Origin of the sequence: Myxococcus sp. CA056 (genome assembly GCF_013336715.1) — a bacterium.
Taxonomy (GTDB): domain Bacteria; phylum Myxococcota; class Myxococcia; order Myxococcales; family Myxococcaceae; genus Myxococcus; species Myxococcus llanfairpwllgwyngyllgogerychwyrndrobwllllantysiliogogogochensis.
The window spans coordinates 57,672-171,271 of record NZ_JABUMT010000017.1 but is presented as its reverse complement, the minus strand read 5'-3'; the positions used below and the strand labels follow the sequence as shown (position 1 = coordinate 171,271).

Here is a 113,600-nt window from a genome sequence, read left to right as displayed (position 1 = left end):
TGGGCGGACGGTTTCCGATGAGCTGCTGAATCGTCTCGAGGACGTTGGTGCTGGTGGCCAGGGCGTCATGGGCGCCGCGCTGAGCGCAGACCCGGTGCATGGACGAGGCACAGGCCAGCGTGCCCAGGGCCGCGTAGCTGTTGCAGGCCGGCTGCTGCTGGCTCATGCCGAACTGTCCCGCCGTGGGAGTCTCCTGGAGGGCCTCGTCGCGGCAGTCCGCGCCATACGACGTCATGCAGATGGAGCGGGCCGAGCGCGCATGGGTGAAGAAGCGCACCTCATCGATGGCGCCCCGGAAGGAGCCCTCGCCATTGGCGGGACAGGTCTGCGTGTCCAGCGTGTTGCCCGCGCCGATGGACAGCGCGCCAGTGCCCAGGCGGAACGTCCCCGTGGCCACGGGCAGTGAGCGCCCCGTGGGCACGCCATTGAGGTACTCGCCAAAGGCGCCGGTGACGCCGTCCCAGGTGTAGGCCAGGTGGGTCCACGCGCCCACGGGCAGCGCGGGGCTACGGCCCAGGCGCACGCGCGCGCCGTTGATGACGAAGGACATCTGCACCGTGTTGTCGGACTCGTAGATGAGGTCCAGTGCGCCGCCCTTCTGGAAGAGGTAGCGGTAGGGGTTCCCCGTGGTGCAGCCCTGGTGGATGTTCGCGTCCGGGCGCACGGCGAGCTGTACGGTGAAGCCCCGCACGAAGCCGCCCACGCCGGGCACGGTGGACGTCGCGTCCGTCAGGTTCATCGCGAGCGCTCCGCCACCCGGGACGACCAGCGCCTTGCCCTTACCGTGCGGTTCCCACAGGGAGCCGGACGTCGGCTGGGTCACCGCGTTGCCGGCGGAGATGGACGCCGTGCCCACGAGAGTGCCCGTGAAGAAGCGCCCGGACAGGTCCGGCGTGCGCGTCAGGTCATACGCGCCCGCGCGCGTCACCAGCTCGTTCATGGGCAGGTAGAGCACGTGGAAGGGGTCCACCAGCTCACCGATGTCCACCTCGTTGTAGTCCGCCGTGTTGCTGCCGAAGAGGGCGAGCACGTCGTGGGTCTTGGTGACGGGCAGGTAGTGGCTCTCGTTGCTCGAGCCCGGTGGGAAGTTCTGTTCTGGCGCGCGCTCCTGTTCCAGGTTCCACATGGGCCCGGAATAGAAGAGGTGCGCGATGTCGCTGCGGTCCGTGTTGAGGGCACCGTCGATGTGGTACGCCGTCCAGCCCGTGTCCGCGCCAATGAGGCTCACGGCTTCGCGGCGCGCGCCATCCGTGTAGACGACGCCCGTGTACGTGACGTTGCGCCCCTCGTGGTCCACCCAGGCGTAGGCGGCCCGGATGAGCGGGCCAGAGGTCGTCTCACCAAAGAGCTCCCCGGTGGAGGCCTTCAGCTTCTGCCATGCCAGCGGGTAGCGCTTCACGCCCGCGGTGGGGTCGCCGTACATCATCGACAGCGGGCGCGGATTGCTCCAGCCCGTGGCCGCGCAGGGCGTGGGGTTGTACGCATACATCAGGTGGTCGATGCCACCGTCGTTGGCGGGACCGCCCTGATAGATGAGCAGGCGTCCGTCGGAGGTCATCGTCGGTTCGATGCCTCGGATGTTCGCGCCGGTGACGGTGGTCAGATAGTCCAGGTTGCCGGTGGTGAAGGAGGAGATGTCCGCCTGCGGCGTGAAGGGCTGGGACACCCGGAGGTCCACCGGACGGCGACGGAAGCGGTTGGGCCCGTTGAACATCTGCGAGTCGAACAGGAACGGCTGGTACACCGCGAGCCCTCCCGAAAGGACATAGGGCTGGGCCGGGTTGGTGAAGCAGAACGCCAGCGCGTTCTCTCCGTTCCTCACCTGCGTGCTGAGTCCTGGAGAGAAGGCCGTGGAGAAGCTCGGCTTGCCCTGGGCGTCGTACGTCACCGCTTCAGGCCGGAACACTCGCGCCAGCCACGTCGTCGTCGTCGTCGCGTGGTCCTCGCGGATGTTGCCCACGAAGACTCGCCCGTCGATGGTGGATGAATGTCCGTTCGCTCCGAACGGCGTCCCGATGCGTGTGTTCACCAGGGAGGGGCGCTCCGCGGCCAGGGCTCCTGGAGCGGCCATCAGCACCGCGAGCAGTGACGCGAGTCGTGGAACCCACAGCGGACAGCGACGAGTGCGCATGAATGCCTCCAGACTTGGAGTTCGGATTATGCTTGAATTGCGGGCTGAGATACTCATTGCGCCAGGTCGGCCGGGTGCATGGCATTCCGTGGACGGAGGACGTCGCTCACGACGCTGGAAAGGGAAGGAGTCGGTGGGTTCGTCATGAGGGGGGGCGCGTTGACAAGCCCGGAGGTGCCGGGCATCGTGGTGGCACTTCATGACCCGCCTGACGACCCACGCTTGTTGCTGCTGTCACGCACCAGCGGTGGGCGCCTGTCGACCCGTGGCCTGAAAAGCCTGGGTTGAGCTGGTTCGAAGAGCCCACCATCCGCGAGGAGGTGGGCTTTCGGCTTTCTGGCTCCGGAGTCCACCGTCCATCGCGCTCCTCTCGCTTTCGAGGTCCCGCATGGCAGGTCCCACACCTCATCGGTTCTCCTTCCTCGCTGGTGCGTTGACGTGGCTGCTCACCCCGCTAGCGGCGGCACAGACACCCGTGCCGGAAGCACCGCCCGCCGCGCCGTCGCCGCCCCCCGCAACGCCGTCACCGACGCCCGGTGGAGTCGCCGTCAAGGCGACGTCCGAGGGCATCTCCGTCTCGTCCCCCGACAAGGCGGTCATGTTGAAACTGCGCGGCTACATCCAGCTCGATGGCCGCTTCTTCGAGAGCAAGGCGGACCGGCCGGGTTCCACCACGCTGCTCATCCGTCGCGCGCGACCGTTGCTGGAGGGGACGCTCTTCAACCTGTTCGACTTCCGGCTGCTGACGGACTTCGCGGCCAACGCGCCGCCACTCTGGGATGCCTATCTGGAGTACCGACCTCGCAAGGAGGTGCGCGTGCGGGTGGGCAAATTCCGCCCCCCGGTGGGACTGGAGCGCAACCAGTCCGGCATCAACACCCTCTTCGTCGAGCGCGCGCTGCCCACGGACCTGGTGCCCAACCGGGACGTGGGGGTGATGGTGCACGGTGACGTGTATGACGGCACGCTGAACTACGCGGTGGGGGCCTTCAATGGCACGGCGGACGGCGCCAGCGCGGACACCAACCTGGACGACAGCTTCGACCTGGCGGCGCGCCTGTTCGCGCATCCGTTCCGGGCCACGAAGCTCAAGCAGCTCTCCGGCCTGGGACTGGGCATCGCCGCGTCGCGCGGCCTGCAGTTCGGCTCCGCCTCCACCACGGGCGAGGCACCCCTGCGCACCATGGGGCAGCAGACGTTCTTCATCTTCCGGACGGGCACGGGTGCGGGCGAGACGGTGATTGCCCATGGCGAGCACCTGCGACTGTCGCCCCAGGGCTACCTCTACGTGGGGCCCGTGGGCGCGCTGGCCGAATACGTGTCGTCCACGCAGGAGGTCAACCTGGGACAGCAGCACGCGCGCCTGCGCTTCGAGTCGTGGCAGGCCAGCGCGTCGTACGTCGTCTTCGGCGGCAAGGCGGCCTACGACGGCGTCAAGCCCACGGACCCGGTGGGCGCGGAGGCCGGCGGCTGGGGCGCGGTGGAGCTGGGCGCGCGCTACGCGGCGCTCGACGTGGACCCCGACGCCTTCCCCATCTACGCGGACCCCACGCGTTCGGCGCGCAAGGCGCGAGGGTGGGGCGCCGTCGCGAACTGGTACCTCAACGGCAACGTCCGCGTGGCCACCTCGTATGACCACACGAGCTTCGAAGGGGGCGCCGTGGACGGCGACCGCATCCCCGAAGACGTCGTCATGTCCCGCTTCCAGGTGAGCTGGTGAAAGGTCCCTCTATGCGCTTCTCTCTCCGGCTGTCCCTGCTCGTCGTGCTCGCCCTCACCGGATGCTCGAAGTCCGCAGGCGAGTCCTCCGCTCCGAGCTCCGTCACGCTGCTCAACGTCTCGTATGACCCCACGCGGGAGCTGTACGCGGACGTCAACGCCGCCTTCGCGAAGCATTGGGAGGCGACGCACGGGCAGAAGGTCTCCATCAAGCAATCGCATGGCGGCTCCGGCAAGCAGGCGCGGGCCGTCATCGATGGGCTCGACGCGGACGTCGTCACGCTGGCGCTCGCGTACGACGTGGACATGCTCCACGACAAGGCGTCGCTCATCCCCGACGGTTGGCAGGTGCGGCTCGCGCACAACAGCGCGCCATACACGTCCACCATCGTCTTCGTGGTGCGCAAGGGCAACCCCAAGGGCATCCGCGACTGGGACGACCTGATTCGCGAGGGGGTCTCCGTCATCACCCCCAATCCGAAGACCTCCGGGGGCGCGCGGTGGAACTACCTGGCGGCCTGGGGCCATGCCCTGCGAAAGCCCGGAGGCACGGAGGAGTCAGCGCGCGCCTTCGTGGGCGCGCTGTTCCGCAACGTGCCGGTGCTGGACTCGGGAGCTCGGGGCGCCACCACGACGTTCGCGGAGCGAGGCCTGGGGGACGTGCTCATCGCCTGGGAGAACGAGGCCTTCCTCTTGACGGACGAAGTGGGCAAGGAGCGCTTCGAAATCATCGTCCCGTCGGTGAGCATCCTCGCCGAGCCTCCCGTCGCCCTGGTGGACCGCAACGTGGACAAACGCGGCACCCGCGTGGTGGCGGAGGCGTATCTCCAGTTCCTGTATTCGGAGGAGGGACAGCGACTGGCGGCGAAGCACCACTACCGTCCTCGCTCGGAGGCGGTGGCGCTGAAGCACGGCGCCCGGTTCCCCAAGGTGACGCTGTTCACCATCGACGAGGTGTTCGGGGGCTGGCGCAAGGCGCAGGCCGCGCACTTCGACGACGGTGGCGTCTTCGACCGCATCTATGTCCCCCAGGCGCGCTGAGCCATGGCACCGCGCTCTCGCCGCCATGTCCTGCCTGGCTTCAGACTGTCGCTGGGGTTGACCTGGGCCTATGTCGGGTTGCTCGTCCTCATTCCGCTGTCCAGCCTCTTCCTCAAGACGTTCTCCCTGACATGGCCGCAGTTCTGGGAGACGGTGACGGCGCCTCGGGCGCTGGCGGCGTACAAGCTCAGCTTCAGCGCGTCGCTGGCGGCGGCGCTGGCCAACGTCGTCTTCGGGCTCCTGGTGGCCTGGGTGCTCGTGCGCTATCGCTTTCCGGGCCGCTCGCTGGTGGAGTCGCTGGTGGACCTGCCCTTCGCGCTTCCCACCGCGGTGGCGGGGCTGACGCTCACCACGCTGTTCTCCTCGAAGGGCTGGTACGGGCAGTACCTGGAGGCGTGGGGCCTCAAGGTGGCCTACACCTCCGTGGGCGTGGCCGTGGCGCTGACCTTCATTGGCCTGCCCTTCGTGGTGCGCACGGTGCAGCCCGTGCTGGAGGACATCGATGTGGACGTGGAGGAGGCCGCGGCCACGCTGGGGGCCACGCCGTGGCAGACCTTCACGCGCGTGTTGTTCCCGGCCATCGTCCCCGCGCTGCTCAGCGGCTTCACCCTGGCCTTCGCGCGGGCGCTGGGGGAGTACGGCTCCGTCGTCTTCATCTCCGGCAACATGCCGCTGCGCACGGAGATTGTTCCGCTGCTCATCGTCACCAAGCTGGAGCAGTACGACTACGCGGGGGCCACGGCCATCGCCGTCGTCATGTTGCTGGCGTCGTTCCTCCTGCTGCTCGCCGTCAACCTGCTCCAGCGCTGGAGCCATCGCCGGCTGGAAGCCCGGTCCGGAGCGTGACGGACATGTTCGCTCCCTCGATACACCTGCCGCGTCGCAAGACGCGGACCCTGGAAGGGTCCCCATGGGTCCGGTGGACGCTCGTCACCGTGGCGTTGGGGTTCCTGGCCGTCTTCCTGGTCGTCCCTCTGGTCGCCGTCTTCTCGTTCGCGTTCCAGAAGGGCTGGGAGGCCTACCTCGCGGCAATCACGGAGCCGGAGGCGCGCTCCGCCATCCTCCTGACGCTGACGGCGGCGGTCATCGCGGTGCCGCTCAACCTCGTCTTCGGCCTGGCGGCGGCGTGGCTCCTGGCGCGCTTCCGCTTCCGGGGACGCGCGCTGCTGCTGACGCTCATCGACCTGCCCTTCAGCGTGTCGCCCGTCATCGCCGGACTCATCTTCGTACTGCTCTTCGGGCGGCAGGGCTGGCTGGGGCCGTTGCTGTTCGAGCACGACATCCACGTCATCTTCGCCGTGCCGGGAATCGTCCTCGCCACGGTGTTCATCACCTTGCCCTTCGTCGTGCGGGAGGTGCTGCCGGTGATGCAGACGCAGGGCAGTGACGAGGAGGAGGCGGCGCTGACGCTGGGCGCGAGCGGCTGGCGCACCTTCCTGCGCGTCACGCTGCCGAAGGTGAAGTGGGGCGTGCTCTACGGCGTCATCCTCTGCAACGCGCGGGCGATGGGCGAGTTCGGGGCCGTCTCGGTGGTCTCCGGGCACGTGCGCGGTGTCACCACGACGCTGCCGCTGCACGCGGAGATTCTCTACAACGAATACGATTTCGCGGGGGCCTTCGCCGTGGCGTCGTTGCTCACGCTGCTCGCGCTCGTGACGCTGGTGCTGAAGAAGTACGTGGAGTGGAGGAGTGAGGCGTCATGAGCATCATCGTCAAGCAGCTCACCCGGCGGTTCTCTCCGGGCGGAAGTCCCGCCGTCTCGGACGTCTCGTTCCAGGCGCCCGCGGGCGCCATCACCTCCCTGCTGGGGCCGTCCGGCGCGGGAAAGTCCACGCTCCTTCGCCTCATCTGTGGGCTGGAGGTCCCCGACGTCGGTCGCGTCCTCATCGACGGGCTGGACTGTACGGCGCTGCCCGTGCAGAAGCGCAACGTGGGCGTCGTCTTCCAGAGCTACGCCCTGTTCCGGCACATGACGGTGCGCGAGAACATCGCCTTCGGACTCAACGTGCGGCGGCTTCCCCGAGACGAGGTGGAGGCGCGCGTGGACGAGATGCTGCGCCTGGTCCAGCTCGAGGCGCTGGGCTCGCGCCATCCGGGGCAGCTTTCCGGCGGACAGCGCCAGCGGGTCGCCTTCGCGCGAGCGCTGGCCATCCGTCCCCGGGTGTTGCTGCTGGACGAGCCCTTCGGCGCGCTCGATACGCGGGTGCGCGAGGAGCTGCGCGAGTGGCTCCATGAGTTGCACGAGCGCACGGGGCTGACGACGCTGCTGGTGACGCATGACCAGCAGGAGGCGCTGGAAATCTCGCAGCACGTGGTGGTGATGAGCGAGGGGCGCGTGGCGCAGGCGGGCTCACCGGAGGACATCTACGACCGGCCCGCGTCACCCTTCGTCGCGTCGTTCATCGGCGGGGCGAGTGTCCTTCGTGGCCACGTCCTGGAGGGCAGGGCGGCGCTGGGGTCGCTCGCGCTGTCCGTACCCGCCGCCGCGCGGGAGGGCGAGGCGGTGCACGCCTTCGTACGGCCTCACGACATCAAGCTGGCCCGTTCCGTTTCGGTGGCGGGAGCAGGGGAGCGCACGCCCTTCATGGGCCGGGTGGAGCGCTTCAAGCCCGTGGGCGGCTTCGTCAAGGTGCTGTTGCGCATGCCCTCCGGGGACGAGGTCACCGTCCAGGTGCCTCGCTCGGAGTTCGAGGCGCTCGGCGTCGTCGAGGGGGACGCGGTGCGCGCCGATGTGCTCACCGCGTCCGTCTTCGTGGGGGACTACGCCATCTGACGGACGCGCCTTCAGTGCGCTTCGATGACGGACGGCGCATGAGGGCTGTGCGCCGCCAGCGCTTCGGGAATCACCACCGGCTCGTGGGGCGCGACCTTCCAGGGAGGCAGCGCCTCACCCCGGCGCTGGGCGCGGATGCAGCGCCACAGCTCGTTCGCGTACGGCAGCACGATGGTGGCGCCGATGCCGAGCAGGATGTTGCGCAGGTAGCCCGCGGGGAGCCGCTGCTTCTTGAGTGCGAAGCGCCACCGTCCCTTGCGACCACCGATGCCCCAGATGGCCAGGAACTGGTCCCAGTGCAGGCAGACGATGGAGGACACGGCCATGAAGGGCAGCACCTCCAGGAAGCTGTGCGTGTGCTGCTCGCGGGGCTCCACGTCCCGCTGGTGGTTGATGGCATAGGCCACGTCCGCGAAGGCCGTCGCCTCGTGCGCCAGCGAGTGTCCCAGCATGACGGAGAGGGTGAGCGGGTTGATCTCCATCAACAGCCCCATCATCACCGGTACGCCCACCTCGGTCATCATCAGGCAGTGGATGAGTGACTCGCCCGCGCCACTGGTGTGTTCGATATCCGTGCGCTTGTGCCACACCCAGTCCACCACGCCCGGCACCAGCCACGCCGGCAGCATGAAGTAGAGCAGCACCCGCCGCGTCGCCGACTCCACGTCCGTGGCTCCGGAGGGGATGCGCAGCCGGGGCCTGTGGAGGTAGCCGCGCGCGGCCCGGACCAGCTTGAACCGCCAGCTCCGATGCCCCCAGGGCGTGGTGACTTCACGGAACATTGCCGCCGCGCTGCTCATGACTTCCCCCACTCCCGCATCTCTCGGGTGCCACTGGATGGATGTGTCAGAAGCTAGGCATTGCCCCCACTCACACCACCGAGCATCGGCCGGACAGGAGGGCGCCAGCAGGCCACGACGAACCTGCAAGGAAGTTGGAAATGCTGTTATTTCTCGAAATGGAGGTCTCACCCATTCCGGGAGGTACGCATGGCAGGACGGACCGAGACGTGGCTGGTGGCGGCGGGGCTGGTGCTGGGCGGCTGTGGAAGTGAGGTGGCGGTGGAGCCCGAGCCGGTGCCGCTGGCGAGCCAGGCGCAGAAGGAGCAGGCGTACGACCCGGGGGCGGGTTGGAACCTGGTGTGGCAGGACGACTTCGGCGGCACGGGTTTGAACGCGGCGAACTGGAACGTGCTGACGAGCAACCACGACCCCGTCACGAACAACTGCAACTTCGGCACGGGGGAGCTGGAGTTCCCCCGCGCGCAGAACGTCACGGTGAGCGGGGGCAAGCTCATCCTCACCGCCGAGCGGACGACGGATGGGCCGTATGACTCGCGCTGCGCGGGGTATGGGCCGCGCTCGTTCTATTCGGGGCGCATCCACACCAAGGGCAAGGTGGAGCGGCGCTACGGCAAGCTCGTCGCCAGCATCAAGGTGCCGTCCGGGTACGGCATGTGGCCGGCGTTCTGGACGCTGGGGGCGAACATCTCCAACGTCGGCTGGCCGGCGAGCGGCGAAATCGACATCCTGGAGTGGCACTCCAACGAGCCGTCGTGGATGAAGGTCGCCACGCACTCGTCCAACGGTGTGCAGCACTGGGGCTCGGGAGCCAACCGGGGCTACAGCCTGGCGGATGCCTTCCACATCTACGAGGTGGAGTGGGCCGCGGACCGGATGGTGTTCAAGCTGGACAATCAGGTCCGGGCGAACGCGGACTTCTTCCACAATGACCCGGCGTTCCAGCAGAGCCACTACATCCTGCTGAACCTGGCCCTGGGTGGGAACTGGTACAACAACACCTCGCCCGCCGCCGTCGACCTGCCGCTGGGGCAGCGCAAGACGATGGAGGTGGAGTGGGTGCGCTGGTACCAGGCGGGCAGCTCCAGTGGCGTCTCGCTGGCCAATCCGGGCTTCGAGGCGGACATGAGTGGCTGGTCGACCTGGAGCCCCAACGGCACCGAGGCGGCGGACTTCAGCGAGACGTACAATGGCGGCCACTCGGGCAGTTACCACCTGTCGCACTGGACCAACGCGACGCCCTTCGAGGTGTGGACCTTTCAGGCCGTGTCGGGGCTGGCGTCGGGCAACTACAAGGTCCGTGCGTGGGTTCGCAAGGGGGGCTCGTTCGAGCTGGCGCGCATCCAGGCGAAGACGTGCGGCTCCTGCGCACCGGCCTTCACGGAGCTGGGGACGTATGGCGCGTGGACGCTGGTGGAGTCTCCCGCCATCTCCGTCACCGGCGGCTACCTGGAGCTGGGGTTCCACACCCGGGCGACCACGGGCAACGGCGCCAACTTCATCCACATGGATGACGTGGAGCTGGTGCGCCTGTAGCCAATGACTGAGGGGTGGAGCGCGAGTCCGGCTCCACCCCTAAGTGCTACTGTGTGACGAAAGTATCAGACAGGTGAAGAGGTCCCCGTTGGGCTGATGCGGGGCAGGGGTGCGGCGTCCTGGGCCAGCGAGAGGACGCGGTCCCATGCCGTACCGGGTTCCGGGCACCCTCATCCAAGTACCGGGCGATGTTCCGAAAGACCCGCCTCGGTTTCCGGGATGGGTTTCCTTTTCCAGACTTATTCATGCTTAGTTTGAATAATTTGACTTCCGTGCGAGGCGCTCGCCTCACTGGAGTGTTCGCACGGTGCTGGGGAGGGAACCGATGAGACGTGAAGAGAAGATGTCGCGTGGCCCGGCGGCCTGGGCGTGTCTGTTGTTGTTGTGCGGGCCGTGGGCCCTGGGCTGTACGGAGCCTGTTTCACGGGAGCCTTCCTCGCCCGAAGTAGGGACGGTGAAGGCCGCCGAGGGGCTTCCGAGAAATCAAACCGTCTCGGCGGGTCGGCTCCACTCGCTGGTGCTGCGGCCGGATGGAACGGCGTGGAGCTGGGGCGCGAATACGTTCGGACAACTGGGAGATGGCACCACGCGGACCCATGGAACGCCCGTGCGGGTCTGGGGGCTGTCGTCGGTGAGCATCGTCTCCGCGGGAGACCTGCACTCGCTGGCGCTGAAGGCGGACGGCACGGTGTGGGCCTGGGGGAACAACGAGCGGGGACAGCTGGGGCTTGGTGACACCGCGATGCGCCTGTCGCCTGTGCGCGTCCCCGGGCTCACGGACGTGGTGCGGATTGTCGCGGGCTTCTCGCACTCGCTGGCGCTGAAGGCGGACGGCACGGTGTGGGCCTGGGGCAACAATGCGACCGGCCAGCTCGGTGACGGCACCACCACGCAGCGGCTTCTTCCCGTAGCTGTTCCCGGCCTGCTGGGCGTGTCCGAAATTGGCGCGGGCAACTCACACTCGCTGGCGCTCAAGGCGGACGGCACGGCGTGGACGTGGGGTGCGAACGCGGATGGGCAACTCGGTGACGGTGGCGTCACGCAGCGAGTCGTCCCGGGCCAGGTGCCGGGCCTGACGACGGTGGTGGCCATCGTGGGCGGCGGCTCGCACTCGATGGCGTTGAAGGTCGATGGAACGGTGTGGGCTTGGGGGCAGAACGCCTTCGGCCAGCTCGGCGATGGGACGACGACGGGGCGCCCCGCTCCCGTGCAGGCGCTGGGGATGTCGAACGTGACGGCGGTGGCGGGTGGGGGACAGCACTCGCTGGTGCTGAAGTCGGACGGCACGGTGTGGGGCTGGGGCGGCAATGCACGCGGTCAGTTGGGCGATGGCACGACGACGCAGCGTCCCTCTCCCGTGCCCGTGCAAGTCACCACGGGCGTGCTGGGCGTCGCGGCGGGCGGAGGACAGCACTCGGTCGCGATGAGGGCCGGGGGCGAGGTCTGGTCCTGGGGGAACAACGCGGACGGGCAGGTGGGGGATGGCACCCGGCTGCTCAGGACGGAGCCCACGCGAGCGGCCGCCATGTCCGTGCGCGTGGAGACCGCGGCTGGAACGAATCACTCGTTGGCGATGAAGCCAGACGGCTCGGTGTGGGCCTGGGGCTCCAACAACTTCGGACAACTGGGTGACGGTTCGACGACGCATCGGGCCGCTCCGGTGCAGGTGGTGGGACTTGGCGTGGACGTCCTGGCGCTCGCGGCGGGGCGCGGTTTCTCCCTGGCCTTGAAGACCGATGGCACCGTCTGGACGTGGGGCGAAAACGCCAGCGGTCAGCTTGGGAATGGGACGACCACCGCGCGAAGTGTCCCCGAGCAGGTCGCGGGGTTGAACGATGTCGTGAGCGTCTCGGCGGGCGACAACCATGCGCTCGTCGTGAAAGCGGATGGGACGGTGTGGTCCTGGGGCTCCAATCAATCAGGGCAGTTGGGAGACGGCGGCACCACTTCTCGTGGAGTGCCCGCCCAGGTCCCCGGACTCACCGCCATGGTGGAGGTGGTGGGCGGCAACTCCCACTCCCTGGCGCTGAAGCGGGACGGAACGGTGTGGGCATGGGGTAGCAACGGGTTTGGACAGTTGGGGGATGGCACGACGACCCAGCGGCTTCTTCCCGTGGCCGTACCGGGCTTGACGGGCGTGGTGTCCCTCTCCTCGAAGTACCTCCACTCCATGGCCTTGCGAATGGATGGCACCGTCTGGGCATGGGGCTACAACTACACGGGGCAGCTCGGAGACGGCTCCACCACGCAGCGACTGGTGGCCACGCGGGTCCTCGGCCTCACGGATGTCTCCGCCATCCGCGCGGGAAGCTCCTATTCCGCGGCGCTGAAGTCGGATGGCACCGTGTGGACCTGGGGTTTCAATTCTTCGGGGCAGTTGGGGGATGGCACCACGAACCAACGCCTGGCGGCGGGACGTGTCGTGGGTCTGGTGAATGTGATGTCGCTCGCCGCGGGGGATGCTCACCTCCTCGCGGCCCGGGACGACAACACCTTGTGGGCCTGGGGCTCGGGCACCTCGGGGCAGGTGGGTGACGGCGTCTCCGCCATGTCGCTGGCGCCGACGAAGACCTTGTTCTCCGGGGCGCGAGCCACCAGCGCGAGCTTGTCCTACTCGCTGGCGGTACGGGGAGACGGCACGGTGTGGAGCTGGGGGACCAATTCGTCGAACGGTGTGCTGGGGGATGGCAGCACGGTGGTGCGGCGAACCCCCGTCTCCGCCAGCGGCCTTTCGAATGTGCTGAGCCTGGATGCCGGTCCCAATCATGCATTGGCGCTCCGCGCGGGCGGCATCGTCTGGGCCTGGGGCTACAACACGTCGGGACAACTGGGGCAGGGGCAGAACAGCGCGCCGGTGTTCCTGTCGCCCGCATGGGTGCCGACGCTGACCAACGCGGTGGCCGTCGCCGCCGGTGATTGGCACTCGTTCGCGCTTCGGGCGGACGGCACCGTCTGGGCCTGGGGCGAGAACTGGCAGGGCCAGCTCGGTGACGGCACTGCCACGAACACGCGGTACTCACCAGTGATGGTGGCCAACCTCTCCGGCGTCGTGGCCATCTCCGCCCGGCGCAATCACGCCCTCGCGCTCAAGGCAGACGGAACCGTCTGGAGCTGGGGCTTCAACACCCAGGGGCAGCTCGGAGACGGGACCCTCACGAGCCGTCAAGCTCCCGTGCCTGTGGGTGGCCTGTCGAATGTGCTCGCCATCGACACCGGGGATTCCTTCTCCGTGGCGTTGAAGTCAGACGGGACGGTGTGGACGTGGGGGCAGAACAGCGCGGGGCAGTTGGGGGATGGCGGCAATCTCAACCGCCTGGTGCCCACGCAGGTGCTCGGGTTGACCCGAGTCGCCTCCGTGACGGCGGGAGCCCAACATGTACTGGCTTTGATGGCGGATGGCACGGTGCGCTCGTGGGGCGCCAACAGCGCGGGGCAGCTCGGCGATGGGAGCAATGCCGCGCGGAACCTGCCGGTGGTCGTGCCGGGCCTCACGGGCGTGCTGTCTGTCATGGCGGGCGACCAGCACTCGCTGGCCATTCGCGATGACCGGACGCTGTGGGGCTGGGGCCTCAACCTCCATGGCCAGCTGGGCAACGGCGTTCTGCCGCACCGCACCTTGCCTGTGAACGTCTGGTAACGCATACATGAGGCGTGGGTCCCGGGGGCGTCGTCCCCTCCCGGGACTCTGTCGAGAATCGTATGGTTCAATCGCCTTGCGATGCAATCAATGTCATACGAGACAATCCGTAATCGTGTTGACAGGTCGCGATATGCCCCGCATAAGGTTGGCTGCATTTGCAGCCCTACCCAGCGGAGCGGCCCATGGGTGCGACATATGCGAATCCCCTGGAGTATGACGGACGAGAGCTTCGTCCCACCCGGCTTCTCCTCACCGGGGGCACGGGGTTCCTGGGAAGCCACTTCCTCCTCTGGCGACTGAGGGCAGGGGGACGGCTCTTCGTCCTGGTGCGTGGCACGTCGCCGGAGCATGCGCGCGAGAGACTCCTGGAATCTCTCGCGGAGGCCGCGGCCTCGTATGACGTCCCCGTTCCATTGGAGGCCGTCGAAAAGAATGTCGTCTGCCTCGTCGGCGACATCACCCTCCCGCTCTGTGGCCTCTCACCCGAGGACCTGGGGCGACTGGAAGAGGCGCGGCTGGAGGAGGTGTGGCATTCCGCGGCCAGCCTCGCGTATGAGAATCGCCACCGGGACAAAATCCATGCACACAATTGCATCGGGACGAGAAACATCCTGGAGGTCGCGCGGAAGGTAGGGGCCGAGAGGTTTGTCTATGTCTCCACCGCCTACACGGCGGGCACCCGGCGCGGAGTGATTCCCGAAGCGCTGCATCCGGAACCCACGGGCGGTGCCGCGGACTTCAACAACTACTACGAGGAGAGCAAGGCGCAGGCGGAGCGCGAGGTCTCTCGTGCCTGTGAGGAGGCCGGTCGCGCCTACAGCATCGTCCGTCCCTCGGTCATCATCGGCCCCAGCGCGAGCCGACGCAGCGGGGGGACGCGGTTCGGAATCTATGGCTTCGTGCGGGAGCTGTACCGGCTGCGCCGGGAGCTGGCGCAAGTCACGGACCCGCTGCGGCTGCTGGGTCACGAGGGCGCGGGCGTCAACATGGTGCCCGTGGACCACGTGGTGCTGGACATGCTCCGGCTGAGCGCCACCCGGTTCGAGGGCGGGCCGGTGCATCACCTGGTGGGGCCCGTGGAGCTTCCGGCCACGGGGATGGTGGACCGGATGTCCCATGCGCTCCGGCTGCCCATCCTCAGCTTCACCACGCACCGTGAGACGGAAGCGTCCCCGATTGAACAGCTGTTCGATTTGCGCGGCGCCTTCTACGCAAGCTACGGCCTGAACCCGAAGCGGTTCGCCCGCGCGCTCCCTCCGCACCCGCCGCTCTCCCTCGCGGACCTGGATGTCTACCTTTCGAGCTATCTCGCGGAGCTGGCGCGCGAGCGCGAAGGGCTGGTGTTCACCCCCGTGCAGGTTCGCGCCCCGGATGGGGCGGAGGTGTGTGCCTTCACCCGGGGGGACCCCGCGCGCCCGGTGCTGGTCCTCTGCAACGCCTACGCGATGCCCGAGGAGTTCCTGGCTCCGCTCGCGCAGCGGCTGGCCCAGAACTGGCGGGTGGTGACGTGGAACACCCGCTGGCTGCCCACGCCGACGCCGGACTTCAATCCCTCTCAGTGTGACTCCAGCGTCCATGTGGCGGACCTGATCGCCGTGCTCGACCGGCTGGGAATCTCCCGGGTGGAGACGGTGGTGGGCTGGAGCAGTGGCGCGCAGGTGGCGCTGCGCGCGCTGGCCGAACACCCCGAGCGGTTCGCGAGCGGCGTGCTGCTCAACGGGACGGTGTCGCTGGCGGCGACCGCGGACCACCCGATGACGTCCTTCGAGAAGAACCTCCGCCAGCTCTTCCCCCAGATTGCCGCCAACCCCCGGGTGGCGGAGCGCTACTGCAAGCTGATTTTCGGAGGCAGCCCCGGAGCCGAGGCGTCGAACAGCGAGGACCGGAAGGTGGTGGCCAGCGTCCTCACCTCCACGGACCCCCACCTGCTCTACATGACCAGCGTGCCGTTCCGCACGCCGTCCAGTCTCTTCCGATACGCGAACATGGTCTGCGCGCTCTTCCGCGAGCGGGAGGACGCCTGGACGTCCTCCGTGAAGCAGCCCGTGCTCGTCTTCGGAGGTGGAGCGGATGCCATCTCGCACCCGGACCAGGTGGCGCTCCTGGCCTCCCGGCTCGTCGGCGCGAAGACAGTGCTCCAGCCGACCGCGGACCACTTCTCCCATTTCTATGACGAAGGGATGGCCACCATGATTGAGGACTTCGCCCAGCACGCGCCCTCCGGGGCGCTTCCCGTGGAGCCTTCCGGGGATGGTTTCGCGCGCACCCTGGAGCGGCTGATTCACCTCTCCAACGCGGACACCTCCAATCCCTTTCGGGAGCTCGTCTGGGAGAAGTCCCTCCCCGAGGACCAGCCCTGGATGAGCCCGGAGCTGCTCTCCGTCCATGGCACGCCCTGGGCCCAGAAGCTGACGCAGGAGCAGCTCCTGCGGCTCAGCAAGTGGGAGTGCATCAACTTCTTCAGCCTGAACGTGACGGGCATCCGCGAGCTGCTCACGGAGATGATCAGTCGCATCCACACCCCCGGCTACGAGGTGTCCTCCGAATACCTCCACCACCTGGTGCTCGAGGAGAATGAGCACATGTGGTACTTCTCGCGGTTCTGCCTGACGTACGGCGGAAAGATATACAAGGACCGCCGCATCCGTTACGACACCTTCCCCGAGACGGACATCAAGGAGTTCCTGGCCTTCGCCACGGTGCTGGTGTTCGAGGAGATTGTCGACGGCTACAACAGCCACATGGCGAAGGACATGCGTCTGCCGCCCTTCGTGCGTGAAATCAACCGGCTGCACCACTCGGATGAGACACGCCACATCAGCTACGGGCGGTTGAACATCGAGCGGCTCCACCAGGGGCTGCGGGCGAAGCACGGCGTAGAGCGACTGCGGGACGTGGAGCGCGCGCTCAAGCGCTTCATGCTCACGTCGATGCAGAAGCTCTACAACCCGGACATCTACAAGGACGTGGGGTTGCCCGAGCCGCTGAAGCTTCGCAACGAGCTGCTGGCCCATCCCGAGCGCGTGGCCTTCAACGAGCGCATCCTCTCGAAGACAACGAGGTTCATGGTGAAGAAGGAAATCTTCACCGACGACCGGCTGTCCTGACCTGTCTGGGAGAGACACGCATGTCGCCCCATCACCTCTGCGGTTTGCTGGAAGAAGCCGAGCGCCATCATGGAGACCGTCTGTTCTTGTCTGACGACCGGTCCTCGCTCACCTATGCCCAGCTCGCCACGGCCACCCGGCGTCTGGGGGGCTGGCTTTCACGCCAGGGTTTCCGGCGGGGAGACAGGGCCGTCATCCTCACCCGCAACCGCGCGGAGGCGGCCCTGGCCGCGTTCGCGACGGCGCGGCTGGGCGGCATCTTCGCGGTGCTGCATGGCGCGATTCGCGAGCCGGGCCTGCGGAGGATTCTGGAGCAGGTGACGCCCACCGTGGCCTTCCTGGACGAGTCCACCGCGCACCTCGCGCCTGCCTTCGCCGACGTGCCCATCGTCTGGGTGGGGGAGGGCGCGGAGCCGGCCTCGGGAATGCGGCTGTCGCGCATCCTGGACAGCGAGCCCGCGGAGTGTCCGCCCTTCTCGGGTGTGGACGTGGATCCGGTCTGTCTCATCTACACGTCCGGCTCCACGGGAGCGCCGCGCGGCGTGACGCTCAGCCACGACAACATCCTCTTCGTGGTGGCCGCCATCCAGGAGCGGCTCCAGTACCGCGCCGAGGACGTGGTGGGCGTCTTCCTGCCGCTCTCGTTCGACTACGGCCTGTATCAGGTGTTCCTCGCCGCGCAGGTGGGGGCGGGCGTGTTCGTCGGGAGCGCGGAGCTGGCCGGGCCGGCGCTGGTCACCACGCTGGAGCGACAGCGGGTCACCGTGCTTCCCGGCGTGCCCACGTTGTTCGCCGCGTTGCTCAAGCTGCTCGGCCGGAGTGGGGCGGGCGCGCTCCGCTTGAGGGCGCTCACCAACACGGGCGCGCATCTGCCGGCCAGCCACGTGGAGCATCTCCGGCGTCAACTGCCGGGAGTCTCGGTGTTCCCCATGTATGGACTGACCGAGTGCAAGCGCGTCTCCATCCTCCTGCCCGAGGAGTTGGAGGCACACCCGGGCTCGGTGGGGCGCGCGCTGCCCGGCACGGAGGCGATGATTCTGGACGAGCAGGGCCATGTGCTTCCGCCAGGCGAAGTGGGGGAGCTGGTCATCCAGGGGCGCCACGTCGCGCTCGGGTACTGGCGGGCGCCGGAGGAGACCGCGCTGCGCTATCGCGTGCACCCGCGCGGGCTGGGCCGCGTGCTGTTCTCCGGTGACCTGTTCCGGATGGACGCGGAGGGCTTCCTCCAGTTCGTCGGGCGCCGGGACTTCCTCCTCAAGCGCCGGGGCTTCCGGATGCACCCGCTCGAAATCGAAGAGGTGGCCTGCGGGCTGCCCGGTGTCGCGGAGGCGGGCGTGGTGCAAGAGGCGCAGGTCGACCGGTTGCACCTCTTCGTCACCTCCCTCCCAGGCGCGCCGCCGCCGCGCGAGGCCGGGCTGCTCGATGCGCTCGCCAGTCGCCTGGAGCCCTACAAGGTTCCGGACCAGGTGCACTGGGTGCCAGAGCTGCCGAGGACGGCCAACGGCAAGCTGGACCGGGCGGCCCTCGCGAGTCTGCTGACGGCGGGAGGACAGCCATGAGCGCGCCGATGAGTCCGCACCTGGCGGCTCGGGCCGCGGCATGGTTGGAGATGTACGGCTCGCCCCTCTACGTCTACGACCTGGGGGACGTGGAGCGGCGCACGCGCGAGCTCATGTCCGTCCTGCCAGAGGGCAGCCGGGTGTTGTTCTCGCTCAAGGCCAACCCGCTTCCGGCGATGGCGGAGGCGCTCTGCCGGCTCGGCTGCGATGCGGAGGTGTCGTCGCCTGGAGAGCTGGCGGTGGCGGTGGCCGCGGGCTTCGCTCCGGAGCGGGTGCTCTACTCCGGCCCGGGCAAGAGCGCCGACGAGGTGCGTGGGGCGCTCGGCGCTGGCGTGACGCGCTTCTCCGCCGAGTCGTGGACGGACCTGGAGCGCATCGACCGGGCCGCGCGAGCCGCTCGGCTTCGGGCGCGAGTCCTCCTGCGCGTCAACCCGGATGCGCCTCCCGTGGCCCGGCTGGCGATGAGTGGCGTGAGCAGCCAGTTCGGTCTCGACGAGGCGGAGTGGCGCGAGGGCCGCGCACGCGTGGCCGCGCTCGGTGCCGTCGAGCTGATGGGGTTGCACATCTACCAGGGCACCCAGCTCGCGGATATTCCCGCGCTGCTCTCCGCGCTGCGGGTGGCGCTGGAGGTGGGGGAGTCGCTCTCCAGTGCGTTCGAGCTCCCCTTCCAGGTGATGGACCTGGGAGGCGGATTCCCCTGGCCCTTCGCCACGCCCGGTGTCGGACCGGAACTGGCGCCCCTGCGCGAGCCGCTCGCGCAACTGGCCGCGGAGCGACGGAGGACCGCGTCCGCTTCGCTGTGGTTCGAGTCGGGGCGTCGCCTCTGCGGCTCCTCGGGCACGCTCTGGTCGACGGTGATGGACGTGAAGCGCTCGAAGGGTAAGCAGTACGTCGTCCTCGACAGTGGCATCCACCACCTGGGCGGCATGTCGGGTCTGGGGCGGGTGCCGCTGGTCGGCATCGGCGTCGCGCGGGCGGGCGGGGAGGTGGAGCCCGGAGTGCTGGAGGAGGTCAACGTGGTGGGGCCGCTGTGCACGCCGCTGGATTGCTTCGCACGCAATCTCAAGCTGCCGCCGCTCCGGGTGGGAGACAGGGTGTTCATCCCCAACGTTGGAGCCTATGGGGCGACCGCGAGCCTCACGGGGTTCCTGAGCCGGCCGCCGCCGTTGGAGCTGGCCCACCGGGACGGGGAGGTCATCGCGGTGCACCGGCTGCGCTGGGGACACGAGCCCCACACGCGCTTGCCCATCCAAGGGTCGCTTTCGTCGGAGGAGACACGATGAATACGGACGAGGTGAGGACCAGGCTCATCGAGGTGCTTCGCGAGTTCCTTCCCCGCGTGGCGCCCGACGAGCCGGTGGAGATGGCGCGCCCCTGCAACGAGATGGGGCTGGACTCGATGAACGCCATCAATCTGATGCTCGCGCTCGAGGGAGCGTTCGAGATTTCCTTCCCGGACGCGCTCCTCACCGCGGAGACCTTCCACTCCCCGGCGAGCCTGGAGACCATCGTCCATCAACTGCGCGGCGCCGCCCAGTGAGCTCGCTCCGCGCCGTCCCAGAGAAGGTGGAGCCGGCGCGGCCGGTGAAGGAGGCGGCCCCCTCCTCACCGGCGCGCACCCCCGTGGCGCGCGAGCAGCGGGTGTCCTCGGCGGTCGACCGCTGGCGCAAGCGCGAGGCGCAGGACTCGAGAATCGAGGCGGCCAAGGCGTTGGGGCAGCAGCTCCGGGCGCGGTCCTGGGAGGCCCCGCCCACGCCCCACCAGCGCGAGGCGGAGCAGTACCGCGCCAGCATTGGCAAGACACTGCTCCAATTGGGCGTCTGGATTTTCGGGGCCCTGTGGTTGCTGGTGAGAATCGGCGCGGACGTGCTCCGGCGGCGAGACTCCATCCAGTCGCGAGGCCAGCACCTGCGGCGCCTGATTGAGCGAGCGGGGGGGACGTGGATCAAGCTGGGCCAGCAGATGGCCATCCGCGTGGACCTGCTCCCGTATCCGGTGGCGCAGGAGCTGGAGAAGATGCTCGACGCCGCGCCGCCCATTCCCTTCTCCCAGGTACGCGAAATCGTCGAGCGGTCCCTCCAGCGGCCGATAGCAGAGGTGTTCTCCGAGTTGAGCGCGGCGCCCGTGGGCTCCGGCTCCGTCGCCTGTGTCTACCGCGCGGTGTTGCATGGCGGGGAGGAGGTGGCGGTGAAGGTCCGCCGGCCCGGGGTCGGCTCGCTCTTCGCCGCGGACATGCGCGCGCTGGGGTGGATTCTCGGGCTCGCGGAGCTGTGGTTCGTTCCTCCCGGCTACTCGCGCCAGTTGCTCCACGAGCTGAGCACCATGCTCTACGAGGAGCTCGATTTCGTCCGGGAGGCCCGCTACACGGAGCTCTTCCAGGACCGGATGGACAAGCTGGGCCAGCGCTTCGTGCGCTCGCCGCGCGTGTATGGCGAGCTGTCCAACCACGAGGTGCTGGTCACCGAGTTCGTCTCCGGCATCTGGCTCAAGGACCTCATCTCCGCGGCCGAGCGCAAGGATGAGCCGGGGCTGTCGTCGCTCGCCACGCTGGGCATCGTGCCCCGCAAGGTGGCCCGCAGGCTGCTCAAGATTGCCCGCCTCTGCGCCCAGGAAGGGCTCTTCTTCCACGCGGACCTGCACCCGGCGAACGTGATGGTTCAACCGGACAGCCGGCTGGTGCTCATCGACTTTGGGTCCTGCGGTGCCTTCACGGCGAGGGAGCGCCGGGTGTGGCGCGAAATCGCGGACGCGCAGGCGAACGAGGACGTGGGGCGGATGGTGTCCGCGGTGCTCGCGCTGCTTGAACCCCTGCCCGCGGTGGACGTGGAGGAGTTCTCCCGCAAGCTGGAGGGCATCTTCTGGCAGGACCTCTATGCGAACAAGAGTCGCACCTCGCGCTGGTGGGAGCGCACCTCCGCCAACCTCTGGATAGGGTTCTTCAAGCTGGCCCAGGAGTACAGGGTCCCGATGAACCTCAACACCTTGCGGATGATTCGCTCCACCATGCTCTCCGACAGCCTGGCGGCCCGGTTGGAACCCCGCATAGACCATTATCGGGAGTACCGCCGGTACGAGGTGCAGCTCGGCCGACGGATGCGAGAGCGATTGAACCGGAAACTGGACAGTCTGTCCGAGGACCGCTCGTTCATTCGCTACGAACAGTTCTACGAAGCGGCTGTGGCCGGCTTCTATCGAGTCCAGCGCTTCCTCGACTCCTCGACCTATCGGTTCGCGGTGACGGAGCGGACCGTCTCTTTCGCCCTGTCGCAGGCGCTGCGGGCGGGGAGCTGGCTGTTGCTGGGGGCGCTGACGGTTCGCGTGGGGGCGGCGGTGGTGGGAATCACCCGGCGAGGGCAGGGTGCGGGCGAGGCGTTCGCCACGGAGGTGTTGTCTGGCCAGGCCTGGAGCCAGACGCTGCTCAGTCCCCTGTTCCTGGGCGCGGTGCTGCTTGCCTTGGCGGTGACGCTGCGAGGCATCAGCTTCAGGCTCTCGGATAAGGACCGAGAAGCGGGCTCACGCACCGCGCTCTGACTGGCCCGCACGTGGGCGGCAGGGCCCGGACAACATGAAGGGAGAATACTGATATGACAATTGAATCCCCGAACGGCATCAGCTCCATTCCCGTCGTCATCGACATGGGCAAGCAGCGGAACAAGAAGCTCAAGGACCTCAAGCGAGGCCGAGGCGCGCTGATGCTCGAAGTGGGCGAGGCCCTGAACGAAGTCCGGGACAGGCTGGGCGAAGAGGCCTTTGGCAAGCAGTTGGTCCCCGTCGTCCTCATCTACCGGAAGCAGGCCAAGAAGAAGAAGCGGGGTGGGCTGTCGCTGCCGTTCATGCCCCCCTTCATGCCCTGAACCCACGCAGTGGACTCGAGGAGCGAAAGTCATGAGCATTCCAGGCAAGGAAGTGACCACCGAGACGGCCGTCAGGGTGGATGGCAACGGTGGACAGATGGTCGCGACCGAGGTGGTGATTGAACGCACCCGTTCGCAGGGCAAGAAGAAGAAGCGCAAGACGAGCAAGGGGTTGAAGAACCTGGACAAGGCGCACGACAACGCGAGTCGTGCGATGGAGCACCTGTCCGCGTCCGTCTCCGACGGGCTGAAGACCTATCGTCGGGAGCAGAAGGCCTCGGCCGAGAAGAAGAAGGACGGCGCCCTGCGAGACTTGATGAAGAACTCCGGCAAGGCGGCGAGCGATTCCTTGAAGACCTTGAGCAAGGTGCCTCTCGACCTCACCCGGACCATCGACAACAAGCGCAACCGCAAGCAGGTGCGGGCCGTCGCGCGGTTCATCGCCGGCCCGCTGGGTCGCTAGCGCGCTTACGGCCCTAGCCCTGCTGTGCGGGCTGGAGCCGTGTCGCGGGCTCGTGGGCCAGCCGGGGCGACGTCTGCTGGAGGAAGTCCCGGACGACGGCCACCGTCTGGATGGGGTCTTCCTCCATGGGCACATGCCCCAGTCCTTCCATCATCACCAGACGGGACTGGGGGATGCGCGACTGGAACTGCCGCGCGTACTTGGGGAGGATCCACTCGTCGCGGCTGCCCCAGAGGATGAGCGTGGGGACCTTTATCTCCGACAGCCGCGCCTCGAGTGACGGGTCCCCGTCCTTCTGGGCGAAGCGCTGCCGGGTGGCCTCGCGATTGCCCTCGCGCAGGAGCATGTCCACGTAGAGGTCCACGGTCTCCGGTGTCACCCGCCGGGGGTCGCCATACGTGCCCTTCACGGTGCGCTTCACCATGAAGCGCGGGGTCGTCCAGCGGACCACGCGGCTGAGCACGGGCGTCTCGTAGAGCCGCAGGGAGAACGGTATCGGCTCGTCGCGCCGCAGGCCGAAGGCGTCCACCAGGATGAGCCGCTCCACCTTCTCCGGATGGACCACGGTGTAGCGCCAGGCGAGGCCGCCCCCCATGGAGTTTCCGCCCAGCGTGAAGCGCTTGAGCCCCAGGGCCGACACGAAGGCGTCCAGCCAGGCGACCTCCTCCAGCGGACTGTAGCGATTCTGGGGGTCCGGCCCGGTGAGGCCCTGCCCCGGCAGGTCCATGGTGATGACCCGGTACTCGCGCGTCAGCGCGTCCATCCAGCCTTCCCAGGTGTGCAGCGATGCGTTGGAACCGTGGAGCAGCACGAGGACCGGGCCGGTGCCCTGGTCCCGGTAGTGCGTCCGCAGGCCGTCGACGTCGATGAACTTCGACGGCTTGCGTGCGCGTCGTGCCTCGATTTCGCCCGCGGGGCGGTCCCGTCGAACCGCCAACGCGAGGGCCGCGCCCCCCGCAAGACCCAGACCGATCGCCCACTTCGCCGCGCGATTCATGAAGCCTCCGAGCGCGCCCGGTCCTCGTCACGAGTCCCGTTCATGCGCGCGCGGAAGCTAGGTCCGTAGACTCAGCCGCAGAAGTACGTCACCGGCCTGTCTGTCCATCTGCTCAAGTATCTGCGCCGCGGTGGGAATGTCTCGCATCAAGCCCGCGGCCTGTCCGACGGGGGTGTGTGCGATGCTGTAATCGCCCGCGGCCAGCGCGGCCTGGAACTTCGCGCGCTCCTCGTCAACGACGGCCAGCAGCTCCTCCTCGCGACCGGACCAGCGCTCCGTCATCGTGTTCTGGAGGGCGCGGAAAGTGTAATCCGGTGGCCAGTGCAACCCGCGTAGGATATCGAACACGATGGAGCGGTCCGTCTGGTCTCCTGTCAAACGAACGGCCATCTCCTTGGAGGCGCTGTTCCCCAGCGACTCGCGGCTGGCCCACAGCCGGGAGCCCACCAGCGCGCCGTCCGCGCCCAGCGCGAGCGCCGCCGCCAGCCCCCGCCCATCGGCGATGCCTCCGGCCGCGAGCAGGAGCGTGTCCGGTGAGCGCGCGGCGAGGATGTCGGCGACCTCGGGGACCAGGGTGATGGTGGCCCGGTTGGTCATGCCATGGCCGCCCGCCTCGCTGCTCTGCGCGACGATGATGTCCGCACCCGCCTCCAGGGCGAGGTCCAACTGGGCGAGTCGCTGAATCTGGCAAATCAGCGCCGCACCCGAGGCCTTGATTTTCGCGGCGTAGGGGCGGGGATCTCCAAAAGACAGCATGAAGGCGCGCGGCTTGTGGGAGAGCGCCGCATCGAGGACCTGGGGATTCTTGTCGAGCGACCAGGTGATGAGGCCGCCGCCCACGACGGCGTCACCGGCGAGGGCATGTTCCCTGGCAATCCAATCGGCGTCGCCGTAGCCCCCGCCAATCAGGCCCATCGCACCGGCACGACTGACGGCTCCCGCCAGGAGCCCGCCGGCCACCAGGGCCATGGGTGCGCAGACGATGGGATACTTCAGCTCGAAGCGTTCGGTGAAACGAGTCTTCATGATGAGGCACCGGGGGTCGGGGACACTGGCGCTCATAGGCCAATGTTGACGAGGCCGACAAAGGCCCCACGGTGCCGGTTGTTTATTGGCTGATACGTCGATGCCTCGCGCGAAATGTCTCGCCAGCCCCAACAGGGCTACAGCATCCACCGCCAGGACAGCCCCGCCAGGGTGGTGTAGCCCACCACGGAGCGCTCGATGCGTCCTTCGGGCGAGAGGAAGAACACCGTGGGGAACATGTTCACCCGCCATGCCTGCTGAAGCGAGTCGTCGCCGAGCAGCACCGGGTAGTCCACCGCATGCTCTCGCGCGAAGCGTCGCACGGCCTCTTCGTCTTCGTACGCCAGCGCCACGGACACCACGTGCGCCGAGTCTCCCGCGAGCCGCCGCAACTGCGAGAGGTTGGAGGACTCCGCGCCGCACACGCCACACCAGGGCGCCCAGAAGGCGAGCACCACGGGTTTGCCGCGCAGCGACTGAAGCGACACCGTCTCGCCTTCCAGCGTGCGCAGCGTGAAGTCCGGCGCCGGAGCGCCCGAGCCTGGAAGGTGTCGCGTCTGCCAGGCGGCCACCGCCACGAAGACGAGCGCGAGCAACACCAGGTCCACGCCCCACCGCACCCACCAGCGCTGACGCGCTCGCGCCCATGCGGCACGCACGTTGGCCAGTGCTCCGGACCCGCTTTGCATCCAAGACCTCCACACACACCGTGCCGCGCGAGCGCCAGGGCTCACGCGGCACCGAATCATCCCGCCACCGTCAGGGCCCCTCCGGGTGGAAGGACCCTGACGCGGCTCAGCTCACGTCAGGAGGGACTTGGCAGCTCCTCGGGTTCCCAGGGCGCGGTCCTCACGCTCTCCCCATCGCTCCGGTGGGTGCGTCCCAGGGACTTGCCCACCGCGTGGCCCGCGCGCTCCAGGGCCCGGTCCACCGCCCCGGCGAAGCTCGCGTCCACGGCCTCCGCCGCGAGCTGCCCGCCCTGCTCGAGCTGGACCGTCACCTTGGCCACCTTGTCCACGCCGCCGCGTGGGCCGTTGATGTCCTCCAAGCGCACCATGACCTCACGAACCCTGTCGGACAGTCTCCCCATCGCGAAGCGCGCGCGGCGCTCCACGTGGTGACGCAGGGTGTCAGTGAGGGTGAAGTGTCGGGCTCGGATTTCGATTCGCATCCTCGGCTCCTTCTGGCCCACCATGGGCCTATCTCCTATCTGCAGGCCCGGGAGTTTCTGCGCCAATAGGAAAAGCCCCGGAGGACCCTCGAAAAAACGAAGGGTTCCGGGGCGGAATGAGGACGCGCGACGCGCTGTTCGCCCTTTACGGGCCGCCGCTCTTCGCCGCGGCCGGAGGCGCCTTCGCGGGCGGAGCCACGGGCTTGCTCGCGTCCTCGGGGGGCGTCGTCGCGGGCGCGGCTTCCGCCGTCGCCGGCTTGTTCTTCGGCGGCATGGGCACCAGCGGCTTCTCTGGCTCGATTTTCGCGCCGATGCGCACCTGCTGCTCCACCATGCGAGACCACAGCGACGCCTTGGTGCTCACCAGCGCGTTGTCCGCGAGCACCAGCGTCCGGGTGTCCTGGGCCCGGCGGTAGATGCGCGGCCCCACGTCCGGCTGCGCCGGGTCCGAGTCGCTCACCTGCACCTGCTCCTGCACGCCGATGCCCGCCTCGCTGAAGGACAGCGATGACGTCAGCTCGAACTTGCGGGTGAGGTTGTTGGGCAGCTTGAAGGTCAGCTCGCGCGACAGCGGGAACCACGCCGCGCCCAGACATGTGCGCTCCGGGTTGGACACCGACTCCGTGAAGAAGCGGTTGCGCCGCAGCGGCATGATGCGCGCGTGCCGGCGGCACACGTCCGTGCCGTCCGTGGTGCAGGCGTCGCCCTCCGCGACGAGGACATCCGTGCCACCCACGCGCTCCAGCCGCAGCTTCGCGTTCTTCGGCATGGAGCGCAGCGAGCCCAGCGCCTCCACGCGGAAGCCCAGCTCCGTCGTCTCCACCAGCGCCACCGGCCCCAGGGCCTCGCCGTTGGTGAAGCGCCGCGTAATCACCCACGCCAGCCGCTGGCCGGCCTGGAGTGTCTCCAGCACCAGGTCCTCCTCGGTGAGCTTCTGCGACGGCGGAAGGGGCAGGGCGTCGGGGCCGGCCTCCACGCACTCGTCGGCGGTCGGGTCCTGCCACCACACGGGCGCGCCCGCGCAGTCCACCGCGGGGTGCGGAGCCGTGCCGGCGTCCTTGTCATAGCCGTGCAGAAGCAGGGCGAACCAGGTGTCCGGCGTGGGGAACGAGCGTGCGTTGGGGCCCGCCTCGGCGAAGCACATCGCCGGCTTGGGCACGCTGGCGCAGCCGGCCAGAAGGGACAGCGCGACACCGCAGACCTGAAGCGTTCGTTTCATGGGTTCTCAGGCCTCGGCGAACCGGAGGTCCCAGTCGCCTTCCGCGGTGAGGGCCACGTGCAGCTTGGGGGGCACCGCGCCGCCCACCAGGTGCTGCAACAATTCGCGGGAGAGCACGGGCATCAGCGAGCCCTGGAGGATCTGCTCCATGTTGCGCGCTCCCATCTCCGACTCCGTGCACCGGCGCGCCAGCTCGTCCAGCAGCTCCGGCGCCAGCGTCGTCTCCACGTCGTGGGCCTCGCGCAGCCGGCCCACCAGCTTGTTCAGCTTCATCTCGGCGATCTGCCGCATGACGTCGCGCTGCACCGGACCGAAGGGCACCACCGTCATGCGCGCCAGCAGCGCGGGCTTGAAGTGCTGGCTCAGCGTGGGGCGGATGGCCGTGAGCACCTGCTCCGACGAGGGCTCCAGCCCGTCCTCGAACATCTTCATCACCCGGTCCGAGCCCAGGTTGCTGGTGAGGATGATGACGGTGTTCTTGAAGTCCACCGCGCGGCCCTCTCCGTCCGTCAGCATCCCCTTGTCGAACACCTGGTAGAAGAGGTTCATCACCTCCAGGTCGGCCTTCTCGCACTCGTCCAGCAGCACGACGGAGTAGGGCCGCTGCCGCACCGCTTCCGTGAGCAGGCCGCCCTCGCCGTAGCCCACGTAGCCCGGCGGCGAGCCGATGAGCCGGCTCACCGTGTGCTTCTCCTGGAACTCGCTCATGTTGAGCGTCGTCATGAAGCGCTCGCCGCCGTAGAGCGACTCGGCCAGCGCCAGCGCCGTCTCCGTCTTGCCCACGCCGCTGGGCCCCACGAAGAGCATCACGCCAATCGGCGCGTCCGGGTTGCGGATGCCCGCCTGGGAGATGCGGATGATTTCGCCCACCTTCTTGAGCGCCGCTTCTTGTCCACGCACGCGGGTGCGCAGCCGGTCCTCCAGGTTCAGCACGGCCTCCAACATGTCACCGCGCATCTTCCCCACCGGCACGCCCGTCCAACCCGCGACGACGCGCGCGACGATGTCCGCGTCCACGTCCGAGTGCACCAGCGGGAACTCGCCGCGCGCCGCCGCGAGCGACTTCGCCGCCGCGTCCACCGCTTCCTTGAGCGCCGCGGGCTCGGCACCCGGGGCAGGCTCTCGCAGCGCCTTGCGAGCGTTCATCAGCGCGACGACGGCCGCGCGCTCCGTCTCCCAACGCGCGTGCAGCGAGGCCCGCGAGTCCTGGGTGGCGCGCAGCTTCGCCTCCGCTTCGGCCAGTGCCTCCTGCGCGTCCTCCCCACCTTCACCGTCGGCCAAGTCCCGCTTGAGCGCGTCGCGCTCGCGCTCCAGGCCGGAGATCTCCTGCTCCAGCGCCACCAGCTCCTCGGGCCGCGTGGACAGCTCGATCTTCACGCGGGCAGCCGACGTGTCGAGCAGGTCCACCGCCTTGTCCGGGAGCTGCCGGCCGGAGATGTACCGGCTGGACAGTCGCACGGCCGCGGTGACGGCCTCGTCGCGGATGGTGACGCCGTGGGACGCCTCATACGTGGGGCGCAGGCCGCGCAGCATCAGCTCCGCGTCCGCCTCGCTGGGCTCGTCCACCTTCACCGGCTGGAAGCGCCGCTCCAGCGCCGCGTCCTTCTCGAAGTACTTCTTGTACTCGGCCCACGTCGTCGCGGCGATGGTGCGCAACTCGCCCCGCGCCAGCGCGGGCTTGAGCAGGTTGGCCGCGTCGCTGCCGCCCTGCGAGCCACCCGCGCCGATGATGGTGTGCGCCTCGTCGATGAAGAGGATGATGGGCGTGGGGGACGCCTTCACCTCGGCGATGACGGCCTTGAGCCGGTTCTCGAACTCGCCGCGCACACCCGCGCCGGCCTGGAGCAGGCCCAGGTCCAGGCCGAGCAGGTCCACGTTGCGCAGCGCCTCCGGCACCTCGCCCCGCACAATGGCCCAGGCCATGCCCTCCACGAGCGCCGTCTTGCCCACGCCCGGCTCGCCAACCAGGATGGGGTTGTTCTTCCGGCGGCGGGAGAGGATGTCGACCATCTGCCGGATTTCGCGGTGACGGCCGAAGATGGGGTCGATCTTCCCCTCGCGCACCCGCCCGGTGAAGGACGTCGCGAAGCGCTTGAGCGCCTCGTCACCCCGGCCTCCCGGCGCACCCGCCGCGCCGCCACCCGAGCCGCTCGCCGCGCCGTCGGCCGTGGTGACCTCCACGTTCTCCGGCGAGGGCTGCAGCAGCACGTCCAGCGAGCCCAGCAGCTCGTCGCGGGAGATGGCGTCCAGCTCGGGGAAGATTTCCGCGGTGTAGCGCGAGCGGCGGGTGATGAACTGGACGAACAGGTGCCCCGAGCGCAGCCGCGTCGCGCCGTGCTCCACCGAGGCCAGGAGCCACGCCTCCTCGAACCACTGGAAGAGCGTCTCGGAGAAGACGGGCCGCCCCGCGTTGCCGGCGCGCAGGCCCTGCAGGGCGCGCTCCATGCTGGTGGCCAGGTGCCGCTTGTCCACCCCGAAGTGGTGGAGCAGGCGCGCCACGTCCGAGTCCTCGGGCTCCAGCATCTGCGCCAGCATGTGCTCGGGGACGATTTCGTAGAACCGTCCCGCGCTCGCGCGAGCAACCGCCGCTTCCAACAGGCGGGTGGAGGTGGGCGTCAGGCGACGGACAAGCGCTTTCGGATCGACGCGAATGGGAGCCCCCAAGCTGTGACAACGGTGGTCGACGGTATACCGGGCGGCTGTTACGCCGTAAATCCCCGCACCCCGGGGCCGCCCATCCCGGAGCGTCTCATCTCACGACGGGAACACTCAGGTGTGTCTGCTGGCTGGAGCCCAGCCAGGTGTCGCGGCCGAGCTGGCTCGGCTCCTTGCGAGACAGCCGGAACTGCTGACGCACCCCTTCGGTGAGACCCAGCTCCAGATCATACTCCAGCGGGTCCCGGACGAAGAGCGACACCACCTCCCGCACCAGCGGTAGCAGGTCTCCATCCGGCATCAGCCGCTTGTAGGCGCGCGGCGGCAGCGGGCTGATGTGCAGCTGAATCTTCCCCGTCCGGTCGAACGCCTTGCCCCCCAGCAGCATGTTGCGGCCGAGCTGATGGTTGGCCCGCCCCAACTGCACCCGCGCGTCGATGTCCACCCAGCGGCCCACGAACTGCCGCACCGACACCTTCGCGCCCTCCAGGTCCTCGTTCAGCACGTCCTGGAGCGCGACCTCCAACTGCTCCGCCGTGCGGGAGCGGCTGGCGAGCAGCGGGGCGATGCGCAGGAGGCGCCAGGTCGGCAGGCCTCCCTTGCGGGGCTGCTCGTACGTGTCGAAGCCGCCCAGGGCGAGCAGCCGCCGGGACCACTGGTCCGTGAAGGACGTGTCCGTCTCGCTGGTGATGCGGTACTTCGACTCGATTCGATACAGCAGGGACAGGAGCCGGTGGTGGAACAGGTCCAGGAACTCGCGTCGCACGGGTGCGTCCGGGTCCTCCTGCGCGACTTCCTCGGCGATGTAGTGGGGCAGGGGGCTCACCGCGCCCGTCAGTCCCAGAAAGCGCGTCACCACCTCGAACAAGGGGCGGCGTGAGGACGGGTCCTCCGGCCGCACCGGCACGTAGCGCAGCGTCACCTCGCTGACGTCGCCGGAAGGGAACCCGAGCGATGGGTCATGCCGGAAGCGGATCATCTCCTCGTTGACGGGCCCGGGCCCGCCCACGCGCACCGCGTCCTTGGTCAGCCGCTCCAGGTAGGCCACCAGCGGGAAGAAGCCCACCCGGGGCGCCGCCTCGGCCAGCTTCCGGGCCTCTTCTACAAGAGCGTCTGAGAGCCGTTCCTCGGAAGCCACATGTACTCCGTCTGCGAGGGGTGGAGGCGGATGCTCAGCTCGTTGAAGGAGTTGATGGTGACGTGGGACGCGAGCAGTTCCTCCAGCACGCAGCCGAAGAGGAACGAGTCCCCCACGCCCATGAAGTTCTCCTCGTCCAGGTCCACCCGGGTGCGGTGGCCTCGCAGCGGCGCGCCCTCCAGGAAGCGCGTGACGGGTTTGGTCTCCACCGCGCGGATGGCGTTGATGCGCAGGCGGCTGGCGCGCGCGGCCAGGTTGTCGGTGAGCGAGTGGAAGTTGTACAGGTCCATCAGCCGCCGCAGCGCCGCCGCGTCCGCGAGCGAGTGCTGGTTGATGGCCAGATGGGACAACAGCCGCCAGTGCAGCTCCGCGCCCAGCGGCGCGCGCGCGGGCCGGCTCACCGGGGAGATGTTCTTGAACTTCGCCTGGGTGGGGCTGGCGGACGTGGACTCCGTCAAGTCACCCACTTGGAGGCGCGACGGCAACGTGCGGTTGGTGCACGTCAGGTCGATGGAGAGCGCCTCCTCGGCCCCGAGCACCGGCGCCACGTCGCGCGGGGTCTCCAGGGTGATGTACATGTCGATGCCTTCATCCAACGGCGAGTGCATGCGCCGCAGCCGGTAGAAGGACTGCTCCGCGTCGCCGCCCGCCGTATGGCTGAACTCGAAGAAGGGCCGGTAGCCGCGCCGCTCGTTGCGGCCCGACTGGAGGCCCGTCACCGAATCCACGGAGTACACCTCCGCGTGGTTGGGTGGCAGGTCCGCGGCGCGCAGCAGGTGTTCGCGGTCCAGCGCGTGGTGGAGGACGGGGTTGGCCGGGGCGCTGAAGAGATTGACCACCGGAGCGCAGTGCAGCCGGAACATCTCCCGGTGGATGCGCGCGTCCAGGGGCGGTGGCCGCTCCAGGTGGAAGGCGATTTCGAACCGGTCCTCACGGACGCTCATCGCCGCCGCGTCCAGGTTCTTCACGTCGAAGAACAGGAACTTCTCCGGCAGCGTCAGGTACTCCTGCAACAGCCGGTAGCCCTCGCTCGCTCGCGGCCACGGCAGCAGGCGGAAGTCGCGCTGGAAGCCCACCGCTTGGAGGGAGCCCGCGGGCAGCTTGATTCCGTCGCCCTGTGAGGACGCGCCGCGCACCCGCACCTGTCCGCAGTAGCGCAAGAGACACAGCAGCACCACGGCGGAGGCGGACAGCTCTCCGTGGATGAACAGGCGCAGGCCCTGCTGGCGGAAGACCTCGGCGCGGCCCTGCTCCGTCGTCTGGAACGACAGCCGCAGCACGGGGGAGGTAATCGACGAGCGGTCCAGCATCGCGTCGGTGAGCTGCACCGGCAGCAGGTCCACGTCCGTCGTGGTGCGGAAGACGCAGCGGGTACCGTCGATGGGCTGCGAGGCGACCTCCGCCCCGGCGGCCAGCTTCGAGCGGCCGCGCAGCGCGCGCAGGTGCGGGGAGAACTCGACGATGGACGCGGCGGGCAGGGGGCGCAGGTAGTGCGGCAGCAGGAGCTCCGTCAGCCCATGCACCAGCTCCGGCACGTCGTCGTCCACGCGCTCGCGGATGCGCGCCGTCAGGAAGGCGAAGCCCTCCAGCAGCCGCTCCACGTCCGGGTCCGCGCCGCGCTCCACCAGCAGGCCCGCCAGCGACGGGTTGGCCAGCCCGAAGGCCCGCCCCATCTCCCGCAGGTACGTCAGCTCGCTCAGGTAGTACTTGCTGAACATCCTCGCCCTCCGCCCAACACCCCGCGGTTCACCACAGGTCCACGCGCCCGCCCGGGTTCATCTGCGTGTGGAAGCGCACCGTGCCTTTTCGCGTGCGCGTCGCCAGCTGCGCGGTGATGTCGAACCGCAGCGCCGTCGGATCATCCGGGTCCGGCGAGTGATTCACCACCACGCTCTTCAGTCTCGGCTCGAAGTCCTGGATGGCCGTGCGGATGGACTGCGCCATTCGCGGCACCGCCGATGGGTACGTGTGGACGATGTCGTTCAAGTCCAGGATGCCGAAGGCCGGTGAGGCCACGGACTCACCCTTGCGCGTGTTGAGCAACGCGCGAAGGTGCTCCGCGATGGACTCCACCACGTCGCCGGGTGGGGCGAGCGCGCCATTGCCTTCGGCGATACGTGACAACAAACCTCGGGAGCCCATGCGTGTCTTTTATTGAGGCCACCCCCGGCCGCCCGTGTCGATTGCGCCACGGACGACCGGTGGAGGAGCACGCATCAGCGCTGGGTGTCCCAGGTGTCCTCGTGCGTCTGGCCGCCGTTGCTGTACGTCCAGTTGATGGTGTGGAAGACGATGTTCAGCTCCTCGAGCGGAGGGCTGTTGGAGCTGGTCGGCACGAACGCATCCGGCACGAACTGCTTGATGCTGTTGATGCGCGCCTTCTTGATGGACGTCGTGTAGAACTGCTCGGTCGTCCCGTCGCCAGAGGGGTTCGGGCGGAAGAACTTGAACGTCGCCTCGATGACGGTGTTCTCGCACAGCGCCTTCATCAGCAGCGGCGAGGCCTTGTCGATGCGCTTGCGGATGGTGATGCCCTCGTACTGACGGCGACCCACGGCCAGGCCCGAGCCCGCCTCACGAGCGGTGAACACCTTCTGCTCGTAATAGATGGCCTCGATGGCGCCCTCGCGGCCGAGGCTCGTCTGGGTGCTCTCACCCGCGATATCCTGCCCGTTTGCCTTCAGGTACACGAAAACTGATTCAGCCATGGAACCAACCTCTTTGCTGTGCGCGCGAAGGCGCGCGGGTGGCCCAGGCTCATTTCGAGCCTGGGAGTGGAGCCCACAGAATAGCTGATCTCAACGACACACGGTGAAGCGGGTCCATCACTCCTTGTCCAACTTACCCACCAAGGACAGGGTGAACGACGCACCCATGTACTTGAAGTGGGGGCGCACCTGCAGGCTGCAGCGGTACCAGCCGGGCTGACCTTCCACGTCCTCGACGACGACGCGCGCGGCCTTCAGCGGGCGGCGCGAGCGCACGGCGGGCGCCGGGTCGTCCATGTCGGAGATGTACTGGCTGAGCCAGTGATTCAGCTCACGCTCCAGGTCGGCCTTCTCCTTCCAGCTGCCAATCTGTTCGCGCTGCAGCACTTTGATGTAGTGCGCGAGGCGCGTCATGATGAACATGTATGGCAGCTGCGTACCCAGACGGTAGTTCGTCTCAGCGGCCTTGCCCTCCGGGGTGTTGCCGAAGAACTTGGGCTTCTGGGTGGAGTTGGCGCTGAAGAACGCCGCGTTGTCGGAGTCCTTGCGGAACACCAGGCCGATGAAGCCTTCCTCGGACAGCTCGTACTCGCGCCGCTCGGTGAGCATGACCTCGGTGGGAATCTTGGTCTGGATTTCCCCCATGGCCTCGTACTGGTGCAGGGGCAGGTTCTCCACCGCGCCGCCGGACTGGGGACCGATGATGTTCGGGCTCCAGCGGAACTTGGCGAAGGAGTCCGCCACGCGCGACGTCAGCGCGACGGAGGCATGGCCCCACAGGTACTTCTCGTGGCTGCCGACGACGTCCTCGGTGAAGTTGAAAGCCTTCACCGGCACCGTCTTCTCGCCATAAGGCAGACGCAGCAGGAAGCGCGGCAGGGCCAGGCCCACATAGCGCGCGTCCTCGCTCTCGCGGAACGAGTGCCAGCGCGCGTACTGCGGACCCTCGAACAGGGACTTGAGGTCCTTGAGGTCCGGCAGCTTCAGGAAGGTAGGCTCACCGAAGGTCTCCGGCGCGGTGTTGGCGATGAACGGCGCGTGGGCCATGGCGGCCACCGACGCGCACTTGCGTAGAAGCTCCATGTCCTGCGGGCCCACGCCGAAGTCGTAGTTGGCGGAGATGATGCCGTAGGGCTTGCCACCGAAGACGCCGTACTCGTTGGAGTACACGAGCTTGTACAGACCGCTCTTCACGACCTCGGGCGCGTCCTCGAAGTCCTTCTGCAAGTCTTCCTTGGAGACGTTGAGCATCTCCACGCGGGTGTTCTCGCGGAAGTCCACGCGGTCCACCAGGAACTTCAGCGAACGCCAGGACGACTCCAGCTTCTGGAACTCGGAGGCGTGGAGGATTTCATTCACCTGCGACGACAGGCGCTTGTCGATTTCGGCGATCATCGCGTCGACGAGCGCCTTGTCCACACGCTCCTCGGAGCGGTTGGGCGCGAGCATCTCCGTGATGAAGGCTTGCACGCCGCGCTTGGCGACGTCGTAACCCTCGTCCTTGGGCTTGAGCTTCGCCTCGGAGAGGATTTCGTCGAGCAGGGACAGCGAGGCATCGGCGCCGGCAACCGGCGACTTCTGGGTCAGGGTCTCGGTAGGCATGGTGTCTCTGTTCCCCGTAAACGGTTACTTGGACTTTTCCTCGAGCCCCAGTTCCTTGATGAGCGCCTTGCGGCCCTCTTCGTCGGCCAGGAGTGCCTGAAGCTTCTTGCGGAACGCGGGAAGGTTGCCCAGGGGCCCCTTGAGCGCGTTGAGCGCGCTGCGCAGCTCCAGGAGCTTCTTGAGCTCGGGCACCTGATTGACGACGCTCTCGGGCGTGAAGTCCGACAGGTTCTTGAATTGGAGCGAGACATTCATGGTCGCGCCCGCGTCGCTGGACAGCTTGTCCGCGGCGGTGAGGGTGACCTTGAGGTTCTGCTGGGCCATCACCTCGTTGAAGTTGCCCTTGTCCACGTTGATGGGCGCGCGCTGCTCCAGAGGCCTGTCATCCGACTGGCCCGTGAAGTCCCCCATCATCAGGACCTTCAGGGGCAGCTCCACCTGCTCCTGCGCATTGCCGGTGGCGGGCTTGTAGACGATGTTGACGCGCTCGGTAGGGGCGACGGAACTCTCTTTGCTCATCTGCGGCTCTCTCCTTGAGACCTACGTAGAAATGCGCGGGCGTCGCATGGGGGAGGCTTCGCCGCGGAACAACCTGGGAACGTCAGGGGCCGACGACGCGGAGCGCGGCGGAAGAATCCAGCCGTGCGAGACGACGATAGCGGTTTCGAACTTTTGCTGCCAACCGTCCCCCCTCCTTTTCCTCGACGGTGCGGGTGGCGAGCCATCCCTCGAGACAGGCCGCCGCCAGCGTGGGCTCCCACTGGTCCAACGCATGAGAGGAAACCTCCTCGTCGAGCGCGTCGAAAAGCGCGCGCGCCAGAGGAAGTTGTCCTGCCTGGGCACACAGGCGCGCCAGGGTCAGGCGGGCGACGAAGCGCGCGCGGCCCGTGCCCGCGGCGGCGACATCCGCCTGGAGCCCCGCGACGAGCTCCTGCACGCGGCCCTCGGCCAGCAGCGCCTGGGTTTCCTCCTCGCCCAGGGGCTGCGCGCCGGCGGACTCCGCGTCGAGTGACGGCGGCGGCAGGCGAATGGCTGTCGTCGGGGCGCGGACCGGGGACGACGCGGTCGTGCGGGGGGCCGCCTGGAGGACCTCGGCGCGCAGCCAGGCGCGCGTGGCCTCGTCGGTGAGGGGAGAGCCGTCGGCGGCGAGCAGGTCCTCCACGCCTGGCATGCGGCGCAGTTGCACACGCAACTCCCGCACCAGCGCGGCGTGGGCCGTGGTGTGTGTTTCACCCAGCCCCTTGAGCGCGGCGGCGCTGAAGCGGTGCGGGCTCAGGGCGAAGCGGTATTGGGCGACGGCGGACTCGGCCTCGTCGAGCAGCTCGCTCCAGCGCTGGTTGGCTTCCAGGGTCTCCAGCTTGGAGCGCAGCGAGTCCGGTGGCGGCTGAAGCGTCGTGCGGCCGTTGGCACCGGTGGCAGGCGGCCGCGCCAGGTGCAGCCACACGCCGTTGCGCAGCAGACGGTAGGAGACGGGGTCCGCGCTGCTCGCGTGACGCAGCGCGCTCGCGGCGCCCAGGAGCGCGGCGCCGACGTTGCGCAGGAAGTCGGTGACGGCCTCGGTGCTGGAGAGGTCCGGCTGCGCGGGCAGCGTGGGGAGCGGAGGCACGACGACGGTGCTGGGCGCGGCGACTTTCGGGGACGAGGGGCGCGGGGGCGCGGAAGGCTGGGCGCCGACCTGAGGGGACGCGGGGCGCGACGGTGGTGGCGGCTGCGCGGTCTTCGGGGAAGCGGGCGGCTCGGTCCTCGGGGCCGTGTGAGTGTTCGCGGCTGACGCGGCGTCGGCGTGGGCGGGGCTCGAGGACGACTCCGGGCCGGTCACGGGAGCTGCTGTCGGCGCGGTGTCCACGGGCTCGGCCAAAGCGGCGTCCTGCTGCTGGGGCGCCTCGGGCAGGGGCTCGGGCAGGCCGGCGCGCAGCCGGGCGATGGCGTCCTGAATCGGACCGAAGGCGGGGGTCTGGTCGGCGAAGCGCTCACGCGACAGGGTGGACAGTCGCTTGATGGCGAAGGCCAGCGCATCGAGGGACTCGGCGCTCACGCTGGCCTGGTCGATGGTGGGCAGCAGCCTGCCCAGGCGTTCCACGAACCAGCCCACGGCGTTGGCGCGCGCGCGCAGCCGCTTCACCTCCGGAAAGAGGTCGGGCCAGAAGCGCTCCGTCACCTCCGCGAGCAGGGCCGCGCCGGTGGCGGCGCCGTCCATGCCCCGGGTGACGTAGAGGCCGTAGGCCAGATACGAGGCGAGCCAGAGGTCCTTGGTGGTGCCCTTGAGCAGCTCGTCGGCGCCGCGAACGACTTCGTCCCAGCGCACGGCGTTGCTGGCGGGGGACTCCAGCTTCGCCACCTCGGCGGTGATGGCCTCGTAGGCGGGGTCGTGCTTCGCCTGCGTTCCGGCGGGCGCGGTGCCGGGCACGGGCTCGACCCAGGGACGGGCGCGCTCACGGAGCTCTTCGAGGGTGGGAGGCATGGTGTGAGGCATCGTGTGCCCTCAGCGCGACAAGGCGCGCAGGAGCTGGTCGAGGGTGGTGGTGGGGGAGTCGATGACCTGGCGCGCGGAGGCCGTCAGGCCCTTGCGCGCGTTGTCGATGGCGGCGGGACGTTCGGTGCGCAGCGGCCACACCTGGGCGCCGGGGCGGCCGGGCTGGGCGAGCGCGAGGAAGACGGAGGGCGACGCGGAGCCCAGGCTCAAGAGCAGCCGGGGCTTGTCTCCCTCGGACCAGAAGAAGGACGGCGGCTGGTGGGGCCAGCGCAACAGGCGCGAGGACAGCTCCAACCACGCCACCGGGCCCACGCGCGCCGTCAAAGGGCAGTCCAGCACCACGCCCGCGGCGGACTGCTCGCGTCCGCGCTCACCGATGCACGCGGTGAGGAAGGTGTGCAGCGCGTAGTACTGCCCTCCGGCGGGCGAGCCCTCTGTCACGGGTCCCAGCAGGTCGGCGAGGTGGTGCTCCGAAAGGACGCTGTCGCGCAGGCGCTCCGCCACGCTGAAGTCACCCGGGCCCGGCACGGGCAGCGCAGTGGCGCGCTCGGTGAGTCGCGGCACGTCCAGCTCCGCCGCCGCGTGGGCCAGGGCCCCGGCCGCGCGAAGGAAGGGCTGGTAGGCCTCTGGTGTCAGCGCGAAGCGGAGCGCGGTGCTGGCCGAGGGCACCTCGGTGAACACGGCCAGCGGAAAGGCGCGGCCCACGCTGTCCACGCTGGGCGCCATCAGCCCCACCAGCGCCTGCTTCTGGCCTGGGGCGGTGAAGACGAAGTGCGCGGGCTCCGAGGGCAGGTCCATCCGCGCCTTGCGCGCGCGCTCCACGCCCGCCTCCATCCACCCGTAGAGGTGGAGGGCCAGCGGCGTGGAGGCGTTGAACCGGATGAACTCCGCCTGGCGTGGCGTCTTTCCCAGCAGGCCGATGCGAGGAGGTTGCTGCACCGCCATCAGGGGGCTCCGCCCGCGGCCACGGCCTCCGGCTCGCAGCCCTTGCCGTTGAGCGCGATGCCCATCGGGACCTTCATGCCGGAGTCCCGGAAGATGCCCATCAGCTTGGACGTGTTGCCCGCCAGCCCGAAGAAGGGGTTGGTCGTGCGCTCCGGCCGGAAGTCGATGGAGACCTGCGCGCCATTCATCTCCTCGATCTCCCACGTCGCGGTGAAGTAGCGCCCGTCCGGGCTGGGTTCGATCTTCTTCACGCGCTCGAGCAGGCGGAACAGGCCCCAGTCGCCCTCGGCCTCCAGCGTGGACTCCGTGGCGCCATCCACGCTCTGCACGAGGATGCGCGCGCCGAGCTTGCCGGCCTGGCCGGGCCAGATCATCGGCTTCCACAGGGTATCGGGACCGTTGCGGTACACCTCGTCCGTGCCGTCGAGCGTGAAGACGATGGACGAAATCTGCGACGCGGCGCCATCCATGGAGACGCCGGGACGGATGCGCACCTGGAAGCGCACCAGCGGGTCCACCATGCCCACCGACTCGCCGCCCGGGAACAGGGTCGCCGCCAGGGCCTGCGTCTTCTCCAGGAAGGTGAGCAGCTCCGGCCGGTAGTTCCCGCTGGCGGACGAGGTGAAGTCCCACTTGCGGCCCGTGGGGACGAGCTGCTCGCTGAGCTGCTCCTTGATGAACTTGCGCAGCTGTCCGTTGTCGGGCCGCAGGAACTCCGCGACTTCGGGCAGCGGTGCATCCTTCTGCGAGCTGGCCGTGAACGGATACATGTCCTTGAAGGCCCGGTTGAACGGCACGGCCACCTGTTCGCACCACAGCTTGCTCTTCTGCTGGGCCTGGCCCTGGGTGAGGACCTGGAGGGTGTCCTTGAAGGGCGGCATCAGCAGTTGATGGAAGATGGCGATGTTGTCCGTCTGCTTGCGGATGAGCATCTCCACGTAGCTGCGCGCGGCGTTGCTCTTCTTGGCCAGCTCCGCGCCTTCTCCTGGCTTGTCCTTCGCCGCCAGCATCGCCGAGTGGACGGTGACGAGCTGCTCCTCGTACTCGACGAGCGCCGTCAGCGTCTCCTCGCCGTCGTCCGTCTTGTAGCGCTCCGTGGCGAACCGGATGATGGAGGCAAACTCGCGCGCCACGTCCCGGGGAAGAATCTCCTCTTCGCCGGAGGGCGCGAGCGGGTTGAGCTTCTCCCGGTTCTTCTCGGTGACGGCGTCGTCACCGGAGCCGAAAATCTTCTGCACGGACGCCGTCAGCTTGTTCGTGCTCGTGGCTTCGACCTTGGGGGGGCGCCGCTCAAGCTGGACGTTGTTGACGATGGAGTTGAACAGCCGGCTGTACGGCTTGGGGGTGCCGCGCGTCAGGTTGGTGAGCAGGTCATCCAACTGGACGTCGTCCTTGGGCTCGACCACCTTGATGGCGTTCAGGAAGTCCTTCCACTCCTGGATGTAGGCGGAGAGGTAGTTTGAGTGCAGTACGCGCCGCAACCCCTCCACGTCGCTGCCGACGTCCCGGTCCAGCACCCACGCATCCTGGTCCGAGAACGACTGCTCGAGCTGCTGCTTCACCTCGTTCTCGTAGGCGTTGCGGGTGAAGGCGCCGCGCACCACCATGTTGGCGCTGAACTGCGGCACCGAGCCCATCAATTGCTCCAGCGTGACGTCTCCGTACTGCGCGCGCGTGGTCTCCACGATGCGCGCCAGCTCCAACTTCTCCAGGGGCACCCGGATGAGCGCGCGTCGGGCGCCCACGATGAGGGCGTGCTCCCGAGGGAAGGCGATGCGCTCTTCGCGCGCGGGCTTCTGCTCGTCGGGGAGGGCCTGCTCGGCGCCCAGCATCTTGATGAAGGTGGTGGCGTGGGTGGCGACCGTTCCCTCATCCAGCGCGCTGCCGCGCACGCGCCCCCAGTGCTCGACGATTTGTTGCACGAGCCACCGGCGCTGCGTCTCGTCCAGCTCCGGCTCCTTGGGGTCCCGGGGCGTCGTCACCAACAGGTACATCTTCAGGTCGTCGACGTACTGCTTGAACTCGGACGAGCGCCGCGCGTGCTCCTTGGGGTCCCGGAGCGTGAGCATGTCCGGGCTGCGGGCGAAGCCCTCCAGGCGCTGCTGGATGAGCTCGAACTGCTTGCCCAGCAGCACCCGCCGCAAGGCGGTGTTGTAGAACTCGCGCGCCTGCGGCAGCAGCTTGTGGCCCTGATAGAGGCCGAAGCGCATCCACACCGGAGCGCCTTCTTCCTCGTGCCGTGTCAGCTCCTCCAGGCGTTTGCTGAGCGGTAGCAGGTCCTCGACCCGGCGCACGTCGTCGCGCGGGTCCAGGTTCACGTCGGTGATGGCCTTGGTCACCGCCTCCGCCAGGAAGCGGTTCTGGAAATAGGAGAGGGTGGGCATGGACAACAGCAGCGCCGTGGCCGCCATCGCCGCTCCCGCCAGCACCATGCTCTGCCGGCGCACCCTCGCTTCCTCCAGCGAGCTGCGCACCGCCACCTGCTGGTCCTGGAACATCACCTTCGTGAAGACGTCCCAGAGGAAGTAGCTGCGGCCCTCGGCGGACGCGCCCTCCGTCTGCGGCCGTCCGTTGGTGGTGCCGAACATCTCGCCCGCGGACGGGGACACCTTGTCCACCGCGCGCACGTCCTGCGTGCCGCTGTTGAAGTACAGGCCGCGGAAGACGGGCGTGTCCTGGAACACGTTCTCCAGGAAGAGCGGCTGGAGGAACTCGGCCAGATTCTTCCGGAGCGCGTCGAAGCGCTGCGGAAAACCGTAGATGTTCTCGCGCGTCTCCAGCCGGCGCTCCTGGCCCAGCCGGCGCAGCGAACGCTGCTCCAGCACGGAGAGCATCTCGTCGAAGCGCTCGCGGAACAGGTCCGTGCTGGCGTCCTTCTGGTGCTCCAGCGGCACGGTGAAGCCCCAGACCTGTCCGCGCTCCACGCGGGACAAGTCGGAGAACATCTCTACGAAGCCCGGCAGCAAATCGCACTTGGTGACCATCACGTAGACGGGCACCAGCATCTTCAGCCGGCCGGTGATTTCGTCCAGGCGCTCGCGGATGGTCTGCCCCATCTCGCCCACGGCCTGCGGGTCCGCCGTCATCAGCTCGCTGACGCTGATGGCGACGATGAGGCCGTTGATGGGGCGGCTGGGGCGGTGCTTCACCACCGTGTCCAGGAAGGCCATCCACTCCGGACGGTCCTCCTCGGCGCTGGTGTAGCGGCCCGCCGTGTCGAGGATGACGGCCTCGTTGGTGAGCCACCAGTCGCAGTTTCGAGTGCCACCCACGCCGCGCACGCCACCGCGCGCGGACAGGTAGGGGAACTTCAGGCCGGAGTTGCGCAGCGCGGTGCTCTTGCCCGCGCCCGGAGGGCCGACGATGAGGTACCAGGGCAGCACCGCCAGCGCGTCCTTGCCGCCGCGCGCCAGCTTGGACGCCTTGAGCGCGCCCACCGCCTTGGTGAACTCGTCCTGCATCGCCTTGATTTCGGGCTGCAGGTCCGGCCGCACCGTGGCGGCCTGCTCCTCACCTTGGGCCGCGAGCGCGCCCTCCAGCTTCTTGGCGGCGCGGCGCGCGCGGATGCGTTTGACCACCCACACCACGCCCATGGCCAAGAGGCCCGCGAGCGCGGCGACGATGGCGGCCTGGGGCGGGCTGAGCTCCAGGTAGGTCATCAGCGCGAACATGGGCGCGCCGATACCCAGCAGCGGTAGCAGGTAGGCCATCATTGCGTGCCTCCCGGGTTGGCGCCCGCTTGCGGCGGAGCCAGGGTGCCGGCGACGTTCTTGGCGGCGTGCAGCTCGATGCGGCCCTTGAGCTCGTCCACCTTGTCCTTCAGGAAGAACTGCAGCACGCCGTAGAAGAGCACCGCCACCGCCAGCGAGCCCGCGGACAGGGCCAGCATGGGGGTCTTGCGGCGCTTGGAGAGCAGCGAGTCGGTGGGACGGTCACCGTGGGGTGACAGCACGTCGAAGTCGAACGGACGGGCGCGCTCCAGGTCCTTCTTCACCGTGTCGATGAGCGTCATCAGCTCCAGCTCGCCGCCGCGGATGCGGTAGCGCCCCTGGAAGCCGAAGAGCATGCACAGGTAGTAGACCTGGAGGACCTCGGCGCGGTGAGGGTCCTTGCGCACCAGGTCCAGCCTGGCGAAGAAGCCGTCGCCCGCGATGTTCTCGTTGAAGTAGTGCAGCTGCAGCGGGTTGGTCATCCAGAACTGCCGGTACTCCTCCGGCCGGCTGAGGACGACCTCGTCGATGAGCGCCACCATGGCGTAGGCCATGTCCTGGGCGTCCTGGTGGCTGAAGCCGAGCACGGCGGCGCGCCGCAAGAGCTCGTCCACCACTCCGCGCAGGCGGTGATAGAGCGTCTCGGGCGGAGGAATGGCCGCCGCCTCCGAGCCGCGCAGGTGGATGGCGGCGTCGAAACAGTCCTTCGTGGCTTCCGTCACTCGGTCCATGGGAATCCCTGCGCGTCAGCGATTGGCGGTGGGGACCGCGAGCAGCTCCACGGTCGTTCGGGCCGCGTCGAACGGCTGTGGCAGATAGAGCGCGAGGTTGTGATCCCTCATCACGTTCTTCCAGTAGCCGTCATTCATCGAGAGGCTGAAGTACACGGTGCCCGGCTGCACCGGGACTTCCGGCGGCGGGCGGTACGTGACGGCCAGCGGCACCCCGGGCGCGGCGGCGCGGACGAGGCCCGGGATGTCATCCCAGCAGGCCACCTTGGTGAGCTTGGGGAACTGCTCGGCGACGACGCGCTCGGGCAAATCGCTCCTCACCGCCAGCAGGAAGGCGCCGCAGCGCTCCAGCCGTTCGTCCTCCAGCTTCCCCCGGAACATGCCGTCCGAGCCCGCGGAGAGGTCCACCGTCAGGCACTGCTCCAGCGCCACCGAGCGCATCAGCTCCGACAGGCGGCGGAACAGCTCCTCGAACGTCGCCCTCAGGTTCGTGAACTGGAAGGACGGCAGCGTCGTGGGGTCCGCGCTGGAGGAGAAGGTGCACAGCTGGCCGGCGCACTGCACCAGCGTGAGGTACAAATCCCGGGGCCGCAGGTTGCCCGCGTCCAGCGCGTGCTGGAGGAAGGGGATGGTGCCGTTGAGGGCGTTGAGCTCCAGGAAGAGCGTCACGTCGCCCGCGGTGAACTCCAGCGCGGACGCATCCCGGTGCCGGCGGCGCGAGGCGAGCTGGCGCTGCTTGGAGACCATCAGCCGCAAGAGCGTGCGCAGCTCGCCCATGATGTAGGGCGCCGCGTCGATGCGAAGGCAGGGCGGGACATAGGCGTCCACCACGGCCAGGCTGCCGGACTTGTCCCGCGTCAGCTCGAACAGCTTGATGGCCTCGAAGTCGTCGCGCGGCTCGGTGCCGAACAAGAGCCGCACGTTGCGCTGGCCGAAGCCCACCTGGGAGATGGACGTGGACGCCGTCAGGTCGCTGATGGGCCGCGTGACGGGCGTGTAACGCGGGCTGCCACCGATGCGCTCCCCGCTGCCGTAGCTCTCCACGCCGCTGCGCTCGCGCGGCACGCCCAGGTACACGTCCAGGGTGCGCTGCGCGGGAGGGAAGTAGCCCTCGGCGGGGCGCGCGGAGGGGGCCTCGGCGTCTCCGGACTCGAAGGACACCGTCAACCCGTCTGGCAGCACGCCGACGAAGTTCGACAACTGCACCTGGCCGGCGCGCAGCGCCTCCTGGTCCAGCTCCATGGCCACCACGCCCCACGGATAGGGTTCCAAGGCCCCCAGCCGGTTCTCCAAGAGCTGCTCGTGATAGAGGTCTTGTTGCTGGAGGTGGTGGGGGCTCATGAACATGCCCTCGGACCACACGACGCGCTGCGCGGACTTCATGCGCCTCTCCGGGGCGACTCTCGGTCGCCGGATTCGGGGTTGTTGTGTCGCTCCGGCGCCACGCTGAGGGGCCGGAACATCAAGTCGATCTGATAGCCCTGGAGCCGGTAGCGGAAGACCTCGTCGTCCTCCTGCGGCGGACCCTGGTCTCCGGCGGGACGCTCCACGCAGCGCGACTCCTGCACCACGGGCAAGGTCGCCACCGCGCGCCAGGAGTAACCCAGTGGCTGTCGGAACAGGCCCATGGCGAGCACGAAGCGCGCCTTCGGGTCCCGCTGTATCCAGCGCTTCTCCTGCGTACCGGGCGCCACCACCACCTCGGCCACCTGCAGCAGGTCATCCTTCAGCAGGACCTCGGGCTTGCCCCACAAGTCTCGAAAGCCCGCGCGCTCCAGCTTCACGCTGTCCTTGAGCTGGACAATCTGGACCACGGTGGGCAACGAGCGGCCCTTGGAGTCCGGGTTGAGCTGCTCGGCCGCGTCCACCACCACCTGGAACGGTGGCGGTGTCTCACAGGAGAAGGGCACGCGCTTCGCGCAGCCCGCTCCCACGCTCATGCCCAGCGCCTGCGCGGCGACCACACCCCACCGAAGGCACCGGCCGGCCACCCCCGCCGCACCGGCGCCAGTGTGTCCTAGCGCCAAATTCACATTCCTTTTTGAGGGCCCGGCCCCGTCGTCGGTTCCGTGCGAAGCGTAAAGTGCCAGACACAGTGGACCTGTTTCAAGCCACCCCCCCCCGGGGTCTGCCTGGACCGGCCTAGTTTTCGCAGATCTTAGAGCCCTTGATGATGACGTCGCCGCTGCCGGTGACTTCAATCTTCGCGCCCTTGATGACGACGTCCCCGTTCTTCTTCACCTGCAACGTGGCGGAGCCGACCTTGAGGGTGAACTGCTCCTCGGCGACCAGGGCGATTTCCTTGGCCTGCAGAACGTAGGCGTCCTTGGTGACGTGATTGGATTTGCCACCGACGCTGACCATGAGGTCCTTGTCCACCTTCAGCGTCCGGGACTTGCCAATCTCTTCCGACAGGTCCCCGCCCACCTGCGTGGAGCGGGCGCCCTTGACGGACTCGGACTTCTTCGCGCCAACGACTTCCACCTTGGCGCCGCCCACCTGCTCGGATTTGACGCCGCCCACCAGTTCGTTGAAGGCGGCGCCCACGCTGATGGCGAGCGCTCCGCCCACGGTGAGCATCTTCCCCAGGCCCACCGTCTCCGCCGACGCCAGGCTGACCGACAGGCTCTGGCTGCTGCTGACGCCAATGGACTGGTCACCCTTGACGGACTCGGTGTGATTGCCCGCCACCGTCGTGGAGCGGTTTCCGGTGACGGCCAGGGACTGGTTGCCGCTGATGGTGCTGTCGTCGTCCTTCTTCACCTCGAGGGACTGGTTGCCCTCGATGACGCGGGCGCGGTCCTTCTTCACCAGCAACGTCTCGTTGCCGCGGACCTCCTGCGTCTTGTCGTTCTCCACGACGACGTTGAAGTCCTTCTGCGCGTGCAGATACACGAGCTCCGAGCCCGCCGCGTCCTCGAAGCGCAGCTCGTTGGAGCCGTCACCGCCAGGGCTGGAGCTGGAGCGCAGGGTGCTCTGCGTCTTGCTGCCGGGCAGGTCGATGGGCGGCGGATTCTGCCCGTTGTAGACGCTGCCGGTGACGAGCGGGCGGTCCGGGTCTCCTTCCAGGAACTCCACCACCACTTCGTGGCCGATGCGCGGCAGGTACAGCGCGCCCCAGCCCGGACCCGCCCAGGCCTGGCTGACGCGAATCCAGCAGGAGCTCTTGTCGTTGGCCTTGCCCTCGCGGTCCCAGTGGAACTGGACCTTGATGCGGCCATGCTCGTCGGTGTGGATCTCCTCGCCCGCGGGGCCCACGACGCGCGCGGTCTGCGCGCCGGGGATGACGGGGCGGGGCGTCACGCGAGACGGCCGGAAGGGCACGTCCGCGGGCTGGCAGAGGAACTCGTTGCGGTAGCCCTCGCGCGAGCGCAGCGTGGACTGGTCGATGCTCACCGCCTCCGACTGATGGCCGGTGTGTCGCACGGAGATGGGCAGGTACTTGCGGTTGACGGCGGTGTCGGGGTGCTCGGCCAGCTCGAAGACGTGGCCGGGACAGATTCGGCGGCTGTAGCTGGCGCCCGTCACCGTCTGGGTGCGCGCGCGCAATTCCTCCAGGCGCACCTGGGCCAGGTTTCGGCCGGGGCCCGGCTCCTCGTAGCGGCCGGGATAGTCGTAGATCTCCAGCGCCGTCTCTCCGTCGTCCGCCTCCGCCTCCGCGCCCAGCATCTGGGCCGGCCGCAGGAAGTTGTAGTCGCGCAGCGCGACGACGCCGGGCTGGACCTCGGTGCGCGCCACCAGCTCGTGCACGTACTCCTGCGAGGCGATCATGTGCGAGCGCTCGCGGAAGACGAGCTTGGACTCACCCTGCATGGAGGGATTGGCCGACGAGCCGTCCCCCAGCACCATCATGTGTGAGCTCTCGGCGTGCTCGAAGAAGTAGAAGATGCCTTCCTCCTCGAGGAGCCGCGAGACGAAGTCCAGGTCCGACTCGCGGTACTGCACGCAGTAGTCGCGCACCGGGTAGGTTCCGGTGAGGGCCAGGCGGTGTTCGACCTTGGCCTCGTCCAGGACCTTGTGGACGATCTGCGGAACGGTCAGCTCCTGGAAGATGCGGCTCTTGCGGCGGTGGCGCAGCGTCCACAGGCGCGGCACGACGGTGACGCGGTAGCGACGGCGCTCGGGGCCGCTGCCTTCGTCCCAGCGGGTCATCCGCGCGACGACGCCCTGGAAGAAGCGGGCGGTGCCGTCTCCGAGCATCACCGTCAGCCGCGCGTCCTTGCCCAGCAGCAGCTTCTCCTCCACCTCGAGGTCGGGCCGGACGGCGAGGGCGACTTCGACGGTGTAGGGCTGGGAGAGCGTCTCCTCGGCCTCGAAGCCGAGCACCGCCAGCTCCGCGGCCGTGAACGAACCTGCCTCGAATTCGAACTCGGCCTGGTTCGCGAGCAACGCGGCGTTCGCGATCATCAGAGTGCCCCCGGCGCCAGACCCCGCGCGAGCCGCGGGGAGGTGAGTGATGCGCCAGCATGCCACGAATTGACCGGGCGGGAATCCCTGGTCTGAGATTTCAGTGACAGCGTTGTCTCGGCCCTCGCGCGCCGGGCGACCCGATGGGTGCGGGCTGGCCAGTGGAGGGGGGCATCTGGTGTAGAGTGAACGCGGGGGGCCGGCTTGAAACGTGGGACGGCTCCGGGTTACCCACACGCCATTCATCCGGGAGAATCATGAGACGAAGCAGGCTGCTGCGAGGCGTGCTCGCGTTTGCGTTCGCGCTGGCGTCCGCGAGCGCCGGGGCCCAGGACGACGTGCCCCCCGTCCCCAATGCGTCGCCCCTGAGGGGGTTCGACCTGGAGCGGCTGGAGCTGAATCCTGGCGCGGAAGGCGCGCTGCTCGTGGGCCTGGGTGAGCTGCTTCCAGCGGGTGACTTCCGAGCCACGGTCGCGATGCAGTACGCCCACGAGCCGCTGGTGTACATGAACACCGGGAAGAAGCTCGCCGTCGTGGGCAGCCGCGCGACGGCGCACATGGCCGCGGCCTATGCGCCCTTGAGTTGGTTGCAGGTGGGGTTGCAGGTGCCGCTGGTGGCGTTTCAGGGTGGCAACAGCACCGGGTTGGCGGGTGCGGGCATCCCGGAGCCGCGCGCGCAGACGCTCTCCACGCCATCGCTGAGCGGTCGGGTGGGGCTCCTGACGCAGGAGTCGTCGGGCGTGCTGGACCTCGCGGCGGAGCTGGGGGTGGGTGTTCCCCTGGGCAGCGCGGAGGGGTTTTCGCGGGATGATGGCTCGGTGCGGCTGTCGCCCCGGCTGATGCTGGGGCGGCACTTCGGGCGCATCCGCGCGGGCTTGGAGGTCGGCTACGTCCAGCGGGAGAAGATGCTGCTGACCGAGCGCGTGGGCGACCTGGAGGACGAGGTGGGGCACGAGGTGCGCGTGGGCGCGGCGCTCTCCACGACGGGCAAGCGGCTGCGCTGGGAGCTGAACGTGCGCGCGATGCTGCCCCTGACGGACCAGCCCGGCGCGGTGGAGCTCTTGCCGGGGGCGCGCTACCTGGCGAGTCCGTCGCTGGAGCTCTTCGCCCTGGCGGGCATGGGTGTGGGCTCGGCCCCGGGGACGCCGCTGTTCCGGCTGATGGTGGGCGGCGCGTTCGGCAAGGTGGTGCCGACGCGCGGGCCCGGTGAGTCGTCGGTGCGCTGCGAGCCGGGGTTGGTGAAGACGCTGACGGACCCCATCCAGGAGTGCCCCGGCTCCGACGAGGATGGGGACGGCATCATCAACAGCGTGGACCGCTGTCCGCTGGTGGCCGGAGACGCGGCGCGCGGAGGCTGCTCGGCGAAGGACTCGGATGGAGATGGCATCGAGGACACGCTCGACGAGTGCCCGGACCTGAACGGCCCTCCCGCGCGCAATGGCTGCCCCATGGATGACAAGGACAAGGACGAGGTCGAGGACAGCAAGGACCGATGCCCGGAGCACGCGGGGCCGGCGGACAACGAGGGCTGCCCGGTGGTCGACTTCGACAAGGACGGCATCGTGAACGACAACGACGAGTGTCCCAACGAGCCTGGGCCGCCGGAGCGCAAGGGCTGCCCGGAGATGGACTCGGACAAGGACGGCGTGCCCAACAGGTTGGACAGCTGCGTGAAGGACGTGGGCGCGGCGAACAACCTGGGCTGCCCCGCGAACGTGCCGCCGCTGGTGGAGATCAAACCGGGCCACCTGGAGCTGTTCGAGCGGATCTACTTCGAGGCCTCGGGCGTGGTCATCCAGAGCCGCTCGCTCGAGCAGCTCAACTGGGTGGCGCGCATCGTGAGGGAGCACCCGGAGCTGCCCATGGTGGTGGTGGGTGGGCACACGGACCTGCGCTCGCCCCTGGATGCCAGCCGGCGACTGTCGCAGGCCCGCGCGGATGCGGTGCGCCAGTACCTCATCAGCAAAGGGGCTCCGGCGGACCGGTTGATGGCCGTGGGCTTCGGGAAGACCAAGCCGAAGGTGTTCCCCGAAAACACGTATCAGGACCGCGAAGAGAACCGTCGCATCGAGTTCAAGTTCATCGACCCACAGGAGTCGCGAGGAGCGCTCCCCGCCGATGGGGCCGCGAAGCCAGGAGACGTGCGCCAATGAGGACGCTGCTGATGCGAGCGCTGTTGTGGGGCGTGCTGTTGCTGTGCGGCACCGCGAGCGCGGAACGGGACCGGTTCGGGCTGGGCGGTGGAGGCACGGCGAGGGTCTTCTCCACGGCGGGCTCTTCGCACAAGATCAACAGTCATACGAAGCTCAACGCCAATGCCAACGCGGGGACGGACACGCTGGTGCTGCTCGGGGCGCTCCCGGAGCTCGCCAACACCAACCTGGTGATGGTCATCCAGACCACCGGGTTGAGCCCCGCGCCCGCGCCAGGCACGAGCACTCCGGTGGACTTGTCGGCCGGTGCGACGCCCACCGTGGGACATTGGGAGTTCGCGCAGATCAAGACCGGGGGCCCCACGTCGACTTCGCTGACGCTCACCGCGCCCCTGGTGCACAGCTACAAGAGCGCGGGCGCGCAGGTGGTCACTGTGCCTCGCTACGGAGCGGTCACCGTCAACTCGACCGTCACCGTCACTGCGGACAAGTGGAACGGGAGCTCGGGCGGCGTGCTGGCGTTCCTGGCCAATGGCCCGCTCATCAACAACGGAACGATTCAAGCAACAGGGCTCGGCCTTCAGGGCGCCACCTTCGCCGGTGATGCGAACGGCGGTTGCGCGGGCTCGGACCTGGGCAATACGGGACGCCGGGGCGAGGACGTGGTTCCCGCACCGGGGGACTCGCGCGACAACTCCACGAATGGTGGAGGCGGGGGCTCCTGTCGCGGAGGCGGAGGCGGAGGCGGAGGCGGAGGCGGGCCCGGTGGCGTGGGGGGACGGAACGAGGGCGACAATCCGGGGGGAGCTGGTGGCGCGGCGCTCAGTGGTTCGTCCTTGAGCTTCCTCACGTTTGGTGGCGGCGGAGGCAGTGGGCATGCCCAGAGCGCCCTGATGACGGGGGCAGGTGGGCAAGGCGGTGGCATCATCTTCATCCGAGCCACTTCGCTCTCGGGGACTGGAAGCATCCTGGCCTCTGGGGAGAGTGCCGTGGCGACCACGGGACTGGATGTCGGCCATGGCGGCGGAGCCGGTGGCACCCTGCACCTGCGCTTCGCGGGCAGCGCGGCGTGTAACCCGAACACGGTGCGTGCCGCGGGTGGCAATGGCGCTGTCGGCGTGGCCGGGCCCGGAGGTGGAGGTGGCGGAGGGCGTGTGTTCTTCCAGGCTTCAGGAGGGCCTTCCTGTCTCCCCACCACTCCCTCGGGCATGGCGGGAACCCAGGGCACGGCCCCTGGGGCCACCACCGACGGCGCGATGCCCAATGACGCGACCACCGCTCTGAATCATGGAGGCACCGTCACCCTCGTGGACACGGCCTTCACCACGCCCGCCGCTCCGGGGCTCACCCCGCTGCCGCCGCCTGCTCGGACGAACAATCCCTTGCTGAGGGGAACGACGGAGCAGGGCCTGTCGGAGGTCATCCTCTACGAAGTCACCAACACGACCCCGAACCTCACGTACACGTATTGGGGGAGGACGGCATCGGACAGCCTCAAGGACTTCGTCTACTCGTTCGTGCCCCCGAGCAGCACCCCTGGCACGGCCTATCGCGTCGCGGCGCAAGCCGGGTTCCTCGGTGCCTACAGCGCCATCGGCACGGAGTTCAACTTCACCTTCGACAACGTCCCTCCGACGACGACGCTCACGCCCAATGGGGTTCCTCCGATCTCCAGCGCCACGGTCGCGAACTTCACCTTCACCTCGACGGAGACGTCCAGCTATCGCTGTGCGCTGGACAGTACGCCGCCGCTGGGGGATGCGGCCTTCGGTCCATGCCCGGCCTCGTATTCGTCCGGCGCGCTCGGCAACGGGGACCACCGGCTGACGGTCTACGCCATCGATGAAGCGGGCAATCAGGACCCGAACCCGAAGAGCTACACCTGGAAGGTGGACACCTCCGTCCCCAACACCGCCATCACGGGGGGGCCCGTTGCCAGTCCCCCGGGCGCTCCGACGAGCTCGAAGACCGCGGTCTTCACCTTCACGGGTGGGGTCACGTACCAGTGCTTGCTGGACGTTGGCCCGGCCACGGCCTGCGGTCCGACCCAGACCTATACGAACCTGGACGAAGGTGCCCACACGCTGGAGGTGACGGCCTACAGCGCGGCGGGGACGCCGGACCCGAGCCCCGCGTCGCGCGCGTGGCGCGTGGACACCCTCGCTCCCGACACATCCTTCACCGCGGTGCCCGCGGCCGACAGCAACTCGTCGAGCGCGCTCTTCGACTATCAGAGCCCGGATGACTCCACGGCGACGTTCCAGTGCTCCGTCGACGGCCTCAACTTCACCTCGACGCCATGTCCCGGGACGGGAACGGGCAGTCGCACGTTCACGGGGCTGACGTCTGGCCCCCATCAGTTCCATGTGCGCGCGGTCGATGCCGCGGGCAACGTGGACCCGTCGCCCATCGGGCACGCATGGCGGGTGGACCTCGCGGCCCCCTCGTCCATCCAGGTGACGTCCCCGAGCGCGGGCGCGGTGCGCGAGCTCACGCCGACAATCGCCGGGACGACGGAGGCGGGAGCACGCGTGGTGGTCACCGTGCGGTTGACGAGTTCGGGCACCACACTGCAGACCTTGAGCACGGTGGCCAGCAGCCCCTCGGGAAATTGGAGTGTCGTGCCCGCCGCGCTGGACCAGGAGCGCTACATCCTTCGCGCTCGGGCGACCGATGCGGCGGGGAACTTCGTGGAGTCCTCGGACGTGGGCATCACCGTGGACACGGTGGCGCCCGCGCGCCCCGTGCTCAATCCAGATATCCTGGGCGAGCACTACACCGCTGTGCCCATCACTCTGGACGGTGTGCTCGAGTCCACGGTGGGGCTCAACCCCAACACCGAAGTGACGGTGTATGTGGATGACTCGGTGGTGTTGCCGCCGGCCACGGTGAATGCGTCAGGGGCCTGGTCGGTGACGTATTCACCGTCGCCCGCGGATGATGGCTTCCACTGGGTTCGCGCCATGTCGAAGGACCCGGCGGGCAACGTCAGCGCGTTCTCCGGCACGCTCACGTTCCATGTGGACCGGAAGGACCCGGCGAAGCCCATCGTGGCGCCGCTCGGCACGTATGTGAACACCCAGTATCCCGTGTTGACTGGTACCGCGGAGTTGGGAACCTCGGTGCAGGTCTATTTCGGACCGCTGCCGGAGCCCGTCACGGTGAGCGTGGGACCTGGCGGCCAGTGGACCTACCTGCGCACCACGCCGCTGAATGAGGGGCCCAACACGGTGTTCGTCCGCTCGACGGATGGTGCGGGGCGCTTCATGGACTCGGACCCGGTGTCGTTCATCGTGGACGTGACGAAGCCGGAGACGACCATCCTCGAAGCTCCGGACCTTCGTGTCGGTGACACCACGGCCGAGTTCCGACTCGCGTGGCCTGAAGCGCTGACCTACGAGTGTCGGCACATCTACAAAACGGAAGAAGAGGAACCGGGGCATCCGGAGGACGATGAGCAGGTATTCACCCCGTGCGAGCGTCCTCCTCCGGGGCCGGAAGTGGATGAGAGCTTCATCCAGAAGTCCAACCTGCGTGACGGTTCTCAGACGCTGCTGATTCGCGCCGTAGATGCGGCGGGCAACCGGGACGACTCGCCGGCGTCCCACACGTGGAGCATCAGCACCGGCGCGGTGGATACCTTGATCCTCGAGGGCCCCGTTGCTGACGGAGGACTCACCAACAAGGCGGAGGCCATCTTCTCGCTGTGGTCGAACAAGGGCGTGGTGGACTTCGAGTGCAAGCTCGAGAAGTCCATCAACCCGGACAACCCTCCCCCGGACTTCGCTCCGTGTCCCAAGGGGCCTGGTGACGACTACGATGTCGCCCGTTACGAAGGTCTGCCGGACAATATCTACACGCTCTCGGTTCGCGCTGTCTTCGCGGGGGAGCGGGATGGCATTCCAGCCTCTCTCAGCTGGAAAGTGGATCGCACGGCTCCGACGGCTCCCTCGGTGACGGCTCCCAGGGCCAACCACCCCACCAACCAGGAGAAGCCTGGCATCCAGGGCGAGACCCCGGAGGAGGGGACCATCACGCTCTACAAGGATGGTGTGTTCTGGGGGACTGCTAAAGCCACGGGCGCGACATGGAGCTTCACGCCCCCGTTCGACTTGCTCAGCGGTCAGTACATCATCACCGCCACGCTCACCGACCTGGCGACGAATCTGGGACCGGTCTCCGCGCCCTACACCCTGATCGTGGATGTCGATGAACCCGTGGTGTCGATTCTCTCGGGACCTCCCACGTTGACGAACGTGCCGGGCTACACCTTCCAATTCGAGACGTCGGAGGTGCTGGAGACGTATGAATGCGCGCTCGACACGCCGCTTTTCACGCCCTGTTCGAGCCCGCTGACCCGGCCCAATATCGGCGATGGGGCCCACACACTGACGATCAGGGGCAAGGACATCGCGGGGAACCTCACGCTCGAGCGTTTGTATGTGACGCATTCGTGGACCAGCGATACGAAAACGCCGGACACCAGCATCGAGACGAAGCCGAAGGAACTCTCCAACTCCGTGGAAGCGGTCTTCTCGTTTGGGTCGTTCCAGGACAGAGACGAGCTGGAGATGCAGTACTTCTGCAGCCTGGATGGGGCGGACTTCGTGAGCTGCAACCCCTCGGAGTACCGGCTGACGGGACTGGGCCGGGAGGATGCGGAAGAGACTGAGTATGTCCTGCGGGTGAAGACGCGGGATCCGGCGAGCAACGAGGACCCCACTCCCGCCGAGTTCCGCTGGAAGGTGGACCTGAAGGCCCCTGGGGCGCCCTCGCTGTCCGTTCCTCGGGTGAACGACATCCTGTCGGTGCGGACGCCCACGTTCCAGGGCGACGCGGATGCCGGGACGATGGTCTCCGTCCTGGTGGATGGCGTGAAGACCGGTGAGGTCCGGGCGGACGCGAGCGGTGATTGGCGCTTCGTTCCTCGCAACGAGCTGGACTACGGCAGCCATACGGTGACGCTGGTGGCGACGGATGACGCGGGGAACGTTTCGGTGCAGTCCTCCGTGGTCAACTTCGTGCTGGATCCGTCGCTGGAGATTGATGCCCGAGGCGGTGGCTTGAGCTGTGCCTCGGCGGGCGAGGGAGGGGGCTCATCGCTCGTCCTCCTGGGCCTGGGGGCGCTGGTCCTGCTGGTGGGCCGGCGTCGCAGGGCGAGCTGAGGCGCCTGGGCGGGCGGGGGACCCCTGCGGTGGGGTGTCCTCCCGTCAGCCCTGGGCGGAATGCGGGCTTGCGTCGGCCGGGGAGTTCGGCTACTTGTGCCCTCGCTGTAGCGGTTCTGCGCGATTAGCTCAGCTGGATAGAGCGTTGGCCTCCGGAGCCAAAGGCCACAGGTTCGAATCCTGTATCGCGCGCAGAGGGAAGCGCCCGGGATGCTTGGGGATTTTTCCCGAGCATCTCGGGCCCTGACCCCCGCTCCGGTACCCCGCCCACCTGTTGCCCACTTGAGCCGCTCTCTGACCGCCAATCTGGTCAAGGGGAGAGCGGTGACGCATGTTCCATGTGCGGTGGAGGGTGTGCGATGAGCCGCCCTTCTTCCGGGCCTGGCTCGGCTAACGCGCATCCTGAGCGCCAAGACTCCTCTGCTGGCGGCGTTCTCCGGCTGGCTGAGGGGCCTGCTGACGTCGCCGGTGGCGCGGCGCTTCGTGCTCGAGCAGCGTCTCTCCGCCATTTCGTCGGTTGCCGTCGCCCACTTCGATTCCGTGGGCCGCCTGCGGGTCGTTCCTGGGGCTGCGCACCAGGTCTTCGCGCAGCAGGTCGAAGCGCTCGCGATCGACGCCCTCTCCTTGTCCACGCCGACGGACCCGGAGCCCGAGGAATTCTCCGCATCGGGCTTGCCCTGGCCCTTGTCTGCACGGGCCTGGTCCACCCACATCCTCAACGCCGACAGCTTCAAGTCCCTCGCCACTTGGGACGTTGTCTTTCCCTCCACCAACACCAGCCCCACTGCCCCGGCCTTGAACTCCTCCGTGTAGCTAAGCCGGGGCGTCGTGGCTTCCCTACTTCCCTCATGTGGGACACCGCACCTGCCTCTTCTTTGGTGTCGACTGAAGCGGATCACGCCCAGGGGTCCAGAACGGCTCGGTGAAGTCCGAGGTGCTGTCGCCCGGGGAGGGCCGAGTCCGAGAAGTTGGCACGTGGCCTGGGCGCTGTCGTCCTCAAGGTGATGGGCGAGCAGCTCCAGCCAGATGGGCTGCGCTACAACGGCATCAGGCGGCAGCGGTGAGTGGGGGCACGGGGACAGAGTGGATACCGGCATAGGTGCTCTCCTCAGCACCCCATCGTGCCTGGACGAGCCTCACACGGCGCAGCAACCGTGGCCTCGACTGGATCAAATACCGACGATGTTCAGACGGCCAACTCCACAGTCACCCTCGTAGCCATCGATGATGATCAAGAGCTTTCTGCCCTTAGGCAGATCCCGAAGAACGACGTGCGACGTGTATCCTCCGCTCGAGCGATCATCGTTGCAGGCATAGACAACGCCCGTATCCCCGGCGTGGCGAATTTCCAGCACCGTGTCGTACGGCGAACCTCCAGTTGAGAAGGCATAGCTTCCCGTGACGGGGACCGTCCAGGTATACGCCATATCCGGCGACGCCCCGGAGCCACAGGTTGTGCGCCACTCGTTGTTGGCGGTGCAGCTGTTGAAAGTCATTACTGGGGAGCCCAGTGCGCTTCCGAGGTGCCCTCCGAACGTTGCCTGGGACACCGCGTTGTCCTCTTCGGCCACCGTGTCTCCACGAGATGGCGATTCGGCGGTTGGAGGCTCGATGTACTCGCTGGCCTCGTCGTCGAGCGCCGGACCACATGCGCCCAACAGCAATGCCCAGCCCGCCGCGTACAGAACCGCATTTCTCTGGTTTGCCATGACTGCACCTCGGGTAGGGGTGTCCTTGGCGGAGAGTCTCGGCCAAGAGCGGTCAGGCACAGGATGTGGTGCTTGACTGCTCTATGATTGTGTTGAGGTGGGGCGAGCACCACTGTCTGGGATGCCAGGGTCAACCTCGCGTAACGGACACTCTTGTTCTTGGCAGACGAGAATGCCCGGCTCCGCTCTCATGACGGATGCGCAGAGGCTGGAGACGAGGAGAACGATGGTCGCAGATGCGTCCGTGCACTTTCTGTGCTCCAGGCCGCTGCTATCGGCGCTGGGTCTGGTTGTAGTGCTCCTGGAGATAGCTGGACTTCAGCGCCAGGTCGCGTGCGAGGTCACCTGGACATGATCCGCAGATGAGCACCCTGTGCTCCATGACCTTCCCTGTTCGCGGGTCAGTGACAACGCCTTCAGTCTGGGTGGCGGCGTTGCGGATAGGGTTTGCAGGCGACACAACATGCCGCACCGGAATTAGCTCCCCCTTGCACCGCGGGCACAGCGTCGAGTCGACCTCGCTCATTCAGGACTCCCCTTGTCGGTGAAATTCTGCCACAGGCCCTGCTGCGCAGGGCTCAGGCTCCACGCGCGGCGTCGCGGTGCGTCCGCTCCAACTCGCCCGCCTCTGTGAAGATGGCGGAGAGTCGGCACGCGGGACATGTCACTTGGATGGTGGGAGGAGGCGTCGCGGTGCGGCCCATACCCGGGCGCAGGGTCTACGAGGAAGACTTCCTCCGGAACCGAATCTGGCAGGCTGAGGTGCTGGTCCGGAACGCGACGAAGGCCGGGCCCACGAAGTCCCGGGCGGGCCTGGTGACGCCGGCCTACAGGAAGGGACGTGTGCCGTGACGTGCCTGGAGGAGCCCGGGACTCGAGTGCGCGTGGACGAGCACCGCGCCATTGGCCAACGACAACCCGAGGACCTCCTGCGGGCCGAAGCATGCCCCGGGGCGCGAGGGGGCCGTTCTCACGGGGCGCGAAGGACCTCCGCCTTCAGTTGGACGAGCCGCCGCTGGATGCGCACCACAACGCCGACGCACAGCACGGTCGCTAGCAGGAACATGGCGCTCTGCGCGATTTGGGTGCGGCGCAGCGCATCGAAGCTGATACCCACGATTTCGCCGAGGAGGACCATCGACTGGTTCCACACGCCCAGCGTCAAGGTGAGCAGCCCTATGCACCACCATGCGCGTATCAGGGTCGTTCGGCTGGCTGCGCCCCCCAGGTCGAGCCAGAGGTCGCGGAGAATCTGATAGGGTTTGAAGAGGTTCATGCCCGGGACGAACCAGGACAGGATGGCCCAGCGAGGAGAGGCCTGGCTGACATCAATCAGTCCCGCGATTCGGACCGCCCGGTACTGCCACGTCAGGAAGTAGACCGCGCTGAGCAGCCATATCACGGCTTTGGCGATGCTCACGGCCGTGATGCTCATTGCATAGATGGAGATGGCCTCGGTCCGCGTGTAGCCGATTGCTTGGACGAAACTGAAGACCCAGAATCTCACGGCGATGTGGGCGAGCTCGGCGACCGCTTGGAGGCCGATGCCGCAGGTCGCGACGATTGCCCAGGGGGTAGAGGAGGGCAGGGGGCGTTGCCTCAGGCTCGCACGGCAGAAGGAGCACGCTCGCGCGTCGCGCTCCTGGCACTTCTCGCAGACGAAGCTTCCGCAGCGGATGCAGGTTCCCGCGGCAAGCTGGTCGGGATGCTGGGCACATGCGGCATCGACAGGAGGGCTGTCTGATTTTGTCAGCATGGGGCGGGTCGCGGCGAGGTGTGGGAGTAGTGGCTCGCCGACGCGAACATTTATCATGCATATAGGGCGACGGAGGTTGTAAGTGAGTGGTGTGTGGAAGGGGCCGCTCGGTGGTTCCTGTTGGGTTTGGAACACAATAATGCGCCGTGCATTGATGGGCATCCATGAGCACACGCAAGGCGCTGTACCTCCATCCAGGCGTGAAGGGTTGGTCCTGTCAATGGGGCGATGGCGTCTTCACCAACGAGATCATGAAGGCTGGCGGCATCGTTGAGGAGTGCCGCCACCCAAGGTACTTCCGACACACACGCGGCATCCGTCCGTGCGCCGCCGTGCAGTTCGTGGTTCCTGACGGGCAAATGACCGAAACGGTCGCTCAGGGGGCGGTGCATACCGAGGGTTCCCGCGAAGACAGGGTGGAGTTGGGAGGTCCAGCCTCTTGACGCGGATAGCCAGAATGGAAATCGAAGTGCTTCGGCGCAAGTTGCTGACCAGCAAAGGGAAAATGTGTGTCGTCGATGTTTCCGAGTCCCCTTTGTTCCCTGGCTATGTCCGGACGATTGAGATTCGTGCTGAGTCGGTCGTTGGTGTTGCCTCCGAGCAATGGGGATATGCCGAGGGGGGGCGTGGGGCAGGCGTGCCCCCCTGTCTGGAGTGACTGGGAGTATGTCGACGATGGAACCACCCGGACGCGGCTTTCCCTCCCCGGCAGCGGCGGAGTCCACGAGGTGCTGCTCCGACGAGGGCACGACGTCCCCGCCAGACTCAAGCTGCGGTATGACAACCTGGGCGACCTGGTGGAACAGTTGAACTCCACCACCACGCCCGCGATGCGGTCGACGTCATCCGCGCGCACGCGGGGATGTCTCAACCCCCGTGACTACCAGGAAGGAGTGGTGGACAGCCTGTGAGCCGAGACGACGAGAAGACCGCGCCGGCCGAGCCCCGGCGACAAGGGCCTCAGCGGTTGGCGGACCTGATGCGCAAGGCCATGTCCCAGGCCCGTGAGCAGCCTTCGGCGGGGCTGGTCCAGCTCGAGGCTGACTGGAAGCGGCGGGAGGTGGAGTTGCGGCAGGCCGAGGCGGCGGAAAGGGTTCGGCTCGAGGTCGCCCATGCCGATGCGTGGCCGCTGCACCTGAAGCTGTGTGCCGCCCCGTCGGAGGCAGTGGAAGTCTTCACCGGGGATAAGGTGTTGGAGACGGCCGCCCTCCGCGCGGCGAGGCTCGTGCTACAGGAAGGGCTGCGCACGCTGCTGCTGTCTGGCGGCACCGGAGTGGGGAAGACAGCTGGAGCGTGCCACCTCTTCCGCTCCGCGGTGCGCCACGAGCCACGCAGTGGCCAGCATCTGCCAGTGTGGGACGCGTCCGCCGGGTTCTTCGTGCGCTGGTCGCAGCTGAAGCGCGTCAGCGACGATGAGGCGGAGGACGACCAGCTTCTCCAGCGAGCCACCCGGGTGCGCGTCCTGGTGCTGGACGACGTCGATGGGTTGCCGGGCGAGGAGTTGGGCCGGCGCGACCGGGAACTCCTCGAGGAGTTGGTGGACAGGCGGGACAGGGCCGGCATGGTGACGGCGTACACCACCCACCTCTCGGTGCAGCGGAGGGACGGCGGGCCCTCGGACTTCGCCACATACGTCGGCGCCCGCGTCGTCTCCCGCATGAGCCGCCCGGGGACGTTCCACCTGGCCGACTGCGGAAACCGGGACCTGCGCCGGGGAGCAAAGCCGTAACGCAGTCCCTGTGCGCGCTGGGCAGGGACGATAGCGGCCTTGTCCTCCTGGGTCGCGGCGGCTCTGACCTGTCGCTGGCGCACCAGCGGGGGTTGCGCGAGTACTCGCGGCGTCACGCGAGAGCGTCCAGGAAGTGGGCTGTGCGCGCGGTGCTGGAGGTTCCCTCTGAAGAGACCTTGCTCAATCCCTGTCTGGGAGGAGCGAGCCAGTACGCACGTATTCCCCCTTGTCGGTGTGAATGGCGACGAGCCCGCAGGTCGCACACGTCATTTCGACCTGGGGAGGTGGCTGTGGCATGCCCCGCTTGACCCGACTGGATTCGGGCCCCCAGATGGAGTCAGGGTCGCTCTCGCCGCCGCAGGCAATGCAGCGGAGAGAATCGAGCAGGGCCTTCCTCTCCTTTTCGTAGCCGCGATTCTCGATACCGATGAGGGCGAACAGCAGGAGGATGCCGATGCCGGTGAGCGCGAGCCACAGCGTGAAGGCATACAGGATGTCGTACATGGACACTTCCTGGCTGGCCGGTTCTCTGTGCGGCTTCGCGACTCAGGCTGCGGGAGACGCACGGTACGTGCGCTTCGGCTCCCCCGTCTCAGTGAAGACGGCGGTGAGTCCGCACGCGGCGCACGTCGCCTGGACCAGGGCTGGAGGCTCTGGGATGGACGCGCCGTGTGAAGGAGTCATTCGCGGCGGAGCGGACCGGGCAACCGACGGGGGGGCGAACTCCCCACCGCACTCCGGACATCGAAGCGGTTGGACCCAGCGTTGGAGTCGCAGTTGTTCGCGCCGCTCCGAGAAGATGATGCCCACGAGGACGATGACGGTACCGCTCAAGGTGATGCCCAACCACAGCGGGAATGCATCCATGCCGACCCCCTGACGAACTCACCGTATCAGGGCTTCTACCTGGTCTGCCTGCGGAGGTCGGAATGATGCGCTCCCGCGTCGACACGTGCAGGCGAAGCGCGTTGATGGCAAGGGCCAGGCGATGCAGCATCTCGGCCAGGCGGCATCCGGCACCACGGCATTCGGAGTCAGTGGTGACCAGGTGGAGGTGGAATGACCAGCCCGGAGGTGCCATCCGCGACTTCACGGGTCGGCGGTGTCCGGGCGGGTCGTGCGGTGGATGTGGTGTTCTACGGCGTCCAGCGAACTCGCTTCGGGCCGCCCTGGTCTACGCACCTCCGGTGTGCAAATGTGAGGCAATTGCCACATAGTTGTTGAGAGTCCCACAGGGTGTCGTTGCAGCAGCGGACACCGCAGGTGTACCAGCCCGGAACGCAGGCCTCCACGACCTCAAGTGGGCACGCGAGTTCGGCTCCAGGTACGGCGCTCTCGATGGACATCTCCTCGTGGGCGATGGCATCGGATGACTCTGACGCCTCAGGGAAAGGGCCTCCGCACGCCATCACCCACACGAATCCAACCCACAACGCACAACGACGCAGTCCCACGGTAGCCATGGTTGCCTCCGCTTTGGTTTGCGTCCGCCTATCGACCAGGAGGTCGGACGCAATTCAAGAGCATCACGGCAAGTCCGAGAACTCCATGTGGCGGAATGTGAGTAGTTGCTCCAGTCAACTATTTGTCGCCTGCCGTTGTGCTTCGCCACGTTCGTGTCGGGTGGTCGGCCGCTGCTCCCGTCAGCACGGTGGCACCAGGTGCTGCCTCCGTGGATTGACGGTCGGCGTGGAATCCATGGTGGCGCGGCATGCGCCGCCTGCCGCTGAGAGAATCCAGGCCACGTGCTGCGCCTGCTGTTCCCGGAAGGCAGCATCCCGAAGAAGCTGGACGACGCACGGGTGGTGCCGCGGGCTTTCGATTCAAGCGAAATCCTCTCCTGTGCGCAGGAGGCCGCACATGGAGATAGCGAACCGTGGGCCGTCCGAAAGGCAACATTGTCTTGGGAATGAGGATGAAGACTGTCGTCCCGATCCGGGAGAAAGGAGGCGTTGCGGACGTGTGCGGTTGGGCGTGTTGTGGCCCTGGTTCGGCAGTGTCCCTGTTTGGCTGAGCAGTCATTGCGCAAAGGACCCATCCATGAATCCCCAAGTCATCCGCCTCCCGAGCCTTGTTGTGGCGCTCTTCCTTGTGTCCAGCTCCGCTTGGGCGGGAGAGAGTCGCCTTGCGACGTACTTGCGGCCTGTCACCGTCAAACCCTTTCCGGCGATGGCCTGCACCGACCTTGCGGCGGAGCTGGCGAGCGCCGCGGATGAGCGTGGCATCTCCATCAACAAGGAGCAGATTGTCACCACCACCGCGGAGAATGTCACCTTCGCGGGGACCAGCATCGCGGGCTTCGAGGAGGTTCCCGCGACGGAGTTCCCGAATGGGGTCGATGTCGGCTTTGTCTATGTTGATGCGCCGGAGCTCGATCTCCCCGCGGGCTTCTATGCGTTGAACGCCCATGCGAACGAAGAGGACATCCGCGAGGGCTCCTACGAAGGCACGGTGGGGCTTGTCGATCAAGATGGGCAGGAGGTCGCTCGGGTCGCCGCGACGTTCCAGACCTTCTCGGTCACCGTTCCGAAGCCGCTCCCTTTCGAGCGAACCCAGGTCGAGGCCCGGACGGAGATCGAGGATGTCCAGGGCATGCTCATGCGCCGAAGAATCGTCATCGTCTTCAGGTGCCCGAACGGAACCACCATCATCATCGTCATCAGCTTGGGCCGCAGATGATGCGCGGCCTCAGCGCGGGGCGGACGGTGTTCTTGTCATAGGTCAGCCTCGGGCGCATGCGCTCCCGTGCCGTCGCAATCCCTGTCAAAGGCCCCCGCCGTCACTATCGGCGGGGTGCCCCGGGCGCTTCCTCGCGTCGGCTTCGTTCGCCACCGCGCGCTGCACGCCCTGACGTGCGTGTACCTCCGCCCCATGGGCCCACAGGTCCATGTCGTCGCGGAACGGCCAGCCATGCTTCAGTGCACCCTCTGGCGCTCCCTGTGAGGATGGACGTCTGAAAGTCCCCCTCCGCCTGGCGTCCTCCGTGCTCGGAGTGGGAGGGACCGGCGAGTACAATCGCTGACGAAGCGGTGGCAGAGGCTACTGCGTAAGGGCCATGTCGCAGCGCCACTTCCCGATGCAACGGCAGTAGAACTCGTAGCCGTCTGTGCAGCAGGGGACGATACCGCCCTGAGTAGCCGAGCAGGCCTGGCGCTCCATGTGCGAGCATTACGGAGACCTGCGTCACCACTCAACTGCTGTCGCAGGTGGATGACTGACTGGAGCCGGGCCTCTTCTTGCGGACCACAAGAACATGGATGCGGACTCCTTCCGACCTCGTGAGTCTTCCAGGGCGGCAGCCTCGCGTCGGCGCACTGTGCCGGGGCCTGGTTTGAGCGGGACGTGAGTTTGAAGTATCCTGTCGGACGGCGCTGATTGCTCGGGGGGACGTATGAGCGAAACTGGAGAGACGCCTTCAGAGGAGCAGCTTCGCCTGGAGCGTGAGCGCTTGGAATTGGAGCGCAGGCGGGTGCTGCTCGAGGAAAAGCGGTTCGAGCATGAGCGGACCACGTCGACCTCTCGCCAGGGGCTCCTCAATCGAAATCTAGGGGCCGTGATTTCGGTGGCGACGATCCTGATTTCTGGCGTCCAGGTCTGGGTGGCCGTGGCGTCGAAGGAGAAGGAGCTCGCGCTCGCGAAGGAACAGAAGGAACGGGAGCTACAGCTTGCTCAGCTTCAAGCGGAACGTGAGCTGGACAATGGGTGGCGCAAGGACTTCTTCGAGTATCTGAAGCTCAATGACGAGGCCATCTTCGGAGCGGATGCGAAGAAGCGCATCTTGAAGCGCAACGTCCTGGTTGCCGCCTTTCCAGAAAGTCTGGTCGGGCAGATTCGGGTGGCGCTCGCCGAGAGCGCGGGCTCCGCCGGTGAGCTGAGCCTGGTGTCGGCACAGACTGACATGGTCGAAAGGCCCCCACCGCGTGTGTATCTGGCGGAGGCCATCAAGTCAGGGCCACCGGCCTCGGATGTGCCGGCTGGCGCGCGCAGGCTGGTTGCCGCGGCCCAGGCGGAGCGAACACGGGTGTTCGTCCACTACGCGGACCCGAACGACAGGTCGATAGCCTCAGCACTTTCCCTGTCGCTGGACGGTGAAGGGTACGGGGTTCCGAGTCCCGAAATCCTCACGGAAGGGGCGTCATCGACGGGTGACGTTCGCTACTTCCACGCCGATGACAAGCAACTCGCCGACAAGGTGGGAGCGCTTGTTCAGCAGGTGCTCGGTGAGAAGGGCGTGGCGCTCAGGGGAAACGTCCGTGTGATCGGGCTGCAGGGAAAGTACGGGAACATGCCGCGCAGGGTTCTCGAGGTATGGCTCCCCGCGCTGGGCAAGCACTGAGTGTGTTGGGATTCGTCACCGTCGCACGGGCCCGCCCGGAATCCTCCCAGGCGGGCCCTCACGACGACCTGACTACAGCAGGGAGCAGAGCAGCCCGCGTCCCGTCGTTCCCGAGGGGCAACCCACGCCCTGGCAGTACGTCACCCCGGAGTCGACCGCGGGATTGCCCAGCAGCGCGGGGACGCGGACCTGACACGTGCCCGTGGTCTCATTGCCCGTCGCGTCCTTCACGCCGTAGGTGAACGTGTAGACGCGTCCGTTGCCCAGCAGCGCCGACTCCGCGCGGACCAGCGCGGACTTGCCATCAGCCGTCAGCTTGATGTCGTCACACGCAAGCAGCCGCAGCAGGGACAGCGCATCGTTCGGCTCGTCGGAGCTGACGCGCAACAGCGTGCCCGCCTGTGCCAGCGGCAGCTCCCCACCACAGTTGTCCACCGCCGGCAGCGCGCAGTCCGCCAGTGACACCAGCACGTAGTCCGAGCCCACCGACGGCGTCAGGACGCGCCCCCGGCTGGCCCCCAGCACCGGAGCCGTGGTGTCGACCACCGTCACCGTCGCCGAGCAGGTGTTCACACTCGCCCCGTCCGTCACGTCCAGTTGCACAGGCGTCGTCCCCAGCGCGAACGGGCCCGAGGGAAGCTGCGTCACGCTGAAGGGACCCGGAAAGCCGTCCGGGTCATGTGAGCCGTGGTCCACCGAGGCCCCGCCCTGGCAGGCCGCGTCCGCCGCCACCGTCACGTTTCGACAGAGCGCCACCGGACCCTGATTCGTCGCACAGGGAATGGAGAAGTCGACCGCGGCGACGTTGTTGGCCTCGTTGTCCTCGTTGAAGACCCCGTCGTCGTCCGCGACGACCACCACCCGCTGGGTGCCCTCCGGCACCGTGAAGGAGAGCTGGAAGGGGAAGCGCTCTCCACCCACCAGGAAGGGCACACTGAGGGTGCCCAGGCGTGTGCCACCCGCGCCGGTGCCGCCCGCATACACTGCCGCCGTGGAACCGGCGATGCCCGTGGCCCCGTGGTTCTGGATGGCCCCGGAGAGCGTCAACGCCGTGGCCTGGCACGACGCCACCAGGTCCTCGACACTCAAGTCCAGCTCACCCACCGCCCCTTCATGGACGCCCAGTTCACCCATGGGCGCCGAGGCACCCTCGGGGTCTACGCCTTCACAACCTCCCAACAACAACAACGCCGCGAGCGCGGGAACTCCCAATGCACGTGTCATGTCTGGCTCCGGAGATGGGCCTCGAATCGAGGCATCCAAAGAGTACGCGACGAGCCGGTGCCTCGCTCATGGGTCATCCTCGGAATTATGCAATGACTCACGGCGGGTGGGTTCACACCCAACCCTTGACGTCGGAGCCCTAGGGAGAAGGCCTTTCGAGCAGGGGAGTTTCAGGGTTGATATTCATTTGCTGGGGTGGCTGGCATTGTTTTCAATGCCATTCATTCACCGGCGGCCTCCGTCGAACGGGTCGCGTCAGCCTCGCTCGCGGCATGACCTCATCGTGGCAGCCCCTGCTCACGAGGCTTTGACGCCCGCGACGATGAGTCCCACGCCGGCCGTCAGCAGTCCGAGCGTGAGGCTCCCTGCGCCAATCCACAGCAGGGCCAGCAGTCGGTTGGGCCGCTGGGGGTCCTTGCCGAGCACGGAGAGGAAGAAGCCCGCGGGCATGAGCAGCGCGGCCACCGGGACTCCAAAGCGCGCGACGACGTCGTAGCCGGCCGGCAGATGGGCCGCGTCGAGCACCACCAGGATGACCAGGCTGAGCATCAGCAGTACTGCCGCATGCGCATGGCCCGCGCGGAAGAAGTTCTTCTGCAGCGCGTTCGCGGGGATACTGCCCCGCCCGACACGGGTGAGGAACCAGCCGCCTGATTCCACGGTGATGAGCGAGAGAAGCAGGACGCCGAAGAGGATGAGGGTGTGGGGTTGGATAGCCATGGTATCCAATATTAGATACCGAAAGTATCCAATGCAAGGGGCCGTGCATGCGCATCTCTGAACTGGTGGAGCGGACGGGCGTTCCGCTCGCGACGCTCAAGTTCTATCTGCGGGAGGGGCTGTTGCCGGCCGGAGAGGCCACGTCTGCGACGCGGGCCGAGTACGGCGAGGCCCATGTGCGGCGCATCGCCGTGATTCGCGCGCTGACGGAGACGGTGGGCCTGAGTGTGCAGAAGGCGCGGGAGGTGCTCCAACTCATGGACCGCCCGGAGGACGACCTCTTCGAGACGCTGGGCAAGGCGATTGCCGCGCTGCCTCCCAGCGTGACGCCGGAGGCGGCGGAGGATTATCCCCGGGCCCGCGCGGTGCTCGAGAAGCTGGGCCAGGTCTATGACCCCCGGTTCGCCGCGGTCGCCCAATTGGAGCTCGCGCTGGCGGCGGCGGAGTCGGCGGGCATTCCCTTGGATGACAGGCGGCTCGCAGTCTACGGGCCTCACATCCGCGCCATCGCCGAGTTCGACGTCGGCAGCATTCCCCGGGAGGCCACGGCCGCCGTCGAGTACGCCGTGCTCGGAACGGCGGTCCACGAGCCCGTGCTCATCGCGCTGCGGCGGCTGGCGCATCAAGACGTCGCGGCGCGGCGACTGGGGCAGGGGCGCGCGAAAGCAGGTGCTCCGACGCGGCCCCGGCCCAAGGGGCGCTGAGGGCAGGCCGGGCGTTTCACGCCACGGTGCGCCCGTGTGCAATCGACGCGGGTGAACGACGTACCCGTTGCGGCCGTGGGCGTATCATTCGCCCGCATGCTTCTGGCCTCGAGCGAGGAGCGGTGGGGCCTCTTCAAGGAGCGCTTCATGAGTCAGCGTGGAATCGTGACGAGGTGCGGTATCGCGACGGCGTGTCTCTGGGGCGTCGCTTCGAGCGGCAATGCCCTGGCCGCCCCTGAGTCCGCTGCCGTCGTGCCCGAGGTCATGGCCGTGGGCGAAATCACAGCCGCCTTCGCGGACTTTCGCCGGACCTGTGAAGCCGATGGGCGGCGACTGTGGGGGCACTCGCTGTGCGCTCCGTTGCTCGTCGTACATCCTGAAACGCGGGCCTTCGTGGCAAGCGAGTGGCCCGGGAAGTCCGGAGCGGGCCCCTGGGTGGGCGTCCTGCCCACCGACGTCACCATCGCCAACACGGCGCTCACCTGGGCCGGAGTCTCATGGGTGCAGCTGAGGGCGCCGCTGCCCGAGGCCCCCGCGCGTCGGCGCGCCCTGCTGGCCCACGAGGCCTTCCATCGGCTCGCGAGCTCGTTGGGACATCGCGGCCAGGAGGGGGCCAATGCCCACCTCGATGACTTCGAGGGCCGCACACTGTTGCAGCTCGAGTGGCGTGCCCTCGCGTCCGCGCTGCGCTCAAGCACCGCGTCCGCGCGCCGCACCGCCGTCGAGGACGCGCTGGCGTTCCGGAGCGAGCGTCGAGCGCGCTTCGCCTCGGCGACCACCGAGGAGGGCTCGCTCGAGCGCCATGAAGGGCTCGCGGAGTACACCGGCGTGAGCGCGGCGGCCGGCCAGGCTCGAGAGCGCCGGGCGCTGGCGCTGGAGAACCTGGACGACGGCGCTCGGCGAAACTCCTTCGTGCGGGCCTTCGCCTATGCGTCAGGCCCCGCCTACGGCTTGCTGTTGGATGAAGCGGGCGCCTCCGCCACGGGCTGGCGAAAGCGGGCGCTGGAAGGCGCGGACCTGGGGGACCTGCTCGGGGAGGCCCTCCGGCTACCCGCGCCAGGGCCCGAGCGGAACGTGGCGCGGCGCGAGACACGCTACGAGGGCTCCACCCTGCGCGAGGCCGAGACCACGCGTGCGCGGCTCGCCCGTGAGCGCGCGGAGGCCCTGCGCAAGCGCCTGGTGGAGGGGCCCGTGTTGCGCCTGCCCCTGCTGCGCATGCGCATCCAGTTCAACCCAGGGGAACTCGTCCCGCTGCTCGAGCATGGCACCGTGTATCCGGGAGCCCGCATCGTGGATGAATGGGGCTCGCTCAGCGTGACGTCCGAAGTGCTCGTGGCCCAGGACTGGAAGTCCGCCACCGTCGTCGCGCCACCCGAGCGTGCGCAGGGCTCCCGGTGGCAGGGCGATGGCTGGGTTCTGGAGCTTGCTCCAGGCTGGAGCGTGCGCGCCGGAGCACGCCCGGGAGAGCTGGCCCTCCAGGCTCCAGAGTCCCGCTAGCCTGGAGTCCTGCGGTGCTCAGCCCTCCTCGGGCTTGGCCTCCGGAAGGTGGATGCGCACCGAGCGCACGCGCCGGGGCGTCGCCTCCAGGACCTCCAGCTCCAACCCGTCCTTCGTCCGGAGCTTCGTGCCGGGCTCGGGAATCGCGCCGCCCGCCAGCGCGATGGTCAGCCCCGCCACCGTGGAGTAGTCGTCGTCCTCGGTCAGGTCCAGGCCCAGCTCCCGGTTGATGTCCCGGATGGCCGCGCTGCCCTGGACCACCGCCGCCAGGGGGCTTTCGCGCAGCACCAGCTCCTCGGGCGTCTCCGACTCGCTGAGGATGTCGCCCACCAGCTCCTCGACCAGGTCCTCCACCGTCACCAGGCCCACGACGCCGCCGCGCTCGTCCACGATGATGGCCAGCTGCATGCGCCGCCGCTGCAGCTCCTTCAGCGCGTCCATTGCCCGCATCGTCTCCACGAGGAAGAAGGCGGGCCTCACCACGTCCTCCAGGACGATGAGGTGCCCCTCCCAGGCCACCCCGAGCAGGTCCTTGGCGATGACGTAGCCGACGATGTTGTCCATCGTGCCCTCGAACACCGGCATGCGCGAGTGCCCGTGCTCCAGCAGCGTCTGGCGAATCTCCTCCGCGTTCGCGTGGCGGCGCAGCGCGACGATCTGCTCGCGCGTCACCATCAGCTCGCCCACCGTCAGGTCGCCCATCTCGAACGCACGCGCGGCGATCTCCCCGGCGCGCGGGTCCAGGGAGCCCTGCTTCGTGGCCTCCTCCACCAGCGTTTGCAGCTCCTCCGCCGACAGGCGGCTCTCGCTGAAGGTCGTCCGGTCGCCGAACAACCGCAGCACGACGTTGGAGCTGGCGGTGAGGAACCACACCACCGGCCGCATCAGCCACGACAGCCCGTTGAGAGGACGGCCGATGAGCAGCGCGTAGCGCTCCCCGGCCCGCAGCGCGAGCGACTTGGGCACCAGCTCGCCCAGCACCAGCGACAGGTACGACACGACGATGACGACTCCCGCGAGAGCGACTTCGTCCGCGGTCTCCGTCGGAAGCCCGAAGCCCGCGAGCACGGGGGCCAGCCGGTTCGCGATGCTCGCGCCGCCGAAGGCCGCAGCCGTGGCGCCGATCACCGTGATTCCAATCTGCACCGTCGCGAGGAAGCGCTCCGGGTCCTTGCGCAGGGCCTCCACCGCCTTCGCGGAGCCGCTGCCTTGCTCCACCAGTTCCTTCAGCCGCGTGCGGCGCAGGGAGATGACCGCGAGCTCCGCCCCGGCGAACACGCCATTGGCCAGGACGAGCAACAAGATGATGAGCAGCTCCGAAACGATGATGGCCCTCCTCTCAGGAGCCCTCTACCGTAACCCCGGATGCCCGGCCGCTCACTCACCAAGTGACTGCAAGAGGAGAGACAGTTGATCCTGGCTGGCGCCCTTGGGCAGGTAGTAGTGGGGGCCGGACAGCAGGGCGTCGCCCACGTCCTGGGCCGCCGCTGACGTGAGGAACACCACGCGGGGCAGGGGACCGCGCGGAAGCCGCGCCACGACCTCCAGGCCGCTCATCCCCGGCATGTTGAGGTCCAGGAGCATGACCTCGTAGCGCTCACCGCGCCGAAGACTGGCCAGGGCCTCGTGGCCATCGGCCGCTTCGGTGGCTTCATACCCCAGATCCTCCAGGCTGAGCCGAAGGAACTCCCTCCAGTCCGCGTCGTCATCGACGACGAGCACCCGTCTCGCGCTTTCTTCATCCGTGTCCAGTCGCGCCAAGCATCCTCCCCGACACGGGAAGAACCTCCCTGCGCACCCTCGACATTCGCTTCCTCGGGAGAAATGGCCCCTGCCTGGAGAGCAGGGGGGCGGGCTCAGAACAGGGCCATGCCCAGCTGCGTCACCAGGTACTGAAGGGCAGGTCGCACATTATGCCCCGCGGTCCGGGGACGCTCGGGCTGCGTCGAGTGACACCACTGGGGCTCACCGAGCAGGCGGCCGTCCGAGTGTTGGAACAGCCGGAAGCGCCCCAGGTCCGTGGAGCTGCCCGCGTTGAAGACGCGCAGCGGCCGTCCGTGCGCCGTGTCCAGCACCGTCTCGCAGGGCTGGTGACGGTGGCCATGCAGCACCAGGTCGCACCGGCCCTGCACGCGCGTCACCAGCTCCGCGCCCAGCGTCAGCTCGGAGGCGTGGGGCCAGCCCATGCGCGTGGCCAGGCGCTCCGGGAAGCTCTCCTCGGGCAGCGGCAGCACGTGGTGATGCACCAGCACCGCCACCAGCGCGTCGCGCGGCGCGGCGTCGAGCGCGGCCTCCACCCGCTCCACCGTGTCGAGCGACAGCTCTCCATGGCTCGCGAAGTAGTTGCGGTTGTGCTCACCCGTGGAGTCCACGCACACGAAGTACACGCCGGGGCGCTCCACCGTGCGGACCTTGAGTCCGTCCATCCACGCGCCACCCACGTCCTCACCAGGACGGTCATGGTTGCCGGGGATGAAGGTGAGCCGTCCGGTGTCCAACAGCGGCGCGAAGATGTCGACGAACCGACGGTACTCCTCGCGCGAGCCCTGGTGCGTCAGGTCTCCGGTCAGCACCACGTGGTCCGCGCGGCTGGCCTGGACGGCCGAGAGCAGCGCTTGCGCGGAGGCATCACTGTCGGGGCTCAGGTCCAGGTGGAGGTCCGAGAGATGAGCCAACGTCCGAAGGGGCATGCGAAGCAAGGTAGGCATTGCTCGCGGCGCCTTCACGTCCGTGCGGTGAAACCGCCGCAAGCGTGATGAAACAGATGTGCATCACCCGGCGACCCACTCGTCCCCCGGGGGGAGGGTGGTGTTCACCGTGGACACCACCGCGCGCGGCGGCAACAGCCGGGTGCCGGGGCCCACGCGAAGGCGCGTGCCACGCCAGTCCACCGTGCGGAAGAACGCGCCGTGCCACCACGCGACGAAGAGCAGCAGGTCCTTGGTGAGCACCGCTGGCGCGGCGCGCCACGACACCGACTGCGGTCGCAACGCGCGAAACACCGCGAGATCCACCAGCACCTTGCCGAGGACGACCGCCGTCGCCACCTTCACCGCCTCCGGGGTGGGGCTGGCGAGCACGCCCAGCAGGGCCAGCGGAATCGGGTTGAGCAGGGCCTGCGCCAGATAGGTGGGCGGCGCGACGGCCGTCCGGTGGATGACGCTCCAGCGCAGGTAGCGCTGGAAGAAGGCGCGCACGCTCTTGCCCAGCGACACGTTGTAGACCGGGGCGCACGCGACGACGACGCGCCGGCCCAGCTTCCGCGTCACCCACTGGCCGATGACGTAGTCCTCCGCGAGCACGTCGCGCACCGAGTAGAAGCCGCCCAGGGCCTGGACGTCCTCGCGACGCAGCGCCATGGACTTGCCCACGACGATGTCCTGGTCCGCGCAGCGCTTGGCTCCAATCATCCCCGCCGCCGCGCTGGACGTCAGGTAGAGGTTGTCCAGCAGCGAACCGAAGCTCCGCTCGCCGATGCCCGCCACCGGGTGCGTCACGCAGCCCACCGTGGGGTCCGCGAAGCTGGCGGCAATCTCCTCCAGGTAGCCGGGCCCCACGCGCGTGTTGCTGTCGCTGATGACGAACAAATCAAACCGGGCCCGGTCCGCCAGCGTGATGAGCTGATTCACTTTCGGATTCAGCCCCGGCGCGCCTTCCTGAAGCTCCAGCCGCATGACGCCGGGCCAGCGGCGCACCGCCTCGCATGCGACTCCGTAGGCCGAGTCGCGGGTGTCCTTCACCCCCAGCACCACCTCGTACTCGCCGGGGTAGTCCAGGTGGGCGAAGTGCTTCAGGTTGGTCTCCAGGTCGTCATCCGTGCCGCACAGCGGCTTGAGGATGGAGATGCCCGGCCACGCCGCGCCCGGAGGCAGGGCCCGGGGCCGCTCCCGGCGATGGCGGAGCACGAGCACGTACTGGATGACGAGCGCGGTGAGGCCGAAGCCGGCGGCGAAGAGCAGGAGGGCGGAAGCAAGCGACATGCGCGGGCAGTCCCCGAGGAGGCGCGCGGTCATCGCGCGACCTGGGTTCCACGCTAGGGGGCCTGAGCGTCAGGCCCGCGGAGCGCTCGCGGCGCCGGGGCCAATTCGACGTGACAGCGAAGTGAAGCGGGTGGGCTAGTCGCCCAGGTTGCGGCTGCGCGGGTGGCGGATGTCCTTGCCCCGCACCATGTAGACGACCATCTCCGCCACGTTCATCGCGTGGTCGCCGATGCGCTCCAGGTGCTTGGCGATGAACATCAGCGCGGTGGCCCGACGGATGTTCTTCGAGTCCTCCATCATGTACGCCAGCAGCTCGTTGAAGATCTTGAGGAAGAGCGCATCCAGCAGGTCATCCCCCTGGAGCACCACCTCTGCCTTCGCCACGTCGCCGGAGACGAAGGCATCCAGCGAGCGCTTCACCTGCTGCTGCGCCAGCTCCGCCAGCTTCGGCGTGTCCACGTAGGGCGCCAGCGGGGGGACCTGGTTCAAGTCCATGGAGCGCTCGGCGATGTTCACCGCCAGGTCGCCGATGCGCTCCAGGTCGGTGACGATTTTCAGCGCCGTGGTGATGAGGCGCAAGTCACTGGCGGCCGGCTGGCGCAGCGCGAGGATGCGGCGGCACAGCTCGTCGATCTCCACCTCCAGCCGGTTGACGTCCTTGTCCGCGGCGACGACCTTCTCCGCCAGGGCGCTGTCGCGGTCCGTGAGGGCGCGCATGCTCTGGACGATGAGGCCCTCCACCTTGGCGCCCATCGCGAGGAGCTTCTCGCGCAAGTCCCTCAGGTCCTGCTCGAACGCCTTGTCCGTGTGAGTCAACGCCATCGCCGCCAATCCCTTCTCTTCGCTCACCCGAACTTCCCGGTGACGTAGTCCTCGGTGCGCTTCTCGCGCGGGTTGGTGAAAATCTGTTCGGTGGCGCCGCATTCCACCAGTTCACCCATGTAGAAGAAAGCCGTCCTGTCACTCACCCGCGCGGCCTGCTGCATGTTGTGGGTGACGATGGCGATGGTGTACGTCGCCTTCAGCTCGTGGATGAGCTCCTCGATCTTCGCAGTGGCGATGGGGTCCAGGGCGCTGGCGGGCTCGTCCATCAGCAAGACCTGGGGCTCCACGGCCATCGCCCGGGCGATGCACAGCCGCTGCTGCTGGCCGCCGGAAAGGCCCAGGGCGCTCTCGTGCAGCCGGTCCTTCACTTCATCCCAGAGGGCCGCGCCGCGCAGGGACTTCTCCACGCGCTGCTCCAGCGCGGCCTTGTCCTTCATGCCGCCCACGCGCAGGCCGTAGGCCACGTTCTCGAAGATGCTCTTGGGGAACGGGTTGGACTTCTGGAAGACCATGCCCACGCGGCGACGCAGGTCCACCACGTCCACGCTGCGGTCATGGATGTCCATGTCGTCCAGGAGGATGGTGCCCGTGTGGTTGGCGCCCGGAATCAAGTCGTTCATCCGGTTGAGCGCGCGCAGGAAGGTGGACTTGCCGCAGCCGGACGGGCCGATGAGGGCGGTGACGCGCCGGTCCAGGATGGCCAGGGAGACCTTCTGGATGGCCGCCTTCGTGCCGTAGCGCAGGGTCAGTTCGCGCGCCTCCATCTTCGGGCGCGGGGCGTTGGGATTGAGGGACATGGAGGGCGTGTACCGTTGAGTCAGTGGGCGCCCGCGGCCTTGCGGCGCGTGCGGGTCCGGATGATGACCGCGACGAGGTTGAGGGCGAACGTCAACAACAGCAGCACCAGCACCGTCGAGTAGAGCAGCGGGCGCGTGGCCTCCACGTCCGGTGACTGCGTGGCCATCACATACGTGTGGTAACCCAGGTGCATGAACTGGGAGTTGAGGTGGCTGGGCAGGTCCGGGAGGAAGTAGGCCGCGCCCGTGAAGAGGATGGGCGCGACTTCGCCGGCGCCTCGGGAGATGGCCAGCACGGCGCCAGTGAGGATGCCCGGCAGCGCGCCCGGGAGCACCACCCGCCCCAGCGTCTGGGACTGGGTGGCCCCCAAGGCGAGGCTCGCGGTGCGGTGGTCCATGGGGACGGCGCGCAGCGCCTCCTCGGTGGAGACGATGACGACGGGCAGCGTGAGCACCGCCAGCGTCAGCGAGGCCCAGAGGATGCCCGGCTGCGCCCAGTACATCTCCTCGTGGCCGAGCGCGCGGTCCATGCCCTGGCCCACGAAGAGGATGAAGAAGCCCAGGCCGAACAGGCCGAAGACGATGGAGGGCACGCCGGCCAGGTTCACCACCGCCACGCGGACGATGCGGGCGAAGAGCGAGTGGGGTGGGGCGTATTCGTGGAGGTACACGGCCGTCAGCACGCCCACCGGCATCACCGCCACGGTCATCAGCAGGGTGAGCGCGGCGGTGCCGAAGATGGCGGGGAAGATACCGCCGCCCATCATGCCGTCGGAGGGCGGCTGGGAGAGGAAGGTCCAGGTGACGCCGCCGGCGCCGTTCTCCACGACGTTGAAGAGGATGATGGCCAGCATCGCGATGATGATGAAGGCCGCGAGGCCGGTGAGTGACGTGAGCGCGAAGCCCACGGCGCGGCGGGTCCCCGGCGTCACGCGGCACCTCCCGTCAGCTTGCGGATGACCCTCTTGGTCCACGTGGAGGCCATGAGGTTGAGCACGAAGGTGAAGATGAAGAGCTGCACGCCGATGAAGAACAGGAGCGAGTAGTGGGGGCTGCCCACCACCACCTCGCCCATCTCCGCGGCGATGGTCGCCGACAGCGAGCGCGCCGAATCCCCCAGGCTCCAGGAGATGACGTCCGCGTTGCCGGAGGCCATGAGGACAATCATCGTCTCGCCAATGGCGCGCCCGAAGCCGAGCACACACGCGGCGAGGATGCCGGGCGCGGCCGCGGGGAGGACGACCTTCCACGCGGTCTCCCAGGGGGTCGCCCCCAGGGCCAGGGAGGCTTCGCGGTAGCTGCGTGGCACGGCGGTGAGCGCGTCTTCCGACACGGTGAAGATGACGGGGACGATGGCGAGCGCCAGGCCCAGGCCGGCCACCATCGCGTTGAGCGGCCGGTCGAAGCCGAGGGCCTCCTTCACCACGGTGGACATCACCATGAGGGCGAAGAAGCCCAGGACGACGGAGGGGATGCCCGCGAGCAGCTCGATGACGGGCTTGAGCAATTCGCGCAGGCGGCGGGGCGCGAACTCCGCGGCGAACAGCGCGCCGAACACGCCCAGCGGGACGGCCACCAGCATGGAGACCGCCGTCGTCTTCAGCGTGCCGACGAACAGCGGAATCATGCTGACCTTGGGAATCTTCGACACGGGCTGCCAGCGGAAGGGCGGCTTGCCCGGGGCCACGTCCTGGGCCAGGAACATCTTGGAGAGGCTGGCCTCGTGGCGGGCCTCCGGCTCCGTGAAGAGCGCGAGGGCCTCCTTGGCCACGAAGATGATGATGAGGATGAGCGCCGCGATGCCGGTGAAGGCCATCAGGGTGATGAACCCCGCGATGACCTTCTCCCGGAGCTGACGCCGCCGCGCCGCGGGTGACAGCGCGGGCGCGATGAGAGGCTGCGTGAGACCCTGCTCCATGATGGCATGTCTATCCATAGTGGCTCGGGCCCCTGGTGACATTCGTGTGACGGAAGGCTCACTTCACCGGGAAGTAGCCGACCTTGGTGACAACGGCCTGTCCTTCGGGTGACAGCGCGAAGTCGATGAACGTCTTGGCATCCCCGGAGGGCTTGTTGCGCAGGTAGAAATACAGGTCGCGCGACAGCGGGTACTTGCCCGTCTTGATGTTCTCCGCCGTGGGGGCGATGTCCTCGTTGCCCTTCTTGATCTTCAGCTCCTTGATGCCCTTGGCGTACGCGGCGCCGCCGTAGCCGATGCTGTTCTTCTCCTTGGAGACGGCGTTCACCACCGCGGCGGTGCCGGGCAGCGTCTGGGCGGAGGCCGCGTAGTCCTCGCCGTCCAGGACGTGGTCCTTGACGAAGACGTAGGTGCCCGAGGAGTTCTCGCGGGAGTAGATGATGATGGGCGCGTCGGGGCCGCCCAGCTGCTTCCAGTTGGTGACATCCCCCACGTAGATGCTGCGCAGCTGCTCCACGGTGAGCGCCGTCACGGGGTTGCCCTCGTTGACGTAGAAGGTGACGCCGTCCTTGGCCACGGGGATTTCCACGCCCGTGGAGTTGTAGCGGGCGCGCAGCTTCTGCTTCTCCGCGTCCTTTATTTCACGGCTGGACATGGCGATCTCCGTGGTGCCGTTCTGGAGCGCCGCCAGCCCCACGCCGGAGCCGCCGCCGGTGACTTGCACCTTGGTGGCGGGTGTCTTCTTCATGAACTCCTCGGCCCATCGCTGCCCGAGGATGACCATGGTGTCGGAGCCCTTCACGGTGACGTTGCCCGCATGGGCGGAGAGCGGGAGGGCGAGCATCAGCCCGATGACCAGTGAACCGAAAATTGCCTTCATGGCGGATTCAGCTCCAGCGAAGTGGTGGTGTTGGGAGGAAGGTAGGGCCTAGTAGCGGGCCTGCATCTGGAGGGTGAACAGGTTGTCATGCGGGTCCTTGGCGTCGTCCGGATGGGCCGTCATGGGCATCTCGTACGCCGCGGTGACCTTGAGGTTCTCCCCGAAGTAGTGGAGGACGGCGACGGCCAGGGTGCCCACCGAGTTGGTGCTCGCGGGACGTCCCTCTGACGCGCTGTTCTTGCGGCCATTCTCCGGGTCGAAGAAGTCGTAGCGGATGGCCACCGCGTCCGACACGCCCACGTTCTGGACAATCAGGCCGTACCAGCCGCTGGCGGGAACGCCGGGCTGCTCCACCTTCACGTCACCGGAGCTCTTCCAGTACGACCTGCCGGTGATGTACTCGCCCTTGATGGCCGTGGCGCCCAGGGGGAGGAGGTCCAGGTAGAGCTGCGCGTCCAGCGCCACGCGGTCCCTCGTGTGCGCCTTGCGGAAGGTGTCCGAGGGGCCCTTGGTGATGGTGTGGCCGTACCAACCGGAGACGCCTCCGGACAGCCAGCCCAGGTCGAAGCCCGCGCGGCCGATGACGTCCTTCTCCTTGTCGTTGTCCACGCCGACGGAGCCCTGGTTGAAGATGCCGTCGCCGTCGAAGAGGCCCGCTGCGACGTGGACCTTCCCCTCGAGGAAGGTGCCGGCGAACTTGACGCCGCGGTCCCGCTCGTCGGGCAGGAAGGCGCGCACGCCGCGGGTGCGCTCGGGAATCTCGCGGTCGGCGGAGGACTGCACGGCCTCGTAGCCGAAGGGCCACTTCATCTGGCCCAGGGTGAGGCCGGCCTGTTGGTGGGTGCCAGGGATGAAGAGGGTGGCCTCGGCGTCGCGCACGGTGACGAACGGGGCGGTGGGCACCGCGTCGATCTGCAGCATCATCTGCGCCCAGTCCGTGGTGTAGGTCGTCTTGATGCGGCCCCGGCGCACGGCGAAGCGGCTGAAGCCGCCCGTGCCGGTGTCGTCCAGGCTCTGCTGGTACTGGTAGCGGCCCTGGACGTAGCCGGAAATCTTCAGCTTCTTGAGGGAGAGCAGGTCGTTCTTCGTCTCGGTGTTCTGCTCCTCCAGGGCGGCGACCTTGCCCTCGGCGGTCGTCATCCGCTCGTCCAGGTCCGCGTCGGCGGGCGCGGCGTCCGCGGGGGGCGCCTCCGGGCTGTCGGATGCGGGGGCCTGGGCGGCGGGCTCTTCGGCGGGCACGGCGGGCGTCTGGGCCACGGCCATGGCCGGGCTCAGGGCGAGGGTGAGGACCGCGGTGGCGAGTTGACGCATCGGGAAGGGTTTCGAGAGGGTCACGAAACTGGCTTCTAGGTAACGCGCGTGGCCGTTTCAGGTCCGTTGTGTGACATCGGTGTCACGAAGTCAGTGGGTCGGGTCGACGATGCGGTAGCCGACCCCGCGCACCGTCTCCAGCAGGGTGCGCGCCGGGCCCAGTTTGTCGCGCAGGCGCATGACGTGGGTGTCGATGGTGCGCGTCTCCAGCGAGGAGGACAGACCCCAGACCTCCTCCAGGAGCTGCTCGCGCGTCTGGACCCGGCCCGTGCGCGTCATGAGGTGCCCCAGCAGGCGGAACTCCAGCGCGGTGAGGGGGACCTCCTTTTCCTCGACGTAGAAGCGGTGCGCGGACAGGTCCAGCTTGAGGGCGCCCAGGGCGAGGGGCGCGGCCTGGGGCTCCTGGGGCGTGCCTCCGCGACGCAGGATGGCCTTGAGGCGCAGCACCAGCTCCCGCACGCTGAAGGGCTTGACGACGTAGTCATCCGCGCCGACCTCGAAGCCGCGGATGCGGTCGGTCTCCTCGCCCTTGGCGGTGAGCATGACGATGAGGATTTCGCGGGACTGGGCTCCGGCGCGCAGCTGCCGGCAGACGTCGATGCCAGACATGTCGGGGAGCATCAGGTCCAGCAGGACGAGCTCGGGCGGACGCTCGCGAGCGGCGATGAGCGCCGTCTCGCCCGTCGCGGCGAGCTGGGTGGAGAAGCCGGCATCGCGCAGGTTGAAGTCGATGAGGTGGGCGAGATCGGGTTCGTCGTCGACGATGAGGACGTGGGCCATGGCGGGCCGGAGTCTGCGCGTCTCGATTTTCATGCACGTGACGCATTTGCAACGATTGTGTGATGACGACCGGTGGGAGGACAGGCGGGCGGCTCACTCGCGCCTCCGGGCATGTCTGGGTGGAAACTGACAGCGGCCCCCCACCGAGGGGCCCCTCGCACGCTCGCGGCGGAGCGTTACCTGTTCATGTCCTTCGGCCTTTTGTCGGAGGTCTTGTCCAGGAGCCCGCATGTCCCTCGACTCACGTCGGTTCATGTCTCGCCTGTGTTTGCTGCTGCTGTCCGTCTGGAGCACCGCCGCGCTGGCGACCGAGGAGTACCTGCAACTGGCCACCTGCCTGGGTCCCCAACAGCAGACCTATTCGCCGGCCCTGAAGCTGTTGCCCCGGCAGACCTATTTCAGCGCGGAGGCCACGCTGAATGTGTGCGTGACGCTGGACCCCGCGCTCAGCTCGGCCCGCTTCCAGGTCGCCGGCGGAGGGGTCGCGAGCTGTACGCTCGCGTCGCTCCAGAGCCGAATCGTGCTCGAGTGGAACACGGGGGAGACGAGCATCATCGACATGTCGTCTCCGCTGGACCTCAAGCCCCTGGGCCAGACGGTGGTGCCCTCCTACGGCACGGTGATATCCGGCAGGTTCGAGGGCGCCCTCGTCGTCTCCGTGCTGGAGCTGACCCCCAATGACCTGGCCCTGCTCAAATGCCTGACGACGGGAGTCACCGAGTCCTCGGGGCTGATCAGCATGACCTTCCTCCAGCTGTTGCCCTGAGGCGTCAGCCCGGCCTCGTGCGAGCCCAGGGGCTTCGTCGTCCCTGCGGGCGAGCCGTGCGTGAGACATCCATGAAAGTCAGACATGGCTTGCGTGCTGCGGGCGCGAGGTGCGGGCTGTTTTCGGGGCGGGGCGGAGGTTCGAGGTGTTTCGATGTCTGGAATGTGAGGCGTCCCCTCGTGAGACTCGCCAGGTCCTCCGGGGCAAAGCCCGTTGTGCCTTGGTGCTAGCTGTCTGTGGGTTGGCCGACCTCGTTTCCCGTGAAGTGTCCACGGGGCAACACAAGCCCCAGGGGGATGAGGATGTGTCATATTGCTCATGGGTTGCTCATGACTCATTTGAGAGGGATTGTGTCGATGTGAGGTGATTGATGGCTGAGAAGCTGGTGGATACCCAAGGCGCCCGTGGGAATGAGTCAAATCAGTCGGTGTTTTCCGGCTTTCAACACCTGTCGTTGGAGGAGCGGCGCGAGCGTCTCGGTGTGGGGCTGGGACTGGACGCGGAGCTCCTGGATGGACTCACCGGAGAGCAGGGGCTGCGGATGGAGGCCGCCCTGGCGATGGTGGAGAACGCGGTGGGGCTCTTCAGTCTGCCCTTGGGGTTGGGGCTCCACCTGAAGGTCAACGGGCGGGACTACACGGTGCCCATGGTGGTGGAGGAGCCGTCGGTCATCGCGGCCGCGTCCTTCGCCGCGAAGCTGGTGGGCGCCGCGGGAGGGTTCGTCGCGGAGGCGGACTCGTCCCTGATGATTGGTCAAATCCAGCTCGCGCGCTTCGGGCCGCCGAGCTTCGCCATGGCGCGCATCCTGGAGGCGCGCACGGAGCTGCTGGCGCTGGCCAACAGCCTGCATCCGCAACTGGAGCGACGAGGTGGCGGGGCCCGGGACGTGGAGGTGCGGCTCCTGCCCCCTCCCGAGGGGCCCGGCATGGAGCCGCTGCTGGTGGTGCACGTGCTCGTCGACACGCAGGAGGCGATGGGCGCCAACCTGGTCAACACGATGATGGAGGGCCTGGCCCCGCGCATCGAGCAGCTCACGGGTGGCAAGGTCTACCTGCGCATCCTCTCCAACCTGTCGGACCGGCGGCTGGCCCGGGCGCGCTGCTCCATTCCCGAGCGGGCCCTGGCGGACTTCGGGCTGAGCGGCGGGGAGGTCGCCGAGGGCGTCGTCCAGGCGAGCCGCTTCGCGCTGGCGGACCCGTACCGCGCGGCGACGCACAACAAGGGCATCATGAATGGCATCGACGCGCTGGCGCTCGCCACCGGGCAGGACTGGCGCGCCATCGAGGCGGGGGCGCATGCCTTCGCGGCCCGAGGGGGGCGGTATGGCCCGCTGTCGGTGTGGCGCAGGGAAGGGGGCCACCTGCTGGGAGAAATCCAGCTGCCGCTGGCGCTGGGCACGGTGGGGGGCTCGATGCTGGCGCATCCCGGAGTCCAGGCCTCGTTCAAGATGCTGGGACAGCCCTCCGCGCGGGAGCTGGCCTGCATCTTCGCCTCACTGGGGCTCGCGCAGAACCTGGCGGCGATTCGCGCGCTGGGCTCGGTGGGCATCCAACGCGGCCATATGGCGCTGCACGCGCGCACCGTGGCGTCGAGTGTCGGCGCGCCACCGGAGTGGGTGGAGGCCATCGCCGCGCTGCTCGTCCAGGAGGGTGAGGTGAAGGTGGACCGGGCCCGGCAGGTGCTGGACCGGATGCGTGGCGGCGGCGAGTCCGTGACGCTCACGCCCTCCGCGCTGCGCACGGGGCTCCAGGACGAAATCGAATAGGCCCCAGGCTTCACGTCCTCCGCGTCGACGAGCAAGGGGAAGGGTGCGCCGAGTGCGCGGTGTCCTTCCCCTTCTCCCCGCGTGGAGGAACCGGGGCCTGTCGCGTGTTCTGATTCCCACCCGCCCGAGGGCTGTGCAACAACGGCGGGGTGAGCCCCCATGACTCCGCCTGACTCGCACTCCTCGCCGCCCAACACTCCGCCCCTGCGCACCCTGCCGGTGCCCACGCTGACTCCCACGCCGGGCGAGCTGGCGCATGCGCAGAAGCGGGGCGGCCGCTCGGCGCTGCTCGGGTTGGGGCTGGTGGGCGTCGTGGCGCTGACGAGTCCCGTGCTCGGCTACCTGGAGGACGTGGGCAACGCGCGCGAGGAGCTGCTGGGGCACCTGTCGAACCAGGCCCGTGTCCAGGCGGACGCGCTGGGGGTCCACCTGTTGTTGCTGGAGGCGGAGCTCGCGCGCGTCGCCGGGCACCCCACGCTCTTTCCGGAGGATGGGGCGTCCCCCGCGGAGCAGGCCCTGCTCGACAGCGCCTTCTACCACTCGTCGCTGTTCTCGGAGGGCGTGGCCCTGCTCGGTCCCCGAGGCGAGCGTGTGTGGAGCGACCCTCCCGGCATGTCGCTGGGCGCGTCGCCCATCACCGCGCGCCCCTGGTTCCAGCGGATGGTGGAGCGCAAGGCGCCGGCCATCGACCTGTTGGAGGGCGAGGGGGGGCCGCTCGTCGTCGCCGTGCCGATGATCAAGGAGGGCCAGCTCAAGGGCGTGCTGCTCGGTGAGGTGCGCACGGAGGCGCTGCCCACGCGCTCCACGGAGGAGACGGCGCTGTTCCTGATGGATGCGCGCGGACGGCTCCTGCTGCCGTCGTCGCCCTTCTCGCACCAGGAGGACTTCTCTGGAGCGCTGCGCTCGCTGGCGAAGGCGCCAGGGCCGCTGATGTTGGAGGGGAACCGGTTGATGGGCGCGGCGGCGTGGGTGGGACGCAGCGAGCTGTTGCTCGTGGTGCTCGAGGACGAGGAGTCAGCCACGGCCGGACTGCGCTCGCGTTTCCTGCGACAGCTCGCCTTCCATATCGCGCTGCTCACCTGCACCCTCGGCCTGTTCCTCGTCCTGCTGCGGCATTCCTACCGCTCGTTGCTCGCGGCGGAGGAGCGGCTGCGCCGTCAGGAGACGATGGCCGCGCTGGGCACCGCCGCCGCGCTCATCGCCCACGAGGTGAAGAACGCGCTCAACGGCATCCAGGCCGCGCTGTCCGTGCTGCGCACGACGCCCGCGGGCAGCGAATTGCCGGTGCGGGGCCTGCGCTCCCAGGTGGAGCGGCTGGGGCATCTGGCGCGCTCGCTGCTGTCGTTCGGCGCGCCCCGTGCCGCGATGCGGCGAAGCTGCGAGGTGCACCTGTTGGTGGAGGAGGCGCTCCAGGCGGTGCGCATGCTGCCCGAGTCGGAGGAGGTGGAGCTGCGCACGTCGCTGGAGGAGAACCTGACCGTCCAGGGTGACGCGGCGCTCCTGGTGTCGGCCATCGACAACCTGGTGCGCAACGCGGTGGAGGCGGGCGCTGTGGCGAAGGACACGGGCCTGCGCCCCGCGCCCTGGGTGGCGGTGAACCTGTCGCGGGATGGCGATGCGGCGCTGCTGGTGGTGGAGGACAACGCGGGCGGCGTGGACCCCCGGCTCGAGCCCCGGCTTTGGGAGCCGTTCGCCACCGGCCGCGCGAAAGGCGTGGGCCTGGGGTTGCCCATGGCGCGGACGTCCGTGGAGGCGCATGGTGGAAGCCTGACCTATACCCGCCGTCCACAGGGCAGCCTCTTCACGCTGCGGTTGCCGCTGGAGCGCACTTCATGAGCATCCATCTGCTGTTGGTGGACGACGACCGGACCTTCGCCTCGCTGGCGGCCACCGTGCTGCGTCACGAGGGCTTCCGGGTGACGCTGGCGCACTCGCTCCACGACGCGCGCGCCGCGCTCGCCCGGCAGGCGCCCGAGGTCGTCGTGTTGGACCGCCGCCTGCCGGATGGAGACGGCATCCACCTCTTGCCGGAGCTGCGCGCGCAGTTCCCGGACACGGCGGTGATGATGGTGACGGCGCACGGCGACATCGCCAGCGCGGTGGACGCCATCAAGCAGGGCGCGCGCGACTACCTGTCCAAGCCGGTGGAACTCGACGACCTCGTCCTGCGCGCGCGCCGTGCCGCCGCGGACCTCCAGCTCCACGAGCGGCTGCGTCAGGCCGAGAGCGAGCTGGGGGGCCGGCGTCGGCTCTTGCGTCCGCGCGCCCCGGCGATGGTGGCCGCGCTCCAGATGATTGAGCGCATCGCCACCGCGCCCCGAAGTCCGGTGCTCATCACCGGCGAGACGGGCGCGGGCAAGGAGGTGCTCGCGCGGCACCTGCACAACGTGCAGGGCAACCAGGGCCCCTTCGTCCACGTCAACTGCGCCGCGCTGCCCTCCGCGCTGGTGGAGAGCGAGCTGTTCGGCCACGAGCGGGGCGCCTTCACCGATGCGCGCGCGGCCCGGCGCGGGCTGGTGGAGGTGGCCGACGGCGGCATCCTCTTCCTCGACGAGATTGGCGAGCTGCCGCTCAGCCTCCAGGCCAAGCTGCTCACCTTCCTGGACCAGGGCGCCTTCCGCCGGCTGGGTGGGACGACGGAGCTGACGAGCAACGCCCGCGTGGTGACGGCCACCAACCGCGACCTCACGCGCGAGGTGGCGGAGAGTCGCTTCCGAGAGGACCTGTACTTCCGCCTGAGCGTCTTCCGCGTGGAGATTCCCCCGCTGCGCCAGCGCCGCGAGGACGTGCTGCCGCTGGCGGAGTCACTGCTGGTGGAGCTGTGCGCGGAGCTGGGGCGCAGGCCCGTGGACTTCTCCAGCGCCGCGAGGGCGCGCCTGGAGCGCTACCCGTTTCCGGGCAACGTGCGCGAGCTGCGCAACGTGCTGGAGCGCGCGCTGGTGCTCGAGCCGGGACCCGCGCTGGAGCTCCAGGCGCTGGAGCCGCGAGGCCCGCTGGGGCCCGCGGCCACGGACCCGGACGCCTTCGTGGTGTCGGGCACGCGCTCGCTCGACGAGGTGGAGCGCCTGTACGTGAAGCATGTCCTCGGCCGCCTGGACGGCCGGCGGATGGAAGCCGCGAAGGCGCTCGGGCTGTCCTACCCCACGTTCCTCCGCAAGCTCGAGGAGTGAGCCCCAGGGCGTCGGGACGGTCCCTCCGACGTGCCAGGCCGGCGCTTCAAGTTCCTTGCTCAAGTTTCTTGAAGTCCGGCGCGGGCACTTGAAGTTCCTTTCATCGCCCGCCTGCTCCCGGGCGCCGCATTCCCTTGTGAAATCGCCCGTTTAGGTCCTGGCACGGGCGTTGCCATGACGCACCGCGAGACTCAGCGTGCGCCACCGTGGGGTGGCGTCTTCTCGTGGAGGTGTGTGGCATGACGACGAGTGATGGGAACGCTGGCTCGGCCTGGAAGAATCTGGCCGCTGACCTGCCCGCTTCCCTGGTGGTTTTCCTGGTGGCGCTGCCCCTGTGCATGGGCATCGCGTTGGCTTCAGGTGCGCCCATCGTCTCGGGCCTCATCGCCGGCGTGGTGGGTGGCGTGGTGGTGGGCCTGTTGGGAGGTGCGCCGCTTCAAGTCAGCGGCCCCGCCGCGGGCCTGGCGGTGATGGTGTTCGGGTTCATCCAGACCATGGGTCTGGCGATGACGTGCGCCGCGGTGGCCGTGGCGGGCGTGGTGCAGATGATTTTCGGTGGGCTCAAGGTGGCGCGCGCGGCGCTGGCCATCTCGCCCGCGGTGATTCACGGGATGCTGGCCGGTATCGGCATCCTCATCGTGCTGGGGCAGGTCCACATCGTCCTGGGTGGCAGCCCCCAGTCGAGCGCCTGGCAGAACATCAAGGAGCTGCCGGAGCAGATCCTCGGCCTGCATGGCCCGGCCGCGGTGCTGGGCCTGGCCACCATCGGGTTGATGGTGGTGTGGCCTCTGTTGGCCAAGGGCAAGCTGAAGCTCGTGCCGGCGCCGCTGGTGGCGGTGGTGGGAGCGACGGCGGCGTCGGTGCTCTGGGGCGCGGACGTGTCGCGCGTGGAGCTGCCGGCCAACGTGTTCAGCAGCATGCAGCTTCCGGCGATTCCCACCGGCAACTGGGGTCAATTCGTAACGGCCGTGCTGTCGCTGGCGCTGGTGGCGAGCGCGGAGTCGCTGTTGTCGGCGGTGGCCACGGACAAGATGCACACGGGGCCCCGGGCCAACCTGGACAAGGAGCTGTTCGCGCAGGGCGTGGCGAACACGGTGTCCGGGCTCGTGGGTGGCCTGCCCATCACCGGCGTCATCGTGCGCAGCGCGGCGAACATCGCGGCGGGCGCGAAGTCGCGTTGGTCCGCGGTCATCCACGGCGGGTTGCTGCTGCTCTTCGTCACCACGCTCGGCTCGGTGGCGGGCCTGGTGCCGCTGACGGTGCTGGCGGGTCTGCTCGTCGTCGTCGGCACCAAGCTGGTGAACCTGCACCACATCCGCGAGCTGCAGAAGCGCGGCGAGGTGCTCGTCTACGCGGTGACGGTGGCGGGCGTCGTCGGCATCAACCTGCTGGCGGGCATTGGTCTGGGATTGCTGGTGGCCATGCTGCGGTTGCTGTGGCGGTTGGGCAGCGTGAAGGTGGACGTCAAGCAGGCTCACGGGGAGTTCCTCGTGCAGGTGTCGGGCTCGCTCACCTTCGTGGGTGTGCCCCGCCTCTCCACGGCGCTGGCGCAGGTGCCCGCGGGGTCCAGGGTTCGCGTGGACCTGACCGTGGACACGTTGGACCACTCGGGTTTCGAGGCCATCGAAAGCTGGAGTGACACGCATCGCAAGACGGGCGGCTCGGTGGTCATGGAGTCGCTCGAAGAGGTCTGGGTCCGCAGCGGTACAAGCCGGTCCTCCAGTCCTGTCCTGGGTTCGCAGGTTTCCACCAACACTCTCGCGTCTGAAGGTGCCCCATGAAGAAGCTCATCCGTGGCCTGCTGGACTTCCAGCTCAAGGGTCGGCCCGCCTATCGCGAAGTGTTCGCCCGTCTGGCGCAGGGCCAGTCCCCGGACTGCATCTTCATCTCCTGCTCGGACAGCCGGCTGGTGCCGAACCTGCTTGTGACGACGGACCCGGGCGACCTGTTCGTGGTTCGCAACGTGGGCAACCTGGTGCCGCCGTCGGACGCCCACGGCGTCTCCACGGGAGACCAGTCCGAGCCCGCGGCGCTCGAGTTCGGTCTGAGCAACCTGGAGGTGGAGGACGTGGTCGTCTGCGGCCACTCCAGCTGCGGCGCGATGAAGGCGCTGCTCGCCGGAGGCCAGGTGCCGGGCGCGCCCAACCTCCAGCGCTGGCTGGAGCATGGCCAGCAGGCGCTGCGCACCCTCAAGGAGGGCACCACGGTGGGCGAGGGCCTGCCTGAGTACGACCGGCTCTCGCAGCTCAACGTGCTCCAGCAGCTCCAGCACGTGTCGTCGTACCCGGTGGTGAAGGAGCGCATCGCCGCCGGCAAGCTGCGGCTGCACGGGTGGTGGTTCGACATCGCCAACGCGCAGGTTCACGTCTGGCGCCCGACGCACGGCCGCTTCATCCCCATGACGGAGCTGGTGGGGGAGGCGCTCTTGCGCGAGCTCGGCGGCGATCCGCTCTTCCCGGGCGAGGGTCGGGCGGCGAACCAGGAGGGGCCCGGCGGCGAGGGTGTCGCCCGGATTCTCTCCGTGGCCGCCGGCCACTGAGCCTGGGGCCTCTCGTAGCAGGCAGGCAAGGGGGCATGGCCCACATGGGGCCGTGACTCCTGATTGGAAATCGGACGCTGGAGAGGAAGGATGCGGCCTGGCTCCGCATGACCCCCTTCCTCTTCACGTTCGTCGTCCTGGGCTTCTCGGTGGGCGCGGGACTGCTGGGCTCGCTGCTGGGCATCGGCGGCGGGCTCATCCTCATCCCCGTCCTCACCCTGCTCCTGAAGGTGGACATCCACTACGCGGTGGGTGCGTCCATCGTCTCCGTCATCGCAACTTCGAGCGGCGCGGCTGCGGCGTATGTGCGCGAGCGCATGGCCAACATGCGCGTGGCCATGTTCCTGGAGCTGGCCACCACGGCGGGCGCGCTCACCGGGGCCTTCCTGTCGGGTCGGGTGGGAGGGCGCGGGGTGTACCTCGTCTTCGGCGCCGTCATGGCGTACTCGGCGCTGGTGATGCTGCGGCGGATGCACGCGAGCGAGGAAGCGCCGGTGCCCGAGGACGCGCTGGCGGACCGGCTGGCGCTGCACGGCAGCTACTGGGATGAGTCCACTGGCCGCGAGGTGAGCTACCGCGTCACCCGTCCCCTGGCGGGGCTGGGGTTGATGTACGTGGCGGGCACGGTGAGCGGCATGCTGGGCATCGGCTCGGGCGCGCTGAAGGTGCCCGCCATGGACCTGACCATGCGGCTGCCGCTGAAGGTGTCCACGGCCACCAGCAACTTCATGATTGGCGTGACAGCGGCGGCCAGCGCGGGCGTCTACTTCGCGCGAGGCCACATCGACCCGTTCATCGCGGGCCCCGTCTGCGTAGGCGTCACGCTGGGCGCGTGGCTGGGCTCACGTCACCTGATGGCGAGGGTGAATGCGTCGTGGCTGCGCGCGCTCTTCGTGGGCGTGCTGCTGTGGGTGGCCTTCGAGATGCTGCGCAAGGGGTGGTCGTCATGAACGAAGCGCCGTCATCCGAGCCCGAGCCCCGCCCCTTGCCGCCGTCCAGCGTGGCGCTGCCCGTGGGGCCAGAGGCCGTTCCGCTGGTGCCCGAGCTGCTCATCAGCGACCTGCTGCGCTACGGCGTCCTCGTCAGCATGTCGCTGGTGACGCTGGGCACGCTGGTGACGTTCTTCCGCCACCCCGACTACCTCGTGTCTTCCGAGGCCCTGGAGCGCCTCACCGCGCCGCACCCCGTGCCGCACGGGCTGGCGGACGTGGTGGCGGGCGCCATGGCCGCGCGAGGGCAGTCCTTTGTCATGGCGGGGCTCCTGGTGATGATGGCCGTGCCGGTGATGCGCGTGGCGCTGTCGCTGCTCATCTTCCGGCAGCAGAAGGACCGGCTCTACGTGGCCATCACCACCGTGGTGCTGACGCTGCTGCTGGTGTCCTTTCTCGTGGGCGCCGCGGAGGGCTGAGCGCCTCACCCCCCCGTGTCGTAGCGCTTGAGCGCGCGGCCCGGCGCGGCCCACCAGACGAGCTGGAAGCCCGCGTCGTCCCCGGTGGACTGGAGCGCCACGGCGGTGCCCTTGCGCAGCTTCTCCGGCGCCTGGGTGTCGTCGCCCAGCGCGAGCGCCAGCGCCTGCTCCAGCGAGGGGTTGTGGCCCACCAGCGCGAAGCCCGGCCCCAGCTCCCGCGCCAGCTTCAGGATGCGCCGGGGCGCGCTGTTGCGGGGCACCAGCGCGGGGTGGACCTCCACGCGCGACAGGCCCAGGGCCTCGGCGAGCAGCTCCGCCGTCTGGACGGCGCGCACCAGGGGACTGGTGACGATGCCTTGCAGCGGGGTGAGGCGGGCCAGCTTGCGCGCGTGTTGACGGAAGAGGGCGCGGCCCTCCGGGGTGAGGGCACGGGCCTCATCCCCCAGGATGTGCGTGTCTTCGGCTTCGGCGTGGCGGACGAGCAGCAGCGGCAGTTCGCGAGCGGACATGGTGGCCTGCCTCAACCACCCGCCACCGCTCCGGGCAAGCAACGTCCCGGCGACAAAGCTCAGCCGTCCAGGTCGTTCAACACATCCAGCGGCAGCGGTGTCGCGTCCGTCACGGTGCCATCCAGATCCGTGGGCAGCGAGGTGGGGTCCACGTCCGGAGGAGCACGTCCCTCCAGGGGCACCGCCGCGTTGCGAATGGGGGCGCCCGGCGGAGGCCGCAGCACGGGGCCCGCGGGCGGCAGGCCGGAGTGGCGGCGCGCGGCCTCCATCAAGGCGTTGTGGTGGCGGTAGCGCGCCTCCACGAGCTTGTGGATGAGCAGCGGACCGCCGGGGACGCGGCGCGCGGTGAGGGCCTGGGTGGCCTTGCGCACCGGGTAGCGCACGCGGCGAATCTGCACGCGCCAGCCCTTGGGCGTGTACGTGAAGACGCCGTAGGCGGGGCGCAGGTCTCCGTCGCGCGGAATCCCCGCGCTGGCCACGTCGGCGATGAGCATGCGGCCCACCCGCCGGCGGTAGGGGAAGTGCAGGTGGCCGAAGGCGCACGCCGCCGCGTCCAGGTGCGCGAAGTAGCGGCGCACCGCGACGTCATCCAGCGTGGGGTCCAGCGACTCCTCGAGGTTGCGCGGGTTGGCGTGGCAGACGAAGAGGTCCTGTCCCTTGCGCGGCGTGTAACGCACGGAGAAGGGCAGGGCGCCCAACTGGCGCAGGTGCGCCTCGCCGAGCTGGTCTCTTGTCCAGCGCAAGAGCTCCGTCTTCCAGTGGTCCCTCTCGCGGTACGCACCGCCCAGGTAGTTCCCGGCGAGGTAGCAGTCGGTGTTCCCCATCAGCACCGAGTCGCAGCGGTCGAAGAGCAGGTCCACCGTCTCGCGAGGGTGCGCTCCGCGCAGTGCGAGGTCGCCGGCGGCGACGATGTAGTCGGGCGCAACGGAGCGCGCGATGTCCTCGAGGACGGCCTCGCAGGCGGGGAGGTTGCCGTGAATGTCCGCGAGGATGGCGACCCGCATGGTCGTGCCATCCTACCCCGTCGCAGACCGAGCGGGAGCCGCCTGGGGCAGAAAAATGGTGAAGGTGCTGCCCTCGTTCGGTTGGCTCTCGACCTTGACCTCTCCGTCCATGGCCTGGAGCAGGTGCTTGACGATGGAAAGACCCAACCCGGTGCCTCCCATGTCCCGGCTCCGGCCCTTGTCCACCCGGTAGAAGCGCTCGAAGATGCGCGACAGGTGGCGCGGTTCGATGCCCACCCCGGTGTCCCGGACGCGCACCACGCACCGCCCGTCCTCGCACGCTCCGTCCACGTCCACCCGCCCACCCGCCGGGGTGTACTTCACCGCGTTGTCCAGGAGGTTGAGCAGCACCTGCTCCACCGCGCGCGGGTCTCCCACCGCCACCAGTCCCGCAGGGACATGGAGTGAAACCACCTGGCCCTTGCCCTCGGCCTTGGGGCGCACCGTGTCGGCGGCCCGGGCGGCGGCCTCGGCCAGAAGGACGTCGGTGAGTCTCAGGCTCACCTGTTGCGACTCCAGGCGGGACAGCTCCAGCAGGTCCTCCACCAGCTCGGACAGGCGCTCGGACTGCCGGTGGATGATTTCCACCATGCGTGGAGCCACCTGGGCGTCCCCGAGCGCTCCTCCCTGGAGCGTCTCCGCGTAGCCTCGGATGGCGGTAATCGGCGTGCGCAGCTCGTGGGAGACGTTGGCGACGAAGTCCTTGCGCACCTTCTCCAGCCGGCGCAGCTCGGTGACGTCGTGGAAGACGGCGGCGCTGCCCGGCAAATCCCTTCCCAGCGGCGTCACGCGCACGGACAGGGTGCGGGGAAACAGCCCCTCGAGCGAGAGCTCCAGGTGACTGGAGTTCCCCTCGCGGCAGCCGCGCATGACGGCGTCGTGCAGCTGGTCATCGCGGATGACGGCCAGGGGGCGCTGGCCGACGATGGGCGCGCCCGTCTGGAGGATGTTCCGGAGCGCGTCGTTGTGGCGCACCACGGTGCCCTCCGCGTCCGTCACCCAGATGCCCTCGGCCATGCTGTCCAGGACGGCGGTGAGGGTGCGCGACTCCTGGGTGAGCTCCGTGTTTCGCGCGGACAGGCGGGTGTGCAGCGAGTCGATGGCGCCCTCGAGGCTGGCCACTTCCTCCAGCCGGTCCGGGTCCGGCGTCGGTCCGCCGCCCCCCTCCGCGCGGCCCCGCGTGCTGCGCGCCAGCCTGTCCAGCTGTCGTTGCAGCGCGCCACGGCTCAGGCCCAGCGCCATGAGGGAGCCGGCCAGGGTGATGAGCGCCACGGGCACCGCGGCGCCGGGGGTGCCCAGCGCGGCCACGAGCAGGCCCACCAGGGTGGCGGGCATCAACAGGGGCAGGAGCGTGTAGCGCAGGGGCATGGAGCGGGCGGCCTAGGGAGGGCTGAGCTTGTAGCCGACGCCGCGCACCGTCTCGATGATGTCGCCCGCGGGGCCCAGCTTCTCCCTGAGGCGTTTGATGTGCGTGTCCACGGTGCGGGTGTGGATCTCCGCCTGGATGCCCCAGACATCGGAGAGGAGGGTTTCGCGCGTCTGCACCCGGTCGCTTCGCTCCAGCAGGGTGCGCAGCAGGCGGAACTCCAGCGCGGTGAGGACGACCTCCACGTCCTTCACGCGCACCTGGTGGCGCGAGGTGTCCAGGAGGATGTCCCCGGCGGCGAGCACCTGCGCGGGCCCTTCGTCGGCGTCGCCCCGGCGCAGCACGGCCTTGACGCGCAGGAGCAGCTCGCGGACGGAGAAGGGCTTCACCACGTAGTCGTCCGCGCCCAGCTCCAGGCCCTGCACGCGGTCCGACTCCTGGCCCTTGGCGCTGACGATGATGACGGACGTCTTTCGCAGCTCCGGGTCCTGCTTGAGCATGCGCAGCACCTCGCCGCCCGCGATGTCCGGCAGCATCAGGTCCAGGAGCAGCAGGTCGGGTGGATTGGCGCGGGCGCGGGCAAGGCCTCCGGCGCCGGTGTTCGCCGACTCCGTCTCGAAGCCCGCGGCCCGGAGGTTGTATTCGACGAGCCCGGCGAGGTCCTGCTCGTCCTCGATGATCAGGATGCGCGTCATGGGGTCCTCTCGGAAGTCCTGTGGAAGCTCGACGGAAAAGGTGTAGCCGCGGGGGGCAGCGAGCGCGGGCGAGGAGCGCCGCCTTGCTCAGGGGCCGATGGAGGGGTCGCAGGACTGCTCGGTCAACACGAGCGGCGCGGCGACCACCGGGGCGTTGTCCCCGGAGTTGACGACCTTGAGGTAGTTGCAGGAGCTGCCGAGGAAGCGCGACGGAGCGCCCACGGCGATGGCCTCGATGACGAGCGCGTAGTCGCGGCCTACCGGCACGTCGACCTCGAGCGCCTGGCTGCCGCCGTTCTGCATGGCCGCCAGGTCCACGGTGAAGCGCAGGGCGCGGCCCTCGTTGCCGCGCGAGTCCTCCAGCACCACCAGCTCCTCGCGCTTCACCTGGGTGTTGAGGCAGGTGCGCTGCAGCTCGGTGCAACTGCGGCGCGAGCCGTCCTCGAGGACGCTGACCTGGAGCGCGTGGACCTCGGCGGCCACCGCGCGCGACATCGTCACGTCCAGGCCGAAGCGGCCGGCGGTGCCGGAGTCCGTGGGACCGCAGGCGCACAGCGCGAAGGCGAGCGGCAGGGACTTCAAGAGGCGGAGGCTCATGGCTGGGAAGGGTCCACGCGGATGGTGATGGGGATGCGGCCGCGGTCCTCGGAGGAGGAGAGGGCCACCACGCCCGCGGTACCGCCGATGGCCACCGCGCCCACGGCCACCCAGAGCCAGGGGCTCTTGTACCAGGGGCGTCCTTCGGAGACCTCGGCGGCGGCCGTCGAGCGCTGCGGTGCCACCTGGAAGAGCATGGGCTGGAAGGAGTCACCGCGTCCGGCGAGCCGTCGCTGCGCGGCGTCCACCACCTCGAAGTAGTACTCCACCTCGTAGGGCTCCGGCTCCACGGGCACGTCGTAGGCGGGGACGACGGCGCGGAAGCGCTCCTTCTCGCCCCGGTCCTTCACGAAGTCCACGGAGTTGTAGGCCTGGTCTCCGGCGCGCCGGTAGAACAGCCGCGCGCGGGCGCCCAGCGCCAGCTCCTGGATGGTGGCCTCCACGACGATGGGCTCGCCGCCCGGTGGATCCGGAATCGGATCCACGTCGAGCGTCACCGGGCGCACGCGCCGGCTGCGGATGTCCTCCTTGATGCGCGCGTAGAGCGAACGCAGCTTGGGCGGCGCCGTGCGGGGCAGCTCGTAGTCGGGACGGGCCTGGAGCAGCTTCTCGTAGGCCTCGCGCGCCTGGTTCTCGTCGCCCAGGTACAGGGCGGTGAGGCCGAGCAGGCGGTAGAGCTCCACGAGCTGGTCGTCGGTGACGTCCGGGGCGTCCAGGCCCGCCTGGAGCGTGCGCCGGGCCTCCTCGAACTCGCCGTCGTCAATTTGCTCGCGGGCGCGGGTGATTTCTGGGCTTGCTGGACCGAGCTGCGAGAGGGCAGGCGAGGGGAAGAGGGGACGGGCAAGCCCCGGTGGAGCCAGGAGGCCCACGACGAGGAAGAGTGCCCCCACGCGCAACGGCAAATCGTGCCTGTGCATCAAACCGACCCTATCAAAGCGTTGTCTGGAGAATCCACGAAGGCCACCCCACCGGTGGTGACGGCGCAGTGACATCTTCGCGGTGCTGTTGAACCCGGGCGTGTTGACGCTAGAGGGGCCGCCCTCTATGTTGCCCGCCCAATTTTACCTGGATGTCGCGTAAATGCTCGTAAAGGTTGAACAAATTCATGAGTCGGGGCTGAAGCTGGACGAGCCCATCTCGCCGGAGCTGCTGGGCGCCGCGCTGGAAGGGACGGCGTCCGGGTTGGACACCGGCTTCCGGGCCACGCAGGCATCCCAGCTCAAGGCCACGTTGCGGCGGGTGAGCGGCGGGGTGCTGCTGAACGGCAATTTCACCGTACACGTCACCAGTCCCTGCAAGCGCTGCCTGAAGGACGTGGAGCTGGCGCTGCCCGTGGTCTTCTCGCTGAACCTGGTGCCCGAGTCGATGGCCCGGGGCGACGACTTCAAGGACGACGACGAGAAGTCCATGGAGAAGAAGGAGCGTCAGCAGGGGGAGACGGGCGGCTCGTTCGAAATCGATGGCGTGGACCAGGAGGTCTTCAATGGGAAGACCATCGACCTGGACCCCATCGTCCGCGAGCAGGTGCTGCTCGCCCTGCCGATGAACCTGGTCTGCAAGGACGACTGCAAGGGCCTGTGCTCGCAGTGCGGCACGAATTTCAACGAGGCCCAGTGCGAGTGTGACACGAAGCAGGTGGACCCCCGCCTGGCGTCGCTGAAGAACATCAAGCTCGGCAACTGACGTCCGCCGAGGACGCCGGCCCCGCTGGGATTCGGGGCCGGAAAAGAGCAAGGGCCGCGACCTCCGATTGGGGAGGCGCGGCCCTTCGTGCTGCTCGACGCCCCTCTTCAGGAGCGTCACTGGCAAGGCCTCAGGCCTCGGCTTGGGGCAGCAGCTCGCGCCCCTTGTACTGGCCACACGACGTGCAGGCGCGGTGAGGCATCACCGGCTCCTTGCAGTTGGGGCACTTGGTCACCTGCACGGCGGTGCGCAGGTTGTTGTTGCCAGCGCGACGAGTGTCACGACGCATCTTCGAAGTACGCTTCTTGGGGACGCCCACGGCTCACCTCTGTCTCACGCGCTGTGCCGGGGTCCCCGGCTGCCTGCGCAACATGTCGGTCAACACCGGCCTTGGAGCAGTCGCGACGAGCTCGCGTACTCCTGGTCCGGCTTGAAAGGCGGCGGACCCTAGCGGCTCATCCGGCCCGAGTCAATGCGCGTGTACTGCCCAGTCACACCGCGAAGTGCCTCGGGGCCGCCCGCCCGCCAGATACCTCACGCGCCCCGCCGGGACAACGCTCGTGATGGGCTCATTTCCGCCCGCCCCGCGGATCATCCGGACCTGGCGCCCCCGCTCGACGCGGCGCTGCCCACCTGGACCCACCCCATGCCATGGGGCAAGCGAGTCGTTGCCCCCCTGGGAGGTTCCTGGTGTGCTGCGCGCCGCCCGGCGGGCCGGGTGGGTTTCGAGCTGACACGCACGCAGACACGGAGAGGGCGGGGATGAGGCTGGTCCTGGACGCGATGGGGGGAGATCACGCGCCGGGGGCGCCGGTGGAGGGCGGAGTGCTCTTCGCCCGGGCCCACCCCGAGCACGAGGTCGTCCTCGTGGGGGACACGGCCCGGGTGACGCCCCACCTGGGACGCGGGCTGCCTCCGCCCAACCTCCGCGTGCACCACGCGTCCGAGGTCGTGGAGATGGATGACCACGCCTCCACCGCCTTCCGGCGCAAGCGGGACTCGTCGCTCCGGGTGGGCTTCGAGCTGGTGCGCGACGGGCACGGGGATGCGCTCGTGTCCGCGGGCAACTCCGGCGCGGTCATGGCGGGCGGCTTGATGACGCTGGGCCGGCTGCCCGGCGTGGAGCGCCCCGCCATCGCCGCGCTCTTTCCCGCGCTCAAGGGCGGCGGGCGCTGCCTGCTCTTGGACGCGGGCGCCAACGTGGATTGCCGGCCGTCGCATCTGGCGCAGTTCGCCGTGCTGGGCGAGGCCTATGTCCGCCTGCTGCTGGGCGTGGCCCGTCCCCGGGTCGCGGTGCTGTCCAACGGGGAGGAGGCGTCCAAGGGGACGCTCCTGACGCGCGAGGCGAGCGACCTCTTGCGCCAGTCCGACCTGGACTTTGGCGGCTACGTGGAGGGCAAGGACCTCTTCTCCGGCGACGTGCAGGTGGTGGTGACGGACGGCTTCACCGGGAATGTCGTCCTCAAGACATCCGAGGGCGTGGGCATGGGCGTCATCGGCATGCTGCGTCAGGCCATCGAGAAGCGGGGTGGGCTGTCGGAGAAGCTGGGGGCGCTGCTGCTCCAGCCCGCCCTGAAGGGCCTGCGGAAGATGGTGGACTACGCCGAGTACGGAGGCGCTCCGCTGCTGGGCCTGCGAGGCGTGGGAATCGTGGCCCACGGGCGCTCCTCTCCTCGAGCCATCCACAACGCCCTGGGCGCCGCGCTGGCCACCGCGCAGGGGGGACTCCAGGAGGAACTGACGCGATGCATCGCCAGGGCCGCCGCCTGGCTCCCTACCCACCCGAGGGGAAAAAGAGGGACAGAAGAAGCCGTTTCCGATTAGAGACCGGCGCCTGGGCGTTGGGTTCGATGAAGCTCCTTTTCGGGAGAACCCTCGTGGCATGCACGCAGATCATCGGCACCGGCTCCTACGCTCCCTCCCGGGTCATCACCAACCAGGAGCTGGAGGCGTGCGTGGACACGTCCGATGCCTGGATTCGTGAGCGCACCGGCATCCACGCGCGAAGGCGCGCCGCGGACGACGAAGCCACCAGCGACCTGGCCGTCGCCGCCTCGCTGAAGGCCCTGGAGATGGCGGGCGTGGCGCCGGAGGAATTGGACCTCATCGTGGTGGGGACCATCACCGCGGACATGCCCATGCCCTCGTGCGCGGCCTTCGTGCAGGCGCGGCTGGGCGCGCGCCGGGCCTTCGCCTTCGACGTGGCCGCCGCGTGCGCGGGCTCGCTGTACGCGATGAGCATCGCGGATCAATTCATGCGCTCCGGACAGGTGAAGCGGGCGCTGGTGGTGGGCGCGGAGCTCCTGACGCGGGTGGTGGACTGGACGGACCGGAACACCTGCGTGCTCTTCGGGGACGGGGCGGGGGCCATGGTGCTGGCGCCCTCGGAGAAGGAGGGGCGGGGCATCCTCTCCACCCATCTGTTCACCGACGGGACGCTCGCGGACGCGCTCACCATTCCGGGCGGCGGCTCTCGCACGCCGATGACGGAGGAGGGGCTGCGGGCCCACCTCCACAAGCTGAAGATGAAGGGCCGGGAGGTGTTCCGCTTCGCGGTGCGCGCGCTCGTGGATTCCACGCGGGGTGCGCTGGCCTCTCACGGATTGACGGCGCGGGGGGTGGACCACGTCATCGCGCACCAGGCCAATGTCCGCATCCTGGACGCGGCGCTGGAGCGGCTGGAGATTCCCCGCGACAAGTGCTGGCTGAACCTGCACAAGTACGGCAACACGTCGTCCGCGTCCCTGCCCATGACGTTGGACGAGGCCCACCGCGCCGGAAGACTCCGGCCCGGAGACGTCATCGCGATGATGGCGATTGGCGCGGGCATGACGTGGGGCAGCGCGGTGGTGCGCTGGTAGTCGGGCAACAGGACTGGACGTTTCAGGAGGCAGAGACCGCACATGGCGAAGGTCGCATTCGTGTTCCCCGGGCAGGGCAGTCAGGCCGTGGGGATGGGCAAGGACCTCTTCGAGAAGTTCCCCGAGGCCCGCGCCGTCTTCGAGGCCGCGGACGACGCGCTCGGAGAGAAGCTCTCCAAGCTCTGCTTCGAGGGGCCAGAAGATGCGCTGAAGCTCACGGCCAACACGCAGCCGGCCATCCTCACGGTGTCGGTGGCGGCGCACGCCGTCTTCTCGACGCGGGGCCCGGTGGCTTCGTTCGTCGCGGGCCACTCGCTGGGCGAGTACTCCGCGCTGGTGGCCGCGGGCGCCATGTCGCTGGGTGACGCGGCGAGGGCGGTGCGCGCGCGCGGCGGCTTCATGCAGGAGGCGGTGCCCGCGGGCGTGGGCGCCATGGCCGCGATTCTGGGCCTGGAGCCGGCCAAGGTGAAGGCGGCCTGTGAGGCGGCGGCCGAGGGCCAGGTGGTGTCTCCGGCCAACTACAACTCGCCCGAGCAGACGGTGATTGCCGGCGACGCCGCGGCGGTGGAGCGCGCGGGCGTGAAGTGCAAGGAGGCCGGGGCCAAGCGGGTGATGCCGCTGCCGGTGTCCGCGCCCTTCCACTGCGCGCTGATGGAGCCGGTGAAGCCGAAGCTGGCGGCGGTGCTGGGCGGCGTGAGGCTGGTGGCGCCGTCGGTGCCGGTGGTGACGAACGTGGAGGCGCGGCCCAACTCGGACGTGGCCCGCGTGATTCCGCTGCTCCTGGAGCAGGTGAGCGCGCCGGTGCGGTGGATTGAATGCGTGGAGGCGCTGAAGGCCGAGGGCGTCACGCGCGTGGTGGAGCTGGGCCCGGGCAAGGTGCTGTGCGGCCTCATCAAGCGCATCACCAAGGACATCGAACTCTTCAACGTGGAAGACGCCGCGAGCCTCGAGAAGGTCCTCGCGGCGCTGGGGTGAGCGCATGAGCTTCAAGGACAAGGTGGTGTTGGTGACGGGTGGCTCGCGCGGCATCGGCCGGGCGTGCGCGGTGGCCTTCGCGAAGGCGGGCGCCTCCACGGTCATCATCAGCTATGCGGGCAACGAGGCGGCGGCCCAGGAGACGGTGGGCCTGCTCACCGCCGAGGGCGCGAAGGCGGAGTCGCTGCGCTTCGACGTGTCCGACACCGCCGCCTGCACGAGCGCCGTGGAGGGCATCGTCAAGGCCCACGGCCGGCTGGACGTGCTCGTCAACAACGCCGGCATGGCGGTGGACGGCCTGGTCATGCGGGTGAAGGACGAGGACTGGGACAAGCAGCTGGACACCAACCTGCGGGGGCCTTTCGCCCTCATCCGCGCGGCCAGCCGTCCCATGATGAAGCAGCGGGGCGGTGCCATCGTGAACATCACCTCCGTCGTGGGGGATATGGGCAATCCCGGACAGGCGGCCTACTCGGCGGCAAAGGCAGGACTCATCGGTCTGACGAAGACGGTGGCCCGAGAGCTTTCCAGCCGAGGCATCCGCGTCAATGCCGTCTCCCCGGGTTTCATCGGGACGGACATGACGGCCCACCTGAATGACGACCTGCGCCAGAAGATGACGGAGGGCATCCCGCTGGGACGACTGGGCAACCCGGAGGAGGTGGCCCAGGCCGTTCTCTTCCTCTCAGGTGACGCTTCGTCCTACATCACCGGCGAGGTCCTGAAGGTCAACGGCGGCATGTACATGTAACCCAAGGTTGGATTGCCGGCGTGCGTGGGATATACCGCGCCGGCTTTCGACAGGGCTCGGGAAGCCTTCCGGGCCTACATCTGGTTCCTGGAGGGTTCAGCACTTATGTCGACGTCCGCAATTGAGACCAAGGTCAAGGGCATCATCGCCGATCAGCTCGGGGTGGGAGAGGATGAGATCAAGCCCGAGTCTTCCTTCATCGAGGACCTTGGCGCCGACAGCCTCGACATCGTGGAGCTCGTGATGGCGATGGAAGAGGAGTTCGAGGTCGAGATCCCCGACGAGGAGGCCGAGAACATCAAGACCGTCGGCGACGCCATCAACTACATCACCACCCACAAGAAGTAGGCAGCACCACGGCGTGCCGGGGGGCGGGGAGACGCCGCGTCCAGCGCGGCGTCCCCGGCGTCCCAGGCGCCACCGGAGAGGACCGTGTCACACCGTCGAGTCGTCATCACCGGTACCGGGCTCATCTCGGCACTGGGTACAGGAACCGAGAAGAACTGGCAGGCGTTGCTTGCCGGCACTTCAGGCATTTCCCTCGTCACGCGCTTCGACCCCAAGAAGATCGACACGCGAATCGCCGGCGAGGTGAAGGACTTCGAGCCGGAGAAGTTCATCGACAGGCGCGAAGTGCGCCGAATGGACCTCTACGCGCAGTACGCCATGGCCGCGGCGGCGATGGCGGTGGAGGAGTCGGGGCTTCCCGTGGGCCCGGACGTGCCGCATGGCTACACGCCAGAGCGGGTGGGCGTCATCGTGGGTTCGGGCATTGGCGGCATCTCCTCCCTGGAGGAGCAGCACCGCAAGGGCCTGGAGAAGGGGTTTGACCGGCTGTCGCCCTTCTTCATCATCCAGATGATCGTCAACATGGCGCCTGGCCTCATCTCCATGCGCTACAACTGCAAGGGGCCCAACTGGGCTCCGGTGTCCGCTTGTGCCACCAGCGCCCACGCCATTGGCGAGGCCTGGAAGTCCATCAAGCTGGGCGAAACGGACGCGGCCATCGCCGGCGGCGCCGAGGCGGCCATCACCCCATTGGGGCTGGGTGGCTTCTCGGTGATGAAGGCGCTGTCCACGCGCAATGATGCCCCGGCCGCGGCCAGCCGCCCGTTCGACAAGGACCGTGACGGCTTCGTCATGGGCGAGGGCGCGGGCATGCTCATCCTCGAGGAGCTGGAGGCCGCGAAGAAGCGCGGTGCCAAGATTCTCGCGGAGCTGGTGGGCTATGGCGCCAACTCGGATGCGTACCACGTGACGCAGCCGGCGCCGGAAGGCGAGGGTGCGGCGCGCTGCATGCGGCTGGCGCTCCAGTCGGCGGGGATGAACCCGGAGCAGGTGGGCTACATCAACGCCCACGGCACCTCCACTCCCTTCAACGACGCGAACGAGACGAAGGCCATCAAGGCCGTGTTCGGGGACCACGCCCGCAAGGTGGCGGTGTCGTCGACCAAGTCCATGACGGGCCACATGCTCGGCGCGGCGGGTGGATACGAGGGCGTGGTGAGCGCGCTGGCGCTGTCGCGCAACATCCTGCCTCCCACCATCAACCAGACGAGCCCGGATCCGGAGTGTGATCTGGACTACGTGCCCAACGCGGCCCGCGAGGCCAAGGTGGACGCGGTGATGAGCAACTCGTTTGGATTCGGTGGCACCAACGCGGTGCTGCTGTTCAAGCGCTTCTAGGTGGCCGAAGGAGACCCGCGTGAAAGTCATTCTTGCTTCGGACCACGCGGGCCTGGAGCTCCGCCAGGAACTGGTGGCGGCGCTCAAGGAGCGCGGCGTGGCCCACGAGGATGTGGGCCCGTTCGCGCGGGACTCTGTGGACTACCCGGACTTCGCGGCCCGGGTGTCCCGGGCGGTGACGTCCGGTGAGGCCACCCTGGGCGTGCTGGTGTGTGGCACCGGCATTGGCATGAGCATCGTCGCCAACAAGCACCGGGGCATCCGAGCGGCCCTGTGCACCACGGAGTTCGAGGCGCGCATGGCGCGGGCCCACAATGACGCCAACGTGCTGTGCCTGGGCCAGCGCGTGGTGGGCTCCGGCGTGGGCCGGGCCATCCTGGAGGCGTTCCTCGGCACCGCGTTCGAGGGCGGTCGCCACGAGCGGCGCGTGCAGATGATTCGCGAGGCCGAGTCCCAGGGCTAGTGGCCGTCGCGGTACCCGTTGTCGAGAGGAAAGCCGCCATGGAGAACACCCGCACTCTGGCCGACGTGGACCCCGAGATTTTCCGGGCCGTCCACGACGAGACGCAGCGCCAGGAAGATGGTCTGGAGCTGATCGCCTCCGAGAACTTCGTCAGCCCCGCTGTCATGGAGGCGGTGGGCTCCGTGCTCACCAACAAGTACGCGGAGGGCTACCCCGGCAAGCGCTACTACGGCGGTTGCGAGGTGGTGGACGTGGTGGAGAACCTCGCCATCGACCGCGCGAAGCAGCTGTTCGGCGCGGACTTCGTCAACGTGCAGGCGCACTCCGGCAGCCAGGCGAACATGGGCGCGTACATGGCGCTGATGAAGCCGGGCGACACCATGCTGTCGCTGGATTTGAACTCCGGCGGCCACCTCACGCACGGCGCCACGTTCAACTTCTCCGGCAAGCTCTACAAGGTCGTCCACTACGGCCTGACGCGCGAGACGGAGACCATCGACTTCGCGCAGGTGCAGTCCCTGGCGCGCGAGCACAAGCCCAAGGTCATCGTCGTGGGCGCCAGCGCCTATCCGCGCACGCTGGACTTCGCGAAGTTCCGCGAGGTCGCCGACGAGGTTGGCGCGGCGATGATGGTGGACATGGCGCACATCGCGGGCCTGGTCGCCGCGGGCGTGCACCCCTCGCCGGTGCCCTTCGCGGACATCGTCACCAGCACCACGCACAAGACGCTGCGCGGTCCTCGCGGGGGCCTGGTCATGGGCCGCGAGCCCTACGCCAAGTCCATCAACAGCCAGATCTTCCCCGGCATCCAGGGCGGTCCGCTGATGCACGTCATCGCCGGCAAGGCGGTGGCCTTCCGCGAGGCGCTGACGCCCGAGTACAAGACGTACCAGCGCCAGATTGTCTCCAACGCGCAGGCGCTGGCGGAGGCGTTGAAGTCCGCCGGGCTGCGGCTGACCTCTGGCGGCACCGACAACCACCTGATGCTGGTGGACCTGCGGCCCAAGAATCTCACGGGCAAGGTTGCCGAGGCGGTGCTCGACAAGGCGGGCATCACCGTGAACAAGAACATGATTCCGTTCGACCCGGAGAAGCCGATGGTGACGTCGGGCGTCCGGGTGGGCACTCCGGCCATCACCACGCGCGGCATGCGCGAGGCGCAGATGGCCACGGTGGGCAAGCTCATTGGCGCCGCGCTGGACTCGGCCCAGGACGACGCGGCGCTGGCCCGCATTCGCGGACAGGTGAAGGAACTCGCGCAGGGCTTCCCCCTGTACGCCTCGCGGCTCAAGTAATCGAAGGGACCAGGAGCCTCGCTCCGTCTCCATGCGCTGCCCGTTCTGCCAGGATGCCGAAAACAAGGTCATCGACTCTCGCGAGTCGCACGAGGGCTCCGTCATCCGGCGGCGCCGCGAGTGTCTGGCCTGCAAGCGCCGCTTCACGACATATGAGCGGGTGGAGGAGCTCTACCCGCTCATCGTGAAGAAGGACGGCCGGCGCGAGGCGTTCGACCGTGAGAAGATCGTCTCCGGGCTGAAGAAGGCGTGTGAGAAGCGGCCGGTGTCCGTGGATCAGCTCGAGGAGACAGTGGTGGCCATTGAACGGCTGCTGCAGGGCATGGGCGAGAAGGAGATCAACTCGTCCGTCATCGGCGAGGAGGTCATGCGCCGGCTCCAGGAAATGGACGAGGTGGCCTACGTGCGCTTCGCGTCCGTGTACCGGAGCTTCCGGGACATCTCCGAGTTCATGCACGAGCTGAAGGACCTGCTCGAGGACCAGGAGCGCGAGCGCAAGGCGAAGCCGCCCCTCGCGCCGGGCCGGGGGAGCTGAGGGGACACACCATGCGGCTGCTCACGCGGGCCAGGTTGGAAGCCACCAGGGCGCCCCGGGCGAAACGGGCGGCGGACTTCGACCGCGCCGTGGCCGAGTTCTTCATGCGCATCGCCCTGGAGGAAGCCGCCAAGGGCCTGGGCCGCACCAGCCCCAATCCGGTGGTGGGCGCCGTCCTGGTGAAGGGCGGCCGCATCATCGCCCGCGGCTACCACAAGAAGGCGGGCACCGCGCACGCGGAGGTGGTGGCCCTGGAGGCCGCCGGCTCCCGCGCGAGGGGCGCGGACCTCTACTCCACGCTGGAGCCGTGCGACCACTACGGCCGCACGCCGCCGTGCAGCCTGGCCATCATCGAGGCCGGGGTGCGCCGCGTCTTCACCGGCTCCTCGGACCCGAACCCCAAGGTGAGCGGCAAGGGCGTGGCCCGGATGCGCCGTGCCGGGGTGAAGGTCGTCACGGGCGTGCTGCAGGAGGAGGCCGACAAGCTCAACCGGCCCTTCTTCAAGTCCATCCGCACGGGCATGCCCTGGGTGACGCTGAAGGCCGCGGCGACGCTGGACGGCAAGCTGGCCACGGCCACGGGGGACTCGCGCTGGGTGACGGGCGAGAAGGCGCGCGAGTGGGTGCACCGGCTGCGCGACAACGTGGACGTCATCCTCGTGGGCGCGAACACCGTGCGCCACGACGACCCCAAGCTCACCACGCGGCTGCCCGGCGGCAAGGGCAAGGACCCGCTGCGCGTCGTGGTGGACAGCCACCTGCGCCTGTCGCCCGGCTACACCGTCTTCACCCAGAAGAGCCCCGCGCGCACCATCATCGCCACGCTGGAGGACCCGGAGGGGCGCAAGGCGAAGCGCTTCCTGGCCCAGGGCGTGGAGGTGTGGCAGTTGCGCAAGAAGGGCGACCGGGTGGACCTGAAGGCCCTGCTGCGCCGGCTGGGCAAGTCCGGCCTCAACCACGTGCTCGTGGAGGGCGGGGCGGAGATGTACGGCAGCTTCCTGCGCGAGCACCTGGCGGACGAGCTGGCCCTGTTCCTCGCCCCCAAGCTGCTGGGCCGCCAGGGCATGTCCTGGGCGGGCGACCTGGGCGTGAAGGAGATGACCCAGGCCCTCTCCGTCAAGGACCTCACCTTCGAGCAGCACGGGCAGGACATCCTGCTCCAGGCGCTGCTGTAGGCCCCCTCCGAGCTTCCGCCCGAGGCCTCATGCATGAGGCCCGGTAAAGGGGCCGTTGAATGGAGGACACGCCGGGGGCCCCGGTTGTCCGTGGGCGTCGAGACGGCGGGTCCGTTATAAGCCCCGTCATGTTCACCGGGCTCATTCAGGACATCGGCGGGGTGGAGCGCGTCATTCCGGGCGGGATGACGGACTTGTGGATTCGCACGTCGCTGGGCGCGCGGGACTTCGCGCTGGGCGAGTCCATCGCCGTGGATGGCGCCTGCCTCACGGTGGTGGAGCGCACGGGCGAAGCCTTCCGCGTGCAGGCCGCGCCGGAGACGCTGCGGCGCACCACGCTGGACGCCGTGCGGCCGGGAGACCGCGTCAACCTGGAGCGGGCCCTGGCGCTGGGGGACCGGCTGGGCGGGCACCTGGTCTCCGGGCACGTGGACGGCGTCAGCACGGTGCTGGAGACCTACCCGGAGGGCGGCTCGTGGGTGATGGTCTTCGGGCTGCCGGAGGCGCTGGCGCCGTACTTCATCGAGAAGGGCTCGGTGGCCATCGACGGCATCAGTCTCACCGTCAACACCGTGGGCGTGGACCGCTTCAGCGTCCAGCTGATTCCGGAGACGCAGGAGCGCACCACCCTGCGGGCCAAGAAGGTGGGCGCCCGGGTCAACCTGGAGGCGGACCCCATTGGGAAGTACGTGGCGCGCCTGTACCTGCTCCAGAGGGGGCAGGCGGGCGCTCCAGGCCCGGGAGGGGTGTCCGAGGCGGCCGTCCGGGCAGCAGGCTTCGGGACGCCGTAGCAGGCGACGCCGGAGCCTGGGTGGTGTAGGAAGCCCCGCATGCCTCGCTACATCGAAGGTGATTTCCTCCCCCCCAAGGGCCGCTTCGCCATCTGCGTCGCCCGCTTCAACGGCTTCATCACCGAGGAGCTGGCCAAGGGCGCTGTCGACACCCTGGTGCGTCACGGCGTGGCCGACGCGGACGTGGACGTGTACCGCTGCCCCGGCACCTATGAGCTGCCCGGGCTGGTGCGCCGCGTCGCGGAGTCGCGCCAGTACGCGGGAGTCATCGTCCTGGGCGCCGTCATCCGGGGTGGCACGCCTCACTTCGACTACGTCGCGGGCGAGTGCGCCAAGGGCATTGGCGCGGTGGCCTTCAGCGCCGCGGCGGCAAGCCCCCCGGCGGCCGTCACGTTCGGCGTGCTCACGTGTGACACGGTGGAGCAGGCCATCGACCGGGCCGGCGTGAAGGCGGGCAACAAGGGCTCCGAGGCCACGCTGGCGTGCATCGAGATGGTGAACCTGTACGGCAAGCTGGCCACGCTCGACGCGTCGAGGAAGGGGTAGTCATGGGCGCGCGCAGAACGGGACGTGAGCGGGCGTTGCAGGCGCTCTACCAGTTGGAGATGGCGGCGGGCGCGTCCGTGAATGACGCCCTGGAGTCGGCCTGGACGGCGTCGGACGAGGAGAAGCGCGAGCCGGACGCGGTGAAGTTCGCCCGCGAGCTGGTGGAGGGCGTGCAGGCCCACCGCGCGGAAATCGACCGGCTCATCGAGTCACACAGCCACAACTGGCGGCTGGACCGCATGTCGCGCATCGACCGCAACGTCCTGCGCGTGGGCATCTTCGAGCTGAAGTACCGTCCGGACATCCCTCGCAAGGTGACCATCAACGAGGCGGTGGAGCTGGGGAAGAACTTCGGGACGGAGGAGTCCAGCGCCTTCGTCAACGGCCTGTTGGACCGTGTCGCCGTGGCGCTGAACAAGGCCTGAGCTGCCGGAGCCTCGAGCGGAAGAAGGGACGCGCCGTGAGCCAGACGACGACGCACGACATCGGGATGGAAGGGCTGGACTCGCTTGGCGGCGTGGACGCCCTGTGTCTGTTCGTGGCCGAGGACGACCGGCCCCTGCCGGCGACCGCGGGCTACGTGGACTGGCGCCTGTGTGGCGTGCTGTCGCGGGTGCTCAAGGGCGGCTTCTTCTCCGGCGCGAAGGACGACTGGCTCCTGCTGCCCTCGGACGGGAAGCTGGAGGTGCCGCGCATCTTCGTCGTCGGCCTGGGGGCCCGTCGTCAGCTCGACGCGGAGGGACTTCAGGAGGCGCTCGCCGGGGCGGGCACGGTGCTCAGCCGGGCCAAGGTGGCGTCGGTGGCGCTGGAGATTCCCGCCGGAGGTTCGGTGGATGACGCGGCCCGGGTGGAGGGTTTCCAGAAGGGCTTCGTCCCAGCGTTCAAGGGCGGACGGGTGGCCCTCCTGATGGACAAGGCGCTCGTCCGGCTCCTACCAGGCAGGAAGGGCTGAAGCACAGCGACCGGGCAGGGCTTCTGTTAGCATGGGGGACCGTCCGGGGCGTGCGCACATGCGTGTCAAGGTGCTGATTGTCGAGGACTCCAAGGCGTCGCGCGAGTACATCGCGTCGACCGTGGAGGCCGTGGAGGGCATCGAGGCCGTCGTCACCTCGAGCGGCTTCGAGGCCCTGAAGCTGCTGCCGCGCCACCGCTTCGACCTCATCATCACCGACATCAACATGCCCGACATCAACGGGCTCGAGCTCATCAACTTCGTCAAGAAGAACCCCAACTACCGCGACGTTCCGCTCTTCATCATCACCACCGAGGGGCGCGACCAGGACCGCGACAGGGGCATGGCGTTGGGCGCCGCGGAGTACCTGGTCAAGCCGTTCCAACCGGGGAGCCTGGAAGGGCTTCTGCGCCGGTACCTGAAGCTGCCGTGAGTCCTCCGAGCAAGGCGCTGGCCGAGTTCGTGGCCGAGGCGACCGAGATTCTGGAGGCGCTGGGCAAGGACCTGCTCGTGCTGGACGAGCGGCGCGGCCAGGAGGCTGACCCCGAGCGCGTCAACGGCATCTTCCGCGCGGCGCACTCGCTCAAGGGGCTGGCGGGCCTGTTCGGTCAGGAGCGCATCTCCCGGCTGGCGCATGGCACGGAGGACCTGCTGGACAGGCTGCGGCTGGGCAAGCTGCACTTGAACGACGCGGTGCTCGACACGCTGATTGAGGCGCTGGACGCCTTCCAGGCGCTGCTGGCGGAGACGGCGCGGGGCACGGAGTCGGATGGCCTCACCCGTCGCGCGGATGGCATGGCGGAGCGGCTGGGGCAGCTGGGCGAGGTGTCCGTCGCGCAGGACGAGGACCCGCTGGAGCGGCTGGAGCTGGAGGCGCAGGTGCGCTCCGTCTTCACCGAGTACGAGGAGCACCGGCTCCGGGAGAATGTGCGCCGGGGCGTGGCGCTGTGGCGCGTGCGCGCCGCGTTCGACCTGTCCGACTTCGACAAGGGCCTGGCGGACCTGAACACGCGCCTCAAGCCCCTGGGAGAGGTCATCAGCACGCTGCCTTCGGCCCAGCCGGGCGGCGCGCATGGCATCGCCTTCGACCTCATCTTCGGCGCCCAGGTCTCCAGGACGGAGCTGGAGTCGGGGCTGAAGGGCACGCCCGCGGAGCTGTCACCGCTCGCCGTGCGGCCCGCGGCGCCCAGCGCGACGACCCGCTCCGCCGAGGCGCTGGTTCGCGCCACCGAGTCGCCCGCCATCGTCCTGGGGGCCATCGGCGTCGCCTCCGCGCCCGAGGCCTCCGTCGGGGGCGCGTCTCCCGTGAAGACAGGCGGGACGAAGCAGGGCGCGCGCGGCGCGATGGAAGACGGAGCGTCGCACCCCTTCACGGACCCGGACTCCGACACGGAGCTGGGGGAGACCGGGGGGAGCGCGGAGGCCGCGGGCACGTCGGGCCCTTCGCTGGTGACGTATCTGCAGGGGCCGGGAGGGCGTGCGCCCGGCCGCGCGGTGACGCCCGTGGCGGCGCCTCCCGTCGCGACGGAGCCGTCGCTGCGCTCGTTGACGCAGACGGTGCGGGTGGACATCGGCAAGCTGGATGGCCTCATCAACATGGTGGGCGAGCTGCTGCTCATCAAGGCCAGCCTCCAGCGGCTCGCGGAGTCGGCGCGGCAGGAGGGCGTGGTGCCCCTGTCGAAGCTGTTCGGCCAGGAGCTGGCGCGCGAGACGCGGGGCCTGGAGCGCAAGCTGGAGGCCTTGCAGGAGGGCCTGCTGGAAGCGCGCATGGTGCCGGTGGGTCAGGTGTTCGACAAGCTGGCCCGGCTGGTGCGCCGCATCACCCGCGAGGCGGGCAAGGAAATCGACTTCGTCATCGGCGGCGGCGAGGTGGAGCTGGACAAGCTCATCGTCGAGGAGCTGAGCGACCCGCTGATGCACCTCATCCGCAACGCCATCGACCATGGCGTCGAGTCTCCGGACATGCGGCTGGCGGCGGGCAAGCCCCGGCGCGCGGTGGTGGCGCTGCGGGCGGAGCAGAAGGGCAACCACGTCGTCATCGAGGTGAGTGACGACGGGGCGGGCATCGACGAGCTGCGCGTGCGCGAGGTGGCGCTGACGCGAGGCCTCATCACCTTCGCCCAGGCGGAGGAGATGGGCCGCCGGGAGCTGCTCAACCTCATCTTCCTGCCCGGCTTCTCCACCGCGCGCAGCGTGTCCGAGCTGTCCGGCCGAGGCGTGGGCCTGGACGTGGTGAAGAACAACCTGGGCAACCTCTCCGGCATCATCGACGTGTGGAGCGAGCGCGGGAAGGGCACGGCCTTCCACCTGACGCTGCCCGTCACGCTCGCCATCATCCGCGCGCTGGTGGTGGGGGTGAGCGCCCGCACGTACGCGGTGCCGTTGAACAGCGTGCTGGAAATCCTCTCCGTCCAGCCCCGGGAAATCCGCACCCTGGAGCGGCGCGAGGTGCTGGACGTGCGCGGGCAGACGCTGCCCTTCGTGCGGCTGTCACGGCTGTTCGGCCTGCCGGAGCGTCCGGTGAGCCGCTACTTCGTGGTGGTGGTGGGGCTGGCGCAGGAGCGGCTGGGCATCGCCGTGGACGAGCTGCACGGCCAGCAGGACATCGTCACCAAGCCCCTGGGCGGCAGGTTGCAGTCCGTCCGGGGCATCTCCGGCGCCACGGACCTGGGCAACCGGCGTCCGGTGCTGGTGCTGGACGTGGCGGACCTGCTGGAAGAGGGACTGGCCCTGGAGCGAAGGCGGGCCTGACGCTCGCCTTGGCCGGCTGCTATCCTCACCCACTGTGTCCCGGTTCGCCGAACTGCTCGACGACTTCTTCTTCCGTCCGGACGAGGACGTCAGCGGCCTGCAGGACTTCGCCGCCGGCAGTGACGGCGTCGCCTCCTCCACGCCCGAGGAAGTCCCGGAGGAGTACCTGTCCTTCCTGCTGGAGGGAGAGTCGTACGCGGTGCCCATCCGCCTCGTGCGCGAAATCTCCAAGGTGCCCCCGCTGACGGAGATTCCCAGGGCGGAGCCCCACCTGCTCGGGGTGATGAACCTGCGCGGAGAGCTGCTGCCCGCGTACGACATCAAGGTCCGGTTGGGGCTGACGGAGCGTGTGCCCCTGGTCGCGGGGCCGGATGCGCCCGCGCCGCCCCGGGATGCGCGCGTCCTCGTGTTGCGCACGGAGACGGGGCCGGCGGGGGTGTGGGTGGACAGCGTGTCCGGCGTGGTGAAGCTCAAGCCCTCCATGCTGGAGCCGCCGCCGCCCGGCCTGCGCCTGGGAGACAAGGACTGTGTCGTGGGCATCGGTCGACGCGGGCCCTCGCTGTACATCCTGCTGGACCCGGAACAGGCACTGACGCCATGAAGGACTCGGTCAACCTGTTGGCGCGCCACCCCTCGGGGGCACCGGATGCGCCCGGTGAGCAGTCGGACACCGTGGTTCAGCTGTGCGCCTTCTTCGTGGGTGAAGAGGAGTACGTGCTGGATATCCAGCGGGTGGAAGAAGTGCTGCCGCTCCAGCGCGTGACGCCCATTCCGCATGCCCCTTCGTTCGTGGAGGGCGTGCTCCACCTGCGGGGCGTCATCCTTCCCGTGGTGGATCTGCGCTTCAGGCTCCAGGGACAACCTTCGGTGCAGTCGCGCAAGGCACGGCTCCTGGTGTGTCGACTGGGCGCGCGGCGGGTGGCGGTGCGTGTGGAGCGGGTGGCCGAGGTGCTGCGGGTTCGCCGGGGGGACATCAAGCCCGCGCCCGCGCTGAGGGTGTCGGGGCGCTCGCCCTTCGTGGTGGGCGTGTGCGGCCCACCGGACCGCTTGCGGTTGCTGCTCGATTTGAAGGCGTTGCTGCGCATGGAGCTGGAGCGCGAAGCGGTGCGCCCGTCGAAGTGAGGAGGGTGACGATGGACCTGCAGCGCAGTGACTTGGACAACCACCGCCGCATCCTGGGCATCGCGTTCATCGCCATCAACGCGCTGACGGTGCTCGTGGGCGTCGGCCTGGCCGTCTTCTTCGCGTTCGCCGGGGCGATGATGGTGAGCGAGTCGTCGCTGGCCGAGGACCGCGCGAGCTACTGGCTCTTCGGCGGCGGCATCAGCGCGTGCGTCCTGGCCTTCGGCCTGCCGGGCGTCATCGCCGGCATCGGCTTGTTGAAGCGGCGCGGATGGTCGCGGGTGCTCGCGCTGGTGTTGGGAATCGTCGGGCTGTTCAACTTCCCGCTGGGCACCTGCCTGGGCATCTACGCCATCTGGTTCTATGCGCAGGAAGGCTCCGACCGGGTCCTCGCCTCATGAGCCACCTGCCCGTCTTTCCCGCGGAGGAGGAGCGCTACCGCGCGCTCCAGGAGTTGGACCCGCGTGGCGAGGGCATCCTGGACGTGCTCCTCACGGGGCTGCACGACGAGAGCTGGCGCGTGCGCCACGCGGCGGCGGAGGGGCTCCAGCGGTTGGCCGCGCCCGAGGACGTGGCCCTCCGTCTCGTGGGGGTCCTGGGCGAGCGCGGTGAGACGGGGGCTCGCAACGCGGCGGCCGAGGCGCTCGTGGGACTGGGCCTTCCAGCCCTGAGGCCCCTGGTGAAGCTGCTGGGACACGCGGACCCGGACCAGCGCAAGTTCGCGGCGGACATCCTCGGGCAGCTCGGACTTCACGTGGCGGAGGCGCCGCTGGTCCAGGCACTGGAGGACCCGGACCTGAACGTGCGCGTGGCCGTGTCGGAGGCGCTGGGCCGCGTGGGCAGTGAGCACGGCGCTCGCGCGCTGGAGCGACTGCTGGGGGACCCGGAGCCGCTCTTGCGCCTGTCCGCGCTGGAGGGACTGGTGCTGCTGCGCCGTCCGCCGCCGCTGCCGGTGGTCGTGGCGCTGCTGGACGACGCGCGGCTGCGGCGCAGTGCCTTCCGCGCGCTGGGCCTCATTCCGCAGGTGGCGGCCACGGAGCGGCTGTGCCTGGGGCTGGAGTCGGCCACCCGTTCGGTGCGCGAGGCCGCGCTGGCGGCACTGGGCACGCAGGCGTCGCTCGTGGAGCCCGCGCGGCGCTGCGAGTTGGAGGCCGTCATCCGCGCGGCGCTGCGGCGGTTGCCGGACGCGGTGGCTCGGCTGGCGCAGGCGCTTGAGTCGGAGGACGTGACGGTGCGCGCGGGCGCGCTGCTGGCGGTGGCCGCGCTGGGCGAGGCGTCCCTGGCCGTGCCCGTGGCCGAAGCGGCGCGCGAGGACCGCTTGCTGCGGGACGTGCTGAGCACGCTGGGACGGCTGGGCGCGGAGGGTGGGCGCACGTTGCTCGCGGCGATGTCGGACCTGTCCGCGCCCGCGAGGGCCGCGGCGGCCGAGGCGCTGGTGGACCTGGTGGATGCGACGTCCGTCACGCCGCTGTGCGCGCTGCTGGAGTGGGCGGAGGACGACTTGCGCGGCGTGGTGGTGCGGGCGTTGGGGCGCACGCGCTCATCGGAAGCGGCGGGCCCCCTGGTCGACTTGCTGAGGGACTCGGTGACGGCGGGCGCGGCGACGCGGGCGCTGGGCGTGCTCGCGGGGAGCTGTCGCGGGGCGGTGCTCGCGGCCCTGGAGGATGCGGTGGCTCGTCGGGCGACGCCGGTGGCGGTGGCCGCGCTGGGCCGGGTGGGTGGCGCCCCCGCGTTGCCTTCTCTGCGCAAGCTGGCGCGGGACGTGGACCCCCGGTGGCGGGCGGCGGCGGTGGAAGTCGCTGGCGAGGTGGACGGCGGGGTGGGACGCGAGCTGGCGCGGGCGGCGCTCGCGGACGAGGCCGCGCCGGTGCGAGCCGCGGGCGCGCGGGCCATGGGAAGACTGGGCGGCACGGAGGCGGGGGCGCTCTTGCGCTCCGCGCTCCAGGACGAGGAGTCCTCCGTGCGACGGGCGGCGGTGGAGGCGGTGGGTGAGAGTGGCGCGATGGACCGTGTCACCGAACTGGAGCCGCTGGTCCGCCATCCCGACGGAGCGCTCGCGGTGGCGGCGGTGCGCGCGTTGTCGCGGCTTGGGCGAGTGGGTGAGCGCGTGTTGAGAGAGGCTTCGGGTCATCCGGACGCGGAGGTGGTGAAGGCGGTGCTGTCGGCGGGAGCGGTGTCTCGGGAGGGCGTGTCGTTGGCGGTGTCGCTGCTGGAGCATCCGCACTGGGACGTTCGCGCGGCGGCGGCGCGGGTGCTGGGAGATTCGGGAGGGCCGGAGTGTCTGGGCCCCACCCAGCGGGCGCTGGAGGCGGAGTCGGACGTCCTGGCTCGACAGGCGCTGTCGGACGCGGTGGAGCGCCTGGCTCGGCGCTGAGAGAGGGACACGGGGTGGCGCGCTTCGACGACAGCCGGCCGGAGATGACGGCGGAGGAGTTCCGGCTCCTGAGGGACCACGTGTACTCGCACTGCGGCATCCTGGTGCACGAGGACATGAAGTTCGTCATGGAGCGGCGGCTGTGGCCTCGGCTGGAGGCGCTGGGCGTGCCGGACTTCAGCGCGTATCACCGCTACCTTCGTTACGACGCGAACCGGCACGCGGAGCTGGAGGCCGCGGTCGAGTCGCTCACCACGCACGAGACGTACTTCTTCCGGGAGCCCTCGCAGCTCAAGGCGTTCCGCGAGGAGCTGTTGCCGCTGTTGGAAAAGCGCAACGGGCGCACGCGTCGGCTGCGGCTGTGGTCCGCGGGGTGCTCGTCCGGCGAGGAGGCGTACACGCTGGCGATGCTCCTCAAGGACGAGCGCCGCTTCGAGGACTGGGACGTGGAGGTGTACGGCAGCGACATCTCCCGGCGCGTGCTGTCGATGGCGCGGCGCGCGGAGTATGGGCCGTCCGCGCTGCGCGCCACGTCGGCGGACCTGCTCGAGCGCTTCTTCGTTCCGGCGGGCAACGCGAAGGTGCGGGTGCGCGACGACGTCCGGGCGATGGTGTCCTTCGGTCACCACAACCTGCTGGACGAGGCGGGCAGTCAGCTGGTGATGAAGATGGACGCGGTCTTCTGCCGCAACGTGATGATCTACTTCGACCAGTCCGCGCGCAGGCGGGTGCTGCGCATCCTGCGAGACCGGCTGGTGCCGGGAGGCTATCTGCTGCTGGGTCACTCGGAGAATCTGCTCAACCTGGGCGCCGACTTCGAGCTGGTCCACCTGCGAGGCGACCTGGTGTACCGGCGGCCGGAGCTGCCAGGGCTGACGGGGGGCGAGGCGCGATGAGCGGGCAGAAGGGGGTCTCCGTGCTCGTCATCGACG

100 protein-coding genes, 1 tRNA gene and 1 pseudogene (2 of these 102 cut by a window edge) are annotated in these 113,600 nt (G+C 68.7%); 56 read left to right on the top strand and 46 right to left on the bottom strand.

Annotated features, from left to right (window positions below; translation table 11 throughout):
- Positions 1-2,131, bottom strand: the 5' portion of a protein-coding gene (locus tag HUA76_RS39325; protein WP_174463767.1) for a LamG domain-containing protein. The gene continues 461 nt to the left of window position 1, outside the view; 2,131 of the gene's 2,592 nt are visible here — the first part of the coding sequence; the start codon lies at positions 2,129-2,131; its stop codon lies beyond the left edge, outside the window.
- A gap of 388 nt (positions 2,132-2,519) precedes the next feature.
- Between HUA76_RS39325 and HUA76_RS39320 the strand changes: the two genes are divergently transcribed.
- Genes HUA76_RS39320 through HUA76_RS39300 form a run of 5 tightly spaced genes read left to right on the top strand, consistent with a single transcriptional unit; the run spans position 2,520 to position 7,664 of the window.
- On the top strand, positions 2,520-3,851 hold the full coding sequence (locus HUA76_RS39320) for an OprO/OprP family phosphate-selective porin (RefSeq protein WP_174463766.1): 1,332 nt from the start codon (positions 2,520-2,522) through the stop codon (positions 3,849-3,851).
- A gap of 11 nt (positions 3,852-3,862) precedes the next feature.
- Positions 3,863-4,891, top strand: a complete 1,029-nt coding sequence (locus tag HUA76_RS39315; protein WP_174463765.1) for a sulfate ABC transporter substrate-binding protein — start codon at positions 3,863-3,865, stop codon at positions 4,889-4,891.
- A gap of 3 nt (positions 4,892-4,894) precedes the next feature.
- Positions 4,895-5,737 (top strand): sulfate ABC transporter permease subunit CysT, encoded by an 843-nt coding sequence (gene cysT, locus HUA76_RS39310; protein WP_174458812.1) that lies wholly within the window; start codon positions 4,895-4,897, stop codon positions 5,735-5,737.
- A 5-nt stretch (positions 5,738-5,742) separates the two neighbouring features.
- A complete protein-coding gene (gene cysW / locus HUA76_RS39305) occupies positions 5,743-6,594 on the top strand; it encodes a sulfate ABC transporter permease subunit CysW (protein WP_174458811.1) in 852 nt (283 codons plus the stop codon).
- Entirely contained in the window at positions 6,591-7,664 is a 1,074-nt protein-coding gene (locus tag HUA76_RS39300) for a sulfate/molybdate ABC transporter ATP-binding protein (RefSeq protein ID WP_174463764.1), read from the top strand. The genes cysW and HUA76_RS39300 overlap by 4 nt, the downstream gene beginning before the upstream one ends.
- Before the next feature lie 11 nt (positions 7,665-7,675).
- On the opposite strand, the gene HUA76_RS39295 is transcribed toward HUA76_RS39300, so the two are convergent.
- The gene (locus HUA76_RS39295) at positions 7,676-8,464 is read right to left on the bottom strand and encodes a hypothetical protein (protein WP_174463763.1); all 789 of its coding nucleotides are present in this window, start codon (positions 8,462-8,464) and stop codon (positions 7,676-7,678) included.
- 189 nt (positions 8,465-8,653) lie between these two features.
- Here HUA76_RS39295 and HUA76_RS39290 point away from each other — a divergent pair, with 189 nt between their 5' ends.
- The 9 genes from HUA76_RS39290 to HUA76_RS39250 all read left to right on the top strand — a co-directional run bounded on the left by HUA76_RS39290 (position 8,654) and on the right by HUA76_RS39250 (position 22,623).
- Positions 8,654-10,000 carry a family 16 glycosylhydrolase gene (locus tag HUA76_RS39290; RefSeq protein ID WP_174458808.1) on the top strand — a complete coding sequence of 449 codons (1,347 nt, stop codon included), beginning with the start codon at positions 8,654-8,656 and terminating at the stop codon, positions 9,998-10,000.
- Positions 10,001-10,325: 325 nt separating this feature from the next.
- Positions 10,326-13,637 (top strand): RCC1 repeat-containing protein, encoded by a 3,312-nt coding sequence (locus tag HUA76_RS39285; RefSeq protein WP_174463762.1) that lies wholly within the window; start codon positions 10,326-10,328, stop codon positions 13,635-13,637.
- Between the two features lie 185 nt (positions 13,638-13,822).
- Positions 13,823-16,747 (top strand): alpha/beta fold hydrolase, encoded by a 2,925-nt coding sequence (locus tag HUA76_RS39280; RefSeq protein WP_174463761.1) that lies wholly within the window; start codon positions 13,823-13,825, stop codon positions 16,745-16,747.
- Positions 16,748-16,767: 20 nt separating this feature from the next.
- Complete coding sequence (locus HUA76_RS39275) at positions 16,768-18,306, top strand: class I adenylate-forming enzyme family protein (RefSeq protein WP_256433706.1); 1,539 nt, start codon at positions 16,768-16,770, stop codon at positions 18,304-18,306.
- On the top strand, positions 18,303-19,589 hold the full coding sequence (locus HUA76_RS39270) for a type III PLP-dependent enzyme (protein WP_174463759.1): 1,287 nt from the start codon (positions 18,303-18,305) through the stop codon (positions 19,587-19,589). The genes HUA76_RS39275 and HUA76_RS39270 overlap by 4 nt, the downstream gene beginning before the upstream one ends.
- Positions 19,586-19,846 carry a phosphopantetheine-binding protein gene (locus tag HUA76_RS39265; protein WP_121763088.1) on the top strand — a complete coding sequence of 87 codons (261 nt, stop codon included), beginning with the start codon at positions 19,586-19,588 and terminating at the stop codon, positions 19,844-19,846. Before HUA76_RS39270 ends, HUA76_RS39265 begins: the two co-directional genes overlap by 4 nt.
- Positions 19,843-21,837, top strand: a complete 1,995-nt coding sequence (locus HUA76_RS39260; protein ID WP_174463758.1) for an AarF/ABC1/UbiB kinase family protein — start codon at positions 19,843-19,845, stop codon at positions 21,835-21,837. The genes HUA76_RS39265 and HUA76_RS39260 overlap by 4 nt, the downstream gene beginning before the upstream one ends.
- 53 nt (positions 21,838-21,890) lie before the next feature.
- Positions 21,891-22,160, top strand: a complete 270-nt coding sequence (locus HUA76_RS39255) for a hypothetical protein (RefSeq protein ID WP_174463757.1) — start codon at positions 21,891-21,893, stop codon at positions 22,158-22,160.
- 31 nt (positions 22,161-22,191) lie between these two features.
- Complete coding sequence (locus HUA76_RS39250) at positions 22,192-22,623, top strand: hypothetical protein (RefSeq protein ID WP_141647915.1); 432 nt, start codon at positions 22,192-22,194, stop codon at positions 22,621-22,623.
- 13 nt (positions 22,624-22,636) lie between these two features.
- Here HUA76_RS39250 and HUA76_RS39245 read toward each other — a convergent pair whose 3' ends face one another.
- The 19 genes from HUA76_RS39245 to HUA76_RS39155 form a co-directional block, all read right to left on the bottom strand.
- Positions 22,637-23,620, bottom strand: a complete 984-nt coding sequence (locus HUA76_RS39245) for an alpha/beta fold hydrolase (protein ID WP_141647914.1) — start codon at positions 23,618-23,620, stop codon at positions 22,637-22,639.
- 57 nt (positions 23,621-23,677) lie between these two features.
- Positions 23,678-24,646: a nitronate monooxygenase family protein gene (locus HUA76_RS39240; RefSeq protein WP_217440807.1), complete on the bottom strand. Its 969-nt coding sequence runs from the start codon at positions 24,644-24,646 to the stop codon at positions 23,678-23,680.
- Between the two features lie 137 nt (positions 24,647-24,783).
- Complete coding sequence (locus tag HUA76_RS39235; protein ID WP_174463755.1) at positions 24,784-25,335, bottom strand: TlpA disulfide reductase family protein; 552 nt, start codon at positions 25,333-25,335, stop codon at positions 24,784-24,786.
- 116 nt (positions 25,336-25,451) lie between these two features.
- A complete protein-coding gene (locus tag HUA76_RS39230; protein ID WP_254614770.1) occupies positions 25,452-25,841 on the bottom strand; it encodes an HPF/RaiA family ribosome-associated protein in 390 nt (129 codons plus the stop codon).
- Positions 25,842-25,962: 121 nt separating this feature from the next.
- On the bottom strand, positions 25,963-27,036 hold the full coding sequence (locus tag HUA76_RS39225) for a hypothetical protein (protein WP_174463754.1): 1,074 nt from the start codon (positions 27,034-27,036) through the stop codon (positions 25,963-25,965).
- Between the two features lie 6 nt (positions 27,037-27,042).
- On the bottom strand, positions 27,043-29,700 hold the full coding sequence (gene tssH, locus HUA76_RS39220; protein ID WP_174463753.1) for a type VI secretion system ATPase TssH: 2,658 nt from the start codon (positions 29,698-29,700) through the stop codon (positions 27,043-27,045).
- 85 nt (positions 29,701-29,785) lie between these two features.
- Positions 29,786-30,829, bottom strand: a complete 1,044-nt coding sequence (gene tssG / locus HUA76_RS39215; RefSeq protein WP_174458798.1) for a type VI secretion system baseplate subunit TssG — start codon at positions 30,827-30,829, stop codon at positions 29,786-29,788.
- Positions 30,793-32,547, bottom strand: coding sequence for a type VI secretion system baseplate subunit TssF (gene tssF, locus HUA76_RS39210; protein ID WP_174458797.1), 1,755 nt, complete (start codon positions 32,545-32,547; stop codon positions 30,793-30,795). Before tssF ends, tssG begins: the two co-directional genes overlap by 37 nt.
- Before the next feature lie 28 nt (positions 32,548-32,575).
- Positions 32,576-32,971, bottom strand: coding sequence for a type VI secretion system baseplate subunit TssE (gene tssE, locus HUA76_RS39205; protein ID WP_141647908.1), 396 nt, complete (start codon positions 32,969-32,971; stop codon positions 32,576-32,578).
- A 74-nt stretch (positions 32,972-33,045) separates the two neighbouring features.
- The gene (gene tssD / locus HUA76_RS39200) at positions 33,046-33,537 is read right to left on the bottom strand and encodes a type VI secretion system tube protein TssD (protein ID WP_141647907.1); all 492 of its coding nucleotides are present in this window, start codon (positions 33,535-33,537) and stop codon (positions 33,046-33,048) included.
- Between the two features lie 117 nt (positions 33,538-33,654).
- Entirely contained in the window at positions 33,655-35,139 is a 1,485-nt protein-coding gene (tssC, locus tag HUA76_RS39195) for a type VI secretion system contractile sheath large subunit (protein WP_141647906.1), read from the bottom strand.
- A 24-nt stretch (positions 35,140-35,163) separates the two neighbouring features.
- Positions 35,164-35,658 carry a type VI secretion system contractile sheath small subunit gene (gene tssB / locus HUA76_RS39190; RefSeq protein ID WP_174463752.1) on the bottom strand — a complete coding sequence of 165 codons (495 nt, stop codon included), beginning with the start codon at positions 35,656-35,658 and terminating at the stop codon, positions 35,164-35,166.
- A gap of 82 nt (positions 35,659-35,740) precedes the next feature.
- Positions 35,741-37,600, bottom strand: coding sequence for a type VI secretion system protein TssA (gene tssA, locus HUA76_RS39185; protein WP_174463751.1), 1,860 nt, complete (start codon positions 37,598-37,600; stop codon positions 35,741-35,743).
- A gap of 21 nt (positions 37,601-37,621) precedes the next feature.
- The gene (gene tagF / locus HUA76_RS39180; RefSeq protein WP_174458794.1) at positions 37,622-38,557 is read right to left on the bottom strand and encodes a type VI secretion system-associated protein TagF; all 936 of its coding nucleotides are present in this window, start codon (positions 38,555-38,557) and stop codon (positions 37,622-37,624) included.
- Complete coding sequence (gene tssM, locus HUA76_RS39175; RefSeq protein WP_174458793.1) at positions 38,557-42,270, bottom strand: type VI secretion system membrane subunit TssM; 3,714 nt, start codon at positions 42,268-42,270, stop codon at positions 38,557-38,559. The genes tagF and tssM overlap by 1 nt, the downstream gene beginning before the upstream one ends.
- Positions 42,267-42,998 carry a DotU family type IV/VI secretion system protein gene (locus tag HUA76_RS39170; protein WP_141648214.1) on the bottom strand — a complete coding sequence of 244 codons (732 nt, stop codon included), beginning with the start codon at positions 42,996-42,998 and terminating at the stop codon, positions 42,267-42,269. Before HUA76_RS39170 ends, tssM begins: the two co-directional genes overlap by 4 nt.
- A gap of 15 nt (positions 42,999-43,013) precedes the next feature.
- Positions 43,014-44,381, bottom strand: coding sequence for a type VI secretion system baseplate subunit TssK (tssK, locus tag HUA76_RS39165; protein WP_174463750.1), 1,368 nt, complete (start codon positions 44,379-44,381; stop codon positions 43,014-43,016).
- Positions 44,378-44,962 (bottom strand): type VI secretion system lipoprotein TssJ, encoded by a 585-nt coding sequence (tssJ, locus tag HUA76_RS39160; protein ID WP_371745809.1) that lies wholly within the window; start codon positions 44,960-44,962, stop codon positions 44,378-44,380. The genes tssK and tssJ overlap by 4 nt, the downstream gene beginning before the upstream one ends.
- Before the next feature lie 178 nt (positions 44,963-45,140).
- Positions 45,141-47,405 carry a type VI secretion system Vgr family protein gene (locus HUA76_RS39155; RefSeq protein WP_174463749.1) on the bottom strand — a complete coding sequence of 755 codons (2,265 nt, stop codon included), beginning with the start codon at positions 47,403-47,405 and terminating at the stop codon, positions 45,141-45,143.
- A gap of 257 nt (positions 47,406-47,662) precedes the next feature.
- Between HUA76_RS39155 and HUA76_RS39150 the strand changes: the two genes are divergently transcribed.
- The 3 genes from HUA76_RS39150 to HUA76_RS39140 all read left to right on the top strand — a co-directional run bounded on the left by HUA76_RS39150 (position 47,663) and on the right by HUA76_RS39140 (position 54,915).
- Positions 47,663-49,558, top strand: coding sequence for an OmpA family protein (locus HUA76_RS39150; protein ID WP_174463748.1), 1,896 nt, complete (start codon positions 47,663-47,665; stop codon positions 49,556-49,558).
- A complete protein-coding gene (locus HUA76_RS39145; RefSeq protein WP_174463747.1) occupies positions 49,555-54,723 on the top strand; it encodes an Ig-like domain-containing protein in 5,169 nt (1,722 codons plus the stop codon). Before HUA76_RS39150 ends, HUA76_RS39145 begins: the two co-directional genes overlap by 4 nt.
- 118 nt (positions 54,724-54,841) lie before the next feature.
- Positions 54,842-54,915: transfer RNA gene (locus tag HUA76_RS39140), tRNA-Arg, on the top strand.
- A 527-nt stretch (positions 54,916-55,442) separates the two neighbouring features.
- Here the strand turns inward: HUA76_RS39140 and HUA76_RS46610 are convergent.
- The 3 genes and pseudogenes from HUA76_RS46610 to HUA76_RS39125 form a co-directional block, all read right to left on the bottom strand.
- A pseudogene (locus tag HUA76_RS46610) lies at positions 55,443-55,493 on the bottom strand (hypothetical protein); the annotation flags it as partial.
- A gap of 399 nt (positions 55,494-55,892) precedes the next feature.
- Positions 55,893-56,432, bottom strand: coding sequence for a hypothetical protein (locus tag HUA76_RS39130; protein WP_174458789.1), 540 nt, complete (start codon positions 56,430-56,432; stop codon positions 55,893-55,895).
- A gap of 970 nt (positions 56,433-57,402) precedes the next feature.
- Positions 57,403-58,188, bottom strand: a complete 786-nt coding sequence (locus HUA76_RS39125) for a DUF4328 domain-containing protein (RefSeq protein ID WP_174463746.1) — start codon at positions 58,186-58,188, stop codon at positions 57,403-57,405.
- 164 nt (positions 58,189-58,352) lie between these two features.
- Between HUA76_RS39125 and HUA76_RS39120 the strand changes: the two genes are divergently transcribed.
- The 3 genes from HUA76_RS39120 (at position 58,353) to HUA76_RS39110 (ending at position 59,917) form a co-directional block, all read left to right on the top strand.
- Complete coding sequence (locus HUA76_RS39120; protein ID WP_174463745.1) at positions 58,353-58,631, top strand: hypothetical protein; 279 nt, start codon at positions 58,353-58,355, stop codon at positions 58,629-58,631.
- Positions 58,632-58,916: 285 nt separating this feature from the next.
- On the top strand, positions 58,917-59,099 hold the full coding sequence (locus HUA76_RS39115; protein WP_141649025.1) for a hypothetical protein: 183 nt from the start codon (positions 58,917-58,919) through the stop codon (positions 59,097-59,099).
- On the top strand, positions 59,096-59,917 hold the full coding sequence (locus tag HUA76_RS39110) for a hypothetical protein (protein WP_174463744.1): 822 nt from the start codon (positions 59,096-59,098) through the stop codon (positions 59,915-59,917). The genes HUA76_RS39115 and HUA76_RS39110 overlap by 4 nt, the downstream gene beginning before the upstream one ends.
- Before the next feature lie 180 nt (positions 59,918-60,097).
- On the opposite strand, the gene HUA76_RS39105 is transcribed toward HUA76_RS39110, so the two are convergent.
- Both HUA76_RS39105 and HUA76_RS39100 read right to left on the bottom strand, forming a co-directional pair.
- Positions 60,098-60,421 (bottom strand): hypothetical protein, encoded by a 324-nt coding sequence (locus HUA76_RS39105; RefSeq protein WP_174458905.1) that lies wholly within the window; start codon positions 60,419-60,421, stop codon positions 60,098-60,100.
- 42 nt (positions 60,422-60,463) lie between these two features.
- Positions 60,464-60,784, bottom strand: a complete 321-nt coding sequence (locus tag HUA76_RS39100) for a hypothetical protein (protein ID WP_174458904.1) — start codon at positions 60,782-60,784, stop codon at positions 60,464-60,466.
- 878 nt (positions 60,785-61,662) lie between these two features.
- On the opposite strand from HUA76_RS39100, the gene HUA76_RS39095 reads away from it, so the two are divergent.
- From HUA76_RS39095 to HUA76_RS39085, 3 genes are all read left to right on the top strand, one after another.
- Entirely contained in the window at positions 61,663-61,830 is a 168-nt protein-coding gene (locus HUA76_RS39095; RefSeq protein WP_174458903.1) for a hypothetical protein, read from the top strand.
- Between the two features lie 256 nt (positions 61,831-62,086).
- A complete protein-coding gene (locus HUA76_RS39090; RefSeq protein WP_174463743.1) occupies positions 62,087-62,596 on the top strand; it encodes a hypothetical protein in 510 nt (169 codons plus the stop codon).
- Between the two features lie 769 nt (positions 62,597-63,365).
- Complete coding sequence (locus HUA76_RS39085) at positions 63,366-64,253, top strand: hypothetical protein (protein WP_174463742.1); 888 nt, start codon at positions 63,366-63,368, stop codon at positions 64,251-64,253.
- 72 nt (positions 64,254-64,325) lie between these two features.
- Here HUA76_RS39085 and HUA76_RS39080 read toward each other — a convergent pair whose 3' ends face one another.
- Both HUA76_RS39080 and HUA76_RS39075 read right to left on the bottom strand, forming a co-directional pair.
- The gene (locus HUA76_RS39080) at positions 64,326-65,477 is read right to left on the bottom strand and encodes a CARDB domain-containing protein (protein WP_174463741.1); all 1,152 of its coding nucleotides are present in this window, start codon (positions 65,475-65,477) and stop codon (positions 64,326-64,328) included.
- Positions 65,478-65,774: 297 nt separating this feature from the next.
- Positions 65,775-66,197, bottom strand: a complete 423-nt coding sequence (locus HUA76_RS39075) for a hypothetical protein (protein WP_174458898.1) — start codon at positions 66,195-66,197, stop codon at positions 65,775-65,777.
- A 47-nt stretch (positions 66,198-66,244) separates the two neighbouring features.
- Here HUA76_RS39075 and HUA76_RS39070 point away from each other — a divergent pair, with 47 nt between their 5' ends.
- Both HUA76_RS39070 and HUA76_RS39065 read left to right on the top strand, forming a co-directional pair.
- Positions 66,245-66,901 carry a MerR family transcriptional regulator gene (locus HUA76_RS39070; protein WP_174463740.1) on the top strand — a complete coding sequence of 219 codons (657 nt, stop codon included), beginning with the start codon at positions 66,245-66,247 and terminating at the stop codon, positions 66,899-66,901.
- A 96-nt stretch (positions 66,902-66,997) separates the two neighbouring features.
- Positions 66,998-68,398 carry a hypothetical protein gene (locus tag HUA76_RS39065; protein ID WP_254614768.1) on the top strand — a complete coding sequence of 467 codons (1,401 nt, stop codon included), beginning with the start codon at positions 66,998-67,000 and terminating at the stop codon, positions 68,396-68,398.
- A gap of 18 nt (positions 68,399-68,416) precedes the next feature.
- On the opposite strand, the gene HUA76_RS39060 is transcribed toward HUA76_RS39065, so the two are convergent.
- From HUA76_RS39060 to HUA76_RS39010, 11 genes are all read right to left on the bottom strand, one after another.
- On the bottom strand, positions 68,417-69,697 hold the full coding sequence (locus HUA76_RS39060) for a hemolysin family protein (RefSeq protein WP_141647371.1): 1,281 nt from the start codon (positions 69,695-69,697) through the stop codon (positions 68,417-68,419).
- Positions 69,698-69,775: 78 nt separating this feature from the next.
- Positions 69,776-70,159, bottom strand: coding sequence for a response regulator (locus HUA76_RS39055; protein ID WP_141647363.1), 384 nt, complete (start codon positions 70,157-70,159; stop codon positions 69,776-69,778).
- Positions 70,160-70,254: 95 nt separating this feature from the next.
- The gene (locus HUA76_RS39050; RefSeq protein ID WP_254614767.1) at positions 70,255-71,088 is read right to left on the bottom strand and encodes a metallophosphoesterase; all 834 of its coding nucleotides are present in this window, start codon (positions 71,086-71,088) and stop codon (positions 70,255-70,257) included.
- Positions 71,089-71,169: 81 nt separating this feature from the next.
- Positions 71,170-72,378 (bottom strand): ceramide glucosyltransferase, encoded by a 1,209-nt coding sequence (locus HUA76_RS39045; protein WP_174458894.1) that lies wholly within the window; start codon positions 72,376-72,378, stop codon positions 71,170-71,172.
- A gap of 135 nt (positions 72,379-72,513) precedes the next feature.
- Positions 72,514-73,200, bottom strand: a complete 687-nt coding sequence (phoU, locus tag HUA76_RS39040) for a phosphate signaling complex protein PhoU (protein WP_141647373.1) — start codon at positions 73,198-73,200, stop codon at positions 72,514-72,516.
- 23 nt (positions 73,201-73,223) lie between these two features.
- Positions 73,224-73,967: a phosphate ABC transporter ATP-binding protein PstB gene (gene pstB / locus HUA76_RS39035; protein WP_217440826.1), complete on the bottom strand. Its 744-nt coding sequence runs from the start codon at positions 73,965-73,967 to the stop codon at positions 73,224-73,226.
- Positions 73,968-74,020: 53 nt separating this feature from the next.
- Positions 74,021-74,932 carry a phosphate ABC transporter permease PstA gene (gene pstA, locus HUA76_RS39030; protein WP_141647366.1) on the bottom strand — a complete coding sequence of 304 codons (912 nt, stop codon included), beginning with the start codon at positions 74,930-74,932 and terminating at the stop codon, positions 74,021-74,023.
- Positions 74,929-75,918, bottom strand: a complete 990-nt coding sequence (gene pstC, locus HUA76_RS39025; RefSeq protein WP_246137655.1) for a phosphate ABC transporter permease subunit PstC — start codon at positions 75,916-75,918, stop codon at positions 74,929-74,931. Before pstC ends, pstA begins: the two co-directional genes overlap by 4 nt.
- Before the next feature lie 58 nt (positions 75,919-75,976).
- Complete coding sequence (locus HUA76_RS39020; RefSeq protein ID WP_141647368.1) at positions 75,977-76,798, bottom strand: phosphate ABC transporter substrate-binding protein; 822 nt, start codon at positions 76,796-76,798, stop codon at positions 75,977-75,979.
- Positions 76,799-76,846: 48 nt separating this feature from the next.
- A complete protein-coding gene (locus HUA76_RS39015) occupies positions 76,847-78,109 on the bottom strand; it encodes a porin (protein WP_217440805.1) in 1,263 nt (420 codons plus the stop codon).
- A gap of 90 nt (positions 78,110-78,199) precedes the next feature.
- A complete protein-coding gene (locus HUA76_RS39010; protein ID WP_174458909.1) occupies positions 78,200-78,889 on the bottom strand; it encodes a response regulator in 690 nt (229 codons plus the stop codon).
- Positions 78,890-79,142: 253 nt separating this feature from the next.
- Here HUA76_RS39010 and HUA76_RS39005 point away from each other — a divergent pair, with 253 nt between their 5' ends.
- From HUA76_RS39005 to HUA76_RS38970, 8 genes are all read left to right on the top strand, one after another.
- Positions 79,143-79,655, top strand: a complete 513-nt coding sequence (locus HUA76_RS39005) for a hypothetical protein (protein ID WP_174463737.1) — start codon at positions 79,143-79,145, stop codon at positions 79,653-79,655.
- 370 nt (positions 79,656-80,025) lie between these two features.
- Positions 80,026-81,420 (top strand): hydroxymethylglutaryl-CoA reductase, degradative, encoded by a 1,395-nt coding sequence (locus HUA76_RS39000; RefSeq protein ID WP_174458890.1) that lies wholly within the window; start codon positions 80,026-80,028, stop codon positions 81,418-81,420.
- 159 nt (positions 81,421-81,579) lie between these two features.
- A complete protein-coding gene (locus HUA76_RS38995; RefSeq protein ID WP_174458889.1) occupies positions 81,580-83,256 on the top strand; it encodes a PAS domain-containing sensor histidine kinase in 1,677 nt (558 codons plus the stop codon).
- A complete protein-coding gene (locus tag HUA76_RS38990; protein WP_141648861.1) occupies positions 83,253-84,590 on the top strand; it encodes a sigma-54 dependent transcriptional regulator in 1,338 nt (445 codons plus the stop codon). Before HUA76_RS38995 ends, HUA76_RS38990 begins: the two co-directional genes overlap by 4 nt.
- Positions 84,591-84,829: 239 nt before the next feature.
- Positions 84,830-86,371, top strand: coding sequence for a SulP family inorganic anion transporter (locus HUA76_RS38985; protein ID WP_141648862.1), 1,542 nt, complete (start codon positions 84,830-84,832; stop codon positions 86,369-86,371).
- Positions 86,368-87,129 carry a carbonic anhydrase gene (locus HUA76_RS38980; protein ID WP_141648863.1) on the top strand — a complete coding sequence of 254 codons (762 nt, stop codon included), beginning with the start codon at positions 86,368-86,370 and terminating at the stop codon, positions 87,127-87,129. The genes HUA76_RS38985 and HUA76_RS38980 overlap by 4 nt, the downstream gene beginning before the upstream one ends.
- A gap of 107 nt (positions 87,130-87,236) precedes the next feature.
- Positions 87,237-88,079, top strand: coding sequence for a sulfite exporter TauE/SafE family protein (locus HUA76_RS38975; protein ID WP_174458886.1), 843 nt, complete (start codon positions 87,237-87,239; stop codon positions 88,077-88,079).
- Positions 88,076-88,537 carry a DUF1634 domain-containing protein gene (locus tag HUA76_RS38970; protein WP_174458885.1) on the top strand — a complete coding sequence of 154 codons (462 nt, stop codon included), beginning with the start codon at positions 88,076-88,078 and terminating at the stop codon, positions 88,535-88,537. Before HUA76_RS38975 ends, HUA76_RS38970 begins: the two co-directional genes overlap by 4 nt.
- Positions 88,538-88,542: 5 nt before the next feature.
- Here HUA76_RS38970 and HUA76_RS38965 read toward each other — a convergent pair whose 3' ends face one another.
- From HUA76_RS38965 to HUA76_RS38940, 6 genes are all read right to left on the bottom strand, one after another.
- Positions 88,543-89,046, bottom strand: coding sequence for a histidine phosphatase family protein (locus HUA76_RS38965; protein WP_174458884.1), 504 nt, complete (start codon positions 89,044-89,046; stop codon positions 88,543-88,545).
- A gap of 59 nt (positions 89,047-89,105) precedes the next feature.
- Positions 89,106-90,050 (bottom strand): metallophosphoesterase, encoded by a 945-nt coding sequence (locus HUA76_RS38960; RefSeq protein WP_141644370.1) that lies wholly within the window; start codon positions 90,048-90,050, stop codon positions 89,106-89,108.
- A 12-nt stretch (positions 90,051-90,062) separates the two neighbouring features.
- Positions 90,063-91,418: a cell wall metabolism sensor histidine kinase WalK gene (locus tag HUA76_RS38955; protein WP_174458883.1), complete on the bottom strand. Its 1,356-nt coding sequence runs from the start codon at positions 91,416-91,418 to the stop codon at positions 90,063-90,065.
- Between the two features lie 12 nt (positions 91,419-91,430).
- A complete protein-coding gene (locus tag HUA76_RS38950; protein ID WP_174463736.1) occupies positions 91,431-92,111 on the bottom strand; it encodes a response regulator in 681 nt (226 codons plus the stop codon).
- A gap of 87 nt (positions 92,112-92,198) precedes the next feature.
- Positions 92,199-92,708 (bottom strand): hypothetical protein, encoded by a 510-nt coding sequence (locus tag HUA76_RS38945; protein ID WP_141644367.1) that lies wholly within the window; start codon positions 92,706-92,708, stop codon positions 92,199-92,201.
- On the bottom strand, positions 92,705-93,625 hold the full coding sequence (locus HUA76_RS38940) for a lipopolysaccharide assembly protein LapB (protein WP_174463735.1): 921 nt from the start codon (positions 93,623-93,625) through the stop codon (positions 92,705-92,707). The genes HUA76_RS38945 and HUA76_RS38940 overlap by 4 nt, the downstream gene beginning before the upstream one ends.
- 163 nt (positions 93,626-93,788) lie before the next feature.
- Here HUA76_RS38940 and HUA76_RS38935 point away from each other — a divergent pair, with 163 nt between their 5' ends.
- A complete protein-coding gene (locus HUA76_RS38935; protein ID WP_174463734.1) occupies positions 93,789-94,391 on the top strand; it encodes a DUF177 domain-containing protein in 603 nt (200 codons plus the stop codon).
- A 130-nt stretch (positions 94,392-94,521) separates the two neighbouring features.
- Here HUA76_RS38935 and rpmF read toward each other — a convergent pair whose 3' ends face one another.
- Entirely contained in the window at positions 94,522-94,710 is a 189-nt protein-coding gene (gene rpmF / locus HUA76_RS38930; RefSeq protein ID WP_141644364.1) for a 50S ribosomal protein L32, read from the bottom strand.
- A 443-nt stretch (positions 94,711-95,153) separates the two neighbouring features.
- On the opposite strand from rpmF, the gene plsX reads away from it, so the two are divergent.
- From plsX to cheB, 22 genes are all read left to right on the top strand, one after another.
- Complete coding sequence (plsX, locus tag HUA76_RS38925) at positions 95,154-96,215, top strand: phosphate acyltransferase PlsX (protein ID WP_141644363.1); 1,062 nt, start codon at positions 95,154-95,156, stop codon at positions 96,213-96,215.
- Positions 96,216-96,268: 53 nt separating this feature from the next.
- The gene (locus HUA76_RS38920; RefSeq protein ID WP_371745801.1) at positions 96,269-97,252 is read left to right on the top strand and encodes a beta-ketoacyl-ACP synthase III; all 984 of its coding nucleotides are present in this window, start codon (positions 96,269-96,271) and stop codon (positions 97,250-97,252) included.
- Between the two features lie 42 nt (positions 97,253-97,294).
- Positions 97,295-98,227 carry an ACP S-malonyltransferase gene (fabD, locus tag HUA76_RS38915; RefSeq protein ID WP_174458880.1) on the top strand — a complete coding sequence of 311 codons (933 nt, stop codon included), beginning with the start codon at positions 97,295-97,297 and terminating at the stop codon, positions 98,225-98,227.
- A 4-nt stretch (positions 98,228-98,231) separates the two neighbouring features.
- Positions 98,232-98,978: a 3-oxoacyl-[acyl-carrier-protein] reductase gene (fabG, locus tag HUA76_RS38910; RefSeq protein WP_141644360.1), complete on the top strand. Its 747-nt coding sequence runs from the start codon at positions 98,232-98,234 to the stop codon at positions 98,976-98,978.
- 105 nt (positions 98,979-99,083) lie between these two features.
- Positions 99,084-99,326, top strand: a complete 243-nt coding sequence (acpP, locus tag HUA76_RS38905) for an acyl carrier protein (RefSeq protein ID WP_141644375.1) — start codon at positions 99,084-99,086, stop codon at positions 99,324-99,326.
- Between the two features lie 84 nt (positions 99,327-99,410).
- Positions 99,411-100,664 carry a beta-ketoacyl-ACP synthase II gene (gene fabF, locus HUA76_RS38900; protein ID WP_174463732.1) on the top strand — a complete coding sequence of 418 codons (1,254 nt, stop codon included), beginning with the start codon at positions 99,411-99,413 and terminating at the stop codon, positions 100,662-100,664.
- Between the two features lie 19 nt (positions 100,665-100,683).
- Positions 100,684-101,127: a ribose 5-phosphate isomerase B gene (gene rpiB, locus HUA76_RS38895; protein ID WP_141644358.1), complete on the top strand. Its 444-nt coding sequence runs from the start codon at positions 100,684-100,686 to the stop codon at positions 101,125-101,127.
- 38 nt (positions 101,128-101,165) lie between these two features.
- Positions 101,166-102,422, top strand: coding sequence for a serine hydroxymethyltransferase (gene glyA / locus HUA76_RS38890; RefSeq protein ID WP_174458879.1), 1,257 nt, complete (start codon positions 101,166-101,168; stop codon positions 102,420-102,422).
- A gap of 31 nt (positions 102,423-102,453) precedes the next feature.
- The gene (nrdR, locus tag HUA76_RS38885; protein WP_141644356.1) at positions 102,454-102,957 is read left to right on the top strand and encodes a transcriptional regulator NrdR; all 504 of its coding nucleotides are present in this window, start codon (positions 102,454-102,456) and stop codon (positions 102,955-102,957) included.
- A gap of 11 nt (positions 102,958-102,968) precedes the next feature.
- A complete protein-coding gene (gene ribD, locus HUA76_RS38880; RefSeq protein ID WP_141644355.1) occupies positions 102,969-104,132 on the top strand; it encodes a bifunctional diaminohydroxyphosphoribosylaminopyrimidine deaminase/5-amino-6-(5-phosphoribosylamino)uracil reductase RibD in 1,164 nt (387 codons plus the stop codon).
- Positions 104,133-104,260: 128 nt separating this feature from the next.
- A complete protein-coding gene (locus HUA76_RS38875; RefSeq protein WP_141644354.1) occupies positions 104,261-104,923 on the top strand; it encodes a riboflavin synthase in 663 nt (220 codons plus the stop codon).
- Positions 104,924-104,962: 39 nt separating this feature from the next.
- Positions 104,963-105,469, top strand: coding sequence for a 6,7-dimethyl-8-ribityllumazine synthase (gene ribH / locus HUA76_RS38870; RefSeq protein WP_141644353.1), 507 nt, complete (start codon positions 104,963-104,965; stop codon positions 105,467-105,469).
- Between the two features lie 2 nt (positions 105,470-105,471).
- Positions 105,472-105,894, top strand: a complete 423-nt coding sequence (nusB, locus tag HUA76_RS38865) for a transcription antitermination factor NusB (RefSeq protein WP_141644352.1) — start codon at positions 105,472-105,474, stop codon at positions 105,892-105,894.
- 35 nt (positions 105,895-105,929) lie between these two features.
- Positions 105,930-106,421, top strand: coding sequence for a M17 family peptidase N-terminal domain-containing protein (locus HUA76_RS38860; protein WP_174458878.1), 492 nt, complete (start codon positions 105,930-105,932; stop codon positions 106,419-106,421).
- A gap of 58 nt (positions 106,422-106,479) precedes the next feature.
- Positions 106,480-106,854, top strand: a complete 375-nt coding sequence (locus tag HUA76_RS38855) for a response regulator (RefSeq protein ID WP_141644350.1) — start codon at positions 106,480-106,482, stop codon at positions 106,852-106,854.
- Entirely contained in the window at positions 106,851-109,172 is a 2,322-nt protein-coding gene (locus tag HUA76_RS38850; RefSeq protein WP_174463731.1) for a chemotaxis protein CheA, read from the top strand. Before HUA76_RS38855 ends, HUA76_RS38850 begins: the two co-directional genes overlap by 4 nt.
- Before the next feature lie 34 nt (positions 109,173-109,206).
- Complete coding sequence (locus tag HUA76_RS38845; protein ID WP_141644348.1) at positions 109,207-109,773, top strand: chemotaxis protein CheW; 567 nt, start codon at positions 109,207-109,209, stop codon at positions 109,771-109,773.
- Entirely contained in the window at positions 109,770-110,294 is a 525-nt protein-coding gene (locus tag HUA76_RS38840) for a chemotaxis protein CheW (protein ID WP_141644347.1), read from the top strand. Before HUA76_RS38845 ends, HUA76_RS38840 begins: the two co-directional genes overlap by 4 nt.
- A gap of 11 nt (positions 110,295-110,305) precedes the next feature.
- A complete protein-coding gene (locus HUA76_RS38835) occupies positions 110,306-110,695 on the top strand; it encodes a hypothetical protein (protein WP_141644346.1) in 390 nt (129 codons plus the stop codon).
- The gene (locus tag HUA76_RS38830; protein WP_174463730.1) at positions 110,692-112,668 is read left to right on the top strand and encodes a HEAT repeat domain-containing protein; all 1,977 of its coding nucleotides are present in this window, start codon (positions 110,692-110,694) and stop codon (positions 112,666-112,668) included. The genes HUA76_RS38835 and HUA76_RS38830 overlap by 4 nt, the downstream gene beginning before the upstream one ends.
- A gap of 14 nt (positions 112,669-112,682) precedes the next feature.
- The gene (locus HUA76_RS38825; protein WP_246137324.1) at positions 112,683-113,564 is read left to right on the top strand and encodes a protein-glutamate O-methyltransferase CheR; all 882 of its coding nucleotides are present in this window, start codon (positions 112,683-112,685) and stop codon (positions 113,562-113,564) included.
- Positions 113,561-113,600 carry the start of a chemotaxis-specific protein-glutamate methyltransferase CheB gene (cheB, locus tag HUA76_RS38820; RefSeq protein WP_141644344.1) on the top strand. Its footprint extends 998 nt past the window's final position, so 40 of the gene's 1,038 nt are visible here — the first part of the coding sequence; its start codon is at positions 113,561-113,563; its stop codon lies beyond the right edge, outside the window. The genes HUA76_RS38825 and cheB overlap by 4 nt, the downstream gene beginning before the upstream one ends.

Excerpts from the sequence above, each read along its gene's own strand:
- HUA76_RS38965 (WP_174458884.1), bottom strand. The coding sequence starts at position 89,046 with ATGTCCGCTCGCGAACTGCCGCTGCTGCTCGTCCGCCACGCCGAAGCC.
- HUA76_RS39045 (WP_174458894.1), bottom strand. The coding sequence starts at position 72,378 with ATGTCGCTTGCTTCCGCCCTCCTGCTCTTCGCCGCCGGCTTCGGCCTC.
- HUA76_RS39250 (WP_141647915.1), top strand. The coding sequence starts at position 22,192 with ATGAGCATTCCAGGCAAGGAAGTGACCACCGAGACGGCCGTCAGGGTG.
- glyA (WP_174458879.1), top strand. The coding sequence starts at position 101,166 with ATGGAGAACACCCGCACTCTGGCCGACGTGGACCCCGAGATTTTCCGG.
- fabG (WP_141644360.1), top strand. The coding sequence starts at position 98,232 with ATGAGCTTCAAGGACAAGGTGGTGTTGGTGACGGGTGGCTCGCGCGGC.
- HUA76_RS39245 (WP_141647914.1), bottom strand. The coding sequence starts at position 23,620 with ATGAATCGCGCGGCGAAGTGGGCGATCGGTCTGGGTCTTGCGGGGGGC.
- cysT (WP_174458812.1), top strand. The coding sequence starts at position 4,895 with ATGGCACCGCGCTCTCGCCGCCATGTCCTGCCTGGCTTCAGACTGTCG.
- HUA76_RS39065 (WP_254614768.1), top strand. The coding sequence starts at position 66,998 with ATGCTTCTGGCCTCGAGCGAGGAGCGGTGGGGCCTCTTCAAGGAGCGC.
- tssA (WP_174463751.1), bottom strand. The coding sequence starts at position 37,600 with ATGCCTCCCACCCTCGAAGAGCTCCGTGAGCGCGCCCGTCCCTGGGTC.
- HUA76_RS39120 (WP_174463745.1), top strand. The coding sequence starts at position 58,353 with ATGAGCACACGCAAGGCGCTGTACCTCCATCCAGGCGTGAAGGGTTGG.
- HUA76_RS39225 (WP_174463754.1), bottom strand. The coding sequence starts at position 27,036 with ATGAAACGAACGCTTCAGGTCTGCGGTGTCGCGCTGTCCCTTCTGGCC.
- HUA76_RS38855 (WP_141644350.1), top strand. The coding sequence starts at position 106,480 with ATGCGTGTCAAGGTGCTGATTGTCGAGGACTCCAAGGCGTCGCGCGAG.
- HUA76_RS39300 (WP_174463764.1), top strand. The coding sequence starts at position 6,591 with ATGAGCATCATCGTCAAGCAGCTCACCCGGCGGTTCTCTCCGGGCGGA.
- HUA76_RS38980 (WP_141648863.1), top strand. The coding sequence starts at position 86,368 with ATGAAGAAGCTCATCCGTGGCCTGCTGGACTTCCAGCTCAAGGGTCGG.
- HUA76_RS39105 (WP_174458905.1), bottom strand. The coding sequence starts at position 60,421 with ATGTACGACATCCTGTATGCCTTCACGCTGTGGCTCGCGCTCACCGGC.
- HUA76_RS39075 (WP_174458898.1), bottom strand. The coding sequence starts at position 66,197 with ATGGCTATCCAACCCCACACCCTCATCCTCTTCGGCGTCCTGCTTCTC.
- tssD (WP_141647907.1), bottom strand. The coding sequence starts at position 33,537 with ATGGCTGAATCAGTTTTCGTGTACCTGAAGGCAAACGGGCAGGATATC.
- nusB (WP_141644352.1), top strand. The coding sequence starts at position 105,472 with ATGGGCGCGCGCAGAACGGGACGTGAGCGGGCGTTGCAGGCGCTCTAC.
- tssF (WP_174458797.1), bottom strand. The coding sequence starts at position 32,547 with ATGTTCAGCAAGTACTACCTGAGCGAGCTGACGTACCTGCGGGAGATG.
- phoU (WP_141647373.1), bottom strand. The coding sequence starts at position 73,200 with ATGGCGTTGACTCACACGGACAAGGCGTTCGAGCAGGACCTGAGGGAC.
- HUA76_RS39000 (WP_174458890.1), top strand. The coding sequence starts at position 80,026 with ATGGCTGAGAAGCTGGTGGATACCCAAGGCGCCCGTGGGAATGAGTCA.
- HUA76_RS39280 (WP_174463761.1), top strand. The coding sequence starts at position 13,823 with ATGGGTGCGACATATGCGAATCCCCTGGAGTATGACGGACGAGAGCTT.
- tssK (WP_174463750.1), bottom strand. The coding sequence starts at position 44,381 with ATGAAGTCCGCGCAGCGCGTCGTGTGGTCCGAGGGCATGTTCATGAGC.
- HUA76_RS38995 (WP_174458889.1), top strand. The coding sequence starts at position 81,580 with ATGACTCCGCCTGACTCGCACTCCTCGCCGCCCAACACTCCGCCCCTG.
- HUA76_RS39130 (WP_174458789.1), bottom strand. The coding sequence starts at position 56,432 with ATGGCAAACCAGAGAAATGCGGTTCTGTACGCGGCGGGCTGGGCATTG.
- HUA76_RS38955 (WP_174458883.1), bottom strand. The coding sequence starts at position 91,418 with ATGCCCCTGCGCTACACGCTCCTGCCCCTGTTGATGCCCGCCACCCTG.
- HUA76_RS39100 (WP_174458904.1), bottom strand. The coding sequence starts at position 60,784 with ATGGATGCATTCCCGCTGTGGTTGGGCATCACCTTGAGCGGTACCGTC.
- tssM (WP_174458793.1), bottom strand. The coding sequence starts at position 42,270 with ATGATGGCCTACCTGCTACCGCTGCTGGGTATCGGCGCGCCCATGTTC.
- HUA76_RS38940 (WP_174463735.1), bottom strand. The coding sequence starts at position 93,625 with ATGCACAGGCACGATTTGCCGTTGCGCGTGGGGGCACTCTTCCTCGTC.
- HUA76_RS38990 (WP_141648861.1), top strand. The coding sequence starts at position 83,253 with ATGAGCATCCATCTGCTGTTGGTGGACGACGACCGGACCTTCGCCTCG.
- HUA76_RS39265 (WP_121763088.1), top strand. The coding sequence starts at position 19,586 with ATGAATACGGACGAGGTGAGGACCAGGCTCATCGAGGTGCTTCGCGAG.
- HUA76_RS39290 (WP_174458808.1), top strand. The coding sequence starts at position 8,654 with ATGGCAGGACGGACCGAGACGTGGCTGGTGGCGGCGGGGCTGGTGCTG.
- HUA76_RS38975 (WP_174458886.1), top strand. The coding sequence starts at position 87,237 with ATGACCCCCTTCCTCTTCACGTTCGTCGTCCTGGGCTTCTCGGTGGGC.
- nrdR (WP_141644356.1), top strand. The coding sequence starts at position 102,454 with ATGCGCTGCCCGTTCTGCCAGGATGCCGAAAACAAGGTCATCGACTCT.
- HUA76_RS38935 (WP_174463734.1), top strand. The coding sequence starts at position 93,789 with ATGCTCGTAAAGGTTGAACAAATTCATGAGTCGGGGCTGAAGCTGGAC.
- HUA76_RS38985 (WP_141648862.1), top strand. The coding sequence starts at position 84,830 with ATGACGACGAGTGATGGGAACGCTGGCTCGGCCTGGAAGAATCTGGCC.
- HUA76_RS39230 (WP_254614770.1), bottom strand. The coding sequence starts at position 25,841 with ATGGTGGGCCAGAAGGAGCCGAGGATGCGAATCGAAATCCGAGCCCGA.
- HUA76_RS39320 (WP_174463766.1), top strand. The coding sequence starts at position 2,520 with ATGGCAGGTCCCACACCTCATCGGTTCTCCTTCCTCGCTGGTGCGTTG.
- HUA76_RS39240 (WP_217440807.1), bottom strand. The coding sequence starts at position 24,646 with ATGAAGACTCGTTTCACCGAACGCTTCGAGCTGAAGTATCCCATCGTC.
- ribD (WP_141644355.1), top strand. The coding sequence starts at position 102,969 with ATGCGGCTGCTCACGCGGGCCAGGTTGGAAGCCACCAGGGCGCCCCGG.
- ribH (WP_141644353.1), top strand. The coding sequence starts at position 104,963 with ATGCCTCGCTACATCGAAGGTGATTTCCTCCCCCCCAAGGGCCGCTTC.
- HUA76_RS39145 (WP_174463747.1), top strand. The coding sequence starts at position 49,555 with ATGAGGACGCTGCTGATGCGAGCGCTGTTGTGGGGCGTGCTGTTGCTG.
- HUA76_RS38835 (WP_141644346.1), top strand. The coding sequence starts at position 110,306 with ATGGACCTGCAGCGCAGTGACTTGGACAACCACCGCCGCATCCTGGGC.
- pstC (WP_246137655.1), bottom strand. The coding sequence starts at position 75,918 with ATGGAGCAGGGTCTCACGCAGCCTCTCATCGCGCCCGCGCTGTCACCC.
- HUA76_RS39005 (WP_174463737.1), top strand. The coding sequence starts at position 79,143 with ATGTCTCGCCTGTGTTTGCTGCTGCTGTCCGTCTGGAGCACCGCCGCG.
- HUA76_RS39070 (WP_174463740.1), top strand. The coding sequence starts at position 66,245 with ATGCGCATCTCTGAACTGGTGGAGCGGACGGGCGTTCCGCTCGCGACG.
- HUA76_RS39155 (WP_174463749.1), bottom strand. The coding sequence starts at position 47,405 with ATGATCGCGAACGCCGCGTTGCTCGCGAACCAGGCCGAGTTCGAATTC.
- HUA76_RS39080 (WP_174463741.1), bottom strand. The coding sequence starts at position 65,477 with ATGACACGTGCATTGGGAGTTCCCGCGCTCGCGGCGTTGTTGTTGTTG.
- acpP (WP_141644375.1), top strand. The coding sequence starts at position 99,084 with ATGTCGACGTCCGCAATTGAGACCAAGGTCAAGGGCATCATCGCCGAT.
- HUA76_RS39285 (WP_174463762.1), top strand. The coding sequence starts at position 10,326 with ATGAGACGTGAAGAGAAGATGTCGCGTGGCCCGGCGGCCTGGGCGTGT.
- HUA76_RS38830 (WP_174463730.1), top strand. The coding sequence starts at position 110,692 with ATGAGCCACCTGCCCGTCTTTCCCGCGGAGGAGGAGCGCTACCGCGCG.
- HUA76_RS38840 (WP_141644347.1), top strand. The coding sequence starts at position 109,770 with ATGAAGGACTCGGTCAACCTGTTGGCGCGCCACCCCTCGGGGGCACCG.
- HUA76_RS38970 (WP_174458885.1), top strand. The coding sequence starts at position 88,076 with ATGAACGAAGCGCCGTCATCCGAGCCCGAGCCCCGCCCCTTGCCGCCG.
- pstB (WP_217440826.1), bottom strand. The coding sequence starts at position 73,967 with ATGGAGGCGCGCGAACTGACCCTGCGCTACGGCACGAAGGCGGCCATC.
- HUA76_RS39255 (WP_174463757.1), top strand. The coding sequence starts at position 21,891 with ATGACAATTGAATCCCCGAACGGCATCAGCTCCATTCCCGTCGTCATC.
- HUA76_RS39010 (WP_174458909.1), bottom strand. The coding sequence starts at position 78,889 with ATGGCCCACGTCCTCATCGTCGACGACGAACCCGATCTCGCCCACCTC.
- HUA76_RS38960 (WP_141644370.1), bottom strand. The coding sequence starts at position 90,050 with ATGCGGGTCGCCATCCTCGCGGACATTCACGGCAACCTCCCCGCCTGC.
- HUA76_RS39090 (WP_174463743.1), top strand. The coding sequence starts at position 62,087 with ATGGCCTGCACCGACCTTGCGGCGGAGCTGGCGAGCGCCGCGGATGAG.
- HUA76_RS39295 (WP_174463763.1), bottom strand. The coding sequence starts at position 8,464 with ATGAGCAGCGCGGCGGCAATGTTCCGTGAAGTCACCACGCCCTGGGGG.
- HUA76_RS38875 (WP_141644354.1), top strand. The coding sequence starts at position 104,261 with ATGTTCACCGGGCTCATTCAGGACATCGGCGGGGTGGAGCGCGTCATT.
- HUA76_RS39275 (WP_256433706.1), top strand. The coding sequence starts at position 16,768 with ATGTCGCCCCATCACCTCTGCGGTTTGCTGGAAGAAGCCGAGCGCCAT.
- HUA76_RS39270 (WP_174463759.1), top strand. The coding sequence starts at position 18,303 with ATGAGCGCGCCGATGAGTCCGCACCTGGCGGCTCGGGCCGCGGCATGG.
- HUA76_RS39050 (WP_254614767.1), bottom strand. The coding sequence starts at position 71,088 with ATGCCCCTTCGGACGTTGGCTCATCTCTCGGACCTCCACCTGGACCTG.
- HUA76_RS38945 (WP_141644367.1), bottom strand. The coding sequence starts at position 92,708 with ATGAGCCTCCGCCTCTTGAAGTCCCTGCCGCTCGCCTTCGCGCTGTGC.
- HUA76_RS39315 (WP_174463765.1), top strand. The coding sequence starts at position 3,863 with ATGCGCTTCTCTCTCCGGCTGTCCCTGCTCGTCGTGCTCGCCCTCACC.
- HUA76_RS38950 (WP_174463736.1), bottom strand. The coding sequence starts at position 92,111 with ATGACGCGCATCCTGATCATCGAGGACGAGCAGGACCTCGCCGGGCTC.
- HUA76_RS39125 (WP_174463746.1), bottom strand. The coding sequence starts at position 58,188 with ATGCTGACAAAATCAGACAGCCCTCCTGTCGATGCCGCATGTGCCCAG.
- HUA76_RS39150 (WP_174463748.1), top strand. The coding sequence starts at position 47,663 with ATGAGACGAAGCAGGCTGCTGCGAGGCGTGCTCGCGTTTGCGTTCGCG.
- cysW (WP_174458811.1), top strand. The coding sequence starts at position 5,743 with ATGTTCGCTCCCTCGATACACCTGCCGCGTCGCAAGACGCGGACCCTG.
- HUA76_RS39235 (WP_174463755.1), bottom strand. The coding sequence starts at position 25,335 with ATGCAAAGCGGGTCCGGAGCACTGGCCAACGTGCGTGCCGCATGGGCG.
- tagF (WP_174458794.1), bottom strand. The coding sequence starts at position 38,557 with ATGGCGGTGCAGCAACCTCCTCGCATCGGCCTGCTGGGAAAGACGCCA.
- tssE (WP_141647908.1), bottom strand. The coding sequence starts at position 32,971 with ATGGGCTCCCGAGGTTTGTTGTCACGTATCGCCGAAGGCAATGGCGCG.
- tssC (WP_141647906.1), bottom strand. The coding sequence starts at position 35,139 with ATGCCTACCGAGACCCTGACCCAGAAGTCGCCGGTTGCCGGCGCCGAT.
- tssB (WP_174463752.1), bottom strand. The coding sequence starts at position 35,658 with ATGAGCAAAGAGAGTTCCGTCGCCCCTACCGAGCGCGTCAACATCGTC.
- plsX (WP_141644363.1), top strand. The coding sequence starts at position 95,154 with ATGAGGCTGGTCCTGGACGCGATGGGGGGAGATCACGCGCCGGGGGCG.
- fabD (WP_174458880.1), top strand. The coding sequence starts at position 97,295 with ATGGCGAAGGTCGCATTCGTGTTCCCCGGGCAGGGCAGTCAGGCCGTG.
- HUA76_RS39020 (WP_141647368.1), bottom strand. The coding sequence starts at position 76,798 with ATGAAGGCAATTTTCGGTTCACTGGTCATCGGGCTGATGCTCGCCCTC.
- HUA76_RS39170 (WP_141648214.1), bottom strand. The coding sequence starts at position 42,998 with ATGGACCGAGTGACGGAAGCCACGAAGGACTGTTTCGACGCCGCCATC.
- HUA76_RS39015 (WP_217440805.1), bottom strand. The coding sequence starts at position 78,109 with ATGCGTCAACTCGCCACCGCGGTCCTCACCCTCGCCCTGAGCCCGGCC.